112 protein-coding genes (1 of these 112 only partly in view) are annotated in these 109,584 nt (G+C 67.7%); 59 read left to right on the top strand and 53 right to left on the bottom strand.

Going from position 1 to position 109,584, the window contains the following annotated elements; translation table 11 throughout:
* A protein-coding gene (locus ACFFU4_RS09120) for a GFA family protein (protein WP_377069295.1) crosses the window boundary here: on the top strand, positions 1-341 show its 3' portion. The gene continues 88 nt to the left of window position 1, outside the view; only the last 341 of its 429 coding nucleotides appear in the window; its start codon lies beyond the left edge, outside the window; it ends in the stop codon at positions 339-341.
* A gap of 46 nt (positions 342-387) precedes the next feature.
* Positions 388-1,323 (top strand): carbon-nitrogen hydrolase family protein, encoded by a 936-nt coding sequence (locus tag ACFFU4_RS09115; RefSeq protein ID WP_377069293.1) that lies wholly within the window; start codon positions 388-390, stop codon positions 1,321-1,323.
* A gap of 120 nt (positions 1,324-1,443) precedes the next feature.
* On the opposite strand, the gene ACFFU4_RS09110 is transcribed toward ACFFU4_RS09115, so the two are convergent.
* The 3 genes from ACFFU4_RS09110 to ACFFU4_RS09100 form a co-directional block, all read right to left on the bottom strand.
* Complete coding sequence (locus tag ACFFU4_RS09110; protein ID WP_377069291.1) at positions 1,444-2,088, bottom strand: 5-formyltetrahydrofolate cyclo-ligase; 645 nt, start codon at positions 2,086-2,088, stop codon at positions 1,444-1,446.
* A 10-nt stretch (positions 2,089-2,098) separates the two neighbouring features.
* A complete protein-coding gene (locus ACFFU4_RS09105; RefSeq protein ID WP_377069289.1) occupies positions 2,099-2,998 on the bottom strand; it encodes a DMT family transporter in 900 nt (299 codons plus the stop codon).
* A gap of 187 nt (positions 2,999-3,185) precedes the next feature.
* Entirely contained in the window at positions 3,186-3,797 is a 612-nt protein-coding gene (locus ACFFU4_RS09100) for an HdeD family acid-resistance protein (protein WP_377069287.1), read from the bottom strand.
* Positions 3,798-3,911: 114 nt separating this feature from the next.
* On the opposite strand from ACFFU4_RS09100, the gene ACFFU4_RS09095 reads away from it, so the two are divergent.
* From ACFFU4_RS09095 to ACFFU4_RS09065, 7 genes are all read left to right on the top strand, one after another.
* A complete protein-coding gene (locus tag ACFFU4_RS09095) occupies positions 3,912-4,682 on the top strand; it encodes an HpcH/HpaI aldolase family protein (RefSeq protein WP_377069285.1) in 771 nt (256 codons plus the stop codon).
* A gap of 347 nt (positions 4,683-5,029) precedes the next feature.
* On the top strand, positions 5,030-5,569 hold the full coding sequence (locus tag ACFFU4_RS09090) for a DUF2478 domain-containing protein (protein WP_377069283.1): 540 nt from the start codon (positions 5,030-5,032) through the stop codon (positions 5,567-5,569).
* A 72-nt stretch (positions 5,570-5,641) separates the two neighbouring features.
* Positions 5,642-6,172 (top strand): ubiquinone anaerobic biosynthesis accessory factor UbiT, encoded by a 531-nt coding sequence (gene ubiT / locus ACFFU4_RS09085; RefSeq protein ID WP_377069281.1) that lies wholly within the window; start codon positions 5,642-5,644, stop codon positions 6,170-6,172.
* A complete protein-coding gene (gene ubiU, locus ACFFU4_RS09080; RefSeq protein ID WP_377069279.1) occupies positions 6,169-7,167 on the top strand; it encodes a ubiquinone anaerobic biosynthesis protein UbiU in 999 nt (332 codons plus the stop codon). The genes ubiT and ubiU overlap by 4 nt, the downstream gene beginning before the upstream one ends.
* A 5-nt stretch (positions 7,168-7,172) precedes the next feature.
* Complete coding sequence (gene ubiV / locus ACFFU4_RS09075) at positions 7,173-8,084, top strand: ubiquinone anaerobic biosynthesis protein UbiV (protein WP_377069277.1); 912 nt, start codon at positions 7,173-7,175, stop codon at positions 8,082-8,084.
* A gap of 21 nt (positions 8,085-8,105) precedes the next feature.
* Entirely contained in the window at positions 8,106-9,314 is a 1,209-nt protein-coding gene (locus ACFFU4_RS09070) for an NnrS family protein (RefSeq protein ID WP_377069275.1), read from the top strand.
* An 11-nt stretch (positions 9,315-9,325) separates the two neighbouring features.
* On the top strand, positions 9,326-9,988 hold the full coding sequence (locus ACFFU4_RS09065; protein WP_377069273.1) for an NnrU family protein: 663 nt from the start codon (positions 9,326-9,328) through the stop codon (positions 9,986-9,988).
* 222 nt (positions 9,989-10,210) lie between these two features.
* Here the strand turns inward: ACFFU4_RS09065 and katG are convergent, their stop codons facing one another.
* From katG to rpe, 4 genes are all read right to left on the bottom strand, one after another.
* Positions 10,211-12,376 carry a catalase/peroxidase HPI gene (gene katG / locus ACFFU4_RS09060; protein ID WP_377069271.1) on the bottom strand — a complete coding sequence of 722 codons (2,166 nt, stop codon included), beginning with the start codon at positions 12,374-12,376 and terminating at the stop codon, positions 10,211-10,213.
* Positions 12,377-12,486: 110 nt separating this feature from the next.
* Positions 12,487-13,461, bottom strand: coding sequence for an NAD(P)H-dependent flavin oxidoreductase (locus tag ACFFU4_RS09055; RefSeq protein ID WP_377069269.1), 975 nt, complete (start codon positions 13,459-13,461; stop codon positions 12,487-12,489).
* The gene (gph, locus tag ACFFU4_RS09050) at positions 13,458-14,114 is read right to left on the bottom strand and encodes a phosphoglycolate phosphatase (protein ID WP_377069267.1); all 657 of its coding nucleotides are present in this window, start codon (positions 14,112-14,114) and stop codon (positions 13,458-13,460) included. Before gph ends, ACFFU4_RS09055 begins: the two co-directional genes overlap by 4 nt.
* A gap of 8 nt (positions 14,115-14,122) precedes the next feature.
* The gene (rpe, locus tag ACFFU4_RS09045; protein WP_377069265.1) at positions 14,123-14,824 is read right to left on the bottom strand and encodes a ribulose-phosphate 3-epimerase; all 702 of its coding nucleotides are present in this window, start codon (positions 14,822-14,824) and stop codon (positions 14,123-14,125) included.
* Between the two features lie 228 nt (positions 14,825-15,052).
* On the opposite strand from rpe, the gene ACFFU4_RS09040 reads away from it, so the two are divergent.
* The 5 genes from ACFFU4_RS09040 to ACFFU4_RS09020 all read left to right on the top strand — a co-directional run bounded on the left by ACFFU4_RS09040 (position 15,053) and on the right by ACFFU4_RS09020 (position 19,576).
* Positions 15,053-16,696 (top strand): long-chain fatty acid--CoA ligase, encoded by a 1,644-nt coding sequence (locus ACFFU4_RS09040; protein ID WP_377069263.1) that lies wholly within the window; start codon positions 15,053-15,055, stop codon positions 16,694-16,696.
* The gene (locus tag ACFFU4_RS09035; RefSeq protein WP_377069261.1) at positions 16,693-17,715 is read left to right on the top strand and encodes a phosphotransferase family protein; all 1,023 of its coding nucleotides are present in this window, start codon (positions 16,693-16,695) and stop codon (positions 17,713-17,715) included. Before ACFFU4_RS09040 ends, ACFFU4_RS09035 begins: the two co-directional genes overlap by 4 nt.
* Complete coding sequence (locus ACFFU4_RS09030) at positions 17,712-18,110, top strand: PaaI family thioesterase (RefSeq protein ID WP_377069259.1); 399 nt, start codon at positions 17,712-17,714, stop codon at positions 18,108-18,110. The genes ACFFU4_RS09035 and ACFFU4_RS09030 overlap by 4 nt, the downstream gene beginning before the upstream one ends.
* Positions 18,111-18,194: 84 nt before the next feature.
* Entirely contained in the window at positions 18,195-18,977 is a 783-nt protein-coding gene (locus tag ACFFU4_RS09025) for an FkbM family methyltransferase (RefSeq protein ID WP_377069257.1), read from the top strand.
* A 2-nt stretch (positions 18,978-18,979) separates the two neighbouring features.
* Complete coding sequence (locus ACFFU4_RS09020; RefSeq protein ID WP_377069255.1) at positions 18,980-19,576, top strand: hypothetical protein; 597 nt, start codon at positions 18,980-18,982, stop codon at positions 19,574-19,576.
* Between the two features lie 3 nt (positions 19,577-19,579).
* On the opposite strand, the gene ACFFU4_RS09015 is transcribed toward ACFFU4_RS09020, so the two are convergent.
* Genes ACFFU4_RS09015 through ACFFU4_RS08995 form a run of 5 tightly spaced genes read right to left on the bottom strand, consistent with a single transcriptional unit; the run spans position 19,580 to position 25,036 of the window.
* Complete coding sequence (locus ACFFU4_RS09015; protein ID WP_377069253.1) at positions 19,580-20,548, bottom strand: glycosyltransferase family 2 protein; 969 nt, start codon at positions 20,546-20,548, stop codon at positions 19,580-19,582.
* 20 nt (positions 20,549-20,568) lie between these two features.
* Positions 20,569-21,372 carry a hypothetical protein gene (locus ACFFU4_RS09010; protein ID WP_377069251.1) on the bottom strand — a complete coding sequence of 268 codons (804 nt, stop codon included), beginning with the start codon at positions 21,370-21,372 and terminating at the stop codon, positions 20,569-20,571.
* Between the two features lie 24 nt (positions 21,373-21,396).
* Positions 21,397-22,110, bottom strand: a complete 714-nt coding sequence (locus ACFFU4_RS09005) for a class I SAM-dependent methyltransferase (protein ID WP_377069249.1) — start codon at positions 22,108-22,110, stop codon at positions 21,397-21,399.
* Positions 22,111-22,142: 32 nt separating this feature from the next.
* Positions 22,143-23,189: a glycosyltransferase family 2 protein gene (locus tag ACFFU4_RS09000; RefSeq protein ID WP_377069247.1), complete on the bottom strand. Its 1,047-nt coding sequence runs from the start codon at positions 23,187-23,189 to the stop codon at positions 22,143-22,145.
* The gene (locus ACFFU4_RS08995) at positions 23,186-25,036 is read right to left on the bottom strand and encodes a hypothetical protein (RefSeq protein WP_377069245.1); all 1,851 of its coding nucleotides are present in this window, start codon (positions 25,034-25,036) and stop codon (positions 23,186-23,188) included. Before ACFFU4_RS08995 ends, ACFFU4_RS09000 begins: the two co-directional genes overlap by 4 nt.
* Before the next feature lie 97 nt (positions 25,037-25,133).
* On the opposite strand from ACFFU4_RS08995, the gene ACFFU4_RS08990 reads away from it, so the two are divergent.
* From ACFFU4_RS08990 to ACFFU4_RS08980, 3 genes are all read left to right on the top strand, one after another.
* Positions 25,134-27,152 carry a hypothetical protein gene (locus ACFFU4_RS08990; protein WP_377069243.1) on the top strand — a complete coding sequence of 673 codons (2,019 nt, stop codon included), beginning with the start codon at positions 25,134-25,136 and terminating at the stop codon, positions 27,150-27,152.
* Between the two features lie 196 nt (positions 27,153-27,348).
* Positions 27,349-28,134, top strand: a complete 786-nt coding sequence (locus ACFFU4_RS08985; RefSeq protein ID WP_377069241.1) for a class I SAM-dependent methyltransferase — start codon at positions 27,349-27,351, stop codon at positions 28,132-28,134.
* 195 nt (positions 28,135-28,329) lie between these two features.
* Entirely contained in the window at positions 28,330-29,139 is an 810-nt protein-coding gene (locus ACFFU4_RS08980; RefSeq protein ID WP_377069239.1) for a hypothetical protein, read from the top strand.
* A gap of 182 nt (positions 29,140-29,321) precedes the next feature.
* Here the strand turns inward: ACFFU4_RS08980 and ACFFU4_RS08975 are convergent, their stop codons facing one another.
* The 5 genes from ACFFU4_RS08975 to hutI form a co-directional block, all read right to left on the bottom strand.
* The gene (locus ACFFU4_RS08975; protein WP_377069237.1) at positions 29,322-30,959 is read right to left on the bottom strand and encodes a Na/Pi cotransporter family protein; all 1,638 of its coding nucleotides are present in this window, start codon (positions 30,957-30,959) and stop codon (positions 29,322-29,324) included.
* A gap of 135 nt (positions 30,960-31,094) precedes the next feature.
* Positions 31,095-32,777, bottom strand: a complete 1,683-nt coding sequence (gene hutU, locus ACFFU4_RS08970; RefSeq protein WP_377069235.1) for a urocanate hydratase — start codon at positions 32,775-32,777, stop codon at positions 31,095-31,097.
* Entirely contained in the window at positions 32,777-33,556 is a 780-nt protein-coding gene (gene hutG / locus ACFFU4_RS08965) for an N-formylglutamate deformylase (RefSeq protein WP_377069233.1), read from the bottom strand. The genes hutU and hutG overlap by 1 nt, the downstream gene beginning before the upstream one ends.
* A complete protein-coding gene (hutH, locus tag ACFFU4_RS08960; protein ID WP_377069231.1) occupies positions 33,553-35,079 on the bottom strand; it encodes a histidine ammonia-lyase in 1,527 nt (508 codons plus the stop codon). Before hutH ends, hutG begins: the two co-directional genes overlap by 4 nt.
* The gene (gene hutI, locus ACFFU4_RS08955; protein ID WP_377069229.1) at positions 35,076-36,278 is read right to left on the bottom strand and encodes an imidazolonepropionase; all 1,203 of its coding nucleotides are present in this window, start codon (positions 36,276-36,278) and stop codon (positions 35,076-35,078) included. Before hutI ends, hutH begins: the two co-directional genes overlap by 4 nt.
* Positions 36,279-36,350: 72 nt before the next feature.
* Here hutI and ACFFU4_RS08950 point away from each other — a divergent pair, with 72 nt between their 5' ends.
* From ACFFU4_RS08950 to ACFFU4_RS08860, 19 genes are all read left to right on the top strand, one after another.
* Positions 36,351-37,721, top strand: a complete 1,371-nt coding sequence (locus ACFFU4_RS08950; RefSeq protein WP_377069227.1) for a formimidoylglutamate deiminase — start codon at positions 36,351-36,353, stop codon at positions 37,719-37,721.
* Positions 37,718-38,419, top strand: a complete 702-nt coding sequence (hutC, locus tag ACFFU4_RS08945) for a histidine utilization transcriptional repressor HutC (protein ID WP_377069225.1) — start codon at positions 37,718-37,720, stop codon at positions 38,417-38,419. Before ACFFU4_RS08950 ends, hutC begins: the two co-directional genes overlap by 4 nt.
* Positions 38,420-38,622: 203 nt before the next feature.
* On the top strand, positions 38,623-39,534 hold the full coding sequence (locus tag ACFFU4_RS08940) for a LysR family transcriptional regulator (protein WP_377069223.1): 912 nt from the start codon (positions 38,623-38,625) through the stop codon (positions 39,532-39,534).
* Positions 39,535-39,739: 205 nt separating this feature from the next.
* Entirely contained in the window at positions 39,740-40,561 is an 822-nt protein-coding gene (locus ACFFU4_RS08935) for a putative hydro-lyase (RefSeq protein WP_377069221.1), read from the top strand.
* Positions 40,562-40,623: 62 nt separating this feature from the next.
* Complete coding sequence (locus ACFFU4_RS08930) at positions 40,624-41,664, top strand: TRAP transporter substrate-binding protein (RefSeq protein ID WP_377069219.1); 1,041 nt, start codon at positions 40,624-40,626, stop codon at positions 41,662-41,664.
* A 2-nt stretch (positions 41,665-41,666) separates the two neighbouring features.
* Positions 41,667-42,233, top strand: a complete 567-nt coding sequence (locus tag ACFFU4_RS08925) for a TRAP transporter small permease subunit (protein ID WP_377069217.1) — start codon at positions 41,667-41,669, stop codon at positions 42,231-42,233.
* Complete coding sequence (locus ACFFU4_RS08920) at positions 42,230-43,513, top strand: TRAP transporter large permease (protein WP_377069215.1); 1,284 nt, start codon at positions 42,230-42,232, stop codon at positions 43,511-43,513. The genes ACFFU4_RS08925 and ACFFU4_RS08920 overlap by 4 nt, the downstream gene beginning before the upstream one ends.
* A gap of 136 nt (positions 43,514-43,649) precedes the next feature.
* Positions 43,650-44,408: a 5-oxoprolinase subunit B family protein gene (locus ACFFU4_RS08915; RefSeq protein ID WP_377069213.1), complete on the top strand. Its 759-nt coding sequence runs from the start codon at positions 43,650-43,652 to the stop codon at positions 44,406-44,408.
* Positions 44,405-45,418 carry a 5-oxoprolinase subunit C family protein gene (locus ACFFU4_RS08910; protein WP_377069211.1) on the top strand — a complete coding sequence of 338 codons (1,014 nt, stop codon included), beginning with the start codon at positions 44,405-44,407 and terminating at the stop codon, positions 45,416-45,418. Before ACFFU4_RS08915 ends, ACFFU4_RS08910 begins: the two co-directional genes overlap by 4 nt.
* Positions 45,419-45,421: 3 nt before the next feature.
* Positions 45,422-46,195: a LamB/YcsF family protein gene (locus ACFFU4_RS08905; RefSeq protein ID WP_377069209.1), complete on the top strand. Its 774-nt coding sequence runs from the start codon at positions 45,422-45,424 to the stop codon at positions 46,193-46,195.
* Between the two features lie 432 nt (positions 46,196-46,627).
* Positions 46,628-47,095 (top strand): MarR family EPS-associated transcriptional regulator, encoded by a 468-nt coding sequence (locus tag ACFFU4_RS08900; RefSeq protein WP_377069207.1) that lies wholly within the window; start codon positions 46,628-46,630, stop codon positions 47,093-47,095.
* Positions 47,096-47,151: 56 nt separating this feature from the next.
* Positions 47,152-47,376 (top strand): hypothetical protein, encoded by a 225-nt coding sequence (locus ACFFU4_RS08895; protein ID WP_377069205.1) that lies wholly within the window; start codon positions 47,152-47,154, stop codon positions 47,374-47,376.
* Entirely contained in the window at positions 47,354-48,691 is a 1,338-nt protein-coding gene (locus tag ACFFU4_RS08890; protein WP_377069203.1) for a nucleotide sugar dehydrogenase, read from the top strand. The genes ACFFU4_RS08895 and ACFFU4_RS08890 overlap by 23 nt, the downstream gene beginning before the upstream one ends.
* A 3-nt stretch (positions 48,692-48,694) precedes the next feature.
* Positions 48,695-49,639 (top strand): Gfo/Idh/MocA family protein, encoded by a 945-nt coding sequence (locus ACFFU4_RS08885; protein ID WP_377069201.1) that lies wholly within the window; start codon positions 48,695-48,697, stop codon positions 49,637-49,639.
* Positions 49,636-50,757 carry an ankyrin repeat domain-containing protein gene (locus ACFFU4_RS08880; protein ID WP_377069199.1) on the top strand — a complete coding sequence of 374 codons (1,122 nt, stop codon included), beginning with the start codon at positions 49,636-49,638 and terminating at the stop codon, positions 50,755-50,757. The genes ACFFU4_RS08885 and ACFFU4_RS08880 overlap by 4 nt, the downstream gene beginning before the upstream one ends.
* Positions 50,754-51,845, top strand: coding sequence for a DegT/DnrJ/EryC1/StrS family aminotransferase (locus ACFFU4_RS08875; RefSeq protein WP_377069197.1), 1,092 nt, complete (start codon positions 50,754-50,756; stop codon positions 51,843-51,845). Before ACFFU4_RS08880 ends, ACFFU4_RS08875 begins: the two co-directional genes overlap by 4 nt.
* On the top strand, positions 51,842-53,104 hold the full coding sequence (locus ACFFU4_RS08870; protein ID WP_377069195.1) for a lipopolysaccharide biosynthesis protein: 1,263 nt from the start codon (positions 51,842-51,844) through the stop codon (positions 53,102-53,104). The genes ACFFU4_RS08875 and ACFFU4_RS08870 overlap by 4 nt, the downstream gene beginning before the upstream one ends.
* Before the next feature lie 1,327 nt (positions 53,105-54,431).
* A complete protein-coding gene (locus ACFFU4_RS08865) occupies positions 54,432-55,571 on the top strand; it encodes a glycosyltransferase family 4 protein (RefSeq protein WP_377069193.1) in 1,140 nt (379 codons plus the stop codon).
* A 10-nt stretch (positions 55,572-55,581) separates the two neighbouring features.
* Positions 55,582-56,799 (top strand): glycosyltransferase family 4 protein, encoded by a 1,218-nt coding sequence (locus tag ACFFU4_RS08860; RefSeq protein ID WP_377069191.1) that lies wholly within the window; start codon positions 55,582-55,584, stop codon positions 56,797-56,799.
* A 6-nt stretch (positions 56,800-56,805) separates the two neighbouring features.
* Here ACFFU4_RS08860 and ACFFU4_RS08855 read toward each other — a convergent pair whose 3' ends face one another.
* Together ACFFU4_RS08855 and ACFFU4_RS08850 are read right to left on the bottom strand one after the other, a co-directional pair.
* Positions 56,806-57,630, bottom strand: a complete 825-nt coding sequence (locus ACFFU4_RS08855) for a hypothetical protein (protein ID WP_377069189.1) — start codon at positions 57,628-57,630, stop codon at positions 56,806-56,808.
* Positions 57,627-57,890 (bottom strand): spike base protein, RCAP_Rcc01079 family, encoded by a 264-nt coding sequence (locus ACFFU4_RS08850; RefSeq protein ID WP_377069187.1) that lies wholly within the window; start codon positions 57,888-57,890, stop codon positions 57,627-57,629. Before ACFFU4_RS08850 ends, ACFFU4_RS08855 begins: the two co-directional genes overlap by 4 nt.
* 350 nt (positions 57,891-58,240) lie before the next feature.
* On the opposite strand from ACFFU4_RS08850, the gene ACFFU4_RS08845 reads away from it, so the two are divergent.
* The gene (locus tag ACFFU4_RS08845) at positions 58,241-59,113 is read left to right on the top strand and encodes a DMT family transporter (RefSeq protein WP_377069185.1); all 873 of its coding nucleotides are present in this window, start codon (positions 58,241-58,243) and stop codon (positions 59,111-59,113) included.
* Between the two features lie 87 nt (positions 59,114-59,200).
* Here the strand turns inward: ACFFU4_RS08845 and ACFFU4_RS08840 are convergent, their stop codons facing one another.
* On the bottom strand, positions 59,201-59,581 hold the full coding sequence (locus ACFFU4_RS08840) for a hypothetical protein (RefSeq protein WP_377069183.1): 381 nt from the start codon (positions 59,579-59,581) through the stop codon (positions 59,201-59,203).
* A 131-nt stretch (positions 59,582-59,712) separates the two neighbouring features.
* Positions 59,713-60,837, bottom strand: coding sequence for a chorismate synthase (gene aroC, locus ACFFU4_RS08835; RefSeq protein WP_377069181.1), 1,125 nt, complete (start codon positions 60,835-60,837; stop codon positions 59,713-59,715).
* A gap of 264 nt (positions 60,838-61,101) precedes the next feature.
* Between aroC and ACFFU4_RS08830 the strand changes: the two genes are divergently transcribed.
* The gene (locus ACFFU4_RS08830) at positions 61,102-62,745 is read left to right on the top strand and encodes an ABC transporter substrate-binding protein (protein WP_377069179.1); all 1,644 of its coding nucleotides are present in this window, start codon (positions 61,102-61,104) and stop codon (positions 62,743-62,745) included.
* Positions 62,746-62,845: 100 nt separating this feature from the next.
* On the opposite strand, the gene ACFFU4_RS08825 is transcribed toward ACFFU4_RS08830, so the two are convergent.
* The 15 genes from ACFFU4_RS08825 to ACFFU4_RS08755 all read right to left on the bottom strand — a co-directional run bounded on the left by ACFFU4_RS08825 (position 62,846) and on the right by ACFFU4_RS08755 (position 76,123).
* Complete coding sequence (locus ACFFU4_RS08825) at positions 62,846-63,385, bottom strand: NADPH-dependent FMN reductase (RefSeq protein WP_377069177.1); 540 nt, start codon at positions 63,383-63,385, stop codon at positions 62,846-62,848.
* Positions 63,386-63,487: 102 nt separating this feature from the next.
* Positions 63,488-65,173 carry a thiamine pyrophosphate-binding protein gene (locus ACFFU4_RS08820; protein WP_377069175.1) on the bottom strand — a complete coding sequence of 562 codons (1,686 nt, stop codon included), beginning with the start codon at positions 65,171-65,173 and terminating at the stop codon, positions 63,488-63,490.
* 69 nt (positions 65,174-65,242) lie between these two features.
* Entirely contained in the window at positions 65,243-65,683 is a 441-nt protein-coding gene (locus ACFFU4_RS08815) for a molybdenum cofactor biosynthesis protein MoaE (RefSeq protein WP_377069173.1), read from the bottom strand.
* Positions 65,684-65,687: 4 nt separating this feature from the next.
* Positions 65,688-65,933 (bottom strand): molybdopterin converting factor subunit 1, encoded by a 246-nt coding sequence (gene moaD, locus ACFFU4_RS08810; RefSeq protein ID WP_377069171.1) that lies wholly within the window; start codon positions 65,931-65,933, stop codon positions 65,688-65,690.
* A complete protein-coding gene (gene pgsA, locus ACFFU4_RS08805) occupies positions 65,933-66,598 on the bottom strand; it encodes a CDP-diacylglycerol--glycerol-3-phosphate 3-phosphatidyltransferase (RefSeq protein WP_377069169.1) in 666 nt (221 codons plus the stop codon). The genes moaD and pgsA overlap by 1 nt, the downstream gene beginning before the upstream one ends.
* 48 nt (positions 66,599-66,646) lie before the next feature.
* The gene (locus tag ACFFU4_RS08800; RefSeq protein WP_377069167.1) at positions 66,647-67,408 is read right to left on the bottom strand and encodes an enoyl-CoA hydratase/isomerase family protein; all 762 of its coding nucleotides are present in this window, start codon (positions 67,406-67,408) and stop codon (positions 66,647-66,649) included.
* The gene (locus ACFFU4_RS08795) at positions 67,405-68,709 is read right to left on the bottom strand and encodes a phenylacetate--CoA ligase family protein (protein ID WP_377069165.1); all 1,305 of its coding nucleotides are present in this window, start codon (positions 68,707-68,709) and stop codon (positions 67,405-67,407) included. Before ACFFU4_RS08795 ends, ACFFU4_RS08800 begins: the two co-directional genes overlap by 4 nt.
* Positions 68,706-69,383, bottom strand: a complete 678-nt coding sequence (locus tag ACFFU4_RS08790; protein ID WP_377069163.1) for a TetR/AcrR family transcriptional regulator — start codon at positions 69,381-69,383, stop codon at positions 68,706-68,708. Before ACFFU4_RS08790 ends, ACFFU4_RS08795 begins: the two co-directional genes overlap by 4 nt.
* Before the next feature lie 79 nt (positions 69,384-69,462).
* Entirely contained in the window at positions 69,463-71,328 is a 1,866-nt protein-coding gene (gene uvrC, locus ACFFU4_RS08785) for an excinuclease ABC subunit UvrC (protein ID WP_377069161.1), read from the bottom strand.
* Positions 71,329-71,623: 295 nt separating this feature from the next.
* Positions 71,624-72,403, bottom strand: a complete 780-nt coding sequence (locus ACFFU4_RS08780) for an SDR family oxidoreductase (protein ID WP_377069159.1) — start codon at positions 72,401-72,403, stop codon at positions 71,624-71,626.
* 13 nt (positions 72,404-72,416) lie between these two features.
* Complete coding sequence (locus tag ACFFU4_RS08775) at positions 72,417-73,382, bottom strand: calcium/sodium antiporter (protein ID WP_377069157.1); 966 nt, start codon at positions 73,380-73,382, stop codon at positions 72,417-72,419.
* A complete protein-coding gene (locus ACFFU4_RS08770; protein WP_377069155.1) occupies positions 73,379-73,549 on the bottom strand; it encodes a hypothetical protein in 171 nt (56 codons plus the stop codon). The genes ACFFU4_RS08775 and ACFFU4_RS08770 overlap by 4 nt, the downstream gene beginning before the upstream one ends.
* Position 73,550: 1 nt before the next feature.
* Positions 73,551-74,348 (bottom strand): S49 family peptidase, encoded by a 798-nt coding sequence (locus tag ACFFU4_RS08765; protein ID WP_377069153.1) that lies wholly within the window; start codon positions 74,346-74,348, stop codon positions 73,551-73,553.
* Between the two features lie 87 nt (positions 74,349-74,435).
* Complete coding sequence (locus ACFFU4_RS08760; RefSeq protein ID WP_377069151.1) at positions 74,436-75,197, bottom strand: ABC transporter permease; 762 nt, start codon at positions 75,195-75,197, stop codon at positions 74,436-74,438.
* A complete protein-coding gene (locus ACFFU4_RS08755; RefSeq protein WP_377069149.1) occupies positions 75,194-76,123 on the bottom strand; it encodes an ABC transporter ATP-binding protein in 930 nt (309 codons plus the stop codon). Before ACFFU4_RS08755 ends, ACFFU4_RS08760 begins: the two co-directional genes overlap by 4 nt.
* 306 nt (positions 76,124-76,429) lie before the next feature.
* On the opposite strand from ACFFU4_RS08755, the gene ACFFU4_RS08750 reads away from it, so the two are divergent.
* Entirely contained in the window at positions 76,430-77,059 is a 630-nt protein-coding gene (locus ACFFU4_RS08750) for an SGNH/GDSL hydrolase family protein (RefSeq protein ID WP_377069147.1), read from the top strand.
* Between the two features lie 10 nt (positions 77,060-77,069).
* Here the strand turns inward: ACFFU4_RS08750 and ACFFU4_RS08745 are convergent, their stop codons facing one another.
* A complete protein-coding gene (locus ACFFU4_RS08745) occupies positions 77,070-77,594 on the bottom strand; it encodes an SRPBCC family protein (protein ID WP_377069145.1) in 525 nt (174 codons plus the stop codon).
* Between the two features lie 96 nt (positions 77,595-77,690).
* On the opposite strand from ACFFU4_RS08745, the gene ACFFU4_RS08740 reads away from it, so the two are divergent.
* Positions 77,691-78,770 (top strand): CaiB/BaiF CoA transferase family protein, encoded by a 1,080-nt coding sequence (locus ACFFU4_RS08740; protein WP_377069143.1) that lies wholly within the window; start codon positions 77,691-77,693, stop codon positions 78,768-78,770.
* Between the two features lie 428 nt (positions 78,771-79,198).
* On the opposite strand, the gene ACFFU4_RS08735 is transcribed toward ACFFU4_RS08740, so the two are convergent.
* Positions 79,199-79,915: an NYN domain-containing protein gene (locus ACFFU4_RS08735; RefSeq protein WP_377069141.1), complete on the bottom strand. Its 717-nt coding sequence runs from the start codon at positions 79,913-79,915 to the stop codon at positions 79,199-79,201.
* Positions 79,916-79,968: 53 nt separating this feature from the next.
* Entirely contained in the window at positions 79,969-80,838 is an 870-nt protein-coding gene (gene yghU, locus ACFFU4_RS08730; protein ID WP_377069139.1) for a glutathione-dependent disulfide-bond oxidoreductase, read from the bottom strand.
* Between the two features lie 156 nt (positions 80,839-80,994).
* Between yghU and ACFFU4_RS08725 the strand changes: the two genes are divergently transcribed.
* The 4 genes from ACFFU4_RS08725 to ACFFU4_RS08710 all read left to right on the top strand — a co-directional run bounded on the left by ACFFU4_RS08725 (position 80,995) and on the right by ACFFU4_RS08710 (position 84,226).
* A complete protein-coding gene (locus ACFFU4_RS08725; protein WP_377069136.1) occupies positions 80,995-82,611 on the top strand; it encodes a Y-family DNA polymerase in 1,617 nt (538 codons plus the stop codon).
* A 78-nt stretch (positions 82,612-82,689) separates the two neighbouring features.
* Complete coding sequence (locus tag ACFFU4_RS08720; protein ID WP_377069134.1) at positions 82,690-83,376, top strand: ArsR/SmtB family transcription factor; 687 nt, start codon at positions 82,690-82,692, stop codon at positions 83,374-83,376.
* Entirely contained in the window at positions 83,369-83,806 is a 438-nt protein-coding gene (locus ACFFU4_RS08715; RefSeq protein WP_377069132.1) for a YqfO family protein, read from the top strand. Before ACFFU4_RS08720 ends, ACFFU4_RS08715 begins: the two co-directional genes overlap by 8 nt.
* A gap of 72 nt (positions 83,807-83,878) precedes the next feature.
* Complete coding sequence (locus tag ACFFU4_RS08710) at positions 83,879-84,226, top strand: DUF2794 domain-containing protein (RefSeq protein ID WP_377069130.1); 348 nt, start codon at positions 83,879-83,881, stop codon at positions 84,224-84,226.
* A 305-nt stretch (positions 84,227-84,531) separates the two neighbouring features.
* Here the strand turns inward: ACFFU4_RS08710 and ACFFU4_RS08705 are convergent, their stop codons facing one another.
* Positions 84,532-85,590, bottom strand: a complete 1,059-nt coding sequence (locus ACFFU4_RS08705; RefSeq protein ID WP_377069128.1) for a quinone-dependent dihydroorotate dehydrogenase — start codon at positions 85,588-85,590, stop codon at positions 84,532-84,534.
* Positions 85,587-85,925 (bottom strand): DUF952 domain-containing protein, encoded by a 339-nt coding sequence (locus tag ACFFU4_RS08700; RefSeq protein ID WP_377069126.1) that lies wholly within the window; start codon positions 85,923-85,925, stop codon positions 85,587-85,589. Before ACFFU4_RS08700 ends, ACFFU4_RS08705 begins: the two co-directional genes overlap by 4 nt.
* Before the next feature lie 96 nt (positions 85,926-86,021).
* Between ACFFU4_RS08700 and cmk the strand changes: the two genes are divergently transcribed.
* A complete protein-coding gene (gene cmk, locus ACFFU4_RS08695) occupies positions 86,022-86,630 on the top strand; it encodes a (d)CMP kinase (protein WP_377069124.1) in 609 nt (202 codons plus the stop codon).
* A gap of 19 nt (positions 86,631-86,649) precedes the next feature.
* Here cmk and ACFFU4_RS08690 read toward each other — a convergent pair whose 3' ends face one another.
* From ACFFU4_RS08690 to ACFFU4_RS08670, 5 genes are all read right to left on the bottom strand, one after another.
* Complete coding sequence (locus tag ACFFU4_RS08690; protein ID WP_377069122.1) at positions 86,650-87,474, bottom strand: ABC transporter substrate-binding protein; 825 nt, start codon at positions 87,472-87,474, stop codon at positions 86,650-86,652.
* Positions 87,475-87,498: 24 nt separating this feature from the next.
* Entirely contained in the window at positions 87,499-88,254 is a 756-nt protein-coding gene (locus tag ACFFU4_RS08685; protein ID WP_377069120.1) for an ATP-binding cassette domain-containing protein, read from the bottom strand.
* Positions 88,255-88,261: 7 nt separating this feature from the next.
* A complete protein-coding gene (locus tag ACFFU4_RS08680) occupies positions 88,262-88,969 on the bottom strand; it encodes an ABC transporter permease (protein WP_377069118.1) in 708 nt (235 codons plus the stop codon).
* Positions 88,970-89,042: 73 nt separating this feature from the next.
* Complete coding sequence (locus ACFFU4_RS08675; RefSeq protein WP_377069116.1) at positions 89,043-89,714, bottom strand: class I SAM-dependent methyltransferase; 672 nt, start codon at positions 89,712-89,714, stop codon at positions 89,043-89,045.
* A 4-nt stretch (positions 89,715-89,718) separates the two neighbouring features.
* Positions 89,719-90,846 carry a CaiB/BaiF CoA transferase family protein gene (locus ACFFU4_RS08670; protein WP_377069114.1) on the bottom strand — a complete coding sequence of 376 codons (1,128 nt, stop codon included), beginning with the start codon at positions 90,844-90,846 and terminating at the stop codon, positions 89,719-89,721.
* A 138-nt stretch (positions 90,847-90,984) separates the two neighbouring features.
* Between ACFFU4_RS08670 and ACFFU4_RS08665 the strand changes: the two genes are divergently transcribed.
* The 12 genes from ACFFU4_RS08665 to ACFFU4_RS08610 all read left to right on the top strand — a co-directional run bounded on the left by ACFFU4_RS08665 (position 90,985) and on the right by ACFFU4_RS08610 (position 102,946).
* On the top strand, positions 90,985-92,169 hold the full coding sequence (locus ACFFU4_RS08665; RefSeq protein ID WP_377069112.1) for an acyl-CoA dehydrogenase family protein: 1,185 nt from the start codon (positions 90,985-90,987) through the stop codon (positions 92,167-92,169).
* Positions 92,170-92,179: 10 nt separating this feature from the next.
* Complete coding sequence (locus tag ACFFU4_RS08660; RefSeq protein WP_377069110.1) at positions 92,180-93,007, top strand: HTD2 family dehydratase; 828 nt, start codon at positions 92,180-92,182, stop codon at positions 93,005-93,007.
* Positions 93,008-93,037: 30 nt separating this feature from the next.
* The gene (locus tag ACFFU4_RS08655; RefSeq protein ID WP_377069108.1) at positions 93,038-93,355 is read left to right on the top strand and encodes an ArsR/SmtB family transcription factor; all 318 of its coding nucleotides are present in this window, start codon (positions 93,038-93,040) and stop codon (positions 93,353-93,355) included.
* A gap of 43 nt (positions 93,356-93,398) precedes the next feature.
* Positions 93,399-94,451 (top strand): permease, encoded by a 1,053-nt coding sequence (locus ACFFU4_RS08650; protein WP_377069106.1) that lies wholly within the window; start codon positions 93,399-93,401, stop codon positions 94,449-94,451.
* Between the two features lie 317 nt (positions 94,452-94,768).
* Complete coding sequence (locus ACFFU4_RS08645; protein ID WP_377069104.1) at positions 94,769-95,749, top strand: TRAP transporter substrate-binding protein; 981 nt, start codon at positions 94,769-94,771, stop codon at positions 95,747-95,749.
* Between the two features lie 66 nt (positions 95,750-95,815).
* Positions 95,816-96,379, top strand: a complete 564-nt coding sequence (locus ACFFU4_RS08640; RefSeq protein ID WP_377069102.1) for a TRAP transporter small permease — start codon at positions 95,816-95,818, stop codon at positions 96,377-96,379.
* A complete protein-coding gene (locus tag ACFFU4_RS08635; RefSeq protein WP_377069100.1) occupies positions 96,369-97,673 on the top strand; it encodes a TRAP transporter large permease in 1,305 nt (434 codons plus the stop codon). Before ACFFU4_RS08640 ends, ACFFU4_RS08635 begins: the two co-directional genes overlap by 11 nt.
* A gap of 44 nt (positions 97,674-97,717) precedes the next feature.
* A complete protein-coding gene (locus ACFFU4_RS08630; RefSeq protein ID WP_377069098.1) occupies positions 97,718-98,176 on the top strand; it encodes a winged helix DNA-binding protein in 459 nt (152 codons plus the stop codon).
* Positions 98,137-99,102 carry a hypothetical protein gene (locus ACFFU4_RS08625; protein ID WP_377069096.1) on the top strand — a complete coding sequence of 322 codons (966 nt, stop codon included), beginning with the start codon at positions 98,137-98,139 and terminating at the stop codon, positions 99,100-99,102. The genes ACFFU4_RS08630 and ACFFU4_RS08625 overlap by 40 nt, the downstream gene beginning before the upstream one ends.
* Before the next feature lie 75 nt (positions 99,103-99,177).
* Positions 99,178-100,413, top strand: coding sequence for an MFS transporter (locus ACFFU4_RS08620; RefSeq protein ID WP_377069094.1), 1,236 nt, complete (start codon positions 99,178-99,180; stop codon positions 100,411-100,413).
* Between the two features lie 41 nt (positions 100,414-100,454).
* Positions 100,455-101,972, top strand: coding sequence for a malonate--CoA ligase (locus ACFFU4_RS08615; protein ID WP_377069092.1), 1,518 nt, complete (start codon positions 100,455-100,457; stop codon positions 101,970-101,972).
* Between the two features lie 134 nt (positions 101,973-102,106).
* Positions 102,107-102,946 (top strand): alpha/beta hydrolase family protein, encoded by an 840-nt coding sequence (locus tag ACFFU4_RS08610; RefSeq protein ID WP_377069090.1) that lies wholly within the window; start codon positions 102,107-102,109, stop codon positions 102,944-102,946.
* A gap of 10 nt (positions 102,947-102,956) precedes the next feature.
* Here the strand turns inward: ACFFU4_RS08610 and ACFFU4_RS08605 are convergent, their stop codons facing one another.
* The 6 genes from ACFFU4_RS08605 to ACFFU4_RS08580 all read right to left on the bottom strand — a co-directional run bounded on the left by ACFFU4_RS08605 (position 102,957) and on the right by ACFFU4_RS08580 (position 107,024).
* Positions 102,957-103,520: a DUF1643 domain-containing protein gene (locus tag ACFFU4_RS08605; protein WP_377069088.1), complete on the bottom strand. Its 564-nt coding sequence runs from the start codon at positions 103,518-103,520 to the stop codon at positions 102,957-102,959.
* The gene (gene truB / locus ACFFU4_RS08600) at positions 103,517-104,422 is read right to left on the bottom strand and encodes a tRNA pseudouridine(55) synthase TruB (RefSeq protein WP_377069086.1); all 906 of its coding nucleotides are present in this window, start codon (positions 104,420-104,422) and stop codon (positions 103,517-103,519) included. Before truB ends, ACFFU4_RS08605 begins: the two co-directional genes overlap by 4 nt.
* Before the next feature lie 40 nt (positions 104,423-104,462).
* Positions 104,463-105,299, bottom strand: coding sequence for a phosphodiester glycosidase family protein (locus ACFFU4_RS08595; protein WP_377069084.1), 837 nt, complete (start codon positions 105,297-105,299; stop codon positions 104,463-104,465).
* Complete coding sequence (rbfA, locus tag ACFFU4_RS08590) at positions 105,286-105,681, bottom strand: 30S ribosome-binding factor RbfA (RefSeq protein ID WP_377069082.1); 396 nt, start codon at positions 105,679-105,681, stop codon at positions 105,286-105,288. Before rbfA ends, ACFFU4_RS08595 begins: the two co-directional genes overlap by 14 nt.
* 46 nt (positions 105,682-105,727) lie before the next feature.
* Complete coding sequence (gene rpiA / locus ACFFU4_RS08585; RefSeq protein WP_377069080.1) at positions 105,728-106,516, bottom strand: ribose-5-phosphate isomerase RpiA; 789 nt, start codon at positions 106,514-106,516, stop codon at positions 105,728-105,730.
* 82 nt (positions 106,517-106,598) lie between these two features.
* On the bottom strand, positions 106,599-107,024 hold the full coding sequence (locus ACFFU4_RS08580; RefSeq protein WP_377069078.1) for a tellurite resistance TerB family protein: 426 nt from the start codon (positions 107,022-107,024) through the stop codon (positions 106,599-106,601).
* A gap of 116 nt (positions 107,025-107,140) precedes the next feature.
* Between ACFFU4_RS08580 and ACFFU4_RS08575 the strand changes: the two genes are divergently transcribed.
* Positions 107,141-108,715 (top strand): lysine--tRNA ligase, encoded by a 1,575-nt coding sequence (locus ACFFU4_RS08575; protein WP_377069076.1) that lies wholly within the window; start codon positions 107,141-107,143, stop codon positions 108,713-108,715.
* A gap of 65 nt (positions 108,716-108,780) precedes the next feature.
* Positions 108,781-109,185 carry a c-type cytochrome gene (locus tag ACFFU4_RS08570; RefSeq protein WP_377069074.1) on the top strand — a complete coding sequence of 135 codons (405 nt, stop codon included), beginning with the start codon at positions 108,781-108,783 and terminating at the stop codon, positions 109,183-109,185.
* A gap of 29 nt (positions 109,186-109,214) precedes the next feature.
* Here the strand turns inward: ACFFU4_RS08570 and ACFFU4_RS08565 are convergent, their stop codons facing one another.
* Positions 109,215-109,514: a DUF6429 family protein gene (locus ACFFU4_RS08565; protein ID WP_377069072.1), complete on the bottom strand. Its 300-nt coding sequence runs from the start codon at positions 109,512-109,514 to the stop codon at positions 109,215-109,217.
* Positions 109,515-109,584 lie beyond the last annotated feature (70 nt).

The raw sequence follows: 109,584 nt of genomic DNA, 5'->3' as shown, positions 1-109,584 counted from the left end.
GCGCGTCGTGCCGTGCCTGGTCGGCGGGGCCTGTGAACGCGTTCACGCTTTGGCAACCCGGCGATGTGCGGGTGACCAAGGGGGCGGGCGTCCTTGATAGATTTGCCAAGACGCCGAATTCCGAGCGGCAGTTCTGCACGAAATGCGGCGGACATGTCATGATCACTCATCCCGGACTGGGTCTGACCGACGTTCCCGCGGCTGTGGTTCCCAGCCTCGCTTTTGAGCCGGGTGTGCATGTCAACTACGCCGAGACCGTGCTGCCGATGCGGGACGGCCTGCCGAAATTCCGGGACTTTCCGGCCGAAATCGGCGGGTCGGGCGAGCATATGCCGGAGTAGCGGCCGCCCATACAGACGCCCTCAAGCTTCAAGAAAGGAAAAACCAATGACCAGGATCGCAGTCGTGCAGGAACCGCCGGTCTACCTCAACCTTGCCGCCAGCATGGAGCGTGCCGTCGAACTGGTTGCGCAGGCTGCCGGCGAAGGCGCCCGGCTGCTGGTTTTCCCCGAAGCCTGGTTTCCCGGCTACCCGACCTTTTGCTGGCGCCTGTCGCCGGGGGCCGACATGGGCAAGACGGACGCGCTGTTCGCCCTGTTGCAGGCCAATTCGGTCGATCTCAGCCGGGCTGGCATGGCCCCCTTGCAGGAGGCGGCGGCCGAGCACGACATGGTGATCGTGGCCGGGTATCAGGAGCTTGACGGCGCGGTGTCGGGCTCGACCCTCTATAATGCCTGCGTCATCATCGACGCCGACGGCACCATCGCCAACAACCACCGCAAGCTGATGCCGACCAACCCGGAACGCATGATCTGGGGCTTCGGCGACGGGTCGGGCCTCAACGTGGTCGACACGGCGGTGGGGCGGATCGGGGCGCTCTTGTGCTGGGAAAACTACATGCCAATGGCGCGCGCCGCGCTCTATGCCCAGAACATCGATATCCATGTCGCGCCGACCTGGGACAGCGGCGACACCTGGCTGGCCACGATGCAGCATATCGCCCGGGAAGGCGGCTGTTGGGTGATCGGATGCGCCACCGCATTGGAGGCGTCGGACATCCCCACGGACATCCCGCACTATGACATCCTGTTTCCCAACAAGGATGAATGGGTGAACCCGGGCGACGCCGTGGTCTACAAGCCCTTCGGCGGGGTCGCCGCCGGGCCGATGCACCGCGAAAAGGGCTTGCTCATGGCCGAGATCGACGTCGCCGATGCCCGCGCCTCGCGCCGGAAATTCGACGCCAGCGGTCACTATTCCCGGCCCGACGTGTTTTCGCTGGCCGTCGACAGAAACCCCAAAACTCCGGTTTCCTTCGTCTGAGCGGCGGCGGATGTCGGCGCCGTCCGGCGTTGCGCTCGCCCGCAATCCGCTGACTGTCCTGCCCTGACCGGCCTCACCCTGCGCGACCTCGACAAGGCGCTGAACCTGCCGGGGGGACGGTCAGGTTCTGAGGCCGGTGCCCAGAATGACGCGGTCCATCGGGATGTCCCAGGGCTGCGGGTAGATCGTGTCGATGCCGCAAAAGTCGTGACCCACGCCGATGGTGCGCGGGCGTGGCGCGAGCGTGGCGAGCGTCATGTCGTAATATCCCCCGCCATTGCCGAGCCGGTAGCCCGCCGCATCGACCCCCAGAAGCGGCACGATCACCAGATCGGGGTGTACGGGAGCGGGGCGCGCCGGCACCGGGATATTCCATATCCCCCGCGTCATGGCGCAGCCCGGCTGCCAGCGGTGGAACGCGACCGGCGCGCCCTTTTCGATGACGACGGGCAGGGCGATCACCGCGCCGCGCGCCGCCCAATCGGCAAGGCGCGGGCGCAGGTCCGGCTCTCCCCTGATCGGCCAATAGCCCGCGATGACGCGCCCGTCGGGATTGCCGATCTCATCGTCGAGCGCGGCCGCGACGCGATCGGATTGCGCGCGCAGTTGCTCCGGGGACAGGGCGCGCCTTGCCGCGTAGAGGCGCGCACGCTCTGCCTTGCGAAAGCGGTTGACGTCGCGCCATGTGGCGGCATCGACGACATGGCCGCCGACAAGGTGATGGGCGAAACAGGGGGCGTCGCCGGGGGGGTCGTCATCGGTCATGGTGGCCCCTTCAGAGTAGCGGTCCGGTGCGCGGCTGCGGGCGGATGCGCATCCGGCGGCTCATCCGCAGCGCCCAGATATTCGACACCGCCAGCACCGAGATCACCACCGCCCCGCCGATGAGCGCCCAGCGCCCCGGATCCTCGCCGATCACCGCCCAGGCGAGCAGCGGCGCCAGCACCGATTCCAGCAGGATCAGCAGCGCCACCTCGGCGGCGGTGATATAGCGCGGCCCCAGCGTCATCAGCGAGGTCGCGACGCTGATGAACGCGCCGTGCGCCAAAAGGAGCGGCCAGCTTGCCTGCCACGTCTCAAGCGGTGCGGCCAGCGGCCAGACCAGCAGCGACGCGCCGATCATCGCCACCGGCACCGTCGGCACCAGCGACACCTCGCGCAGCCGCCGCGCCGTGGTCATTGCCGCCGCGTAGGTCGCCGAAACGCCCAGCGCCACCAGGTCGCCGCTCCAGTGCGCGCCCGCCGTCTCGTGCGAGCCGCGCAGGATGAGCGTCAGCCCGGCGAACACCCCTATCATCGTCAGCACCATGCGCAGGCTGATCGCCTCGCCCAGGAACACGCGGCTGAAGATCGCGGCAAACACCGGCATCGAGGCGAGGATGAGCACCACGTTGGCGACACTCGTCCAGCTCACCGCCAGCACGAAGCCCGACAGGGATATGCCCAGCAGCACCGTGTAGAGCGCGCCGCGCGGCCCCGTCGCCGCCACCTCGCGAAAACCGCTCGGGCCGCGGGTCAGCAGCACGCCGATCAGGATCACGCTGCCCGCCGTGATCCCGCGCCAGAAGGTGATCGACGCGGCATCCCCGTCGATCAGCCGCACGAAGAGCGAATCCGGCACGATGAACAGCACGCCGGTGGCGGTGATGAGAAGGCCCTTGAGATGGTCGGTCACGGTGCACGCCCCGCCGTCGGGGGCAAGATCGCCAACCCCGCATGCGCCGGGCGCGCGGCCCGGGCGGCGGGGCCGACAAGGTGCAGCGTGAGCGTCATGGCCGGTCTCTCCCTGATGCGGACGGGACCGGTGCGGCCCCGCCGCCTGTCAGATCACAGCCGGGCCGCACTGTCCATCCGGGGCGGGGTCAGCCCTGCGACTTGCGGTGCCAGGCGAGGCCCAGCGTCACCGCACCGCCCACGGTGAGGTCTATGCCCAGGAACAGGCCGAGCAGGCCCAGCGCGCCGCCCGGCAGGCTGAGAACGATCAGCGCCGCGAGCACGAGCGACATCGCGCCGCCCGCCATCAGCCAGCCCCAGCCCCGCGCGGGCCGCATGTGCCACGCCAATGCGACGCGCAGCGCGCCCATCACGGTAAAGAACAGCGCCACCAGCGCGGTCAGCGTGACCAGCCCCGCCAGCGGGCTGAGCACCAGCGACACCGCGAACAGGATCAGCACGGTGCCGAGCGCGCCCGACAGCCAGCGGTCGCCGCGTGTCCCGGTGCCGTCCCGGACCGCGAAACCCAGTTGCATCGCGCCCGCGATCAGGAACGCCGCGCCGGCCACCGCCTCGGCGGCGAGCGACGCGGCGAACGGGTTGAGGAAGGCCAGCAAGCCGCCGGTCAGCATCACGACGCCGAGCAGGGCGAGCCCCTTCCAGCCCATGTCGGGCATCTGTCTGTCAAGTTGGTCGGTCATCCCGGTATCATGGGTCGAGGTCATGCCGTCCTCCTTTCCAATCAGCAGGTTGCGCAGCATTCCTGCGCCTCTCACCGTCGATCTGCGCATCGTTCCGGCGGCTTTCAACACCCCTCGCCAGCGACCGCCGCTCCGGTCTATGCTGGCCCCGGACACGGAACACAGGAGCCCGCCATGCCCGCCCCCGAAAACCGCCTGAAATCCGCGCTCGCGCGCGGCGAGACGCTCATCGGCTGCTGGGCGGGCTTCGCCGCGCCCTATCCCACCGAGGTGCTGGCCGAAGCCGGGTTCGACTGGCTGGTGATCGACGCCGAACACGCGCCCAACGATCTCGGGACCATCTCGGTGCAGTTGGGTGTGCTGCGCGGCGCGGCGACGCAGGCGGTGGTGCGCCTGCCGATGGGCGAGACATGGGCGATCAAGCAGGTGCTGGACGCGGGCGCGCAGACGCTCCTGATCCCGATGGTCGAGAGCGCGGCGCAGGCCGCGGACCTGGTGCGCGCCATGCGCTACCCGCCCGAGGGGGTGCGCGGCTCGGGCGCGGCGCTGGCGCGGGCCTCGCGCTTTTCCGGCATCCCGGACTACATCGTCACGGCCAACGCGCAGACCTGCCTGATGGTGCAGGTCGAGACGCGCGCGGGGCTCGACGCGCTCGACGACATTCTCGGCGTCGACGGGGTGGACGTGGTGTTCATCGGCCCCTCGGACCTTGCCGCCGACATGGGTCATCTGGGCGACGCCACCGTGCCCGAGGTGCAGGAGTCGATCCGCGATGCGCTGGGCCGCATCGCGGCGGCGGGGCGCGCGCCCGGCATCCTCGCGCTCGACCATGACACGGCAGCGCGCTACCGCGACTGGGGCGCGCGCGTCCTCGCCGTGGGGATCGACGTGGTCCTGCTGGCCGAGGCGGCGCGGGCGCTGGCCGCGCGCTGGCGCGAAGGCTGAGCGGAGCGGGCATGAGAGGGGGTGCGGTCGCGGGGACCATGGGCGGTCAAACAGGTCTGATCCATGCGCCGCTGCGGCGGTGGGGCTGCCGGCACGCTGGACCAGGATTTGAATTGCCGATTTGACAACGGTCAAGGACCGGCGCGTTCCCGGCGCGTTTACTGAGTGTCGTCGCCCCCCCCCCGGGGGACGCGACAGGGCCGGTGAGGGTGTCGCGCATCGCGTCTGCCTGACCGGCGCGCCGAATGCCAACTCGTGCAGGATGGAGGGCCCGATGATGATCGCAGCCGTGACCGGCGGGACCGGGGCGCCGTGCCCGCGTCCCGCGCCGCACTGAGGCGCGGGCAATGCGACTGGCGCGCGTGAGTGCAGCGGGGCGCGGGGCCACGGATCGCCTGCTGGCGGCGGTCGTGGCGCGGTTGGGCCGTGAAGGCGTTCAGCTTGCCGGTGCGCTGCGCGCCGTCGGGTCCGAGGCCGGTGCGACCCGTTGCAACAGCGCGTTGCGGCTGTTGCCGGATGGTCCCGTCATCGACATCACGCAGAATCTGGGCGCCGGATCGACGGCCTGCCGGATGGATGCCGGTGCGCTGGAGACGGCGGTGGCAGGCGCCACCGAGCGGCTGGCGATGCCGGGGGCCGACCTCGTGGTGCTCAACAAATTCGGGGTCAGCGAGGCCGAGGGGCGCGGGTTTCGGACGCTGGTCGCCGAGGCGCTCGGGCGCGGCCTGCCGGTTCTGATCGGCGTGCCCGATGTGCACCGGGCGGCCTTTGACCGCTTTGCGGGCGGCATGGCCGTTGCGCTGCCCGCGGACGAGGACGCCGTTTTCGCGTGGTGCCGGGAGGCGATGAGGCAGGCGGGCGGGACGGGCGACCTGTCAGGATGCTGACCCCCGTGCCTGCCGCGAAAGGGAGACTACGATGATCAAGGTGACGGTGTTGACAGGAAGGACGGCCACGCCATGACCGACAGCAGTCACACCGTGTATCCGGCGCGGTTCCCCGGCAGCGGCGTGGTCGCGCGCCTCGCCTGTGGCGTGGTGCAGCCGCTGCTGTCGCGAGCCGTGCGGCGCATCGCGGCGCGGCACCCGTCGCTGTTCGCACGGCTCGGGCCCCATCAGGGCACCGATTTCCTGATCGATCCGACAGACATGCCCTTTGCCCTGCATCTGCGGCCCGACCCGCAGGCACTCGTTTTCCGGGCGGTGCCGCGCGATGCGGCGCCGCAGGCGGGGGCGGTTATCCGGGGGCGGTTCCTGCTGCTGCTCGAACTGATGGATTCCGAAGAGGATGGCGACGCCGCCTTCTTCTCGCGCGATCTGGAGGTCACGGGCGATACCGAGGCGGTGGTGCGGCTGCGCAATGCGCTCGACGACGTGGACGGCTCCATCGCCGCGGAGACGGCGGCGATGTTCGGCCCGCCCGGTCGCGCCATCCTCGCGCGGTTGCGGCGGGCCTATTCCAACGATACCAACGCACAGGAGGGCGCATGAGCCTTGCCGAACTGATCTGCCCCGCGGGCACCCCCGCCGCCCTGCGCACCGCCGTGGATGCGGGCGCCGACGCGGTCTATTGCGGCTTTCAGGACGCGACCAACGCGCGCAATTTTCCGGGGCTGAACTTTACCCCCGACGAATTGGCCGGGGCGGTGGTCCATGCCCATGCGCGCGGCACCAAGTTGCTCTTGGCGCTCAACACCTATCCGCCGGCCGGCAAGGTCGATCTCTGGCGGCAGGCGGCGGATCTGGGCGCGCGGCTGGGGGTGGATGCCTTCATCGTCGCCGATATGGGCGTGGCCGACTACATCGCGCGCACGCATCCCGGTATCCGGCTGCACCTGTCGGTGCAGGCCGCGGCCTCCTCGCCCGAGGCGATCCGCTATTACTGCGATCATTTCGGCGTGCGGCGCGTGGTGCTGCCACGCATCCTGACCATCCCGGAGATCAGGCAGATCAAGCGCGAGATCCCCTGCGAGATCGAGACCTTCATCTTCGGCAATCATGGCCTGATGGTCGAGGGGCGGTGCAGCCTCACGAATTACCTCACCGGGCAGTCCACCAATATGGACGGCGTCTGCTCGCCCGCTGGGGATGTTGAGTATGCCCGGCACGCGGACGGCTCGATGTCGTCGCAGCTTGCGGGCTTTACCATCGACCGGTTCGGGCCGCAGGAAAAGGCGGGCTATCCCACCATCTGCAAGGGCCGCTACACCGCGCCGCACCGGCCCGAGGGCTATTATGCCTTCGAGGAGCCGGTGAGCCTCAACCTCTCGCGGCTCTTGCCGGACCTGATCGAGGCGGGCGTCCATGCCTTCAAGATCGAGGGGCGGCAGCGGTCGAAATCTTACGTGCGCGGCGTCGTGCGCGCCTTCCGCGCGGCGGTGGACGATATCCGGGCGGGGCGGCAGGCGAACATGGCCGACCTTGTTGCGCTGACCGAGGGGCAGAAACAGACGCAGGGCGCGTTCGAGACCAAGAAATGGCGGTGACAGAGATGACGAAACTGACCCTTGGCCCCATCGCCTATCACTGGTCCGCCGAGACGCGGCGCGACTTCTATGCGCGCATCGCCGACGAGGCCCCGGTGGATGAGGTCTGTCTCGGCGAGGTGATCTGTTCCAAGCGCGCGCCATTCCACGAGGGCGACCTGCCCGGGACCATCGACCGGCTGGAGCGCGCGGGCAAGCGTGTGATCGTCTCGACCCTGGCCGAGGTCATGCTGAAACGCGAGCGCAAGGCGACCGCCGATCTGGCCGCCATGGACGCCCCCGAGATCGAGGTGAATAACGCCGCCGGCCTCTATGAAAGGGGCGCGCGCCCGCACCGCATCGGCCCGTTCATGAACGCCTATAACGAGGCCACGATCGCGTGGATGGCCGGACAGGGGGCGACCCATGTCTGCCTGCCCGCCGAACTGCCCGGCCCGGCCATCGCCGTGGCGGCACAGGCCGCCCGCGATCTCGGGATGGGGGTCGAGGTGCAGGTGTTCGGCCGCGCCTCGCTCGCCGTCTCGGCGCGCTGCTACCATGCCCGCGCGCATGGCCGGACCAAGGACAATTGTCAGTTTGTCTGCGAGCAGGATGCCGATGGCATGCCGCTGCGCACCCGCGATGACGCGCCGATCCTGCGGGTGAACGGCATCCAGACCCAATCGGAGAGCTATCTCAGCCTGCTGCCCGAGACCCCCCGCCTCGTCGCCGATGGCGTCACGCATCTGCGGCTGATGCCGCAGGCAGTGGATATGGTGGCGGTGGCGGGCGTATTCCGCGACATGCTCGACGGTGGCCTGCCGGTCGGGGAGGCGGATCATCGCCTCGAAAAACTGTGCGGGGATGTCACTTTGAGCAACGGGTTCTTTCACGGCGCGGCGGGGTATCGGCGGATCGCCATGGCGGCGCAGACATGACGGCGCAAGGGAGACGATCAAATGGCGGCAACGACGGCTGAACGGATGCGCGCCTGGACGGGCCCCGCGATCCTGGCCTACGGCTTTCGCCCGTTCTTCTTCGGGGCAGCGGTTTGGGCGGCGCTGGCCATGGCGCTCTGGGTGCCGATGCTGACCGGACAACTCAGCCTGCCTTCGGCCTTTGATCCGGTGAGCTGGCACGCGCACGAGTTTCTCTATGGCTATCTGGGCGCGGTGGTCGCGGGGTTCCTGCTGACCGCGGTGCCGAACTGGACGGGGCGGCTGCCCATTGTCGGCTGGCCGCTGGGCGCGCTGGCGGTGCTGTGGCTGGCCGGGCGTGTCGCGGTGGCGGTCTCGGGCGGGCTGTCGCCGCTGGTCGTCGCCGTCATTGATCTGGCCTTTCCGGTCGTGTTCGCGCTGATCCTGCTGCGCGAGATCGTGGCGGGCCGGAACTGGCGCAACCTGATCGTGCTGGGATTGCTCGCGGTTTTCGCGCTCTCGAACGTGCTGTTTCACTGGGAGGCGGCGCAGGGGGGCTATGCCGCGCAAGGCCATGGCCTGCGGTTGGGCCTCGGTGCGGGCGTCATGATGATCGCGGTGGTCGGCGGGCGCGTCGTGCCCTCTTTCACGCGCAACTGGCTGGTCAGGCGCGGGCCGGGCCGCCTGCCGGTGCCGCCGATGCAGAGGTTCGACAAGCTGGCGCTGCTGGCGCTGCTGGCGGCATTGCTGGCCTGGGTGGCGGACCCGGTCCATGCCGCGACCGGCGGCATGCTATTGCTCGCGGGGGGGATGCACGTCGGGCGCCTCGCCCGCTGGAGCGGAGAGCGCACCCTCGCCGAGCCGCTGGTGACGGTGTTGCACGTCGCCTATGCCTTTCTGCCCCTCGGCGCGCTGGCGCTCGGTGCCGAAATCCTCATGCCCGGCGGTCTCGGCATGGCGGGGGCGCAGCATCTGTGGATGGCCGGTGCGATCGGGCTGATGACATTGGCGGTGATGACGCGGGCGACGCTGGGGCATACGGGCCGCGCGCTGAGCGCGGGCGGCGGCACGGTGGCGATCTATGGCGCGATCATGCTCGCCGCGCTGTCCCGCGTGGCCGCCGGGGTCTGGCCCGAACATGCGGCATGGCTGCATGGCCTGTCGGGCCTGGCCTGGATCGCGGCGTTCGGTGGCTTTGCGGTGGTCTACGGGCGGCTCTTGCTGCGGCTGCCCGCCGCGAAACGGGTCTGAGGAGGCCACGCATGGCATGGGGCGAATTCGCTTTGGCGTTTCTGGCATTCTTTCTCACCCATTCGGTGCCGATCCGCCCGCCGGTGCGGCCCTGGCTGGTGACGCGGCTCGGTCACGCGGGGTTCGGTCTTGCCTATTCGGCGCTGTCGCTCGGTGTGCTGGCGTGGCTGATCGGGGCGGCGGGGCGCGCGCCCTACCTGCCGCTCTGGCCCTGGGCACCGTGGCAGACCCACCTGGTTCTGACCGTGATGGGCCCGGTCTGCCTGATCCTGGCGTTCGCAATCGCGCGTCCCAACCCGTTTTCCTTCGGGGGGGCGGGCAATGCCCGGTTCGACCCCGCTCGGCCCGGTCTGGTGCGGCTGACGCGCCATCCCCTGCTTGCCGCGCTCGCGCTCTGGGCAGGGGCGCATCTGCTGGTCAATGGCGACCTTGCGCATGCGATGCTCTTCGGCACCTTTGCCGGGTTTGCCCTGCTCGGCATGCGCCTCATCGACCGGCGCCGGCAGCGCGAGATGGGCGCGGCCTGGAGCCGGCTCGACGCCGCGCGGCGCAGCAGCCTGCCGCGCCCGATGTCGTGGCCGGGCGTGGGGCTTCGGCTCTTGCTCGGTGTGGGGCTCTATGCCGGGCTGCTCTGGCTGCACCCGTGGCTGATCGGGGTGAACCCGCTATTGTGACCGATCGGCATCTCCATGCGGTATGCCCCCTGCGGCGGCCTCCGCGCCGCGTTTCATCCCCGCCACTGTCGGGGTCCTGAAGACCTCTGCCCGACGCGCGCCATCGCGGAGACCTGCTGCCCCCCGCGTCCCGGTCCGGCGGGGGCCATGCAAACACCCCTGCAAGGAAAAGGCGGCGCCGGATCGCCCCGGCGCCGCCCCTCTCATCCGCTCGACGCGGGGTCAGCCCAGATCGTAACGATCGGCTTCCATCACCTTGGTCCACGCGTTCACGAAGTCATAGACGAAGCGCTCGGCCGCATCGTCCTGCGCGTAGACCTCCGAATAGGCGCGCAGGATCGAGTTCGAGCCGAACACCAGATCGACGCGCGTCGCGGTGTGCCGGGTCTCGCCGGTCCGGCGGTCCACGATGTTGTAGAGGCCGCCGCCCGCGGGCTCCCACTTATTGCCCATGTCGGTGAGCGTGGTGAAGAAATCGGTCGTCAGCGCACCGGGGCGGTCGGTAAAGACGCCATGCGCCGTGCCGCCGTGGTTGGTGCCCATCGCGCGCATGCCGCCGATGAGGCAGGTCATCTCGGGTCCGGTGAGACCCATGAGCTGCGCCCGGTCGAGGAGCATTTCCTCGGAGGTGACGATGTAATCCTTCTTCATCCAGTTGCGGAACCCGTCGGCGAGCGGTTCGAGCACCGAAAACGAGTCCGCGTCGGTCATCTCGTCGGTGGCATCGCCGCGACCGGGCGCGAACGGCACCTCGATCCCGACCCCGGCGGCGCTGGCGGCCTGCTCGACCCCCACATTGCCCGCCAGCACGATGATATCGGCCACGCTCGCGTCAACCTCGGCGGCAATCGGCTCCAGCACGCCCAGCACGCGGGCCAGGCGCTCGGGTTCGTTGCCCTCCCAGTCCTTTTGCGGGGCAAGGCGGATGCGCGCGCCATTGGCGCCGCCGCGATAGTCAGAGCCCCGGAAGGTGCGCGCCGAATCCCACGCGGTCGCCACCATGTCCGACACCGACAGCCCGCTTTCCGCGATCAGGCGCCTGGCCTTGCCGATATCGAAATCGGCATTGCCCGCCGGAACCGGATCCTGCCAGATCAGCGTCTCAGCGGGCACGTCGGGGCCGATATAGCGCTCCTGCGGGCCCATGTCGCGGTGGGTCAGCTTGAACCACGCCCGCGCGAAGGTATCCGAGAAATACGCCTCGTCGGCCATGAACTTCTCGCAGATGGCGCGATAGTCGGGGTCCATCTTCATCGCCATGTCGGCATCTGTCATGACCGGCATGGCGCGCTTCGACGGATCGGTGGGATCGACCGGCATATCCTCTTCGGCGATGTCCACCGGCATCCACTGGTTGGCACCGGCGGGGGATTTCTTCACCTCCCACTCATGGCCGAACAGCAGCTTGAAATAGCCCATGTCCCACTGCGTCGGGTTGGTCGTCCACGCGCCCTCGATCCCCGAGGTGATCGCGTTGGTGGCCGCGCCCTTGAGGTTCGGGTTGATCCAGCCGAGGCCCTGCGTCTCGACATCCGCACCCTCGGGCTCGGCCCCGAGCGCGCTCGCGTCGCCATTGCCGTGGCACTTGCCGACGGTGTGCCCGCCGCAGGTCAGCGCCACGGTCTCCTCGTCGTTCATCGCCATGCGGGCAAAGGTCTCGCGCACCTGGCCCGCCGTCTTGAGCGGGTCGGGCTGGCCGTTGACGCCCTCGGGGTTGACGTAGATGAGGCCCATCTGCACGGCGGCCAACGGGTTTTCCATCGTGTCGGGCTTGGTCACGTCGTCATAGCGCGTGTCCGACGGGGCCAGCCATTCGCGCTCGGCACCCCAGTAGGTGTCCTTCTCGGGGTGCCAGATATCCGCGCGGCCAAAGGAAAAGCCGAACGTCTTCAGCCCCATCGACTCGTAGGCCATGTTGCCCGCGAGGATGATGAGATCGGCCCAGCTCAGCCTGTTGCCGTATTTCTTCTTGATCGGCCACAGGATGCGGCGCGCCTTGTCGAGGTTGCCGTTGTCGGGCCAGGAATTGAGCGGGGCAAAGCGGATGTTGCCGGTGCCCGCGCCGCCGCGCCCGTCCTGCAGGCGGTAGGTGCCCGCCGCGTGCCACGCGAGACGGATCATCAGCCCGCCGTAATGGCCCCAGTCGGCGGGCCACCACTCCTGGCTGTCGGTCATCAGCGCCTTGAGGTCATCCTTGACCGCCTCGACATCGAGACCGCGCACCGCGTCGCGATAATCGAACTCCTCGCCCAGCGGATCGACCTTGGTGTCATGCTGGTGCAGGATGTCGAGGTTGAGCATTTTCGGCCACCAGTCGGTGACGCTCTTGCCGCTCTCGGTCTGCCCGCCATGCATGACGGGGCATTTGGCCATATCGTTGCCGTCCATCTTGTCCTCCGGTTCGGTTGGCATCTTTCGCCTGACGCGCACTGCGCGACGCGAATCTGGAATTATTCTAACAAATCTGACAAATTAGGTAAAATTCTCTTTTCGGATCATTACGATAAGCTTTGATTATATGAGTTGCCCCGCTTCAGCAGTATTTCCGCCTCTGCCGTGATGCGGGATATGATCCCGGCCGCTGGCGGCCGGTCATGGATCAGGCCCGCCGCCTCGCCGACGAAGGTGCTGGCGCGTTCCGGGTCGCCCGCCTGCCAGCCCGCCGCCCAATCCGCCCGCGCCTCAGGGTCGGCGCGCAGCCCCTCGGGATCGTCGTGCCAGCGGTCGGTCACCTTGTTGCGCAGCACTCGCGCGGTATAGCGCGCCGGCCAGCGCAGGCCGCGCGCGGCGTCCATCACGGTCGAGCGGATGGTCGCGTCGCCGGTGGCGGCGATGGCGGCCCCGGTCATCGCCTCGCTCACCGCCGCCTCGCGCGACGCCCAGAGCCGCGAGCCGATCAGCACGCCATCCGCCCCCAGCATCAGCGCCGCCGCCAGCCCCCTGCCGTCGGCAATGCCGCCCGCCGCCAAGAGCAGCGTGTCGGGGCTGTGCGCGGCCAGCCAGTCGGCCACCTCGGGCACCAGCGTGATCGTGCCGCGCCGTTCGCCATGGCCGCCCGCCTCCGATCCCTGCGCCACGATCACCCGCGCGCCCACCTCCGCCGCCCGCTGCGCGTCGCGCAGGGTCTGCACCTGGGCCATCAGCGGCACGCCCGCCTCGGCAATGCGCCGCGCAAACGGGGCCGGATCGCCGAACGACAGGCACAGCGCCGCCGGATCGCGCGCCAGCACCCGGTCGAGCACGGCGGGGTTATCCGCCAGCTTCCAGGTGATGAAGCCGCAGCCGACCGCCGCGTTCCCCGCCTCGGCAAACGCCCCCTCGATCCAGTCCGCATCGCCATAGCCGCCACCGATCAGGCCCAGCCCCCCGGCATGGCTCACCGCCGCCGCCAGCCTGCCGCCCGCCGCCATCGCCATCGGGGCGGACACGATGGGATGGGTCAGGCCGAACGCCTCTGTGAGCCGCGTTTTCATGCCAGCACCGTGGCCACGATCCCCGGCAGGTCGGCGAAATCGGCGAATGCGCGGGCATGGGGCATGTCCGCCACCGGCCCCTTGCGATACCCTTGCGTGTAGAGCGCAAAGGGCAGGCCCGCCCGCGCCGCTGTCTCGGCATCCACCTCGCTGTCGCCGACATAGACCACGTCGCGCGCGCCCAGGCCCGCCACCGCCGCCTGCAATGGCGCCGGGTCGGGCTTGCGCACGGTCAGGCTGTCGCCGCCGATCACCACCGGGAAATGCCCGTCGAGACCGAGATGCGCCAGCACGGAACGGGCAGGTGTGACGGGCTTGTTGGTGCACAGGCCAAGCGCGAAGCCCGCGTTTTCGAGCGCGTGCAGCGCCTCTGCCGCGCCGGGATAAACCCGTGTCAGCGTCACCGCCGTCTCGTAGAGGTCGATGAATTCCGCGATCAGTTGCGCGCGCAGCGCGGCATCGCCCGGACGCCCGCGCGCCCGCAGGCAGCAGGAAATGAAATGCGGCACGCCGCTGCCGATGAAGCTGCGGGTGTCCTCTGGCGTGAAGGGGGCGAACCCGTGCCGCGCCATCAGGGTGTTGGCGGCGGCGTGGATGTCGGGGGCGCTGTCGATCAGCGTGCCGTCGAGGTCGAAAACGACCGCGCGGGTCATGCCCCCGTTCATGCCATCGCGCCGGTGGCCGCCTCTGCGGCGGCGCGGATGCTGCGGATGTTCTCACCGTAAACGCCGGGATTGTCGACGCTGCCGCCCTTGAACACTGCCGAGCCTGCGACCAGCACATCGGCCCCGGCAGCGGCCATCAGCGGCGCGGTTTCGGGCGTGATGCCGCCGTCGATCTCGATATGGATGGGCCGGTCGCCGATCATGCTGCGCAGGCGTTTCACCTTGTCGATCTGGCTGTGGATGAATTTCTGCCCGCCAAAGCCGGGATTGACCGTCATCACGCAGACAAGGTCGATCATGTCGAGCAGGGTCTCCACCCCGTCGAGCCCGGTGCCGGGGTTGAGCGCGAGCCCCGCCTTGCAGCCCGCGCCGCGAATGGCCTGCAGGGTGCGGTGGGTATGCGGCCCGGCCTCGAGATGCGCGGTCAGCACATCGGCCCCCGCCTGCGCGAAGGCGTCGATATACGGGTCCACCGGCGCGATCATCAGGTGCACGTCCATCACCGTGCGGATATGCGGGCGGATGGCGGCGCAGAGCGGCGGGCCAAAGGTGAGGTTCGGCACGAAATGCCCGTCCATCACATCGACATGCACCCAGTCGCAACCCTGATTCTCGATCGCCCGGATCTCGGCTCCGAAATTGGCGAAATCGGCCGAGAGGATCGACGGTGCGATCTTGATGGAACGGTCACGGGGCATGGCGGCTCTCCTGCGGTGGGGACGATTGGGAAATGCGCGCTCGGACGTGGAAGGTCAAGAGCGGCCCGGTTGCCGCGTAGATTTCACCGTCACCCTCCGGCTTGACCGGAGGGTCCCCGGCCCCTCCGCAGATCCCCGGGTCAGGCCCGGGGATGACGGCGCACGCGATTGATCCCTCTCGCCTTTCGTGCAACCGTCCCCGAAAACGAGAACAGGGAGGAGACCGCCATGCAGGGCATGATGATGCACCGCGACCTGCGGATCATCGACATCCTGCGCCACGCGGCGGAGGTACATGCCGATCAGGGGATCGTGTCCGCGCGGGTGGAGGGCGACCTGCACCGTCAGAGCTATCCGCAGACGCTGGCGCGCTGCGCGCGGCTTGCCCACGCGCTCAAGGGACTCGGGGTGGAGCCCGGCGACCGGGTGGCGACGCTGGCGTGGAACGGGCACCGCCATTTTGAGCTCTACTACGCCGTGGCCGGAATCGGCGCGGTCTGTCACACGATCAACCCGCGGCTGGCGCGCGAGCAACTGCTCTACATCATCGACCATGCCGGCGATCGGCTGATCTTTCTCGACCTCACCTTCGTGTCGCTGGTCGAGGACCTGTTGCCCGATCTGCCCGCGGACCTGCGCCTAGTGATCCTCAGCGATCGCGCCCACATGCCCGAGACCGCCCTCGATGCGCTGTGCTACGAGGATTTGCTCGCCGGTCAGCCCACCGAATACGACTGGCCCGACCTGCCCGAGGACACGGCCTGCGGCCTGTGCTACACCTCGGGCACCACCGGCCACCCCAAGGGCGCGCTCTATTCGCACCGCTCCACGGTGCTGCACGCGCTTCAGGTGCCGGTCTGTCAGACCAGCAGTTTCCGCGCCGGGCGGCGCATCCTGCCGGTGGTGCCGATGTTCCACGTCAACGCCTGGGGCCTGCCCTATACCGCGCCGCTCACCGGTACGACGCTGGTCATGCCGGGTCCCGCCCTCGACGGCCCAAGCCTGTTTCGTCTGATGGAGGGCGAGGGGGTCTTTTCCGCCTGGGGCGTGCCCACGGTCTGGGCCGGGCTGCTGGAGGAGATCGGGGCGCAGGGGCGCGTGCCGGACGGCTTCGGCGATCTGGTGGTCGGCGGCTCTGCGGCGCCGCGCGTGATGATCGAGGCTTACGAGGCGCGCGGCGTCAACGTGGCACAGGCCTGGGGCATGACCGAGATGAGCCCGATCGGCACCCACGGCGTGCTGCCGCCGCGCTTTGACGATGCCCCGGCGGAGGAGCGCATCGCCGCCAAGTGCTGTGCCGGGCGGCGCATTTTCGGAGTCGAGTTCAGGATCGTCGACGATGACGGCACCCCGCAGCCCCATGATGGCACGGCGGTGGGCGAGCTCTATGTGCGCGGAAACACGGTCATTTCCGGCTATTTCCGCAATGACGACGCGACCCGCGCCGCCATCGACGCCGAGGGCTGGTTCGGCACCGGCGACGTGGCCTCGGTCGATGCCGAGGGCCGACTGGTGATCCGCGACCGGGCCAAGGATCTCGTGAAATCGGGGGGCGAGTGGATCAGTTCGATTGATCTGGAGAACGCCGCGCTCTCGCATCCCGCCATCGCCGCCTGCGCCGTGGTGGCGATGCCGCACCCGAAATGGGACGAGCGCCCGGTGCTTGTGGCGGTGCCCTCGGGCGAGGCGCGCCCCGCGCTGGAGGAGGTGCACGACCACATGGCCCCGCATTTTGCACACTGGCAATTGCCCGACGATCTCGTCTGGGTGGAGGACTTGCCGCTCACCGCCACGGGCAAGATATCCAAGCTCACCCTGCGGCAGCGTATGGACGACTACGTCCTGCCCGACCTGCGCGGAGGCGCGGCATGAGCGGACTGGACCTGCCGGCGCTCACCGCGTGGCTGGAAGATCACATGCCGGGCGTCACCGGCCCGGTCGAGGCCGTGAAATTCAGCGGCGGGCAGTCCAACCCGACCTACAGGTTGAGCACGCCAACCGGGAGGTTCGTTCTGCGCCGCAAGCCGCCCGGCGTGCTGCTGAAATCCGCCCACGCCGTCGAGCGCGAATACCGCGTGCAGCGCGCGCTGGCGGGAACCGATGTGCCGGTGGCGCGGATGCACGCGCTGTGCGAGGACGAGACCGTGATCGGCACCCCGTTCTACATCATGGAGGAGGTCACGGGCCGCATTTTCGACGCGCCCGCGATGCCGGGGCTGGAGCCGTCCGGGCGGGGGGCCATCATCGACGAAATGAACCGCGTGCTGGCGGCGATCCACGATGTCGATCTCGCGGCCGCCGGGCTCGACGATTACGGCCCCGGCGGCAATTACTACGCCCGCCAATGCGCCCGCTGGACCAAGCAGTACCGCGCCACCGCCACCGATGATGTGCCCGGGATGGAGCGGCTCATCGACTGGCTGGCCGCCAACCTTCCCGACGATGACGGGCAGCGCTGCCTCGTGCATGGCGACTACCGGCTCGACAACCTGATCTTCGCCCCCGACGCCCCCGGGATCCGCGCCGTGATCGACTGGGAGCTTTCGACCACCGGTCACCCCTATGCCGATCTCGCCGCCGTGCTGATGCAATGGGCCATGCCCGCCACCGCCGAGGGGCGCGGGCTGGCGGGGCTGGACCGTGCGGCGCTGGGGCTGTGGTCCGACGACGCGTTCGTCGCGCGCTATTGCGAGCGACGCGGCATAGCGCCGATCGCCGATTTCGGCTTTTACCTCGCCTTCGCCCATTTCCGCATGGCGGCAATCCTGCAAGGGGTGAAAAAGCGCGCGCTGGACGGCAACGCCGCCGATCCCGAGCGGGGCAGGCGGCTGGGGGCCTATGTGCCCGAATTCGCGCGCGCCGGGCTGGCGGCGGCGGAGGGGCGCGGATGACCGACCGCCACGAACCACCCTCGGGGCTTCAGACCCACCTGGGCTATGACCTGACCGCATGGGAGCATGATTTCGCGCGGGTCGAATTGCCCCTCGGCCCCCACCTGATGAACCGGCAGGGCCTGCCGCATGGCGGTCTCCACGCCACGCTCCTAGATACGGCGATGGGGTTCGCCGGATGTTACACCGGCGATCCCGACCGGCGGCAGATGGCGCTGACGCTGTCGCTCACGGTGAATTTCCTCGGGCAGGCGCAGGGCGGGCGGCTGATCGCCGAGGCGCGGCGCACCGGTGGCGGCAAGAGTACATACTTTGCCGAAGGCACGGTGCGCGACGAGACCGGCGCGACCATCGCCACCGGCACGGGGGTGTTTCGCTATCGCCGGGGCGGCTGAGGGCGAAAAATCCTGCCCATCCGCCGTGGCCTGTGCTAGCCATCGGGAAACCGGATCAACCGCGCCCGAGGCAAGAGCCGTACCATGCCCGCCAACGCGACAGCCCCCCGCACCGTGGCCGACAGCAAGGCGGCGGCAACGATCGACGCCGTCCTGACCCCGCAAGACACCGACACCCCGCTCATCCGGCTGGGCGATTTCGGCGATGGCGGCTATCTGGTGCCGGACGACCTGCGCGGGATCGCCGCCTGCTATTCGCCCGGTGTCTCGGAACAGGCGAGCTTCGAGATGGACATGGCCAAGCGCGGCATCCCCTCGTTCATGGCCGATGCCTCGGTCGCGCATCCGCCGCTCGACGTGCCGGGCGCGCGGTTCGTGGCGAAATTCCTTGGCGACAGGGACGAGGGGGACGTCATGACGCTTGCCTCGTGGGTGGCCGCGACCGATCCCGATCCGGGGGCCGACCTGCTGTTGCAGATGGATATCGAGGGGGCGGAATACGCCACGCTCGCCGCCGCCCCGCGCGACCTTCTGCGCCGGTTCCGTATGATCGTGATCGAGTGGCACCACCTGCCCTCGGTCCTGACCAAGCCGCGTTTCATGCGCCCCGCGCTGGCCGCCATGGAGACGCTGCGGAAGGATTTCGTGACCGTCCACCTGCATCCCAACAACGTGTCGGGCGGCGTCGAGATCGACGGCGAGACGATCCCCCGCGTGGTCGAGGCGACGCTCCTGCGCCGCGACCGGGCCACGGGGCTGCGCCCCGCCACCGCGCTGCCGCACCCGCTGGACCGGCGGCACAATCCGGGCAAGCCCGCGCTGGCGCTGCCACGGCGGTGGCGCGGCGGCACCGAAGGGAAGGCATGACAATGGATCGGGCGTCCATCAGGAAACCGGAGCTCACGTTCTCGCCCGAGGTGGCGGACCTCGTGCGCGAGACCTACGCCGCGGCCCGCGTCATCCTCGAATACGGCAGCGGCGGCTCGACGGTGCTGGCCTCGGAAATGCCGGGCAAGACGGTGTTTTCGGTGGAGAGCGACAGGCAGTGGACGCGCGACCTGCAGGCGTATCTCGATCAGGCGGGCACCGCCTCGCCGGTGCATCTGCACCACACATCCATCGGCAAGACCGGCAAATGGGGCCGCCCGGTGGATCATTCGGGCTATCGGCGCTACCACCGTTACCCGCTCGAGATCTGGGACCGGCCCGATTTCATCGCCCCCGACACCGTGCTGATCGATGGCCGCTTTCGCGAGGCGTGTTTCTACGCGGTGATGCTGCGCTCTACCCGCAAGACCGTGGTGCTGTTCGACGATTACGGCGACAGGCCGCGCTATCACGCGGTGGAACGCTTTGCCGAGCCGGTCGGGATGCGCGGGCGCATGGCGAAATTCGTGCTGGGCAAGCGCGCCCTGCCGCGCGAGGCGCTGACGCAGATCGTCGGTGCCTTTACCAACGCGTTCTGAGGCTCAGACGGCGGCGGGCAGGAGGGCCTGCATCAGGGCATCGAAATCGGGGCGGGCGCGCAGGCCGGCGATCATCTCGCGGTGGCGGGCACAGCACGCCGCGTGCAGGCGGCGCAACTCGGGGTCCGACAGCAGTTCGTCGTGGATCGCCGCCTTGGCCGGGCGGATGGCGTCGATGCTGCGGTCCTCGATGCGGGTCTGGTTCATCTTCTGCCAGTACTCCAGCCCCAGCGCCTCGCCGCCGTGATGCGCGCGGCCGCGCGCCTTCTTGACCAGGTAGGATTCGCAGGACTTGAGCGCGTAGTGATTGAGCTGCACCAGCTCATAGCCCACCGAATCCGGCCCCGAACGCCAGCTTCCTTCCATGTAGCGCCCGGGCATGGGCCGGCCCGAGCCGTTGACCCAGTGCAACGCCTCGAAGCTCTCGACCGTAGGCCGCTTGGGCCGGTGCACGCCGATATGCCCCCAGAGCCCCCGGTGGAACATGGTCTTGAGCCCCCAGGCCTGCGGCGGACGGCGGGTCATGTCGGCGGCGGCACGGGTGAACTGATCGGTGAGGAACCCGTCCTCGTAGGTCACCACCCCGGCATTGCCGAAGAGCCGCCACGTCATCGACAGGGTCCGCGCCTCGGGCACGGCCCCGGTGAGCGCGCGCAGGCTGTGATCGCCGGTGTGCACGTTGATGAACTCGTCCGCGTCGACCGGGATGACCCAGTCGTCGTGCCCGGCGAGATCCATTGCCAGGAACCGGCGGTAGGCGCGGCGCTGCGGGGCAGGGCGGGGCGAGGAGTTGTCGAAATGGCGGACCTTGCCCATCGCGTCCAGCCGGTCGAGAAGCGCGTCCGAACCGTCGGTGCAATCGTTGGAGAAGACCGCGATCACGTCCGCCCCGATGGCGAGGTTGTGCGCCACCCATTCGAGGATGAACGGCCCCTCGTTCTTCATCGGCGTGACAATGACGAACCGGCTCATGCGCCTCTCCCCTGCCGTTCTCAGGCCGTCACGCCGTGGCGCTCGGCCAGCTCTGCGAGGATCGAGCCCGGCGGCGGCACGCCGTCATGGCGCAACTCCAGCCGCCGCCGGCAACGCCGCCCGTAGAAATGGATCGACACCGTATCCTCGCGCACGCATCGCCACGTCTTCGCCGCATCGCGGAAATAGATCTGCCGGTCGCCGAATGACACCGGGTAGAGCACATGCGGCGGCAGGGCATGGCGGAACTCGTCGTGTTGTTGCAGGAAGTGCGACAGCGCCCGCGGCCCCCAAACCCCCCAGGGCATTTCCGATACGTGCATCGGATCGCCGGCGGCGGCGCGGCGCTCGATCCCGGCAAGATGCCGCTTTCCCATCCAGACGGGAACGGCGTATTCGTCGTTGCAAAAGTCAATGAGGGATTTCAGCGTCGGCGAGGACGCGGGCATCGCCAGCACCCCGTTGGCGACCACGTCGTCGCTCTCACGACCGAAGAAATAGCCGTCCTTCGGCTCGAACGGGCGCAGGCAATACGCATCCGTGTCCGACCAGATGATGCCGTCATGCCGCGTCAGCAGGTGGTAGCGGAACTTGTCGCTGTAGGGCGCGGGGCTGCCGGTGCGCTGATGCCGGATCATGGTGTCGGGGTGGGGCAGGATATCGGAGGCGGGGGCCGTCTCGACACCGGCGGGCAGCCCCTCGACCGGCCGGTAGGAGAACATCACGACCGGGTGGCCCGCATCGACGAAGGATTGCACGCACAGCCGCTCGATAAAGCCGGGCGGCGGGCCATCCCAGAACATGGCGATGGTGGCAAGTGTCATGTCAAAGCCCTCTTTCGCCGCTGCCTAGACCAGCCGCCGCACCGTGTGCCAGCGATTTTCGATCAGCCCGGCCTCGTCAAGGTCGAACGCCTCGGTGATCCTGATCCGGCGCAACTGCCGCTCCGAGCGCCTGACGGGGCGCGCGTTGGAATCGTCGTGCACGACGAACGCCCCGGGCCGCATCGCGTCGCGCAGGGCCAGCACCTCGCGCAGGTGCGTGTCCTTGGCCCCGTCGAGATGCAGGAAATCGATCCCGGCATCGGGATGGTCGAGCGCGTATTGCGGGGCGATGACCAGCGAGTTGCCGGTGATCGTCTCGACCCGCCCCGGAAAATTGGCCCCGAGCCATGCGAACGCGGCGGGCACGTAGATATCGACGCGCGCCCAGCTCGGGTCGAGCTGCGCGCAGACATCGACACCGACGCAGCGCAGGTCGGGATTGGCCATCAGCGCCAGAAGCATGCTGTGGCCGCCGTTGACCCCGATCTCGAACAGCTTCGTCGAGCGGCGCGCCAGCGTCACGAAATTGCGGCGCTTGGGCTCGAAATCCGGCACGAACGGGTGCGTGAAGAAATCCACCTGCTTGTGGCGATAGAACAGGTTGCCGTTCATCCTGACCGGCTCGTCCTGCCGCCGGAGGCTGTCGGCGATGGTCTCGTTGAGGTCGGCCAGCTTGTCGCGCCACGCCTGCGAGTGGATCAGGTCGTCGTAGGTGTCGTCTTTCAGGCTGTTGTCCATGGTCTGCTCTTGTCCTTTGCGCCTGCCTGCCGTCAGTAATCGCGCTGCGTGATCTCGCCGCGTGTCTCTATGCTGTTGCGCCGCAGCCAGTCGCGGAACTCGTCCCAGCCGGGGCGGGCGCGCAACTCGGCGATCTTCGCGCGGTGCCAGTCGCAGGCCTCGGCGTGCAGCACGCCCAGCACCGGATCGGCGCGCAGCGCGTCGAGGATCGGGCGCATCCGCGCGGCATGGGGCGCGATGCTGCGATCTTCGGCGCGGTTGACGTTCATGTCGGACCAGTAATGCTCGGTCTGCTCGCGGGCGATGTGGTTGGTGCGCCCGCGGTCGCGCTTGACCAGGAAACTGTCGATGGAGCGCACCGAGTAATGGTGCAGCCGCGCATAGCGGTGGCTGAAGCCGGGCCAGGCGCGCCAGCCCACCTGATCCATCGGGCGCAGGTTGCCACCGCAATCTGACCAGCGCACATCCGCCTCGCGCCCCTCGGGCACGCCCTTGGGGCGGTGGGGGTTGTACTTGCGAAACAGGCCGTTGTTGCGGAACAGGGTCTTGAAGCCGGTGGCGCGGCCGTTGGCGGGATCGTCCTCGATATCGGCGAGGGTGAACTGCCCGGTCACCGGGCGATCCTCGTAGCCCTCCACCCCGCCACAGCCGAACAGCTTCCACGCGAACGACACCGCGTCGCAATCGCCCATCGCGGCGATCATATCCGGCACGGTCGTGAGCCCGCCGCGCAGGTTGATGAACTCGTCCACGTCGAGGCACATCAGCCACTCCGCCCCGCGCACCCACGGATGCGCGGTGGCGCGGCGCAGCGCCTTGTGCTGCGGCGGCGAGCCGTCCGAGACATCGTTGGGCCGGTGGCTGGCATAGCCCAGCTCGGTCAGCCGGTCGGCGATGAGGTCGGTGCCGTCCTCGCAATCGTTGGTGAAGATGACGAAGCCGGTAAAGCCGATGGCGAGGTTATAGGCCACCCATTCGAGGATGAACGGCCCCTCGTTCTTCATCGTGGTCATGATGACGTGGCTGCCGCCCGGCGCGGGCGCGGGCAGGGCGGCGGCGAAGTCCTGCGCTGCGGTCATTCGGCGGCCTCGCGTCTGAGCTTTTGGAAGGCGGGGCTGACGATCCGCGCGAGCCGCTCGTGCCCGCGCTCCTGAAGGTTGGCCTGCAACGCCTTGCGATACCACGGCAGCAGGCGGCGGTCGCGGTAGAGCCGGTAGAACACCGCCGGCGTCAGCGTGCCGTCGAGCGCGTGCTGCATCACCGGCTTGAGCAGGTTCGCCCGTCGCAGGAACACCGGCGAGAAATGCCCCGAGCACCATGTCTTGAGCGGCGTGACGTTGTCGCCCTCCAGCCGTTCGACATGGCGGCGGTCGGGGGCGAAGAACGGGTCGTAAAGCACGAATGCCCGCGCCACCTCGTCGATCTCGAAGGCGGCATCGGAATAGGGCAGCGACCAGTCGCGCGCCCGCCCCATGCCAAAGCGTTCCTCCCACGGCACCAGCGTCTCGTCGAGCGTGGTCTGCGGGTTGAAGGCGATGACCGTGGCACCGGGGGCGAGCGAGGCAAAGGCCAGCGCCGCAAAGCCGCCCATCGACGTGCCGGTGAGCCAGATCTGCCCGAATTCCGCGAAGAGGCCGTCCCCGCTCAGCTTTTCCAGATACGCGATGAGCTGCGGGCAGCGGTACCAGTCCTTGCGCCGCGCCATCACAGACAGGTGCGATGCGCCGTTCTCGCGCACGAAGCGATAGGCCCAGGGCTCGCGCCCCGGGGACAGGTCATTGACGTTCGACAGGTTGTCGAAGGTCACGACAAGCCGCGCGGGATCGCGGCGGATGCACATCACGGCATGATGCTCCAGCCGCGTGTAAAAGCCCTGCCGGTCGCCGCCGGTATGGATTTCGGCGAACCATTCGGGCAGCGCCGGATCGGGCGCGGGCGCGTCCTCGTCCGTGGCCCCGGCTTCGCGGGCGGGGGCCTCCGCCGCGGGTAGAATGGCGGGCTCCGCAGCGGGTAGAATCTGCTTGAGCGTCTCGCGCTCCCCGGCCTCGATTGCGGCCTGCGCCTCGGCCACGCCGGGCAGGGCCATCAGTTCGGCGATCTGCGCGCCGAGCGCGGCGGCGCGCGCGCCCAGTGCGTGCTCCGGCCCCTCGATCGCCGCCAGATCGGCAAGACGGGCCAGCAGCGCCTCGGAGCCGGGCCGTTGCTTGGGCGGCAGGTGCTGCGCCCGCAGCAGCAGCGTTTCCGAAGCCGGTGCGGCGATGCGCAGGACCGAGGCGCGCGCCATGCCGGGGGCGTGGCCCGCCCGTGCCCAGGCCACCCGGCTCTGCGGCGCGGGCAGGGGCGTGCCGCTGCCATCGGTCCACCTGACCGGTGCGTCCCCCGCCACCGGCCCCACCGGCACCTCGGGGGTGCGCGACGAAAAGAGGCCCAACCGCACCACGCTGCGCAGCGCAGCGCCCGCCCCCGGCACCGCCACCGGCCGCGTCATGTGCAGCACGGGCCCCGGCGCGTGGTGCTCGTGCCCGCCGGTCCCGCCCTCGCAGACCGGCACCGACATCACGTCCGCGCCCCCGGCGCCGCGCATCAGCGAGGCGATGGTCCGGGCCGTGCTGTGGATGCGGAAATACTCGTCCGGTCCGAGGAAAAGACCATGGCCGCCGCTCTCCTCACCCTCTATCGCGCCGGCGCGCAGGGCGGAATTGTGCGGCTCTTCCTTCATGTCGGGATCGACGCCCACCGGCACGATCCGCACCAGCCCCGCCGTCTCCAGCGCGCTCAGCAGCGGGTGGGCGGCGGCCTGCCTGCGGTCGATCAGCACGTTGACGAGATGCGCGCCCATCATCCGGTGCCAGGCCAGCCATTCGACGAAGGCGGAGGTGGGGCGCACCAGAGAGGTGCTCAGCAATAGGCCGGACCCTGCTGGCATGAACCGTTTACTCCTTCGCCACTGCCCGGCAGCGGGAGCGCTTGCGACTGTTTCCATTGAGTGTATAGACTTTTCCACAACGGGAAAAGGTTGTTTTATGTCGAATGCTCCCGACAATGCTGCCGATCCGGGCCGCGGCCTGTTCATCGGTTTGCGCAAGGATCAGCTTGGCGCGCGCCTGCTGATGATGCTCAACAGCATCCGCCTGGCCGAGGATTACGCCACCGATTTCCGCATCAACTGGTTCCCGCGCGGGGCGATGGCGCCCAAGCTCGACACGCCCGGTGATCTCTTCGCACCCGATTTCATCGCCCGGCATTTTATCGACAACGCCGATTTCGAGGCGCTCGACGCGCAGACCAAGCCGCTGCGGTCCTTCCTCAGGGACAGCAGCCCGGATCGCCTCACCACGCATCTGGCGGGTGGCGGGCACGTCCTGCTCGACGAAGGCTTCGAGATCGTGGAATTCCCGTGGGAAGACGGCACCGACCTGCGCAGCCGGTTTCGCGGCTTCATCTCGCGCATCGGCTTCAACCCGGTGGTGGCGCGGCAGATGGCGGCGGTCGAGGCGGCGATGGCGGGGCAGGGCGGGCGCACCATCGCCTATCACATCCGCCGCGGCGATATCCTCAACGAAGAGCCGTGGAAGCACAAGGAATGGCCCGCCAAGATCGAGCCGGACGAGCTTTATTCCGCCTATCTGGAGAAGAACGCGGATGCCGGCGCGCTGGTGTTTTCCGATCAGCCCGAGAGCATCGCCCGCTTCACCGCCGCGCACCCCAAGGTCGCGCGCATCGACGACCTCGTGGACCTCTCCGTCTGCAAGCCGGTGCAGCGCGATTTCCTCGAACTTTACGCCATGTCCCGCGCCTCCGAGATCGTCGCCCCGCCGATCAGCGCCTTCAGCCGCGCCGCTGCACGCCTGAGCGGGCAAGAGCGCAAATGCTTTCACGAGGTGATGAGCGTGCCCGAGCGCGAGGCCGCCTACGAGCGCCTGCTGGAACGGTTTCAAACCGGCATCGACGCCTTCATCACCCCGAGCGAGGCGGCGCATGTCTATGTCAAGCTGGCCCGCCGGTTGCAGGAGTCGGGCCGCGACGAGGCCGCGTGGGAGATCGGCGAGGCGATCCTTGCCGCCGGGGCCGACAACGCGTTCCTGCCGCTGATGCAGGCGATCGGCGGCATCTACCTGAGCCGCTGGGAGGAGGCCCGCGCCCACGTCCGCACCGCCCTCGCCCATCCCAACCAATGGCAGGAAAATACCGTCACCGCGCTCGCCGTCGAGGCGCATATCCTCGGCGCGCTCGGGCGGCGGCACGGGGCGCGGCGCTCCTTCCTGCGGGCGTTCTGGCAAAAACCGATGCTGCCCGATGTCACCGTGATCGGCACCTTCATGATCAAGCGGCGTCGGCTGCGCCCCGGCGCGGTGCTGCCGTTCGACCGTGACACGCTCCTGATGCTGCCGATCCGCTACCAACAGACCAACATCCTCGTACAGCAGGCGCGCATCCTGCGCAGGCGGGCGGCGGACCTCTCGACCATCGCCATCGAATGGCCGGATTTCGCCATCGACGGCAAGGTGGCGCGGCTCCTGAACAGCCCCCGAGACCTGCGCGCCCTGCGCGACCGGATCGAGACCGACCCGCGCTTTGCCCCCGGCACGCTGCCGGACAGTTTCTGCGCCCTGCTCGATGCCCGGATGGGGCGGATCGAGGCGGCCCTCGCGCGCAATTCCGAGGCGCGGGAGGCCAGCCCCGACGCCCCGCTCATCGCCAAGCGGCAGGCGGAAATCCTGTCGCTTGGCGGAGATCACGCGGGCGCGCTGCGAGAGATGGACGCCTGCCGCGCGCTGGCCCCCGACCACGCCTTCTGGCATTATCTGACGGGACGGATTCACCTGGATGCGGGCGATGCGGAGGCCGCGCGCGCCGCGATGCAGCGCGCGAGCGCGATGGACGACAGCACCGCCGAATTGCACAGCCGCCTCGCCGACCTGTGCCGCGATGCGGGCGACGAGGCGGCGGCGGTGGCCGCCTTCGACCGCGCCGCCGACATCGCCCCCAACCAGCAACGCTATGGCAACCGCCGCGCGCGGCTGCTGCAAAAATCCGCATGAGCCGGGAATGTCAGGGACCGGCGGCAAACGGACCGGGGTGGCGCGTGGTCATGCCCCGGCCGGGCGCGGTCCCGTCGCCGGGCCGGCCAGGACTGATGCCCGGGGGCCGAAAAACGCTTGAACGGATCAAGGGATCGGGTGACCCTGCCGCCGGGCGAGCCGCCATTCGGGGAATGTGGGCTGCGGAGTATGAGGTGTGAAAGCGATTTCCCTTGCAAGGAATTACATCAGGCTCGAAACCAGCCTGTATCGCGAGGCTGCGGAAAAGTCGCCACGCGTGGCAAAACGGAGATTTCCGACCGGACGGCAACGCATCTGGTTGCGCCGGACGGCCCGTTTGTCGAAATGGCTCGACGAGAGCGGGGTCGAGGTTCCGGCAAAAATCATGTCTCCCTATGCGCTGGGCGTTCTGGATCGGTGTCGGGCGCGTATTCCGCTGAAATATCAATACAGAGCCCTGAACGGTTTGCGCGAGCTGGCGCGAACGCATGTGCTGTTTCCCGAATTGCTTTCCGATGGCGAGCCTGTGGAGATCATTGATCTGTCAGCCGGCGGTTGCGGTACCGCGGATGTTTTGGGCCAATATGGCCACAAGGTCGAGATTTGTGATTATTTCGACGCGAACAAGATCAATCCGATGGGCCATTCTTACGCGGAACTTCACAAGTTTCTGGGGTTGAATTGCCGGTTCTTCGATGGCCGCAGCCTGCCTTATGAATTCGCGGACGAAAGCCGTGACATCGTTCTGGTCTATCAGGCGATCGACGCCTATGGCCCGGTGGCCATGTGGTACGATATCGTCGATGAATTGCTGCGTATCGCGCGCCGGTCGGTCGGTCTGGTGCTGAATCCCGCTATCCCGAAAACGCCGGAGAACGAGGCTCAGGTGGTTGCCTTCATCGGGGACATGAAGCGGGATTATGGTGCAACCGTTTCCACCTGCCCCGAAACGTCCTTGCCCGCCTTGCGCATTGACAAGTAGCGGCGGTCCCGGATGACGGCGGATATCGGGACAGCGCGCGGGGTTTCCAAACGGGGGGCACGCCCGCGTTCGGGATCATTGTGCTGGTGGATCGGGTTTCGAATCCGCCGCCGGGATCAGACGGGGCAGTGCGATGAAAGATGACACTATCCGGGACGGGACGGGATTCTAACGCAGGGCGCAGGGAGATTCGGAATGACGCCGCACCATATCAGCGATTCAGCAGGCTCCGGCACTCCGCGGATCATTTGGCATTGCGGATTTTTCAAAACCGCGACGACCTTTGCCCAATTGCTCATGCGCCGCAACATGACGATCCTCGGGGAGCATGTTTCGCTTTTCCCGAAGCATGTGCACACATTGGAATTGCGCCGTGCGTCGCAGGCGTATCTGCGCGCGCGAAACGAAGCCAGCCGTGCGGTCTTTGATGCGAAGGTGAAGGATATCGTGAACCGGACCGTGACCGATGGAAAAGGCACGGCGATCGTATCGGATGAAACGCTGTGCGTTTTCGATCACGCGGCCGGTTTTATCGACAATCTGGAGCATCTGCTCGATGCCATCGAAACGGCGGCGCACCCGGCGCGATCCGAGTTCGTCTTTTACACGAGGGATATGGAAAAATGGCTGCAAAGCTGGCATAATCAGAGCGTGAAATCGGGGCAATGCGCGCAGGAATTCGGCCCCTGGGAAGAGGCGATAACCTTTGACAAGGATTGGGATGCGATCCATGCGCGTTTGTCCGCGGCAAGCCGGGCACCCGTGACATTCATTTCCCTTGAGGACGAAATGAAAGGCGGTGCAGCGCCGGGCATGGAATTGCTCAGGTTTGCGAATGTACCGGAGGACAGTATCGCGAAACTGGTGATCCCGCCGCGGCGAAATGAAAGCCTGTCGCCCGGTGCCCTGAAATTCATGATTTCGCTTAACAGGTCGGATTTGCGGGAGCCCGCCAAGCGGCAGGTCCGGCGTCTCGTGATGGCGACGCCGGACGCCTTTTCCTGACCGGGGCGCTTGTTTCCGCGCGTCCCCGGCAACGCCGGCCGCGCATAGTCCGTGCATCGCGGTCCTGCCACGCTTGTGGGAACCGGCCATGGCGCGCGGCGTGGCCTCTCTGTCCCGGGGCCTCTCCCGCCCTCCGCCGTCTCTCCTGTCCCACGCCCAGCGTGGGGCTGACACAATTGCGCTCAGGCGCGGCTCGACATGCGGCTCGACAACAGGTCGCCCGTCTCGGTCAGGATCGGATACGCCACCATGGTAAACGCGGTGTTGACCTGCTTGAGCGCGCGCAGCGTCTCCTGGTGGATGTTGCTGGTCTCGATGCTTTCGGTCAGCCCCTCGCGAAGCCGCCCCAGATGGGCGCGTTGCAGGCGCGCCTCGATATCGCGGATCGTGTCCTTCTCGGCCACCAGGTCGCGCGCGTCGTCGGGATGCTGCGACATCATCAGCGCCAGCGCCTGCTGCGCGTTGGCCAGCACCCTGTCGTGGAAATCGCATATCTCTTCCCATCCGGGCCGCGAGAAATGCACGCCCTCGTGTTGCAGCCGCCGCGCCAGCCCCAGCATCGAGGTGGCGATGGTGTCGCTCGCGGCCTCGAAATGTGCGGCGATGCCCGACAGGTCCATCGCGCGCTGGCTCCGCTCGGCATCAAGACCCGCGCGGTTGAGCTGCGCGAGATAGAGCTTGGTGTCGAGATGGCGCTTGCGCACGCTCTCGGCGCTGTCGCTCACCGCCTGCGCCCCGGCCTCGTCCCACTGCTCAAAGAGCTTCGGCACCGGGCGCAGCATCGCCTCCACGGTTTCGCCGATGCGGATCACCTCGCGCGTGGCGCACGAGAGCGCCCGGTCCGGCGCATCGAGCGCGGCGGGATCCAGCGCTGTCATGTGCACCAGCCCCGACGGCGCACCCTGCGGGACGAGGTGCCGCGCCAGCCGGTCGGCCAGCGTCACCAGCGGCAGGCAGACCAGCATGAGCCCGAGATTGAACGCGATATGCAGGTTGATCGCCTGCGCGACCGGTGCCGCGCCCAGCCAGTCGAGGGGCGGCTGCGTCGCCGTCAGTACCGCCAGCACCAGCGCCGCCGCCCCGCCCCGCAGCACCAGGTTGGCCATGGCCACGTGCCGCGCCTCGGGCTGTGCCGCCAGCGTCAGCACCACCGCGATCGCCGCCCCGCCCATATTGGCCCCCAGGATGAGCGCCAGCGCCGCCGCGAGCGGCATCAGCCCCTGCGCCACCAGCGTCGTGAAGAGCAGCACGGCGGCCACCGAGGAGTGCACCAGCCAGGCGAAAATTGCCCCGATCACGAAAGCGGTGAGCGTGTCGCGCGCCAGATACTGCATCGCCGCGCCCGCCGCCGCGCTGTCGAGCAGCGGCTCGGTCGCCATCCGCAGCATGTCGAGCGAGACGAAGATCAGCCCCAGCCCGACCAGGATGCGCCCGCTCTGGCGCACCCGCTTCTGCCGCCCGCGCAGGAACAGCACCACGCCTGCGAGCAACAGCACCGGCACCAGCCACGATACCCGCACCATCAGCAGCTTGGCCACCAGCGCCGAGCCAAGATCGGCACCGAGCACCATCGCCAGCCCCGCCGCCGCCGGCACCGCCCCCGCCGCGACGAAATTGGCCACGAGGATGGCCACGGCGGTCGAGCTTTGCAGCGCCATCGCGCAACCGCCCCCCGTCATGGCCGCGAGCAGACGGCTCTGCCCCGACCGGCGCAGCCAGAGGCGCAACCGCGCCGCAAAGGCGCGCTCGACCCCGGTGCGCACCAGACGCACCGACCAGATCAGCAGCGCTGCCGCCCCTGCAATCTGAAGAAAGAACATGGTGAGGCTGGGGCTGTCCAAAGCGATCTTCCATGTCGCGTTGATTTGCGCGGAGGCATAACCTGCTCCCTGCCGCCGCCGGATGCAATCGGCATTGCACGCACATCAGGGTAATGTAACGGCGATGTGACAGATTTATGACAAACCTTGCCCGAGGATACGCGGCAGGCGCAGCCCGTGGTCGCGCGCGCAATCGAGCGCCTCGTCATAGCCCGCGTCCGCGTGCCGCCAGACACCGCTCGCCGGGTCGTTCCACAGCACCCGCTCCAGCCGTTTGGCGGCCTCGGGCGTGCCATCGGCGCAGATCACCACGCCCGCGTGCTGCGAAAATCCCATGCCAACGCCGCCGCCGTGATGCAGGCTGACCCATGTCGCGCCCGAGGCGGTGTTGACCAGCGCATTCAGCAACGGCCAGTCGCTCACCGCGTCGCTGCCATCCTTCATCGCCTCGGTCTCGCGGTTGGGGCTCGCGACCGAGCCGCTGTCCAGATGATCGCGCCCGATCACCACCGGCGCCGTCAACTCGCCCTTTGCCACCATCTCGTTGAACGCCAGCCCGGCGCGATGCCGGTCGCCCAGCCCGATCCAGCAGATCCGCGCGGGCAGCCCTTGAAAACTGATCCGTTCGCGCGCCATGTCGAGCCAGTTGTGCAGCTTGGTGTTGTCGGGGAACAGCTCTTTCATCTTGGCGTCGGTGCGGTAGATATCCTCCGGGTCGCCCGACAGCGCGCACCACCGGAATGGACCGATCCCCCGGCAGAACAGCGGCCGGATATAGGCGGGCACGAAGCCGGGAAAGGCAAAGGCGTTCTCCAGCCCCTCATCCAGCGCCACCTGCCGGATGTTGTTACCGTAATCGAGCGTCGGCACGCCCGCATTCCAGAAATCCACCATCGCCGCGACATGGGTTTTCATGCTCGCCCGCGCCGCGCGTTCCACCGCCTTGGGGTCGTTCTCGCGCTTCTCGCGCCACTCCGCCATGCTCCAGCCCTGCGGCAGGTAGCCGTTGACGGGATCATGCGCGCTGGTCTGGTCGGTGACGATATCGGGCCGGATGCCGCGCCGGTAAATCTCGGGAAAGATATCGGCGGCATTGCCCAGAAGCCCCACCGATTTCGCCTCACCCGCCTTGGTCCAGCGCTCGATCATGGCGAGCGCCTCGTCGAGGCTGTCGGTCCGCTCGTCCACATATCGCGTGCGCAGGCGGAAATCTATGCTGTCGGGGTTGCACTCCACCGCCAGACAGCACGCCCCGGCCATCACGGCGGCCAGCGGCTGCGCACCGCCCATACCGCCAAGCCCCCCGGTCAGGATCCACTTGCCCGTCAGGTCGCCGTCGTAATGCTGCCGCCCGGCCTCGGCAAAGGTCTCGTAGGTGCCCTGCACGATCCCCTGTGAGCCGATATAGATCCATGATCCGGCGGTCATCTGGCCGTACATCATCAGCCCCTTGCGGTCCAGTTCGCTGAAATGGTCCCAGGTGGCCCAATGCGGCACGAGGTTGGAATTGGCGATCAGCACGCGGGGCGCGTCCGTATGCGTCTTGACGATGGCAATCGGCTTGCCCGACTGCACCACCAGCGTTTCGTCCGCCTCCAGATCCTTGAGGCTCTCGACGATCCAATCGAAATCCGCCCAGGTCCGCGCCGCCCGCCCGATGCCGCCATAGACCACCAGCTCGTGCGGGTTCTCGGCCACGTCGGGATGCAGGTTGTTCATCAGCATCCGTAGCGGTGCCTCGGTCTGCCAGCTCTTGGCGTTCAGCTCCGGGCCGGTGGGGGGATAGATATCGCGGGTGTTCTTGCGGGGATCGGTCATCACGGTCTCCAGTCCGACAGGGTATCAAGGATGGCGCGCAGCGTGGCGCGCAGGCGCGTCGCGCGCGCGTCGTCATAGGTCCAGGGCGGCACCTCGGCGGCGAGATAGGTGGATTGCGCCAATTCCATCTGTATCGCGTGCAGCCCTTCATCGGGCCGCCCGTAATGGCGCGTCGTCCAGCCGCCCTTGAAGCGGCCATTGGTGACGGTGGTGTATCCGCTCGCCGCGCAGGCATCCTGCACCGACGTCTCGATCCCCGGCGCGCAGGTCGCACCGCCATTGGTGCCGATGTTCAGATCGGGCAGAACGCCATCAAACAGGTAAGGGATACGCGAGCGTATGGAATGGCAATCGTAGAGTACGGCAAACCCGTGCCGCGCCCGCACGCGTTCCATCTCCGTAGTCAGCGCGGCATGATAGGGTGCGTGATACGCCACACGCCGCGCCTCCACCTCCGCCGCGTCGGGCGTTTCCTTCTCATGCCAGATCGGATCACCATCGAAATTCGTCAACGGAATCAAACCGGTGGTGTTCTGCCCGGGATAGAGGCTTTCGCCGTCGGGCGCGCGGTTCACGTCGATCACGTAGCGATGCACCGGCGTGCGCACCGTCGTCACGTCCCCGACCAGCCCGTCATACAGCCGCTCGACATGCCAATCGGTATCGGCCAGCGTGCGGCCCGTCGCATTCAGCCGCGCTGCGATCTCTGGCGGAACATACGTGCCCGTATGCGGAAAGCCCAGCACCAGCGGCCCATTCCCCTGCACCACCTCGATCATAGCGCCAGCTCCAGCCCTGCCGCCCGCACCAGCGTGCCCCCGCGCAGGAGGGCGGCGGCCGCCTCCAGATCGGGGGCCATGTAACGATCTGTCCCGAGGCTCGGCACCACCCCCCGCAGCCGCGCCACCGCATCCCGCAACGGCCCAGAGGTCTCCAGCGGCGCACGCGCCTCGATGCCCTGCGCCGCGCAGATCGCCTCGACGCCGAGGATCACCGACAGGTTTCGCGTCATCCGCCGCAGGCGATAGGCGGCGTGCGCCGCCATGCTCACATGATCCTCCTGATTGGCCGAGGTGGGCGTGCTGTCGATGGTGCAGGGATGCGCCAGGTGCTTGTTTTCGCTCATCAACGCCGCCGTCGTCACCTCGGCGATCATCAGCCCCGAGTTCCGCCCCGGATCGGGCGTGAGGAACGGCGGCAGATCGAACGACAGCGTCGGATCGACCATCAGCGCCACCCGCCGCTGCGCGATGGCCCCCACCTCGGAAATCGCCATCGCCAGCGTATCGGCGGCAAACCCCACCGGTTCGGCATGGAAATTTCCGCCCGACAGGATCGCGCCATCCTCGACCAGCACCAGCGGATTGTCGGTCACGGCATTCGCCTCGACCTCCAGCGTGCGCGCGGCCCAGCGGATGAGGTCGAGCGCAGCACCCGTCACCTGCGGCTGACAACGGATGCAATAGGGGTCCTGCACGCGGGTGTCGCCCTCGCGGTGGCTCTCGCGGATGACGCTGCCCGCCATCAGCGCGGCCATCGCGGCGGCCACGTCGATCTGCCCCTGATGTCCGCGCAGGTCGTGGATCATCGGGTGCAGCGGCGCGGTGGAGCCCATGATCGCGTCGGTCGAGAGCGCCGAGGTCACCACCGCCCCGCGCAAGAGGGTTATGGTCTCGAAGAGGCCACCCAATGCGCAGGCGGTGGAAAACTGCGTGCCGTTGATCAGCGCCAGCCCCTCCTTGGGGCCGAGCACGACGGGCGACAGCCCCGCGCGCGCCAGCGCCTCGCCGCCCGGCAGCGTCTCGCTCTCGAATACCGCCTCGCCCTCGCCGATCATCACAGCGGCCATATGCGCCAGCGGGGCCAGATCGCCCGACGCGCCCACCGACCCCTGCGCCGGAATGACCGGTACGACATCGGCGGCCAGCATGTCCTCGATCAGCGCGCAGATCTCCCACCGCACGCCCGAGGCGCCGCGCCCCAATGACAAAAGCTTCAGCGCCATCATCAGCCGCGTGGTGGCCGCGTCCAGCGCCTCGCCCACGCCGCAGCAATGGGACAGGATCAGGTTGCGCTGCAATTGCGCGGTGTCCTTGGCCTCGATCTTGACCGAGGCGAGCTTGCCAAAGCCGGTATTGACGCCGTAAACCGCCGCGTCGCCATCCGCCGCCCGTTCGACCAGCGCCGCCGCGCGGTCGATCCCGCCCTGGGCCGAGGGGTCGAGCCGCGCCGCGCGCCCCTCGCGCCACAGCGTTTCCAGTTGTGCCAGCGGGGTGGCTCCGGGGATGAGCGTCTCGGTCACGATTGTCCTCCGACGATGCGGGTGTGCAGGGGGTTGGTGCCGATCCGGTATGAGAGTTCCGCAGGCGTCTCCACGTTCCACACCGCCAGATCGGCGCGCAGCCCGGCGCGGATCTCGCCCCGGTCGCGCAGGCCCAAGGCCCGCGCGGCGTGGCGCGTGACGCCGGCGAGCGCCTCTTCCGGGGTCAGGCGAAAGAGGGTGCAGGCCATGTTCATCGCCAGCAGAAGCGAGCCGAGCGGCGACGATCCGGGGTTGAGATCGGTGGCCACCGCCATAGGCACGCCCGCCTCGCGGAACGCCTGAACGGGGGGCGCTTGCGTCTCGCGCAGGGTATAGAACGCGCCGGGCAAGAGCACGGCGACCGACCCGGCATCGGCGAGCGCACGGGCATCCGCCGCGCTCGCATATTCCACATGATCAACTGAGCGCGCACCGTAGCGCGCGGCGAGCGCGGTGCCGCCCATATGGCTGAGTTGTTCGGCATGGAGCTTGACCGGAAGACCAAGCGCCGCCGCGCGATCGAACACCCGCGCGATCTGCGCTGTATCAAAGGCGATCCCCTCGCAGAACCCGTCCACCGCATCCACCAGCCCCTCGGCATGCGCCGCCTCCAGCGCGGGCAGGCAAACCTCGTCGATATAGCGGTCGGCATCCTCTCCGGCGGGCACCGCATGCGCCCCCAGAAAGCTTGTAACCACGGTCACGGGCCGTACCTCCCCGATCCGCCGCGCCACGCGCAGCATCCGCAATTCCGTTTCAAGATCAAGCCCATAGCCCGACTTGATCTCGATGCAGCCCACCCCTTCGGCAATGAGCGCATCGACCCGGGACAGCGCATCCTTGAGCAACGTCGCCTCATCCGCCGCGCGCGTGGCGCTCACCGTCGAGACGATGCCGCCCCCGGCGCGCGCGATCTCTTCATAGCTCGCGCCCTCCAGCCGCATCTCGAATTCGCGGGCGCGGTCGCCGCCATGCACGATATGGGTGTGACAGTCGATCAGCGCGGGCGTCACCAGCCGCCCGCCAAGGCCCCGGCGGGGCCAGTCGGCCAGATCGCCGGGCACATCGCGCGCCGCCCCCACCCAGCGGATCGCGCCGTCCTCGATGGCGATGGCGGCGTCCCCGATCACGCCATAGGCCGCCCCGCCGGGCAGCATCGTGGCGGCGCGCAGATCGGTGAGCAGCAGCGGTTCGGGCATGACACCTGTCCTTGATTATCAATGCGTTTAACAGTAATATGTATGCACTTAATTTGTCAACGGAGTCGCGCCATGCAAATTATCACGGCAGATCAGGTTCTTATGCCGGGGGGCTGGCAGGCCGACATGGACATCCGCATCGGCGAGGACGGGCGAATCGTGTCCGTGGCCCCAATGACCGCCCGCGCCGCCACCCATGCCGACCTGCTCCTGCCCGCGCCGCTCAACCTGCACAGCCACGCCTTTCAACGCGCGATCGCCGGGCTGACCGAGGCGCGCGGCCCCGACCCGGCGGATACGTTCTGGACCTGGCGGCGGCAGATGTACCATTTCCTCGACCGGCTCGATCCCGACCGGGTGGAGGCGATCGCGGCGATGGTATTCATGGAGATGCTCGAAGCGGGCTATGGCGCGGTGGCCGAGTTTCACTACCTCCACCATACCGCCACGGGGCAGCCCCACGCCGACCCGGCCGAGATGTCGGCGCGGATCGTCGCGGCGGCGCAAGAGGCGGGGATCGGCCTCACGCTGCTGCCGGTGCTCTACCAATGGGGCGGCTGCGACGCGCGGCCCCTCGGCGACGGGCAGCGCCGCTTCGGCAACACGCCCGATGCCTTCGCCCGGCTCCACGCGGGGGCGGCGCGGCACCTCGCCCGGCACGGCCACGCCGATGACCGTATCGGCGTGGCCCCCCATTCCCTTCGCGCGGTGGACGGGGCGGGCATGGCCGCCGCGCTGGCGCTCGCCGGAGGTGGCCCGGTTCACATGCACCTGGCCGAGCAGGTGGCCGAGGTCGAAGAGGTCGAGGCCCATAGCGGCGCGCGCCCCGTCACCTGGCTGCTCGACCATCACGACGTGGACGCGCGCTGGTGCCTCATCCACTGCACGCAGATGACGGCGCAGGAGACCACCCGCCTCGCCGCCACCGGCGCGGTCGCCGGGCTCTGCCCGATCACCGAATCGAACCTCGGCGACGGCATCTTCGACGGGGTGCGCCACCTGCACGCCGGGGGACGCGCCGGTATCGGCTCGGATTCGAACGTCCACATCGCCCTCTTCGAGGAGTTGCGCACGCTGGAATACTCGCAACGCCTGCGCGACCGCAGCCGCGCCGCGCTTGCCACCCAAGGCACCTCCACCGGGCGCAGGCTATTCGACATGGCGCTCGCGGGCGGCGCGCAGGCGGGCGGGCGCGATGCCGGGCGGATCGCGCCGGGTGCCCGGGCCGACATGCTGGCGCTCGACACGGACAACGAATGGCTCTGCAACCGGCGCGGCGACACCGCGCTCGACACGGCGATCTTCGGCGGCCACGGCGCTGCCTGCGTCACCGATGTCTGGAGCGGCGGTCGCCACGTCGTGCAGCAGGGCCGCCACGTCCGGCGCGACGCGATTTGCACCCGCTTCCGCGCCGCCATGACCGCGCTGGAGGCCGGGGCATGAGCGCCCCGCAGATCACCGGCTGGCGCGCGCTGCGCGAGGTCATCCACGGGCGCATCCTCAGCGGCACCTACCCGCCCGGCGCGCGCCTGCCGCGCGACGCCGACCTGGCAGGCGAGCTGGGCTGTGCGCGCACCACCGTGCAGCGCGCCATGCGCGCGCTGGCCGACGAGGGGCTGGTCGAGCGCAAGCGCAAGGGCGGCACGCGGGTGCTGGCGCGCCCCGTCACCCGCGCCACCTTCGACATCCCCGTCGCGCGCGAGGAGGTCGAGGCCACGGGCCGTGCCTATGGCTACCAGCTTGTTGCGCGCGAGATCGCGGAGACCCCCCATTCGGTCGCCGCCGCGATGGGCCTGCCCGCGCCTCAGCGGATGCTGCGCGCGCAGGCGCTGCACCTCGCCGACCGGCGGCCGTTCATGTACGAGGACCGCTGGATCAACCTCGTCACCGTGCCCGAGATCGCGCATGTCGATCTGACCGCCGAGAGCGCCAATGAATGGCTCCTCGCGCACCGCCCCTACAGCCGCTATACGCTGCGCTTCTCCGCTGCCAACGCCACCCCCGAACAGGCCGGTCTGCTGGGCACGCAGGACGGCGCCGCGCTCTTCGTGATCGAGCGTTGCACCTTTCTGGGACTCGCCCCCATCACCTGTGTCACCGCGCTGGCCCCGCCGGGCTACGCACTGACGACCGGCACCTGAAGAGTGAGGAGTGAATGTATGCGGGCCGGTCGTGGCCTGTTGCTGACTTTCGACAATCGCGCGGCGGCGCGCAAGCGCGCCTTGTTCCGCGCGGGATGGGTGGCGACCGTCCGCCCCGGATCATGATCGCCCCACGCTTCCTCCGAGAATCGGATACGCTGTGCCGGATACCGAACACCAGGATTGCCCCCACAGGATCACGCATGCCGCCGCTCAACCTCGCTCATTTGCACACCTTCCTCGCCGTGGTGCGTACCGGTGGCGTGCGCCGCGCCGCCGTCAGCCTCAACCTCACGCAGCCCGCCGTCACCGCCCGCATCCGCAACCTTGAGGACAGTCTTCACGGCACCCTCTTCGAGCGCGCGGCGGGCGGCATGAACCTCACCCGGCTGGGCGAGCGGCTGCTGGTCTATGCTGAAAAGTTCGAGCGATTGCAGGAGATGATCGAGAAGGACGTGATCGACCCCGAGGCGCTGGAGCGGCATCTGCGGATCGGCGTGTCAGAGACCATCGCGCAATGCTGGCTGCCCGATCTCATCGCCCGCCTGCACCGCCGGTTTCCCCGGCTGGAGATCGAGTTCAACGTGGATATCTCGCTCGACCTGCGCGAGCGCCTGCTGGGCCGCGAGATCGACCTCGCGATCCTGCTCGGCCCGATTTCCGAATACACGGTCGAGAATATCGAACTGCCGGGCTTCGACCTCGCCTGGTATGCCGCCGCCTCCGCCCCCGATCGGCCCGATCCGGCGGCGTATCTCGCGCGCCCGGTGCTGACCTATGCGCGCAACACCCGGCCCTATCGGGAACTGCGCGAACTGCTCTACGAGCATGTCGGGCCCGACGTTTCGATCTTTCCCTCCTCGTCGCTGTCGGCCTGTTTCCGGCTGGTCGAGGCCGATCTCGGCATCGCCGCCCTGCCGCGCGCGCTGGGGGCGGAATACGTGGCGGCGGGGCGCATCCGCGAGTTCGACCCCGGCTGGGTGCCGCCGCCGCTGCGCTTCACCGCCTCATGGCTCGCCGAGCCGCGCAGCCACATCATCGAGTTCGCCGCAAACGCGGCGCGCGAGGTGGCGCAGGCGTATCGGGACAACGAGGGGGGCGGCACCCCGGGGTGATGCGCGCCCGTTCCGGTATGTCCCGCCCGGCGGCACCGCCTGCCTGCGCCTGCCTGCGCCCCGGCAGGCGCTGCCCTCTTTCCTGTTCTGGGCGATGCAAGACGGCATGATGATAATGAAATTATATCAGTACTGACAAATTTTATCGATTTGATTTTATACACAAGCCCGGTCACCGTGGACACCACACAGCTGAGGACCGCCCGTGACCGCCGATTTCGACCGACTGAGACAAGCCGACCTGCCAGAGGTCCGCGCCGCGATCCGCGCCGGGCGCTATACCGGGCACACGGCGGGGCTGGGGCGCGGCTATCTGCAGGCCAATCTGGTGATCCTGCCCGAGGCGCAGGCGCTCGATTTCATGCGCTTCTGCCAGCGCAACCCCAAGCCGTGCCCGCTGGTGGGCGTGTCGGACACCGGCGATCCGATGATGCACACCCTTGGCCGCGATCTCGACATCCGCAGCGACGTGCCCGCCTACAACATCTATCGCCACGGGCGGCTCGACGGCACGACGACCGATATCGCGGACCTCTGGACCGACGACATGGTCGCCTTCGCGCTGGGCTGTTCGTTTACCTTCGAGCACGCGCTGATGCAGGCGGGTATCCCGCTTTGGCATGTCGGGAACGACACCACCGTTCCGATGTTCCGCACATCCATCCCCTGCGTCCCCGCCGGTCCGTTCGCCGCGCATATGGTCGTCAGCATGCGCGCCCTGCCCGAGGGCCGCGTGGACGAGGCCGTGGCGCTCTCGCGCCGCTACCCGCTGGCGCATGGCGCGCCCGTGCATGCGGGCGACCCGGCGGCGATCGGCATCGCCGATATCGCCCGCCCCGACTGGGGCGATCCCGCGCCGCTGCCGGGCGGTCATGTGCCGGTGTTCTGGGCCTGCGGGGTGACGCCGCAAGTGGCGATCGAGGCCGCCGCGCCGCCGCTCTGCATCACCCACCGTCCCGGCCACATGCTGATCGCCGACATCCCCGAAGCGGCCGAAGTGCCGGTGCTGGCACCGCAGGCCGCATGACCCGAAAGACCCGACGGAATACCGACGCAATACCGACACCAAACCGACAAGGAGAAAGACCCATGAAATTCACCGCAATTCTCGCCGCCACCACCACGATTCTCGCCACGCCGCTCGCGGCGCAGGAGCTGTCCGTGGTCGGAAGCTGGTCGAGCCTGCCCCTGCACAAGCAATACGAGGCCCCGTTCTGGACCGGGACGCTGCCCGAAGCATCGGATGGCGAAATCAGCGTGTCGCTGACCACCCACAACCAGATGAATCTCGGCGTCGGCGACGTGTTCCGCCTGCTGGGGCAGGGCGTCTATGACGTGGGCATGACCGTGGCCGATTACGCCGTGGCCGACGCGCCAGAGCTTGAAGGGCTCGACGTGCCGCTCGTGGCGCTGACGGCGGATGAGGCCCGCGCGATGGTCGATGCCGCCCGCCCGATGGTGCAGGACATCTTCCACGACCGCTTCAATTCCCACGTCCTCGCCATCGCGCCCTACCCGCCGCAGGTGGTGTTCTGCAACGCGCCCGTGACGCAACTGTCTGATCTTGAAGGGCTAAAGGTCCGCGCCTCGGGCCGCATGACCGCGCAATTCCTCGAAGCACTGGGCGCCGAGGGCATCAACGTGAGCTTTGGCGAGGTGCCCGGCGCGCTGCAAAACGGCGTGGTGGATTGCGCCGTCACTGGCGCGGGCTCGGGCTATTCCGCGGGCTGGTGGGAGGTCTCCACCCACCTGCTGCCCATTCCGCTCGGTGGCTGGGACAGCGTGGTGACGGCGATGAACCTCGACCGGTGGAACAGTCTCGATGCCGAGACGCAATCGCTGATCGAGACGCAGATCGAGGCAAATTTCGAAGACCCCGCCTGGGCCACCGCGCAGGACGCGCTCGTGAACGATATCGCCTGCCTTACCGGCAACGGCGACTGCCCCTCGGGCGAGGCCCGCGACATGACCCTGGTCGAGGTCTCCGACGCCGATTTCGCCCGCGCCCGCGAGGTGCTGGTCAATACCGTGCTGCCCGACTGGGCCGAGCGCGCCGGTGACGACTGGGCGCGGCGCTGGAACGCGAGCGTCGGCGAAACCGTCGGCGTCACCATCCCCGGGGTGAACTGAGTATGACCGGCGCAGCGGACCGGGCGGAGGCCCTTCTCGGCGCGCTGCGCGCGCTCAACCGCACGGTCGCGGTGCTGGTGGGCGCGGGCCTGCTGGCCTGCGCCGCGCTGGTGCTGTCGGATATCGCGCTGCGCCGGGTCCACGCCTCCTTCGGCGGCACCGACGAGATCAGCGGTTATGTCATGGCGATCGCAACCGCCTGGGGCATGGGCTACGCGCTGACGGAACTGGGCCATGTCCGCATAGACATCCTGCGCACGCGCGGCGGCGCGGGGCTGCGCGCGGCGTTCGACCTTTTCGCGGCGCTGGTGCTGGCGGGCACGGTGAGCCTGGTGGCGATCCGCGCCTGGCCCGTGGTCGAGCGCTCGCTCGCCAATGCTTCGCGCGCCAACACGCCGCTCGAGACGCCGCTCGCGCTGGTGCAGATGCCGTGGTTTGCGGGCTGGGTCTGGTTCGCGCTGATGGCCTGGCTCACCTTCCTCGCCGCGCTCGTGCTGGTGGTGCAGGGCCGCTTCGACACCGCCGACCGCGCCATCGGCGTGGTCGGCGAAGGGGAGAGCCCGCAATGATCGCCTACGCGACCTTTGGCCTTCTGGGCCTGCTGAGCCTGTCGATTCCCGTCGGCATCGTGCTCTTTTTGCTGGGCTTCGGGCTCGACATCTTCTTTACCCCGTTCCCGCTGATGCGCGGCCTCGGCAACCTCGTGTGGTCCACCTCCAACAACCCCACCCTAATCGCCATCCCGTTCTTCGTCCTGCTGGGCGAAATCCTCGTGCGCTCCGGCATCGCCACGCGCACCTACGCGGCGCTCGACCGCTGGGTAAGCTGGCTGCCCGGCGGCCTCGTCCACGCCAACGTGGCCACGGCGACGATGTTCTCGGCGACCTCCGGCAGTTCCGTCGCCACAGCCGCGACCGTCGCCACCGTCGCCATGCCGCAGGCGGAAAAGCTGGGCTACGACCCGCGCCTCTTTTCCGGCGCGATCGCGGCGGGCGGCACGCTGGGCATCATGATCCCGCCCTCGATCAACCTCATCGTCTACGGCTTCCTCACCCAAAGCTCGATCCCCAAGCTGTTCCTCGCGGGGCTTGTCCCCGGCGTCGGCCTCGCGCTCGCCTTCATGGCGGTGACGGTGATCCTGTGCCTGCTGCGCCCGTCGCTGGGCGGCACGCGGCGCGTCTTTCCGCTGGCGCAGATGCTGCGCGCGCTGGTGCAGCTCATCCCGATCATCCTGCTCTTCGCCGCGATCATCGGCTCGATCTACAAGGGCTGGGCGACGCCGACCGAGGCGGCTTCGGTCGGCGTCGCCGGTGCGCTGCTCATTGCCGCGCTCTTCGGCACCCTCAACCGCGACGTGCTGGGCCAAAGCCTCCTCGGCACCGTCAAGATCACCGCGATGATCATGCTGGTGGTGATCGGCGCATCTTTCCTGAACTTCACCCTCGCCGCCGCCGGTCTGGGCAATGAATTGCAGACGATGCTCGGCAATCTCGGCCTCTCGCCGATGGGCACGATCTTCGTCATCGTCGGCATCTATATCGTGCTCGGCTTCTTCATCGAGACCTTGTCGCTCATGGTGGTCACCATCCCCATCGTCGTGCCGCTCGTCGTCGCGCAGGGGTTCGACCCGATCTGGTTCGGCATCCTGATGATCGTGCTGATAGAGATGGCGCTCATCACGCCCCCGGTGGGCCTCAACCTCTACGTGGTGCAGGGCGCGCGGCAGGGCGGGCGCATGTCCGAGGTAATGGTGGGCGCGGCGCCCTATGCGCTCACCATGCTGGCGATGGCGGGGCTGCTCATCGCCTTTCCGCAGATCGCCCTGTTTTTGCCGAACGCGGTGCAGTAGACCACTGGCGCATGTTGCTCAAAAGTGGGAACCGGTTTTGAGCTTCTCGAACATGCGCTATCAAACAGGAGAGCAAATCGCGTGAATGCGAATGAACGCGATCTGCTCTAAGCGGCAAGGCAAGGACAGGACTGACGTGACCGACACGGACCGCTCCAACGGTAACGCGAGATTCCCGCGCATCGGCCGCGTGGGGCTCGACGGGCTGCTCGTCTCCTTCGGCGACCGGCTTTCCGAGGCGGGCAACCGCGCGGCGCTCGCCTTTCGCGCGGCGGTCGAGCGCGCCACGCCCGAGGGCGTGGAGGAAACCTCCACCTCGCTCGTCTCCACTTTCCTGCGCATCGACGCGCTCCACACCGACCCGGCGGCGGTGGCGCGCGAGATGCAGGCGCTCCTCGATAGCCGCGACTGGTACGGTGCCGACCTGCCGCAGGGCCGCCGCCTGTGGCGCATCCCCACCATCTACGGCACCGATCTCGCCCCGCAACTCGAAGAGGCCGCAGCCGAGGCGGGTCTCTCGCCCGAGGCCGCGAGCGCCGAGATCGCGCAAACCCGTGTGCGCGTGCAGACCATCGGCTTCGCCCCCGGTCAGCCCTACCTGGGCGCATTGCCCGATCACTGGAACATCCCCCGCCAGCAGGCGCTGACCGACCGCGTGCCGGTGGGCGCGCTGGTGCTGGCGATCCGGCAGCTTGTGCTGTTTTCGGTCTCGACGCCGACTGGCTGGCGGCATGTCGGGCAGACCGCATTCCGCCTGTTCCGCCCCGAGGCAGAAGAGCCCTTTGTGCTGCGCCCCGGCGACGAGGTGATCTTCGACGCCGTCGACCGCGACGCCTATGACCGTCTGCGCGACGCGGGCCCCGATGGCGGTGCCACGTCCGAGGCGATCCGATGAGCCGCGCCCTTATCGTGCATCAGGCCGGGCCGGGCGTCACCGTGCAGGACCTCGGGCGGCCGGGATACCTGGCCTATGGCCTCTCGCGCGGCGGTGCGGCGGACCGGCTGGCGCTGCACGAGGGGGCGGCGCTTCTGGGGCAGGGGGCGGACATGGCTGCGCTGGAAATGGCCGGGATGGGCGGCACGTTCGAGGCCAACGAGGACATGCGCATCGCCCTCACCGGCGCGCCGATGCGCGCGAGCATCGACGGCGCGGCGCTGGCATGGAACGCCTCGCACCCGCTGCCCGCCGGCGCACGGCTCACCATCGGCCCGGCCACCGCCGGGGTTTACGGCTACCTGCACCTGGGCGGCGGCCTCGCCACGCCGGAGGTTCTCGGCGCGCGCTCCGCCCATCTCGCCGCCGGGATAGGCGCGGCACTCGCGGCGGGCGACACCCTGCCCGTCGGTCCGGACCGGGGCCGCGAGACGGGTCGCCTCCTTGACGCCGGGGATCGTTTCTCGGGCGGCGAGGTCCGCGTGGTGGCGGGCTACCAGACACCGATGTTCCCCGACGAGGAAATCGCCCGCTTCGAGCGGACCCGCTTTACCCGCGACGCGCGCGGCAACCGCATGGGCGTGCGCCTCGACCCCGACGGCGACGGCTTTGCCGCCCGCGCGGGCCTCACCGTGCTCTCCGAGGCGATCGTGCCCGGCGATATCCAGGTCACCGGCGACGGCGCGCCCTTTGTCCTGATGGCCGAATGCCAGACCACGGGCGGCTACCCCCGCATCGGCGCGGTGCTCCCCTGCGATCTGCCGCGCGTGGCGCAGACAGCCCCCGGCACGCACCTGCGCCTGCGCTTCGTGCCGCCCGGCGAGGCGCTCGCCGCCGAACGCCGCGCGGCGGAGGCCCGCGAGGGCCTGCGCCGCCGCCTTACCCACCTGACGCGTGACCCCCACGACATCCGCGATCTTCTGTCCTATCAACTCATCAGCGGCGCCATCGCCGGGAACGAGAAGGAATGAGCCATGCAAGATACCGTTGATCTGAATGCCGACATGGGCGAGAGCTTTGGCCCTTGGAAAATGGGCGACGATGCGGCCCTGCTGGACGTGATCAGTTCCGCCAACATCGCCTGCGGCTTTCACGCGGGCGACGCCGACGTGATGTCCACGACCATGGCGCGCGCGGTGGCCAATGAGGTGGGCATCGGCGCACATCCCGGCTTCCGCGACCTTCAGGGCTTTGGCCGCCGCCGCATGGACGTGCCCCACGCCACGCTTGCCAACCAGGTCCGCTACCAGGTCGGCGCGGCACAGGGGATGGCGCGAGCGGTGGGCGGCGCGGTGCGGCATCTCAAGCTGCACGGCGCGCTGGCCAACATGGCGTCGGAGGACGAGACCCTCGCCCGCGCCTGCTACGAGGCGGCGTTGTCGGTCGACCCTGAAATCATCGTCATGGTGCTCGCCGGCACCGCGCAGGAGGCGGCGGCGCGGTCACTCGGCGCACGCATGGCCTGCGAGATCTTTGCCGACCGCGCCTACAACGCCGATTGCACGCTGGTGGACCGGCGACAGCCGGGCGCGGTGATCCACGACCCCGATCATGCCGCCGCGCGCATCCTCGACATGCTGCGCGCGGGCGCGATCCTTGCCGAGGACGGCACCCGCATTCCCACCCGCATCGACACGATCTGCCTGCACGGAGACACGCCCGAGGCGGTGGGCATCGCCAGGTCCTTGCGCGCCGGGCTCGAAGCCGCAGGGGTGCGAATCGCCCGGTTCGAGGGCGCGCGCGGCTAGAGTATCCGTCTCGATCCGGCAATTTGCGGGCCTGTCGTCCGGCGCGGTCCGGTGGCCGGGCCCGAACTGACGCCGCATCTCTGCCGGAATGACAGGTTCCGGCGTGGCCAAGGTACGTTTTGCGCAGGGAACGCAGGCCGGAGGTGCGATACTGTACCCGGTGCCATTGCTGTCGTCTGGTTCTCCCTGCGCCAACGCGGCCATTGGTGCATTTGGCAGATCGGGTGAACTGCCCGCAGGGGTGCGCATTCCATTCACTTGTGGCGCTTTCTGACGATTCGGTGCCGCTCACCGGTTTCATCCTTGACGGCGCCTGCCAGTATGCAATCTTGGGTTGTGGGTGTATCCAATGTTCGGGAGATCAAATCTCGACATTTCCTGTTGCCTAAATTTCCTGTTGCCCATGTGCACAAGGGCGTATATTGCTCAAAATTGAGCGATCATGGTGATTTTGCTTCACACTGCCAAACCTGCAAGCGCGAGGGGGCCCGAAGGCAGTCCTTGTGCGGCAGCCTGCGCGAAGACCTGTGGGGCATGACGACCCGGCGCGATCAGCTCCGCGAGGATGCGCAGTTCCGCATAATGCGCCTTCTTCATGACAACCCGGAAATGTCGCAACGCGAGTTGGCAAGGGCGGTCGGGGTCAGTACCGGCGGCATTCACTACGTGCTGAGCGCTTTGCTGGATAAAGGGCTGATCAAGCTTGGCAACTTCGCCGCGTCCGATGACAGGCGACGCTATGCCTATGTGTTGACCCGCAAGGGTGTCACGGAAAAGGCAGCGCTGACGAAGCGGTTTCTGGCGCGGAAGATGGCGGAATACGAGGCACTGCGCGCGGAGATCGAGGCCGTGCGCGCCGAGGTCGACGCCGGCGGGGCGCTTGGAGATAAAGCGGGATAGCCGCGATGCCGCCGCGTAGCGGGGTGCGGGTCCGCGGGCCTGGGCACGACACTCTGATGGCCTGCCTGCCTCTGGCCGAGGGGCGCCGGATGGCGGGCCATGGCCGGATGACGGAGTACCACGATGTCCGCCTGAAGCGACGTCGCCACGCGACGCCGCGGCAGACCCGCACCGGCGACCGCCCCGAGATCCCGGTCCGCGAGGGTAAGCGGCATTTCGTGGACTGGTACCGCGACTATCACGACATTGGAGATGATGATGGACGATTTTGCGTTGGGTGACGATTTGCGACTCCGAGAGCTCATTGAGCGGCTCGAGGCGCGCAGTGCGACGATCGGGATCGTCGGCATGGGCTATGTCGGACAACCGCTGGCATTGCGCTATGCGGAAACCGGATTCAGGGTGATTGGGTTCGACATCGACAACGACAAGGCGGCCGAACTCAATGCCGGGCATTCTTCGATCGAGCATATCGACGACTCCGCTGTCGCCCGCGCGGTGGCCAATGGTCGCTTCGAGGCGACGGCAGACATTGCCCGGGCGGCTGAGGCGGACGCGTTGATCATCTGCGTGCCGACGCCACTCAACAAGTATCGCGAACCCGACCTCGGCTTCGTTGTCAGGACCCTCGAAAGCCTGGTGCCCAATCTCCGGGCGGGACAGGTGATCTCTCTTGAAAGCACCACCTATCCCGGCACCACCGAGGAAGAGATTGTCGCCCGCGTCGAAAAGGGCGGATTCCCGGTGGGCAAGGATGTGTTCGTCGTCTATTCGCCCGAGCGCGAGGATCCGGGCAATGCGCATTTCACAACGCACACCATTCCCAAGGTCGTGGGGGGCCACACGCCCGCCTGTCTGGAGGCGGGCAAGGCGCTCTATGCCGGTGTGATCGACCGGGTGGTGCCGATGACTTCGACGCGCGCCGCCGAGATGACCAAGCTGCTGGAAAACATCCATCGCGCCGTCAATATCGGCCTGGTCAACGAGATGAAGATCGTGGCCGACCGGATGGGCATCGACCTGTTCGAGGTGATCGACGCCGCGGCGACCAAGCCCTTCGGTTTCACCCCGTATTACCCCGGTCCCGGCCTTGGCGGGCACTGCATCCCGGTCGACCCGTTCTACCTGACGTGGAAGGCGCGGGAATACGGCCTGCACACGCGCTTTATCGAGCTGTCGGGCGAGGTCAACCGCGCGATGCCGGAATACGTCGTGGGCAAACTGATCAAGGCATTGAATGACAAGAAGAAAGCGCTCAACGGCTGCCGGGTCCTGGTGCTGGGTGTCGCGTACAAGAAGAACGTCGACGACATGCGCGAGAGCCCCTCGGTGGAGGTGATGGAGCTGTTGCGCGCAAGCGGGGCCGAGATCGCCTATTCCGACCCTCACGTTCCGGTCTTTCCGCCGATGCGCGCGCATGCGTTCGACCTTGAAAGCGTGCCGCTGGACGCCGGGACGCTGGCCGGGTTCGACGCCGTCGTGCTGGCCACCGATCACGCCCGCTTCGATTATGAGATGATCCGCGAGCATGCCGCGCTGATCGTCGACAGCCGCGGGGTCTGGCGGGACGCGGCACCGAACATCGTGAGGGCCTGACACATGAACCGTTTCGCTCTTGTCGGAGCCGCAGGCTATATCGCGCCGCGCCACATGAAGGCCATCAGGGACACCGGCAACGACCTCGTCGCGGCGATGGACGTGAATGACTCCGTCGGCATCCTCGACAGTCATTTCCCGGAGGCGCAGTTCTTTACCGAATTCGAACAGTTCGACGCCTTCGTGGAAACCGAACGGCGCGCCGGGCGCGGGCTCGATTACGTCTCGATCGCGTCGCCCAACTACCTGCACGACGCGCATATGCGCTTTGCCCTGCGCTGCGGGGCCGATGCGATCTGCGAAAAGCCGCTGGTGCTCGATCCCGGCGACATCGACGGGTTGCAGGAGGTCGAGCGCGCCACCGGGAAGCGCATCCACACCATCCTGCAATTGCGGCTTCACCCCGCGATCCGCGACCTGCGCGACCGCGTCGCGGCGATGCCGGCGGGCCGCAAGACCGAGGTGGACCTGACCTACATCACCTCGCGCGGAAACTGGTATCTCAAGAGCTGGAAGGGCGTGACCGGCAAATCCGGCGGCATCGCGACCAATATCGGCGTGCATTTCTACGACATGCTGCACTTCGTCTACGGGGCCCTGCAGGAGAATATCGTCCACCTCAACACCCCGACGAAGGCGGCGGGGTACCTGGAGTATGAGCGCGCCCGCGTGCGGTGGTTCCTCTCGCTCGACGTGAACGATGTCCCCGCGGAGGAGCGCGCCGCGGGCAGGCGCACGTTCCGCGCGGTGACGGCGGATGGCGAGAATGTCGAGTTTTCCGAGGGGTTCACGGAACTGCACACCCGCATCTATGAAGAGGTGCTCGCGGGGCGTGGCTTCGGCGTCGAGGAGAACCGGGTTGCCATCGAGACGGTGGCGCATATCCGTGACGCCCCGATTGCCCGCCATGGCGATCTCGTGCATCCGTTTGTGAGGGAGAAGGCATGACCAATAACGAGCCGATCGCCGTTTTCGCCTATGCTTTCGCGCACAGGAAGACCCAAGATTTTCTCTTGGAGTTGGCAGCGTCCGGTTTTCGGGACGTGACGGTGATCGGGGCACCGTGGAAAGCACTGCCACATGCCGATTCGAACCAATACTTCCCGTCGATGCTGCGCTTGGCTTCCGCGCGTAATACGCCAGACGTCTGCCGCGCGCTGGGCTTTGCGTTCCATGAATGCGAACACGACGATGTCGATGCCATTGCGGCACTGCGCGACAAGGCGGGGTACAGCTTGGGAATAATTGCTGGCGCGCGTATCATAAAGCGCGCGGTAATAGAATTGTTCGATGAGGGTATCCTGAACATCCATCCGGGCAAACTGCCGGAAACCGCAGGGCTCGACCTTTTCTTCTACACTATCATGAAGAACGTCCCGATGGGCGTTACGGCTCATTACATCGACTCGCGTGTCGACGCGGGCGACGAGTTGTTCTTCGAGGATACACCTCTTGGGCCTGATGACACCATAGAGGTGGTGCAGTTTAACAATTACCAGTCGCAGATCCGCGCTTTGAGACTTTTTATCAAGCGGCGTGACGCAGGCACCTTGACGCGCCGGCCGGTTGAACGGCCGCGGAAGAATGAGCCGATGACGCCTCAACAAAAACGCGCCGCAGTTGAGGCGTTCCCGAATTGGCGCGTGTCCCAGTATCGTGCCCAGAGAGGTCGTGCGCTGCTGGCGGCCTGCCGCGACGGCGATGCCGACAAAGCCGAAAAGCTGCTGGCGGCGATCCCTGATCTGATCGAATTCCGCAGCGCAGAAGGCTGGACGCCTCTCATCATCGCGGCTCACGGCCAGCATCGCGGCGTCGTCAACGCGCTGCTGGCACGTGGGGCGGACGCCAATGCCAGTGGCAGGAATGGCACCACGGTTTTGATGTATGCCAAGTCCGCGCTGATGGGGCAGGACACACCTGATTTCACCATTCTTGAGGCCCTGATCGAAGCGGGCGCCGATCCCATGCGACACGATGCGCTGGGCAAGGATGTTTTTCATTACCTGTGGGCCAATGGTGATACCGCGGTCACCGCGTGGCTTGCCAGCAAGCAGGCCGCGACATGATCCCCTTCGTCGATCTTGCCGCCCAGCAGGACCGCCTGCGCTCCGAGATCGAGGCCGGGATCGCCCGCGTCCTAGCGCATGGCAAATACATCCTTGGGCCGGAGGTGGCCGAGCTCGAAGACCGGCTTGCCGATTACAGCGGTGCCGCGCATTGCATCACCTGCGCCAACGGCACCGACGCGTTGCAGATCGCGCTCATGGCGCTTGGGGTCGGGCCCGGCGACGAGGTGATCTGCCCCGGCTTCTCCTATATCGCGACGGCCGAGACAGCGGCGGTTCTCGGCGCGCGCCCGGTCTATGTCGATATCGACCCCGCGACCTGCAACATGGACCCCGGTGCCGTGGAAGCGGCGATCACCCCCCGCACCCGCGCGATCATCCCCGTCTCGCTCTATGGCCAGCCCGCCGATTTCGACCGGATCAACGCCATCGCCGCGCGGCACGGCATCGCGGTGGTCGAGGACGGGGCGCAGAGCTTCGGGGCCAGCGACAGGGAGCGCAGGTCCTGCAACCTCTCGACCATCGGCTGCACCAGCTTTTTTCCGTCCAAGCCGCTTGGCTGCTATGGCGATGGCGGGGCGATCTTCACCTCGGACCCCGACCTCGCGACCGCCATGCGCCAGATCGCCCGGCACGGGCAGGATCGGCGCTATCATCACCTGCGCGTGGGCGTGAATTCGCGGCTCGACACGATCCAGGCGGCGATCCTGCTGCCCAAGCTTGCCATCCTCGACGATGAGATTGCCGCGCGGCAGCGGCTGGCCGACGCCTACGATTCCGCCCTCGCGCCGCTGGGTCTGCCGACGCCCCATGTGAGGCCCGGCTGCCAGAGCGCCTGGGCGCAATATAGCATCCGGGTGCAGGGGCGCGACGCGGTGCAGGCGGCGCTCAGGGGGGCGGGCATCCCGACGGCGGTGCATTATCCCCTGCCGCTCAACCGCCAGCCGGCGGTGGCGGACGCGGGTGCGCACCTGCCCGAGGGCGACCGCGCGGCGGGGGAGGTGCTGAGCCTGCCGATGCACCCGTATATGGAGGCGACCACGATCAGGCGGATCACGGATGCCGTGGCAGGCGCGGTGGCGGGGTGATACGCGCGGCGCTGGCGCGATGGCTGCCCGCCGGGTCGTTCGCGCGCAATGTCGGGGTGCTGACCGGCGGCACGGCCTTTGCCCAGGGGCTGGCGGTGCTGGCGCTGCCGCTGCTGACGCGGCTCTACTCACCGGAGGATTTCGCGCTGCTCGCCGTCTATGTGGCGATCATCGGTATCGCGACGGTCGTGTCCTGCCTGCGCTACAACATCGCCATCCCGCTGCCCGAGGACGACGCCGACGGCATGGCGCTGCTGGCGGTGGCGCTGATCGCGGCGACTGTGATCTCGGGGCTTCTGGCGGTGCCGGTGCTGCTGGCGCCGGCGCGGACGGCGGCGCTTCTGGGGCAGCCGGGGCTGGCCCCCTACCTGTGGATGGTGCCCCTCGGGGTGTTCCTCGCCTCGGCCTATAACGCCTTGCAATACTGGGCGTCGCGCAACAAGCGGTTCGGACTTGTCACGCGCACGCGGATGACCCGCGCGGTCGGCGGGATCGGCACGCAGGCGGCAATAGGGGCCGCCGCGCCCTCGCCCCTGGGCCTGCTCTTCGGACACATGCTCTATGGCGGTCTCGGGGTGATCGGGCTGGCGCGCGACCTGTGGCGGCGGGACCGGCCGATTCTGCGCCGGACGGACGGTGCGCGCATTGTCGGTATCGCGTCGGTATTCCGTCGGTTTCCGATGTGGTCGGTGCCCGAGGCGCTGTTCAACACCGCGGGCGTGCAGGTGCCGGTGATCCTGATCGCGGCGGCGGCAGCGGGGCCCGAGGCCGGGTTCCTGATGCTGGCGATGCGGGTGATGGGGCTGCCGATGGGGCTGGTGGGGTCGTCGGTGTCGCAGGTGTTTCTGGCCGAGGCCCCGGCGCGGCTGCGCGACGGCACGCTGGCCGCGTTCACCCGGTCCACGATGTGGACGCTGTTCCGTACCGGAGCGCCGCCGCTGGTGGCCGTGGGCGCGCTGTCGCCGCTGCTGTTCCCGTTGGTCTTCGGCGCGGAATGGGCGCGGGCGGGATGGCTGGTGGCGTGGATGACGCCCTGGTTCGTGCTGCAATTCGTGGCGTCGCCGGTGTCGATGGTGCTGCATGTGACCGGGCGGGTCGCGTTGGCGATGGGATTGCAGGCGCTGGGGCTGCTGCTGCGGGTGGGGCCGGTGCTGGCGGTGGCCACAGTAGCCCCCGACCGGCTGTCGGAGGTCTATGCGCTGACGGGGGCGGTGTTTTATGGGGGGTATCTCTGGGCTGTCGGCGTGACTGCGAAATGAGTGATATTCGTACAAATCGCGCATGGTTCATCAGCCGTCTGCCAAAGGCGAGATCATCTTATTATTTGAATGAGAAACTCATAATATTAGTTGCTGCAATCGTTTTTTTTGCCTCCCTATCGTTATCTTATGCTCTCGATATATCCAGAAACTGGAGCTACATGGGCTTTGCGTATGAGCCTGACCTGATGCGATCTTCGGCGGCTCTTCTGATTCTGTCGCTACTGTCGATATTTTTGCGGGTTCGGGAGGATACAGTTTCATTCATTCATCTCTTCGTGCATCTCTCTTACATCTGCCCGTCCCTTGTATATTTTTCACTTGGTGCCGCTTCTTCATCATTTCTAGTTTTCCTAAGTTTTGGATTTTTGATAATTATTTTATTGGGAAATGTGAGGTTGCGGCGTCCGAAATTCGCCTCTATTTCAGAAAGGGGCTTTTTGAATATTATGCTCGGGGTGAGTGCATTTGCGGTTCTCGCGATCATAGCTTTTGGTGGGTTTCGGTATTTCAATCTCGATCCTTTGCGAGTGTATGAATTCAGACGCGATGCCGCGTCTTCTGTGCCCACAATTTTCGGTTACATAATCTCCCCCGTTTCAAAAGTCGTTCTTCCTGTCGGGATACTACTTGGGCTCCTCTATCGGAGTAAGCCAGCAGTGTTTTCTTTCATATTTCTGACTATAATGATGTTTGGACTGACCAATCACAAAAGCGTCTTGGCCGCGCCCTTCGTCGTGCTTATCGTTTATTGGTGCCTCACTCGGTTTGGTATAACGAGGAGTCTTAGTTTTTTGTTTGTTTTGCTGTCGACGATAATCGTGTTCGAACTCGCGTATTTCGAGTTATTCGGCGGCACTGGTACGAGATGGTTTTCAACCTTCATTGTTCGACGTGTATTTTTTGTGCCGCCTCTTCTGGATAATTATTACATTGAATTTTTCTCGGCGCGTCCATTCATGTATTGGAGTACATCGAAAATTACATTTGGTTTGGTTGAAGTTGACTATTCGACCTCTGCTCCATTTTTAATTGGCGAATTCTTTTTTGAGAATTCAGAAACATCTGCTAACACGGGGTTTATCGGCAGCGGTTTCTCTAATGCAGGAGGAATTGGAGTTACCATTTACGCCATTCTCATTGGATCAGTTTTGTCGGTTCTCAATGCGCATGGACGGCATGTAGGTCATCCTACGGTGATATGTGCAAGTTTGATTGTTGTGATCAGCGCAATCACGAGTTCAGATTTTATGACGGTTTTGCTCACTCATGGGTTGCTGTTTTTGTTAATCTGCCTCGCCTTCATGCCGCGGGAAAGAAAAGGCTGATGAAGCTTCCAGTGATCATCCACTTCACCACCGTCCACCCCCGCACCGACACCCGGATCCGGGTCAAGGAGGCGGCGACGCTGGCGCGGGTCTGGCCGGGCGAGGTGGCGCTTTATGTGCAGGACGGCAAGGGCGACGACACCGGTGCAAGCGACGGCGTGGACGTCCGCGACACCGGCGCGCCCGAGCGCGGGCGCCTGCGGCGCATGACGCTGGGCGCGTTCCGCATGTATCGCGCCGTCCGCCGCGCCCGCCCCCGCATCGCCCATTTCCACGACCCCGAGCTTTTGCCCTGGGCGATGCTGCTGCGGTTGCAGGGGATCAGGGTGATCTATGACGTGCACGAGGACCTGCCGCGGCAGTTGAGTCACAAGACGTATCTTTCGGCCCCTGTCGCGCGCCTTCTTGGCTGGATCGCCGAACATCTGGAGAAGGTGGCGGCGCGGGTTCTCGATCGGCTGATCGTCGTCGTCCCCGCCATGCAGGCGCGGTTTCGGCGGGGTGATACGATCCTGCTCGCCAACTTTCCCTCGCTTACCGAGTTTTCAGCGATCCCCGAGGCATCCCGCGAGCGCGTGCCGGGCCGCTTCGTTTATGTCGGGGGGATCGTCGGTGTCCGGGGGATCAACGAGATGGTGGAGGCCGTCGGGCTGGTCGGGGATGACTGCGCGCGCCTGCATCTGCTCGGTGCCTTCAATGATGATCGGCTGGAGGCGCGGATGCGCGCGAAGGGCGGCTGGCAACGTGTGCGCTTCCTGGGGTGGAGCAGCCGGGAGACGGTGGTCGAAGAGCTGTCGCAGGCGTCCGCCGGGCTGGTGCTGCTGCACCCGACGCCGCAATATGTCATCTCTTACCCGGTCAAGATGTTCGAATACATGGCCGCAGGTCTGCCGGTGATCGCCTCGGATTTCCCGCTCTGGCGCGAGATCGTCGAGGGGGCGGGCTGTGGCCTGCTGGTCGACCCGCAGGATCCGCAGGCCATCGCCGGGGCGATGCAATGGATTCTCGACAACCCCATTGAGGCCGCCGCCATGGGCCGGCGCGGCCGCGCCGCCGTGGAAGCGCGCTACAACTGGGAGGCCGAGAGCGAGACGCTGATCGCCCTCTACCGCCGCCTCATGGCTGATGAACGATTGTGAAGGTCCTGCCATGAGCCGCATCTGCATCATCTATCCCGAAAGCTCGACGCCGCAGACCGGGATGGGCGGGCGGCATCATTACCTTGCCCGGGAACTCGTCAGGCTGGGCCATGACGTCACCGTTGTCGCGGCGCGGTGGCATCATCTGCTGCGCGACGGGGTCGATACCGATGCGCTGCCCGCCGAAGAGGTCGTGGAGGGCTATCGCTTCGTCCGTATCGATGTGCCGAAATACGCCCATGCGCATGACAGGCGCCGGGTTCTGGCGTGGCTGGTCTTTGCCGCAAAGCTGCCCGCCCTGCGTCGGCGGCTGGCGGCGGCACCGGACGTGGTGCTCTATTCCTCGCCGCATCCCGTGGGCTATCCCGGGGCCGAGCGTCTGGCGCGGGCCTGCGGGGCGCGGCTGGTTTTCGAGGTACGCGATATCTGGCCGCTGACGCTGATCGAGATCGGCGGCTACAGCCCGCGGCATCCGTTCATCCGCTTTCTGCAATGGATCGAGGATCGCGCCTATGCCCGCGCCGACCGGGTGGTGTCGAATCTTGAGGGCGCGGTGGAGCATATGGTCGCGCGCGGCATGGATCGTGACAAGTTCACCTGGGTGTCGAGCGGGATCGCGCTCGACGAGGTCGCGGCCCCTGCGCCGCTGTCCCCGGAGGTGGCCGCGCAGATACCCGCCGATGGGCTGCGCATCGTCTATACCGGCACGCTGGGGACGGCGAACGCCCTCGACACGCTGATCGAGGCGGCGGCGCTGCTGCGCGATCTGCCGGACGTGCACATCCTGCTGGTCGGGCAGGGACGCGCCCGCGCCGATCTGGAGGCGCGGCGCGACGCGCTCGGGCTGACGAATGTGCGGTTCATCGGGCCCGTCCCCAAGCCGCAGGTGCAATCGGTGCTGGCGGCGTGTGATGTCTGCTATATCGGGTGGCTGAAGTCCCCGCTGTATCGTTGGGGGATCGCGGCAAACAAGGTTCCCGATTATCTGTTCTCGGGCAGGCCAATCATACACGGGTTCAGCGGCGGCAACGATCCGGTTGGAAAATTTGACGCCGGTCTCACCGTCCCCGCCGAAGACCCCGAAGCTCTTGCCAATGCCATCCGCCGCATCCACGCCATGCCCGAGACGGAGCGCCGCCGCATGGGCGAGAACGGCCGCCGGGCGGCGCTGGCGCATTACGACTATGCCCAACTGGCCCGGCGGCTCGAAGAGGTCCTGACCGGCTGAGCCGGTTCAGTCCGCCGCTCCCGCCCGCGCCGCCAGCCAACGGCGCAGCCGCGTCTCCTCGGCCGCGTCAAGCGCGCCGTCGACGGCCACGGCGGCAAAGATGCGCCCCTGCAGCCGGTTGCTGCCCGCCCCGCCCAGGAAAAGCGTCAGCGACGGCTCCCCGGCCGATGTCGGCAGGTTCATCCAGCTTGACTGCACCATGAAGCCGCGCCCGGTCAGCCGCACGCCGGATGCCTGGGTCACATAGGTCCAGACCTTCACCGGATCGGTCCCTGAATGCACGCTGTGGAAGGCCGCGACAGAGCCGCCGACACCGCGTGCGATCATGACGCGCGCGTTGTTTCCGATCCCGAGCGCCCCGGTATTCTCGCCCAGCAAGGAAACGCCGGTATTCGCGGTGCTGGCCCCGCTCATCGTGCCCATCAGGAATTCGTTCCTGTCGGTCCGGTGCGAGATTTCCGCGGCAATGCCGAAGGTCACGCCCCCCCGCTGATGCGCCCAGTCCCACGCGGATGGCGGGCTCAACGCGTGCATCAGGTCATCGACCCCGTCAAATTCGAGCGCGTGGCCAGATGCGGTGGCGCGCAGGACGGGCCGCCCGCTGGCGTTTTCCTGGATCATGTGGTGCGCGTTGCCGCTCAGATCGTCGAGCCGCGCCACCGGCTGGCCGATCCCGGCGGGCAGGGACGCCGCCGTATCGCCCCACAGCGTTGCGGGTGCGGACGGATCGTACCAGCCCCCCCGCTCCCCGTTGCGAAACAGCCGGGCCGGGCTCCACCCGCGCCCATGTGCGGGGGCGGATGTCACGCTGACATCAACGAGCGGCTTCATGCCAGTACCAGCGCGTGAATGCCGGTGGCGGTGGTCCCGGTCGCGCGTACCCGACGCACGCCAACCGGAAGGATCGAGAAATCCGCGACCGAAACAGTGCGAACCTGCCCCGTCACGGTCACGAAGCCGAGCGTGCCGCCGGTCTCGACATAGAGGCCGACAGCCACATGCGGCAGATCGGTTCCGTCGTCGGGCACCACCGGAAGAGCATCGGTCGCAGGACCGGAGAGGGCGAGGCTGCGATTTTCAAAAGGGTTCATGTCTGCTCCTGTCTTTGCGATTTCCGCCTGGATCTGGCGGAGCACGCGCAGAGCATCGCCTCTCAAAGCTTGATGCGATCTGACCCGAGCGCGCGGTGCAAGACGGCGCGCCGCCTCGCCTCGCATGACGCGCGCGCACTGCGCGCCGCGAACCGGAGCGGGTCACGCCGAGTCCGCCGGCAGAGTCGAGGCGGAGAACGCATTCCGTGGCAGATCATCCCGGTGGTAATCCGCAGGCCGATGTGGGAAGGCTGGCCCGCCTCTGGGGGCACCGGGCACGGGCGCGAGTGACCGCATCTGCGCGAGGGTCAATGGCGTCCGGGCGGACTGAGCGGGAAGGGGACTGCCGGATGGAATTGCGCGCGCTCGGAATGGGGCTGGCCTTTGCGGTGATGTGGTCCTCGGCCTTCACCTCGGCGCGGATCATCGTCGCCTCGGCGCCGCCGCTGACGGCGCTCTGCCTGCGGTTCCTGATCTCGGGGCTACTGGGGGTTCTGATCGCCCGCATTCTGGGGCAAAGCTGGAAGCTGACGCGCGGGCAATGGCGGGCCACGGTGATTTTCGGGCTGTGCCAAAACACGCTCTATCTGGGGCTCAACTTCGTGGCGATGCAGACCATCGAGGCGGGGCTTGCGGCGATCATCGCGTCGACCATGCCGCTCTTGGTGGGGCTGGCGGGCTGGCTGATTTTCCGCGAGCGCATCGGCTGGATGGGGATGATGGGCCTTGTCGCCGGGGTCGTGGGTGTGGCGATCATCATGGGGGCACGGCTGAATGGGGGCGTCGATCTGTTCGGGCTCGGTCTGTGCGTCGCGGGTGTGATCGCGCTGACCTTTGCCACGCTGGCGGTGCGCGGGGCCACGTCGGGCGGCAATTTCCTGATGATCGTCGGCTTGCAGATGCTGGTGGGCAGCGTGGGGCTTGCCGTGGGTGCCGCGGCGATGGAGACCATCGAGGTCACATGGTCGTGGCAGTTGATCGCGGCCTTTGCCTATACCACGCTGGTGCCGGGGCTGGCGGCGACACTGGTCTGGTTCTGGCTGGTCAACCGGATCGGGGCGACCAAGGCCGCGACCTTCCACTTTCTCAACCCGTTCCTCGGGGTGGCCATCGCCGCGCTGATCCTGAGCGAGACCCTGAGCGCGCAGGACCTGATCGGGGTGGCGGTGATCATGGGCGGCATCCTGGCGGTGCAGTTGTCGCGGCAGAGGCGCGTGGTGTGAGCAGGGCATTCGGGGAATTGGGGGCCAGCCCCCAAACCCCCGGAGTATTCTGACCAAGAAGAAACAGGGCGGCCAGCCCGCCGATGGTCAGGGGAAGCTCTTGCCCGGAAAGGCCGGGTAGTTCGCGTCCGACCGGCTGTGGTGATAGAAATAGCGCCCGTCCTCGGTCCTGAAGAAGCGGTAGCGGGTGCTGCCGCCGTCGAGCGCCCCGTTGTCCAGCATGTCGTAGCGCCATGTGCCCCGCGGGGAATTCTTGCCGAATTCCCAGTAGCTGTAGGTGCCATCCTCGCGAAACTGAAATGCCCCGTGATCGCTGTGCCAGGGTGTCCCGATGAACGTCTCGCGCACCTCCTGCGGGCTCAGCCAATGGGCAGAGGCAGCGAGCGCGGCCTGCCCCCATGAGAATGCAAGCGCCGCTGCGAGGGTGCCTTGCAGCATGGTTTTTCTCGCCGTCGTCGATATGGTCATGGTCCCTCCTCCCTGGCGTGGCGTTGGACCAAACGGCTTGCCCGGTACTTGCCGGCCCCCCCCCCGCCGGTCTCCAGGGAACGTGCAACGGCGATGCCGTGCGGTGGAAGCCCAGGAATTTCACAAGATCGTTACCGGTCCATGCCGTCCCCCGGGCCGATCCGACCGCGCGGCCCCGCGCCCACCTGTCCGCGATGCAGCAGCAGGTGATCGAGCAGAACGCAGGCCATCATCGCCTCGCCTACCGGCACCGCGCGGATACCGACGCACGGATCGTGGCGGCCCCTGGTGACGACCTCGATGGGGTCGCCCTCAATGGTGATCGAGCGGCGCGGCGTCAGGATCGAGGAGGTGGGTTTCACCGCGAAGCGCACCACCACGTCCTGCCCGGTCGAGATGCCGCCCAGGATGCCGCCCGCGTGGTTCGAGGCGAATTCGGGGCCGTTTTCGCCCATGAATATCTCGTCGGCATTGGCGCTGCCGGTGAGGGTGGCAGCGGCCATGCCTTCGCCGATCTCGACTCCCTTGACCGCGTTGATCGACATCATCGCCGAGGCCAGATCCGTGTCGAGCTTGCCATAGACCGGCGCGCCAAGGCCGGCGGGCACGCCGCGCGCCACCACCTCGATCACCGCACCGACCGAATCGTGGTTCTTGCGCAGGGCTTGCAGGTAGGCCTCCCACTCGGGCGCGGCGCTGGCATCGGGCAGCCAGAAATCATTGCCGTCGATCGCGTCCCAATCGAAACGGGCGCGGTCGAGTGTCCTCTCGCCCATGGCGACCATGTAGCCCTTGACCTCGAGCCCCGGCACGAGGGCTGCAAGGGCCGCGCGCGCGACGCCGCCTGCCGCCACCCGCGCCGCCGTCTCGCGGGCAGAGCTTCGCCCGCCGCCGCGCGGATCGCGCAGGCCATACTTGAGGTGATAGGTGATATCGGCGTGGCCGGGGCGAAACGTGCGGGCGATGTCGCCGTAATCGCGCGAGCGCTGATCGGTGTTCTCGATCATCAACTGAATGGGGGTGCCGGTGGTCTGCCCCTCGTAGACGCCCGAGAGGATGCGCACCGCGTCCGCCTCCTGCCGCTGGGTGGTGTTCTTGTTCTGGCCGGGGCGGCGCTTGTCGAGCCAGCGTTGCAGCATCGCCTCGTCGAGCGCCACGCCCGGCGGGCAGCCATCCACCGTCGCGCCCAGGGCAGGCCCATGGCTCTCGCCCCATGTGGTGAAGCGAAAGAGATGACCGAAGGTGTTGAGGCTCATGCGTGTGGCTCCTTTGAAGACGATCTAGCCGCGCGTGGTATCCGCCTCAAGCCGATTTCGCAGGCTTTTGTCGCAAACAGGCGATCCGGGTCGGGAAATCGCGTTACCCTGCACGGCGGGACGGATGCGAAAAGGTCAGAAAACGACATCGCGCCGCGCCGAGAAAATCACTGGTGCAGGGGCCAAACCCTGTTAACACTATGACCGGACCCGTCAGAAAACGACACCGGCCGATCCGGTCAGAGGCCAACACGGAGGAATGACATGACCCACTTGAAACCACAGGAAAACGTGCGCACCGTCGTACGCAAGCTGGCCGAGGAAACTCGCGCCGGTCGCATGGCCCGCCGCGAGTTCATCGCGCTCGCCTCGACATTCGGGGCGTCCTCGGCGGCCGCCTACGGCCTTCTCGGGATGGCCGCGCCCACGCCGGCGCAGGCGCAGGAAGGCAAGAAGGGGGGCGTGCTGCGCGTGGCCTCCCGCGTGCTCGAGATCGCCGATCCGCGCAAGTTCGCCTGGACCGAGCCGGGCAATATCAGCCGCCAGTTCTGCGAGCCGATGGTGCGCTGGGCCCCCGATTACAGCTTTCAGCCGATGCTGCTGGAGGGCTGGGAGGTCAGCGACGACGCGCAGACCTACGTGCTCAACGTGCGGCGCAATGCCGTGTGGAACAACGGCGACCAGTTCAACGCCGATGACGTGATCCACAACCTCAATCGCTGGTGCGACAAGGGGGTCGAAGGCAACTCGATGGCCGCGCGGATGGCGACCCTGATCGACCCCGACACCGGCAAGGCGCTCGACGGTGCGATCGAGAAGGTGGACGACTTCACCGTTCAGCTCAACCTGCCGCGCCCCGACATCACGCTCATCGCAGGCATGTCCGACTATCCCGCGCTCTGCGTGCACCGCAGCCACGGCGACGACAGCGATCTGGCCAAGGCCCCCATCGGCACCGGCCCGTTCGAGCTTGTCTCGATCGAGATCGGCACCATGGCCGAGGTCAAGCGCCGCGAGGACGGCAAATGGTGGGGCGGCGAGCCCTATCTCGACGGCGTGCGCTTCATCGATTTCGGCACCGACAACGCCTCGATCGTGGCGGCCTTCGACGGTGGCGAGATCGACATCAACGACGAATCCACCGCCGACATGATCGAGTCCTACGATGCGCTGGGCCTCGTCAAGCAGTCCAAGCCCACCGCCAACACCATCGTCGCGCGGATGCGGATGGACACGCCGCCCTATGACAGCAAGGAGTTGCGCAACGCGATCCAGCTTGCCTGCGACAACGAGGTGCTGCTCGCCATCTCGATCAACAACGAGGGGATTCCGGCGGAGAACCACCACGTCGCTCCGTTCCACCCGGAATATGCCGAACTGCCCAAGATCGCACCCGATCCGGAAAAGGCCATCGAGATGGCCAAGGCCGCAGGCCATGCCGAGACCGAAATCGACATCATCTCGATCGACGGCGACTGGCGCACCACCACCACCGACGCCATCGGCGCGCAGCTTCGGCAGGCGGGTTTCAACGTCAAGCGCACGGTGATGCCGGGCAATACGTTCTGGAACGACTGGACGAAATACCCGTTCTCGACCACCAACTGGGGGCCGCGCCCGCTGGGTGTGCAGGTGCTGGCGCTGGCCTATCGCACCGGCGAGGCGTGGAACGAGAGCGGCCATTCCGACCCGGAATTCGACGCGACGCTGGAAGAGGCGCTGGGCGTGTTCGACGCCGACAAGCGGCGCGCCTATTCCGCCAAGCTTCAGACGATCCTCCAGGCGAACGGCGTGATCATCCAGCCGTTCTGGCGCAACCAGGCGCTGCACCACACCGACCGGGTCCAGAATGTGAACGCGCACCAGTTCCGCGAGATGCATTTCGAGCGGGTCTGGCTCGACGCATAAGCGTGCATGCGTGAGCATGCGTGAAAAGCAGTCGGGCCGCCCCATCCCGGGGCGGCCCGATCGCGTTCCGGCCTATAGGGCGGGTCGTCTGTGCCGGGTCTTATGCCACCTCGGCGCGCAGCTTCTCCATCCGCTGCACAAGCAGTTTCCGCGATGTCTCGTCCTTGAGTTGCCCATCCTCGTCGAAGGCGTTCATCGCCCCTGCGATCAGCACGGCGGTGCCGGGGATGAGCCGCGCCTGCATTTGCGTGAGGCATGACATCGTCATGAATTGCGACGTCTCGCCGCCCGTGCGCCCAGCCGAGGCCGAGATCACGACCGTCGGCTTGTCCTTGAATGCGCTGCCCGGGACGCGGCTCACCCAGTCGATCGCGTTCTTGAGCACACCAGTGATCCCCTTGTTGTATTCCGGCGCGCCAACCACGATGGCATCGGTGTCCTTGATCTGGGCGGCGAGCGTCTGCACCTTCTCCGGCACGCCCTCGGCCTCTTCGAGATCGCCATCATAGAGCGGCAGGTGAAGATCGCCGTCGGTCACCTCTGCAGGGCCGAACGCCTCGGCGGCCAGCGCCAGAAGCATCCGGTTATAGGACCCTTTGCGCAGCGATCCCGACAGGATCAACAGTTTCGGATCAGCCATGTCGCACCTTTTCTTTCTATCTCGGTTGCCCCGATATCTGGGGCACATCCGTCCGCTTGGCAACGCCCGCCCGCCGCACATCCCCTGTGCAGTGCCGAGGGATCATTTCCCTGCCTGCGCCTTGAACCCCGCCGCGCGCATCTGGCTCAGCGTCACGCGCGGCGTCAGTGCCTCGGGCGAAATGGCGAGCGCGAGCACCGCACCGGTGGGCGAGGCGCAGGCACGGGCGAAGGCGGGGGCGAAATCCCCGGTCGTCTCCACCCGTTCGCCGTGAAAGCCATAGGCGCGGGCGAGCGCCGCGAAATCGGGGTTGACCATGTCGGTGCCCGACACGCGGCCCGGGTAATTACGCTCCTGATGGGCGCGGATGGTGCCGTAGGTGCCATTGTCGAGCACGAGGATCACCGGCTGCGCGCCCGCCTGCGCGGCTGTGGCCAATTCCTGGCAGGTCATCTGGAAATCGCCGTCACCGGCGAAACAGACGACACGGCGGTCGGGATGCGCAACCCGCGCGGCGATAGCGGCGGGGATGCCGTATCCCATCGCCCCGGATTGCGGCCCCAGCAGGCGCATGTCGGCCCCGTATTTCAGGAATCGGCCTGACCAGATGGCGAAATTGCCCGCGCCGTTGGTGATGATCGCATCCTCGGGCAGCACCTCGCGCAGATGGGCGGTGACGCGGCCCATGTCTACCGGCGAGGGCAGGGCGGGCAGATCGAACGCCGCCTCCCACGCCGCGCGCGCCTGCGAGCGCCACTCGTTCCATGCGCCGCGCACCGGCCCTGCCTCGGCCAGCGCCGTGGCAAAGGCGTTGGGGCCTGCCTGGATGCCGAGGGCGGGTTGATAGACCTTGCCCAGTTCCAGGTCGGAGCCGTGCACATGGATCAGCCGCTGCACGGGCCGCGGCACGTCGAGCGCGGTGTAGCCGTCAGTCGAGTTCTCGCCAAAGCGGGCATTCACGGCAAGGATCACGTCCGCCCCGGTCAGCAGCGCGCGCACATGCGGCACCATGCCCACCCCGGCCTCGCCGCAGAACACCGGCGAATGGTTGTCGAACCGGTCCTGGTAGCGGAACACCGACACCACCGGGATATCCGAGCCCTCGGCAAACGATTGCAGCGCCGCGCGGCCATCATCTGTCCAGTTGCAGCCGCCATAGAGGATCACCGGGTGCCTGGCCCCGGCCAGCATCTCGCGCGCCTCTGCCACCGCCCCGGCGGGCGGGCAGGGCTCGGGGTAGTGGCCCGGCCCGCTGAGCGGCGCGGCGGCGGTGAGGCTGGTGAGCATATCCTCGGGCAGCGCCACCACCACCGGGCCGGGGCGGCCCACAAGGGCGGTCTTCCACGCCCGCGCCACGATCTCTGGGATGCGGTCGGCGTCGTCGATCTCGACCGCCCATTTCGCCATCGTGCCAAAGACGGCGCGGTAATCCAGTTCCTGGAACGCCTCGCGCCCCTTCATGCCGGTGCCCACCTGCCCGACAAAGAGGATCATCGGCACGCTGTCCTGCATCGCCGTGTGCACGCCGATCGAGGCATTCGTGGCCCCCGGCCCGCGGGTGACCCAGCAAATGCCAGGCGTGCCGGTGAGCTTGCCATAGGCTGCGGCCATGAAGGCCGCGCCCCCCTCCTGCCGGCAGAGGGTGAAATCGAGGCGGCCCACCGTATCATGCAGCGCGTCGAGCACCGCGAGATAGCTTTCGCCCGGCACGCCGAAACTGTGCCTTGCGCCAAGGGCCTCGAGGCAGTCCACCAGAAGCTGCCCGCCCGTGCGCCTGTTGTCGGTCATGCCGCTCTCCCTCTCCATCTTGCCGGAACGCGGGCGACACTGCCCGCGCGCCCGGGCATTGGCAAGGGGCTACCAGCGGGTGAGCGCGTCCTCGTCCTCGTCGCGGGCGGCGACCCAGCCTTCGCCCGCGTCCGTCACCTCCTTTTTCCAGAAAGGCGCACGGGACTTGAGGTAATCCATGAGGAATTCGGCGGCCTGAAAGGCATCGGCGCGGTGGCGCGACGCGGTGGCCACCATCATGATGAGGTCATCGGCGGTCAGCCGCCCGTAGCGGTGCAGGATCAGCACGTCGCCCACCTGCCAGCGGCGCATCGCCTCGTCGGCGATCCCCGCCAGTGCCTTTTCGGTCATTCCAGGGTAATGCTCGATCTCCATGGCGTCGAGCCCGCCGTCGAGATCACGCACGATGCCGGTAAAGGTGACGACCGCGCCCATCCCCGCCTGCCGCCCGGCAAAGGTGTTGGCCTCTGCGCCCAGATCGAACGGGGCCTCCTGCACGCGGATGTCCATCGGGTCAGCCCCCGGTCATCGGCGGAAAGAATGCCACCTCGCGCGCATCGCCGAGCGGCGCGTCGAAGTCGCTCAGCTCCTGATCCACCGCCACGCGCAGCGCCGACAGATTGGCGAAGGCGGCGGCATAGCGATCCTCGCGCGCGCGCAGTTCCTCGACGAGATCGCGCACCGTGGCGGCGCGCGTCTCGACGCGATCCTTGGGGTGGCCGATGCGTTCGCGCACCCATGCGAAATAGAGCACATCCATCAGCGATTATCCTTCAGATGCGGTACCGACTTGAGAAAGTAGTCCGCCCCGGTGATGAGGGTAAGCCCCGCGGCGAGCCACAGAAGCCACAGTCCCGCATGCCCGGACCAGACCATGCCGCGATATTTCCACCACAGCCCGTGCAGGTCCTCCGTCCGCCCGGCGAGGATGTCGCGCACGAGCGCGTCGTCCATGCCAAACACCGACATGCCGAAATAATGCTCGAACACGCCCTGCGCGAACAGCACCGCGATGGCGATCATCTGCGCCGTGGTCTTCCACTTGGCCAGTTCCGTGACCTTGAGCGTACCCGCCGTATCGCCGAGATATTCGCGCAGCCCCGAGACAAACACCTCGCGAAACAGGATCACCGTGGCGGGCAGCACCAGCCAGGGCGACATCGACGAATAGCCCACGATTACCATCAGCGCGATCACCACCATCGCCTTGTCGGCGATGGGATCGAGCATGGTGCCGATCTTGGTCACCTGCTTCCAGCTCCGCGCGAGATGACCGTCGATCCAGTCGGTGAGCGCCGCGCTGATGAACAGGAGCAGTGCGAACCAGTCGGCATAGGGGCGGTTGAAGTAGAGGAACATGACCGCGACGCCCGGCGCAGCGAGCAGCCGGAGCACGGTCAGGATATTGGGCACGTTCCATGACATGTCACCGTTCTAGCCTGACCGATTGGCAAGGGAAAGCGCAGTCGGACCCTAAAAGTCGCGCAGACGTCGGGTGGTCTCGGGGTCCATGAACCCCGCGATCGTGGCCTCGGTCTCGAGGTCCATGGCGCGGCGCAGGTCGGGGGTGGCGGTGGCGTTGAGCACGCGCTTCATCGCCCGCACCGAGAGCGGCGGCAGGTCGGCGAGGCGGCGGGCGGTGGCGTGGGCGGTGTTGAGCAGATCACCGTCGGGCGCGGTGCTCCACGCCAGCCCCATCTCGTGCAGCGTCGCGGCATCGTAACGGTCGCCGAAGAAGAGCATTTCGCGTGCCTTGACCAACCCGATAAGCGCGGGCAGCAGCGCCGTCACCCCGCCGGTTACGAACAGGTTGAGCGAGACTTCGGGGAAAAAGCCGCGCGCGCTCTTGGCCCAGATCGGGAAATCGCAGTTGATCGCCCATTCAAAGCCGCCGCCCACGGCCCAGCCGTTGATCGCGCCGACCACGGGTTTCGGCCCGAATGTGATCGCATGCGTCGCGCGCTGGATCGCCAGCACCAGATCGCGCGCCTCTTCTTCGGAAGCAGGGTGGACATGATCCTGCCGATCGTCGCCCGCGCAGAATGCCTTGCCCGCGCCGGTCAGCACGATGGCGCGGGTCTCCGGGTCGGCATTGGCGTCGTCAAAGGCGCGGGTCACATCGTCGATCAGCGTCCGGTTCATCGCGTTGAGCCGGTCGGGACGGTTGAGGGTAATGCGGCGCACGGCCCCCTCGTGCAATGCGCTGAGCACGGTTGCGTAGGTGAAATCGGTCATGAGTAAGTCCTTTGAACACGTCGGGTCTTGCCCTCGGTCAGGGGAAAGGTGCCATGCGGCACCAGTGTCACCCGGGCGGTCGCCCCGAGGTCGCGCTTGATCGCCTGTGCGATCTCCTCTGCCAGCCCCGGGGCGGCATCGCGCCCCTTGGCCAGCTCCGCCGTGACCGGCAGGTTGTCATAGGGAGGGGGCGTGTCGAGCGGAATGCGGTAATCGCCCGAGAGCGTTGGATACCGGTTGAGCACGGCGGCGACCATTGTGGGAAACAGGTTGAGTCCGCGCACAACGACCATGTCATCCGAGCGTCCCACCACGCGAAAGCGAAAGCCGGTGCGCCCGCAAGTGCAGGGCGCGGTTTCGTCCACGGTGATGATGTCGCCACTGCGAAAGCGCACCAGAGGCTGACAGTCGCGCACGAGGTGGGTAAGCACAAGTTCGCCGGTCTGGCCTGCGGCGAGGGACAGGGGGCTGCCCGTCTCGGGCTCGATCAGTTCGGGCCAGAGCACGTCGGCCCCCATGAAATGCAGCCGCGTGTCATGCTCGCATTGCGCCGCGAAGTTGCAGAACACGTCCGAGACGCCGTAATTGGCGTTGCGCGGCTCCATGCCCCAGACCTCTTGCAGGCGGGTGCGGAAGGCTGGATCGTCAAGCCCGGCCTCGCCGCCGAATAGCCCCAGTTTCAGGCCAAGGTCGCGAGGGGTCAGGTCGGGGAAACGGTCGGCGATGACGCGCTCCAGCACCGCCGGATAGGACGGTGTGCAGGAAATCGCGGTGATTCCCACTTCGCGGATGGTGCGCACCAGCAACTCGGTGGAGCCGACGCCGAAGGGCACCACCAGCGCGCCGGTGGCCTGAAGCGTCATGTGATCGGTCAGCCCGCCCATCCACATCTGGTAATTCAGGCAGTGGACGACCGTGTGATCGGGGGTCAGCCCTGCGGCGGACTGGCAGCGTCCGCCCACCGTCTCGGTCACCGCGCAGTCACGCGCCGAAAGCGCGAGGTTCATCGCCTGTCCGGTGGTGCCGGAGGTGCGGTGCAGTCGCACCGCGTCGCGTCGCTGGGCGGCCATGTAATGCCCGAAGGGCGGATGATCGGCCTGCGCCACGCGCAGTTGCGATTTGTCCGAGAGGGGCAGGGCGGGTAGATTCGCCAGATCGGCGGGCGGGACCGCGCCCTGCCACAGATCGCGGTAAAAGGCTGAGTGGCGTGCGACGTAATCGCCCTGTCTGGCCCAGGCAGCGGCCTGATGGGCGCGCAGGCGGTCGTGGCTGGCGAATTCGGCCTGATCGAGCAGCATCATGGTTGCAATCCCCGTTCCCAAAGGGTGGTGAGCGTTGCGATCACCGCCGCGCGGTCGGAAGAGACCGATACCAGCCCCGGCTCGCGCGAGAGGTGGAGGCTTGAGAGGTAGTGATCGGTCATTCCCCCGAGCGCATAGGCGCGGCGGGTAAGTTCGTCCTCGGGCAGCGTGTCACGCCCGTCGCGGGCGTGGCGGCGGCGGGTGGCCTCGACCACGGTGGCGATCCAGTCTCGGTTGAGCCGGTGAAAGGCCGCGCGCGCCGCCGGAAATGCGTCGAGATGGTGGACCAGGCATTTCATCAGCCCGCGATTGGCCTCGAAGAGGTGCACATAGGCTTCGGTCGCGGCGCGCATCGGGTGGTCGGGCTGGCTGTGGCCCGCCTGGATCATGCGGGTTTGCAGGAAGCTGGCGAAGCCCTGCAACAGGTCATCGAGAAGCTGCGCCTGATCGGGGAAGTAGAGGTAGAAAGTGCCGTTGGCCACGCCCGCGCGCCCACAGATGGCGGCGATGGTCAGATCCTGCGGCGCGCTCTGTTCCAGCAGGTGACAGGCGGCGATGCGAATCGCCTGCGCCGTGCGCTGACCCTTGGGCAGGCCCTCGGCCTCAGCGGTGAGAGCCTGCGGATAGCTGTGGGCATCGTGCGGTGCGGGGTGGGGCAATGTAGCAGGGGGCATCGGTGACTCAATATGAAACTGAATTCATATTCAGTAATTTTCTTCACCCTGTCAACCCGCCGGATCGCAGGGGAGGGCTTTAACCCCGATCGTGAAAGAAATCGTAGAGCTTCTGCGCCAGCCGGTCCGACACGCCCTCCACCGCCTTGAGATCGGCGAGGTTCGCGCGGCTCACAGCCTTGGCACTGCCGAAATGCGCGAGCAGCGCGCGCTTGCGGGCAGCACCGACGCCGGGCACCTCGTCGAGTGGGGTGGCGGAGATGGATTTGGCGCGTTTGGCGCGGTGCGTGCCAATCGCGAAGCGGTGCGCCTCGTCGCGCAGGCGCTGGATGAAATAGAGCACCGGATCACCCCGGCGCAGCGCCATGGGCCGCTTGCCCACGCGATGAAACTCTTCCTTGCCGTGGTCGCGGTCCACGCCCTTGGCGACGCCGACCATCGGGATATCCTCGACCCCCATCTCGCGCATGATCCCCGCCACCGCGCTCACCTGTCCCGTGCCGCCGTCGATCAGCAAAAGGTCGGGCCATTGGCCGTGGCTGCGGTCCGGGTCTTCTTTCAGAAGGCGTTTGAAGCGACGGGTCAGCACCTCTTTCATCATGCCGAAATCATCGCCGGGGGTCAGGTCATCGCCCTTGATGTTGAACTTGCGATAATGATTTTTCATCATCCCCTCGGGCCCCGCCACGATCATCGCGCCGACGGCGTTGGTGCCCTGGATGTGGCTGTTGTCATAGACCTCGATCCGCTGCGGTGGCTCGGGCAGATCGAATGCCTCGGCCAAGCCTTTGAGCAGTTTTCCTTGGGTCGCGCTCTCGGCCATCTTGCGGGCGAGGCTCTCGCGGGCGTTGCGCAGGGCGGCGTCTATCAGTTCCGCCTTTTCCCCGCGCAGGGGCACGGTGAGCGTGACCTTGCGGCCCAGCTTTTCCGACAGCGCCTGTTGCATCAGGTCAGCGCTCTCGATGTCATGCGACAGGATCAGCGCGCGGGGCGGCTCCTTGCCGTCGTAGAACTGCCCGACAAACGCCTCCAGCACCTCGGGCTCTTCCACATCCGCACCGACCCGCGGATAGAAATCGCGGTTGCCCCAGTTCTGCCCGGCGCGGATGAAGAACACCTGCACGCAGGCCTGACCCTTGTCGAGATGCAGCGCGATCACGTCGGCCTCTGTCACCGTGCGCGGGTTGATGCCCTGCGCGGTCTGTACCTGTGTCAGCGCCTTGATCCGGTCGCGCAAGGCGGCGGCGCGTTCGTATTCCATGGCCTCGGCGGCCTCTGACATCTCAGTAGCCAGCTTCTCCTGTATCTCGGTGGAGCGGCCCGAAAGGTAGCGTTCGGCGTCGCGCACCTGTGTGGCATACTCGGCCTTGGAGATCTTGCCGACGCAGGGCGCGGTGCAGCGCTTGATCTGGTATTGCAGGCAGGGGCGCGTGCGGCTTTCGAACATGGTGTCGTTGCAGTTGCGCAGTTGAAAGACACGCTGCAACTGCGCCAGCGTGCGGTTGACCGCGCCGGCGCTGGCGAAGGGGCCGTAATAGCTGCCCTTGTCGCGTTTGGCCCCGCGATGCTTCTTGATCATCGGATAGTCATGCGACGTCACGAGGATGTTGGGGAAGCTCTTGTCGTCGCGCAAGAGCACGTTGTAGCGCGGCTTTAACTGCTTGATCAGGTTCTGTTCGAGCAGCAGCGCCTCGGTCTCGGTCGCCGTGGTGAGGAACATCATCGACGCGGTTTCCGAGATCATCCGTGCGATCCGCGCGGTGTGCCCGGTGGGCCGCGCATAGCTCGATACCCGCGCCCGCAGATTGCGCGCCTTGCCCACGTACAGCACCCGCGCCTGCGCATCGAGCATGCGGTAGACGCCGGGCGAGGCGTCGAGCGTGCGCAGGTAGCCGCGAATCACGTCGGGGCCGGTGGCGGGTGGTGTTGGATCGGTGTCGGTCATCGTGGACAGGATATGATTCCCGCGGTTGCCTGCAATGTTCTCCGGCGCTGGGCAAGGGAGAAGCTGTCCACGATTCCTGTGGATAAGCCTGGAGACAAATTTTGGGCGGGGGGAAAAATCCTTTTGATCCGGCTGGCTTCACCGGAATGCCACTTTTTTAGGCAATTAGTCAACATGCTGATATCGCTTAGTAAATTTATAATCCCCGAGCAGATTATTGAAAACATTGGGCTTTCTGTAACGCCTACGTGAAGGAAGCATGACCAGTGCAAAACTCCAGTTCAGGCTCACGATTTCACTCGGGACCCAGCACATCCGGTGTCCGCCAGCCAAGATGCTGGCCGCCATCCACGCAGATGAGTTGCCCGGTCACGGACCGCGCGTGAAGCAGATAGGCCAGCGCGGCGGTGATGTCATCCGCGCCGGCCCCGCGGCTCAGCACCGTCGCCGCGCGCTGGCGGGCGAAATGATCCGCGCTCTGGCGATGACCCCGCAGTGTGGGGCCAGGGCCGATGGCGTTGACGCGGACGCAGGGCGCAAGCGCCTGCGCTGCGGTGCGCGTCAGCGCCCACAGCCCCATCTTGGCGATGGTGTAGGTCATGAAGTCGGGCGTGAGCTTGCGCACGCGCTGGTCGATCATGTTGACGACGAGACCGCGCGCGCGCGGCTCGCCTGCCGCATCCGTGTGCGGATCGGGGACACCCCGGGCCATCTCCTGCATCAGCACGAAGGGCGCACGCAGGTTGCTCTCCATGTGCCGGTCCCAGCTTTCGCGCGTGGCGGTGGCGAGGGTGTCATATTCGAAGATCGAGGCATTGTTGATCAATGTCAGGACCGGGCCGCCGAGCGCCTCTGCCGCGCGGTCCACCAGCGGCGTCACCTGGCGCTCGTCCAGCAGGTCGGCGCGCAGCGCCACCGCTTGCCGCCCCATGTCGCGTATCTCGGCAGCCACGGCCTCGGCCGCCTCGGCTGAGGTGGCGTAATGCACCGCCACGTCATGCCCCTGCCGCGCCAGTTCCAGCGCCATCGCCCGGCCAAGCCGCTTGCCCGCTCCCGTCACCAGCGCCCGTGTCATGCCCAGCCCCCGTTCAAACCAGTACGACAGTGACATAGCCCGCATAGGCGGCTGTCAACACGATCCCCCAGAGCCGGCTGATATCCCGGCACAGGATCACGAACGGGATGAGCAGCAGCGACGCGGCAAGCATCACCCACAGGTCGAACACGAGGAATTCGCGATTCACGGGCACCTCGCCCACCAGCGCGGTGATGCCGATTATGGCGAGCAGGTTGAACATGTTCGACCCGATCACGTTGCCGAGCGCCACGTCCGCCTGCCGCCGGATCGCGGCCATCACCGTGGTCGCCAGTTCCGGCAGCGAGGTGCCCAGCGCCACCAGCGTCAGCCCGATCGCCGCCTCGCTCACCCCGTAGCGGATGGCGAGGATCGATGCGTTGTCCACCAGGATGTCGGCCCCGAGCGGCAGCCCCACCAGGCCCAGCACGAGGAAGGAGATGATCTGCCACCACGGCATGTCAGGGTCCGCACCCTCGACCTCCTCCGCGTCATCCGTCAGCAGTGCAGCGGCGGCGGCGGCCTCGCGCCGGTGCGTGACGGCGTTGCGGAACGCGTCCGCCAGCATCAGCCCCAACGCCCCGAGCAGGATCAGCCCGGCGATCCAGTCGAACGCGCCGCGAAACGCCAGCGCGATGAACAGAACGCTCGCCGCCAGCATCTGGAAATAGGCGCGCTTGCAGTCGCAGGCGCTCGTGTGCATCACTGCGATGAGTGCCGGAATGCCGAGCACCAGAAGCACGTTAGCGGTATTCGAGCCCACCACGTTGCCAAGCGCCAGCCCCGGCTTGCCCGCCAGCACGGCGTTGACGGAAATCAGCAGTTCCGGCGCCGAGGTGCCGAAGGCGACCACCGTCAGGCTGACGATCAGGGCGGGTATGCCGACGCGCAGCGACAGGTTGACGGCACCCTTGACCAGCGCATCGCCCGCCAGCAGCAGGATGACGAGCCCGAGACCCACCATGATCCACGGCATCATTTGCGCGGGCCCTTTTCGCAGGCGCAGGGCCCCTTGCCGATCCGGAACCGCCCGCATTTGCGGCATTTCGCGGCCTCCAGCCGTTTCTGCCCGGGAAAGCGCAACCGCCCGAACATTGCCAGCACGGCAATCCCCACAAGAAACAGAAGGACGATCTTGACGATCATGTCAAAGCCCGAACCGGGCGTAATGCGCACGGTCCTCGAGCGCGGCCATCGCGTCGTCGGCGACATGCGCGCCAAAGCGCGACAGGAACCCCCGCCGGCGCCCGTAACGCACCAGCCTGACCTTGTCGCCATAGACCTCCTTCATGCGCGGCACCACATGGCCGAACCCGTCGGCGAGGCCGAGCTCGATCGCCTTGCCGCCCAGCCAGAACTCGCCCGAGAAAAGGTCCGGCGAGTCGGCGAGCCGGTCGCCGCGGCGGTCTTTCACATGGGTGATGAAGGCGGTGTGGATATCGTCGAGAACGGTCTTGAGCCGGGCCACGTCCTCTGGCTTTTCCGGCAGGAACGGGTCGAGCGTGCTCTTGGATTTGCCGGCGGTATACACCCGCCGCTCCAGCCCCTGCCGCTTGAGGAAAACGTCCGCCCCGAACCCCGCCGAGATCACCCCGATGGAGCCCAGGACCGAGGCGTGATCGACGCGGATATCGTCCGCCGCCGCTGCCAGCCAGTAGCCGCCCGAAGCCGCCACATCCTCGACAAAGGCATGGACGGGGATGTCCTTTTCCCCGGCCAGCCGCCGGATGCGCGCCGCGATCAGCGAGGACTGCACCGGCGAGCCGCCGGGCGAATTGATCTCCAGCGCGACCGCCGCAGGCTTGCCGCGGCGGAATGCCTTTTCGATGACGGGACCCAGCGCCTCGTCGCTCAGGGCCGCGCGCGGCCCCGATCCGATGACGCCCGCGAGGCGGATGACCGCCACCCGCGGCCGCTGCCTGAGAAAGGGGATGCGAATTCTCATGTCGCCCGATGTAGAGTGCACGGACAGGACAAACAAGGCGGCACGTGCCGCCGTGCCGTGATGGTGCGGTAAAGCATCACCCCGCGCTCAGGACTTGATGCGATAGCCGGTGCGGAAGATCGCCCAGACCGCCCCGAGGCACAGCGCGAAGAACACCACCACCGCCAGCAGGCTCAGCCCCGGGCTGACATCCGCCACCCCGAAGAACGACCAGCGAAACCCCGAGATCAGATAGACCACCGGGTTGAACAACGTCGCCACCTGCCACGCGGGCGGCAGCATCGAGACCGAGTAGAACGCCCCCCCAAGGAACACCAGCGGCGTGATGACCAGCAGCGGAATGAGCTGCAATTGCTGAAAATTTTCCGACCAGATGCCGATGATGAAGCCAAAAAGCGCAAAGCTGATACAGATCATCACGAGGAAGGCCAGCATCATGCCGGGGTGCTGAATGTCGATCTCCACGAACAGGCGTGCGGTCACAAGGATCACCGCCCCAATCAGCAGCGACTTGGTCGCCGCCGCGCCGACATAGCCGATCACGATTTCGAGAAAGTTCACCGGCGCCGACAGAAGCTCGTAGATCGTGCCGATGAATTTCGGGAAATAGATGCCGAATGAGGCGTTGGAAATGGCCTGCGTCATCACCGAGAGCATGATCAGCCCCGGCACGATGAACGCGCCATAGCTCACCCCCTCGACTTCTTCGATGCGGCCGCCGATCGCCGCGCCGAACACAACGAAATAGAGCGTGGTGGAGATCACCGGCGACAGTAGCGACTCGAAGATGGTGCGGAAGAACCGCTTCATCTCGTAGACATAGATGGCCCATATGGCGTGCAGGTTCATGCCGCGCCCTCCCGCACGAGATCCACGAAAATCTCTTCAAGGCTGCTCTGCCGCGTTTCGATATCGCGCAAGGACAGCCCCTCGCGCGCCAGCGCCTGCAAGAGCCGCGTGATGCCGGTACCGTCGCCGCGCGTGTCGTAATGATAGAGCAGCGCCGCGCCGTCCTCGATCCGTTCGAGATCGTAGCCCGCGAGTGCTTCGGGCACCTCCGTCACCGGACAGGCGAGGTCGATGCGCAAGGTCTTGCGCCCCATCCGCCGCATCAGCGCGGCCTTGTCCTCGACCAGCAGGATCTCGCCGCCGTTGATGACGGCGACGCGGTCGGCCATCGCCTCGGCCTCCTCGATGTAATGGGTGGTCAGGATGATGGTGACGCCGCTTTCCTTCAGCCCGCGCACCACCTCCCACATGTCGCGGCGCAGCTCGACATCGACCCCCGCCGTCGGCTCGTCGAGGAACAGCACTTGCGGCTCGTGGCAGAGCGCCTTGGCGATGAGCACCCGGCGCTTCATCCCGCCCGACAGCTCGCGCGTGCGTGCGTGCCGCTTGTCCCACAGCGAGAGCTGCCTCAGCACGCGCTCGACCAGCGCATCGTCGCGCCCCTTTCCGAACAGGCCACGCGAGAACCGGACCGTGTTGATGACCTTCTCGAACGGTTCGAGCGCCACCTCCTGCGGCACCAGACCCACGAGGTGGCGCGCCTTGCGCCAGTCGCGCGCGATGTCGTGCCCGCCGATGCGCGCCTGCCCGCCCGAGGGTGTGGTGATTCCGCACAGCGCCGAGATGAGGGTCGTCTTGCCCGCGCCGTTGGGGCCGAGCAGCGCGAGGATTTCGCCCCGCTCGATGGCGAGCGATACGCCTCCCAGCGCGGTGAAGCCGCCCTTGTAGGTCTTGGTGAGGTTCTCGACCTCGACGATAGCTGCCATTGCTGTCCCCTTCCGGCTTGCGAAGCAACCTAGACGGATGGTGCCCGGCTGCAAGCGGTGCAGGCGGCCTGTGTCCTGTGCGCTGATGCGCAGGCCGGATGCCGGAAACAGTCTGTGCAGCGGGAGGAGCGGCATTCTTGTGGTCACAGCCCCGTCGCGATCTGTTAATGTTCCTTCGGGTCGGGGTGTAACGCCATTCAGAGGGGTGTGATGTTCACACGTGTCCTGACCGTTCTTTTCATACTTGCTGCCCTGCCGATGATGCCCGCCCGGGCCGTTGGGCAAGACGGACCGCGAATCCTCATGATGGGTGATTCGCTCTTCGCCATGCACAAGCTGGCGGGCGGCTCTGTCGGCACGCGGCTTCGCGCCGCGCTCGACGCATACCTCGTGGACAATTCCACGGGCGGTGCGCGCTACTTCTACCGGCTGCCGATTTCCGGCGCGCTGGGGCTGAACATCACCAGGCAGTACCGCCGCGGCGACTGGGACTGGGTGGTGATGGGCGGCGGCGGCAACGACCTGTGGTTCGGTTGCGGCTGCAACCGCTGCGAGCGCAGGATGGACCGGATGATCTCCGGGGACGGGCGCCGCGGCGTGATCCCCGGCCTCGCCTCGCGGGCGCGGCAGGACGGTGCGCAGGTGCTGCTCGTGGGCTATATGCGCACGCCCGGCAACGGCTCGCCGATCGAGCATTGCGCCGACGAGGGCGACACGCTCGACGCGCGGCTTGCGCGGTTGGCGGGGCTGGACGCGGGGGTGCATTTCCTGCCGCTGGCCGACATGGTCCCGCATGGCGATCTCAGCTATCACGCGGTGGACCGCATCCATCCTTCGTTCAGGGGCAGCCGCGCCATCGCCCGCCGCATCGCGCGCGTGATCGCCGCCGAATCGGGCGCGTCGCTGGTATCGCGCAACGCCGGTGCCGCAAACTGAGGCCGCTGCCTCAGCCCATCATGCGGCGGAACCAGCCTTTTTTCGGGGTCTCGCCATCCGCCGCGTCGGTTTCCGCCTCCGGGGTGTCCTCCTCGGGGGGGACAACCGCCGCTTCGAGCCGGGCAAAGAACTGGTCGGCCATCCTCTTGGCAAAGCCGTCGACGATGCGACTGCCAAGCTGCGCGAGCTTGCCGCCGACGCTGGCCTCGACATCGTAATGCAGCCGCGTGCCGCCTTCGATCTCCTCGAGCCGCACCGCCGCGCTGCCCTTGGCATGGCCGGCCGTGCCGCCCTTGCCGGCACCGCTCAGCGTCAGGCTCTCGGGCTCGACCATGTCGGTGAGCGTCACCGAACCCTTGAAGGTGGCCTTCACCGGGCCGACCTTCTGCACGACCACGGCCTCAAACCCGTCCTCGGGCGTGCCGGTCACCTCCTGCGCGCCGGGCACACATTCCTTCAGCGCCTCGGGGCTGAGCAGGGCCGCCCACACCGTCGCGCGGTCGGCGGCGATATCGCGGCTGTTGGACATCTTCATGCTGGTCCCTCCTCCGTTTGCTCGGGGTAGCGTAACCCGGTGGCGCACCGGGGCAAAGACGTCTTAGGATCGCAAAGGCGAGATGGAGGGACGGCGATGCTGACGGGGCTGCGCGTGGTCGAATTCGAGGGGCTGGGGCCCGCGCCTTTTGCCGCGATGATGCTCGCGGAGATGGGGGCCGAGGTGGTGGTGATCCACCGCCCCGGGGCGGGCAGCCCGGTCACGGGGGGGCGCAATCTGCTCGACCGGGGCAAGCGGTCTATCGTGCTCGACCTCAAGGACGCGGGCGACATCGCCGTGGCGCGCGCGCTGGTGGCCCGGTCCGATGCGCTGATCGAGGGTTATCGCCCCGGCGTGATGGAGCGGATGGGGCTGGGGCCCGACGAGATGCGCGCCGCCAACCCGCGCCTTGTCTACGGTCGGATGACCGGCTGGGGGCAGGACGGGCCGCGCAAGCATCAGGCCGGGCATGACCTCAACTACCTCGCAACCTCCGGCGCGCTGTGGTACGCGGGCGCCCCCGGTACGCCGCCGGTGACGCCGCCGACGATGCTGGGCGATGTGGGCGGCGGCGCGCTCTACCTCGTGGCGGGGCTGCTCGCGGGGCTGGTGCAGGCCGTGCGCACCGGGCAGGGCACCGTGGTGGATGCCGCCATCGTCGACGGCTCGGCGCACATGATGGCGCTGCTGATGTCGATGATGCCCTCGGGCAACCTGTCGATGGAGCGTGGGGGCAGCCTGCTGGATGGCCCGCACTGGAGCCGCGTCTATGCCTGCGCCTGCGGCGGCTGGCTCTCGGTGCAGTGCCTCGAGCCGCAATTTTACGCCGCGTTCCTCGACCGGCTGGGGCTGGCCGACGATCCTCGCTTTGCCGACCAGAACGACCCCGCGCAATGGCCTGCGCAGGCCGAGGTGCTGGCCGGAATTTTCGCCGCAGAGCCGCGTGAGCACTGGGCGCGGCTCTTTGCCGGCTCCGATGCCTGCGTTGCTCCGGTGCTGCGCCCCGACGAGGCGACAAGCGATCCGCACATGGCGGCGCGCGGGGTCTGGCAGGGCGAGGAAGACAGCCTTGCTCCCACGCCTGCCCCCCGTTTTGACGGGGGCGCGTCACGGATCATGGACCCGCCCGTGCGCGGTGCGGACAGCGCGGCGATCAGGGCTGAACTGGGGATGTGAGGCAGGGTGTGGCCTGGAGGAGACGTTGTGGTCTCCGGGCGATGAGCCGCGCGGGCGCCAGCCCACGGGTTGGCGATCCGGCGATTGGTCTGCCGCGCTTTATCTCGCAAATTCCGAGAGAAATGAGAGCTTTGCGCCAGCGTCACCCAATCGCCAGCCCGAGGGGTGGGCTGGCGATCGCGCGGCGGCGTGCAAGCACGCCTTGTCCCGCGCGGGGCGTGACCCTGAAAGTCCCCTTCAGGCCGATTCTGTTGAAAAACTCCACAACGGAAAAATTGCCGCCAAATCTCGGAACTTTGTTCCCGAAATGCCGCGATCTGAATGCACTACTTATGAAAGACCCGGTTTGAAGTAAGGTGTTCTGCGCGTGCGCCTGCCTTCGGCGAGACGCCGACTTTTTCAGCACAATCAGCCTTTAGCCGCGCGTCTCAATCCACCCGCCGCACCAATAGCTGGTTGCCCGAGCCGGGTTTGGTCTCGAACACCTTGAGCTCCTTGATGAGGTCGCTCAGCTTCTTCTTGCCATAGGTGCGGGTGTCGAAATCGGGCTTGTCGGCCTGGATTTGCTGGCCGATCCGGCCCAGCGGATACCACTCGTCGTCGCTGTCGATCTTTTCCATCGCGTCGAAGATCAGCCGCCGCGCATCGGCGATGTGACGGCTGTCGAGCTTGGCCTTGGGGGCGCTGCGCGGCGTGTCGCTCTCCTCGTAGATGTTCTCGATCGCGACGAACCGGTTGCACGCGTTCTTGAGCGCGTCGGGCGCCTTGGCCTCGCCGATGCCGATCACCGTCAGCCCCTGCTCGCGGATGCGGCTGGCCAGCCGGGTGAAATCGCTATCGGACGAGACCAGCACGAAGCCGTCGAAATGGCCCGCGTGCAGGATGTCCATGGCGTCGATCACCAGCCCGATATCGCTGGCGTTCTTGCCCTTGGTGTTGGCGGTCTGCTGGTGCTGGACGAGGCCGAGATCCTGTGCCGTCCTGGTCCAGCCCGAAAGCTGCTGACTCGACCAGTCGCCATAGACACGGCGCAGCCCCGGCTCGCCATAGCTCGTGACCTCGCGCAGGATGGCATCGGCATATTTGGCGGGAACGTTGTCGGCGTCGATCAGAACGGCGAGGAGTTTGGTGTCGCGGTTGGGCATGAAGCGGCTCCTTTTGCCCCTTCATGCCCGATCCTGCGCGGCGGCGAAAGCGCTCAGGCGTCCTCGCCGATCTTGTCCTGCGTTTGCGTCTCGAAATCCTCGGCCGAATGCCGCTCGTGCAGTTGCATATGCGGCTCGCCGAAGCTGCGGTTGACCTTGCGGCCGCGCTGCACGGCAGGGCGGGCGTCGATCTTTTCGGCCCAGGCCATCACGTTCCTGTAGCTGGCAACGTCGAGGAAGGTGCCCGCGCCATAGAGCCGGTCGAGACACAATTGTCCGTACCACGGCCAGATCGCCATGTCGGCGATGGTGAACTCGTCGCCGGCGATGAAGGGCTTGTCCGCAAGCTCGCGGTTGAGCACGTCAAGCTGGCGCTTGGCCTCCATCGCGAAGCGGTCGATGGGGTATTGCATCTTCTCGGGCGCGTAGGCGTAGAAATGGCCGAACCCGCCGCCAAGATAGGGCGCGCTGCCCATCTGCCACATCAGCCAGTTGATCACCTCGGTGCGCGCCGGGCCGTGCCCGGGCAGGAACGCGCCGAACTTTTCCGCCAGGTGCATCAGGATCGCGCCGCTCTCGAACACCCGCAGCGGCGCGTCACCGGTGCGGTCCACCAGCGCCGGGATCTTGGAGTTGGGGTTGATCGCCACGAAACCGCTGCCGAACTGCTCGCCCTCGCCGATGTCGATCTTCCACGCGTCGTATTCCGCGTCGTGCCCGGCGGCGAGCAACTCCTCGAACATCACCGTCACCTTGACGCCGTTGGGCGTGGCCAGCGAATAGAGCTGAAAGGGATGTTCTCCGACCGGCAAGTCCTTGTCATGGGTCGCCCCGGCAATGGGCCGGTTGATCGAGGCGAACTGTCCGCCGGAGGCGCTCTCCCATGTCCAGACTTCGGGCGGGGTATAGGTGTCGTCGGTCATCGCCGTCTCCTTCGCTTGGTTGCCCACGAACCTAGGCACGCTGTGCGTCCCTGCAATCGAAAACGCCGCACAGGGGGCTGTGCGCCTGCGCGGGGCGGGCTCGACTCTGCGGGCGGCGAGACCTAGAATGGAACATAACAGGAACAAGCTGCTGCCATGCCCGCCCGCCGCATCCTCTCCGTCTGGTTCCCCCGGCTGGGGGCCGAGCGCCTGACGCGCCGCGCGGGCGCGGCGGGGCCGTTTGCCGTGGTGGCCGAGGACGGGCCGCGGCAGGTGCTGTCGGCGCTCTCCGCCGCGGCCGAGGCGGCGGGGCTGGTGCCCGGTCAGCCGCTGCGCGAGGCGCAGGCGATGTGCCCCGACCTGCGCAGCGCCGCGCAGGAACCCGCCGCCGAGGCGGCGTTTCTGCGGGCGCTGGCGCGTTGGGCGGACCGGTTCTCGCCGCTGGTGGCCTGTGACGGGGCGGCGGGGCTGATGCTCGACATCACCGGCTGCGCGCATCTTTTCGGCGGCGAGGCGGCTCTGGGCGCGGCGGTGGTGGACGAGGCCGCGGGCCTCGGCCTCTCGGCGCGCTGCGCCATCGCCGACACGCCCGGCGCGGCCTGGGCGCTGGCACGGTTCGCGGGCCATGGCGCGGCACCGGGGCGCTCGGGCGACGCCATCGAACAGGAGGCCCGCGCCACCCGCGCCCGCGCCGCCCGGCGCGGGCCGGGGCAGGGCAGGGCGGCGCCGGGCGCGCGCGCGCCGCTGACCATCGCACCGCCGGGGCATGTGCACACCGTGCTCGGCCCCCTGCCGGTGGCGGCGCTGCGCCTGCCCGAGGGGCTGGCCGACGACCTCGGGCGGCTGGGGCTGCGGCGGATCGGCGATCTGGCGGGGCAGCCGCGCGCGGCGCTGGGGCGGCGCTTCGGACCGGTGCTGATGCGGCGGCTCGACCAGGCGTTGGGTGCTGTGCCCGAGCCGCTCTCGGCCAGCGCGCCACCGCAGCCGCTGGCGGCACGACTGAGCCTGCCCGAGCCGATCGGCCTGATGGATGACCTGCGCGAGGGGGCCGCGCGGCTGCTGGCGCGGCTCTGCGCGCGGCTCTCCGAGCGCGGCGAGGGCGCGCGCGCCCTGCGATTCGAGGCGCGCGGCACCGATGGCGGGATGCAGGCGGTGGATCTGCGGCTGGCGCGGCCCATGCGCGATGCGGACGCGATGCTGGCGTTGCTGGCGACCCGGCTGGAGCGGATCGACGCGGGCTTCGGCATCGACATGCTGCGCCTCAATGCGCTGCAGACCGAGCGTATCGTCGCCGAGCAGATGCGCGGGGCGGGGCAGGCGACGGCGCGCGGCGACGCGCTGGCCGATCTGCTCACCCGTCTTGGGGCGCGCGTCGGGCTCGATGCGATCACCCGCCGCCACCCCGCCGAGAGCCGCATTCCGGGCAAGACCGCGCTCATCCTCGCCGCCGCCTGGTCCGGGCCCGCCGCCGCGCCCTGGCCGCGACCGGACCATCCCCGCCCCCTCATGCTCTGGCGGCCAGAGCCGGTCACGCCGCAGGCGGGGGGGCGGCCCTGCGCGGCGTTTCGCTGGCGCGGGCGGCGGCACGAGACGGCCCATGCCATCGGCCCCGAGCGGATCGCCCCGGAATGGTGGCTCGACGATCCCGAATGGCGCACGGGCCTGCGCGATTACTGGCAGGTGCTGACCACGCGCGGCGAGCGGCTGTGGCTCTTTCAGGCGCATGGCGCGGCGCTCTCGGGGGGATGGTTCTGCCATGGGCGGTTTGCCTGAGACGTCCCGCCAACACTCAGGCAACGCGCGAAGCGTTGGTGCTGGACGCGGGCCGCGCTCCGGCGCAGGCTGCACGGCATGACAACACCGAGACTGGATATCACGGGCCATGCCCTGGCCAATGCGAGCCGCGCGCGGATGCTCTGCGCGATGATGGACGGGCGTGCCTGGACCAACAAGGAACTGGCCGCCGATGCGGGTGTCACGCCGCAAACTGCCAGTGTCCACCTGCATCATCTGGCCGGGGCGGGGCTGATCGCGCAACGGCGCAGCGGGCGCTGTCTCTACCACCGGATCGCGGGGCCGGAGGTGGCCGCGATGCTGGAGCATGTTGCCGGGCTGACGCCGTTCGATCACCTCGCGCGCAGTCAGCGGGCCAAGGCAGCGGCCCTGGCCTCGCTACGCTGCTGTTACAACCATCTTGCCGGGACCATCGCCGTGGCGCTCTGCGATGCGCTGATCGCCCGGGGGGCGCTCCGGTGCGCGGGCGAGGGGATGGTGGCGATGCCTTCGCTGCTCTGGCGCGGGCTTGGCGTGGACCTGCCGGACAAGGCGGGGCGTGTCGTGGTGCGATCCTGCCTCGACTGGTCCGAGCGCCGCGATCATATCGGCGGCACGCTTGGCCGGGCCATTCTCGATCACGCGCTCGCCGAGGACTGGATGCGGCCCGCCGGGCCACGGCGTGGGCTGCATCTGACGGCGCACGGGCGTGTCGCGCTGGCTGCTGTCATCGGTTGCGATCCGCGAGGGCTGGACCATGCGTGACAGAGGGTTCGGGCGCTATCGGGTCGAGACCGGGCTGCGCATTCTCGTGCAACTGCCGGTCGAGGCCTTGCCCCGGGTCGAGGCGGCGGTGCTGGGGGCAGACCCTCTGGCACACGGGGATTATGACCGCGTGTCGTTTCACAGCGCAGCGGGCGTGCAGCGATTCCGCTCCTGCGGGGGCGGCAGAAACCGGGCCACCGAAGACACCGTCGAGGTGGATTGCATCGAGTGGCAAGTCTTTACCACCGCCCGGGGTGCAGCGCTCGATGCGCTTATCCGCGCCATCTATGCCACCCATCCCTATGAGGAACCGGTGATCCATCTCGTGCCCGCGCAGCGTTGCCGTCACCGGCGCGGTATGGACGAGGACAATCCCAACCGTTTCTGGAACCGCGATACCGCCGACTGGGTGCCGCCCGCGCATCGATGAGCTGCGGCTACCGGGGCGCGGGCGTACCTGAAATTCCTTGATTCGCGTCGCGATTGGCGCAACTCTGGGGTCATGAACATGCCAGGCCCCGGCCCGCTCGCGGGCGCGAAACCGACCGAGCCGCAGGTGGCGTTCCGACGCGACGAACTGGGCGTGATCCTGTCGCTCTACGGGCGCATGGTGGCGGCGGGTGAGTGGCGCGATTACGGCATCTCCTGCCTGCGCGACGTGGCCGTGTTCTCGGTCTTTCGCCGCACCGCCGAGCATCCGCTCTATCGCATCGAGAAACGCCCCCGCCTGCGCGACCGGCAGGGGCAGTATGCGGTGATCGGCATGGACGGGCGGATACTCAAGCGCGGCCACGACCTGCGTACCGTGCTGCGGGTGCTGGAGCGCAAGCTCATCCGCGCGGTGGAGTAGCGGGCAAAGGGTGGTCGGGGGCGATTGGCCTGTTCCCGCCATTCGCCTGCCTTCCCCCGCGCGGAATCAAGGCGTGCTTGCACGCCGCCGCGCGAGCGGTCATGCCAGAGGCATGCCTCCGGCATGACCCGCCCGACAGGGCTGGCGATTGGGTGCCGCTGGCGCAAGGCTTTGATATTACTCGGGAACCCCGACATAAAGCGCAATAGACCAGCCCTTGCATCGCCATCCCGCGGGCTGGCGCTCGCGCGGCTCATCACCGGATGGGTCAACGTCCGCAACAGGCCGACCCCCTCACCTGCCGTTCACAGCCACGCATCACGCCCGGACCCCACCGCCTCGGCCACCGACGCGAACCCGTCGCGTGCCAGCAGCGCGTCGAGCCCCCGCGCGATCTCCGACACCAGCGACAGCCCCTCGTAAACCAGCGCCGAGTAAAGCTGCACCGCCGTGGCCCCGGCGCGGATCTTGGCATAGGCGTCCTCGGCCGAGCCGATCCCGCCGACGCCGATCAGCGGCATGTCTCCGCCGGTTAGCTGCGACAGCCGCGCCAGCACCCGCGTGGAGCGCTCGAACAGCGGCGCGCCCGACAGGCCCCCCGCCTCGCCGCGCGCGGCCCCGCGCAATCCCTCGCGCGACAGCGTGGTGTTGGTGGCGATTATCCCGGCGATGCCCGCGCCCCGCGCCACCTCGGCGATCTCGCCCAGTTCCGCGTCGCCAAGGTCCGGCGCGATCTTGAGGAACACAGGGATGCGCCGGGGCAGCCCGTCGCGCGCCGCCATCACCCCCGAGAGCAACGCCGCCAGCGCTTCGGCCCCCTGCAACTCGCGCAGCCGCTCGGTATTGGGGCTGCTGACATTGACGGTGGCGAAATCGAGATGCGCGCCGCAATGGCGCAGCACCGTGGCGAAATCGGCGGCGCGGTCGGCGCTGTCCTTGTTGGCCCCGAGGTTGAGGCCGATCACCGCGCCCTGCGGACGCCGGGCCAGCCGCGCGGCGGCGGCCTCCATGCCGCCATTGTTGAAGCCGAAGCGATTGATGACGCCGCGATCCTCCGCCAGCCGAAAGAGACGCGGGCGCGGGTTGCCCGGCTGCGCGCGCGGCGTGACGGCCCCCACCTCGATAAAGCCGAACCCGGCGCGGCTGAGCGGCCCCAGCGCCTCGGCGTTCTTGTCGAACCCGGCGGCAAGGCCCACCGGGTTCGGCAGCATTATCCCCGACAGATCGGTCCGAAGCCGCGGCGACGTGACGGGACCGGGCGCGGGGGCAAGCCCCATCCGCAGCGCCCGCAGCGCAAGGCCGTGCGCCGTCTCGGGATCGAGCCGGTGCATCAGGCCGAGCCCGAGGCGTTCCAACCCCGTCATTCGAGGCCCTTGGGAAAGCGGTGCGCGCCCGCCACCAGCGGCAAGGGCCTTGCCCAGGCCACATCCTCCAGCCGCAGCGCGCGGTAGAGATGCGGGAACAGTGCCCCGCCGCGCGACGGTTCCCATTTCAGGGCGTCACCGAGGCGATCCGCCTCGACCGCCAGCAGCATCAGCCCGTCCTCGCCCGCGAAATGTTTTGCCGCCGTCTCGGCCGCCTGTTCGGCGGTCGAGAAGTGCACGTAGTCGTCGGCCAGATCGACCGGTGCGCCGCGCGTCTCGCCCGCCTTTTGCAGGGCCGCCCATTCGGGGGCGCGGAAAATCTTGTAGATCAGCATGCAAGCGGGAATGCCGCGCCGGTGGCCCGCCGTCAAGCGATGCTTGAGGCAGGGGGCGCGATCGGCTAGCAAGATGGTCCACTACGGGAGGCGGGCATGGCATTCACCATCGCGATCGACGGGCCAGCGGCGGCGGGCAAGGGGACCATAGGGCGCGCCCTCGCCGCGCATTTCGGCTTTGCCCATCTCGATACCGGTTTGCTCTATCGCGCCACGGGTCGGCGTACGCTCGACGGGATCGACCCGGTGGAGGCGGCGCGGACGCTGCGCGCCGACGATCTCGACGCCGATGACCTGCGCACCCCCGAGGTGAGCCAGGCGGCAAGCCGCGTGGCCGCCATTCCCGAGGTGCGCCAGGCGCTTCTGGATTTCCAGCGCGCATTTGCCCGGCGGGCAGGAGGCGCGGTGCTCGATGGCCGCGACATCGGCACGGTGATCTGCCCCGAGGCCGAGGTGAAGCTCTTCGTCACCGCCTGCGATGCCGAGCGGGCCCGCCGCCGTCACAAGGAAATGCGCGGAGGCGGGCACGATGTGACGCTTGAGGAGGTCGAGGAGGATCTGCGCCAGCGCGACGCCCGCGACAGTGCCCGCGCCGAGGCCCCGCTCAAACCCGCCGACGACGCGCTGCGGCTCGACACCTCAGAGATGTCGATCGACGAGGCGGTGGCGGCGGCTGTGGCTGCGGTGGAGCGGGCGCGCGGCTGAGCCTGCGCGCGCCTGCGGATCATTCGCCCGCGTTGGGGAAGAAGAGCTGCTGACCGTCCACCTCGTAGTCCGCGATGGCGGCCTGCCCCGCGTCCGACAGCACCCAGTCGATGAACGTCTGCCCGGCCTCGGCCTTGACGTTGGCGTGCTTCTCGGGGTTCACGAGGATGATGCCATACTGGTTGAACATCTTCGGGTCGCCCTCGACCGCGATCTCGTAGTCGCCCTTGTTGCCGAAGGCGATCCAGGTGGCGCGGTCGGTCATGATATAGGCGCCCATGGCCGTGCCGGTGTTGAGCGTCGCGCCCATGCCCGAGCCGGTTTCGCGATACCACTCGCCCGAGGATGATTGCGCGTCGATCCCGGCCTCATTCCACAGCCGCAACTCGGCCTTGTTGGTGCCGCTGTCATCGCCGCGCGAGGCAAAGGCCGCCTCGGCCTCGGCGATCTTGGTCAGGGCCGCGACCACGTCGCTCGAGCCTGCCACGCCCGCAGGGTCTGAGGGCGGGCCGACGATGACGAAATCGTTGTACATCACGTCGAACCGTTCCACGCCATGCCCCTCGGCCACGAACTTTTCTTCAGCGGGTTTGGCGTGGACGAACAGCACGTCGCCATCGCCGTTGGCGGCATTCTTGATCGCCTGCCCGGTGCCCACGGCCACGACCCGGACTTCGATGCCGATCTCCTCCTCGAACATCGGCAGGATATGGTCGAACAGGCCCGAATTCTGGGTCGATGTGGTCGATTGCACCACGATGAACTCGTCCTGCGCCTGCACCGCAGTGGCCCCGAGGGCCAGTGTCGCGCCGAGGGCAAGCGAAAGAAGGTGACGTCTGAACATTGCACGCTCCGTGTTGGTTTGGGGTTAGTGGTCGGTTGCGGTATAGAGCCGCCCCTGCGTCCAGGCGCGGGCGGCCTCCGAGCGCGGCGCGCCCAGAACCTGATCGAGCGGGCCGCGCTCCGCGACGCGCCCGGCATGGAGAAAGATCATCTCGTCACCCATGCGCCTTGCCTGCCCCATGTCATGGGTGACCATCACGATGGTGACGCCGCGCGCATGGGCGTCATTGACCAGATCCTCGATCATCTGCGTGGACGCCGGATCGAGGCTGCTTGTGGGTTCGTCGAGAAACAGCAATTCCGGCTCGCACACCAGCGCGCGCGCCACCGCGAGGCGCTGTTGCTCGCCGCCCGACAGGACGCGCGCGGGGTGGCCTGCGAGGTCGGTAAGCCGCGCCATCTCCAGCGCCTCCTGCGCGCGGTCGGCGCGCGCCCGCCCCGCGAGGCCGTGGACCTTCAGCGCGAAATTCAGGTTGGCCAGCACCGAGCGGCGCAGCATCACCGGGCGCTGAAACACCATCGCCTGCGCCCGCCGCGCCGCGCGGTCGGGGGCATGGCCGCGCCACAGAACCTCTCCCGAGGACGGCGTGAGCAACCCGTGCAGTAGCCGCAACAGCAGGCTCTTGCCGCTGCCGTTGGCGCCCATCACGAGGGTGCGCTTGCCTGGCTCTACCGCCACGTCAATGCCGTGAATCAGGGTCTGCCCGCCCGCCGCAAAGCGCAAGGACCGCGCCTCCAGCAGCGGTTTCGCCTCTACGGGACGTTCTGCGAGGATATCCATCACCGTGTCACGCATAGGCCGCCCGCACCGCCGAGGCGCGCAGCGCCATCACCCCGGCATTCACGATCACCGCAAGCCCCAGCAGCAGCACGCCAAGCGCCAGCGCCAGTTCCAGATTGCCCTTGGAGGTCTCGAGCGCGATGGTCGTGGTCATCACCCGCGTCACATGGTTGATATTGCCGCCGACGATCAGCACCGCGCCCACCTCGGCCACCGCACGACCGAAACCGGCGAGCGCCACGGTCAGCAGGCTGTAGCGCGCATCCCACAGAAGGGCCGCGACCCGCTCGCGCGCCGAAAGACCGAAAGAGGCGAATTGCTCAGCATATTCGCCGTGCAGATCCTCGACCACCTGTTTCGTCAGCGCCGCCACGATGGGCGTGACGAGGATGGTTTGCGCAATGATCATGGCAGAGGGCGTGTAGAGCAGGCCCAGAATGCCCAGCGGTCCCGCATTGGACAGCATCAGGTAGACGAACAGCCCCACCACCACCGGCGGCAGGCCCATCAGCGCGTTGAGCAGCACCGTCACCGCGCCCCGCCCGCGAAAGCGGAACGCGCCCACGATTGCGCCCAGAGGCAGGCCGATCAGGCAGGCAAGCGCCACCGCCGTCAGCGTCACGCGCAGCGACAGCGCGACGATCTCGCTCAGGTCCCGATCCCATGTAAGGATCAGGCCGAGCGCCTCTGCCATGATGTCGCCAAAGCTGAACAAATGCGATTTCTCCCTCTGCTGGGAAAAAAAGCACAAAAACACATATCAATCCAGAGCCGATTTATCCGGCTGCTCAGATGGGCCGCAATCGCCACAGGCGCAGAGGCTGGTGCAGTTCGCGGCCACCCGGCCCCTCGGTCGCGTGGCGGGCAAAGAGCCGGGCGATGCTCTCGCGCTGCGCCTCGGCCACCGCGCGGCGGGCGGGGTCGACGCGGGCGAGGCTGTCGATGAACGCCTCGGTGTCGGCCACCGGCGTGGGCCGCGACCATGTTTCCGGGGCCGGTCCGGTCGCCATGCCCGAGGCGCAGAGCGCGTCGATCGCGGCCATGGCGGCGCGGCGGATCTCGGTTTCATCCTCGACCGGGCGCATCACCTCGAAGAACGGCCCCTTGGCCAGTGGCTCCACCACGATCACCTCACCGCCGGGGCGCAAGACCCGCAGCGCCTCGTGCAGCGCACGTTTCATCAGCGGCACCGGCACGTGATGCAGGGAGTTGAGAAACACGCAGGCATCGAACCGGCCCGGACCAAACGGCAACGCCTCGGCCCCCGATGCTTGAAACTGCGCCTCCGGCACCTTGTCCCGTGCCGCGGCGATGGCTCCGGGGTCCGGGTCGATGCCGATGACGCTGTGACCCTCCCTGACCAGCAGCCGGGCCAGTCCGCCGTGGCCGCATCCGATATCGAGCACATCGCGCGCGCCCCTGTCCTTCAGGATCGCGACGATCCGTTCGCCCGTGTCCATCGCCTCAGCCCTTTCCGAATTCGCTGCGCAAAGCGTCGGTATGCGCCCCCAGACCGGGCACCGGGCCGGGCGTGGCCGGCGTGTTGTCAATCAGCGCGCCGGGGGCCAGCATCCGCACCGGGCCGCTTGGCGTCTCGACGGTGACATAGCGGTTCTGCGGGTGCCGTGCGACGTCCTCCATCTCGCTCACGCGCCCATAGGCGATGCGCGCGGCGCGCAGCCGCTCGGCCATCTCGTCGCGGGTCACACCGGCAAAGACCGGGCGCAGCACCGCATCGAGGGCGTCCCGATTGGCGACCCGTTTCGAATTGCTGTCAAAGCGTGGATCGCGGGCGAGTGCGGCCTCCCCGAGGATCGTCTCGCAAAACGCGCCCCATTCCCGCTCGTTCTGGATCGAGATCAGAAAGGATTTGCCATCGCTGCCCTCATAGGCACCGTAGGGCGCGATGGTGGGATGGTTCAGCCCCGCACGCGGCGGCACCTTGCCGCCATAGGCGTATTGCAGATAGGGCACGTTCATCCAGTCGCTGAGGGCGTGAAAGAGCGATACCGCGATATGCCGCCCCGCGCCGGTGGTGGCGCGCCCGATCAATGCCTCCAGGATGGATTGATAGGCGGTCATGCCCGCCGCGATATCGCAGACCGACACGCCGGTGCGCGCCGGGCCCGCCGCGTTGCCGGTGATCGACGACAGGCCGGTTTCGGCCTGCACCAGCAGGTCATAGGCCTTGAGATCGGCCAGCGGCCCCTCTTCGCCATAGCCCGAGATCGACACGGTAATGAGGCGCGGATAGTCGGCGCGCAGCCGGTCGGGGGCGAATCCCAGCCGGTCTATGGCCCCCGGCGCGAGGTTTTGGATGAAGATATCCGCACGGGCCAGCATCCGCTCCATCAGGGCACGATCAGCTTCGTCACGCAGGTCGAGACAGACCGATTCCTTGCCCCGGTTGAGCCAGACGAAATAGGCGCTCTCGCCCTGCACGAGACTGTCATAGCCGCGCGCGAAATCGCCCTCGGGGCGTTCCACCTTGATCACCCGCGCACCCGCGTCGGCGAGACGGGAGGAGGCATAGGGCGCGGCGACCGCCTGTTCGAGCGAGACGACGACAAGACCGGAGAGATCGGCGGACATGGGCAGGCTCCTTGGTTGCGCGCCCGACAATGCCGGGTCACGACGACGGGGGAAAGCCCGGTTTCCCGCCGGGCGGATATTCCCCTCCGGGGCGAAACCTGCGAAATATCTGCCCGCAAGAGACGGGAACAAGACACCATGACCACATTCGATCCCACCGCCGAGCATGCCGATATCCGCGCGGGTGTGGCGCGGGTCTGCGCGGGGTTTCCCGGCAGCTACTGGCGCGATCTCGACGCGCGGCGGGCCTATCCCAGGGAGTTCGTCGATGCGCTTATCCGCGAGGGGTATCTGGCGGCGATGATCCCCGAGGAGTACGGCGGATCGGGGCTGAACCTGACAGCCGCGTCCGTGATCCTGGAGGAAATCCACCGCTCTGGCTGCAACGCCGCCGCCTGTCACGCGCAGATGTACACGATGGGCACGCTGCTGCGGCATGGGGCCGACGCGCAAAAGGCGGCGTATCTGCCGGGCATCGCCGATGGCACGCTGCGCCTGCAAGCGTTTGGCGTGACGGAACCCACAAGCGGCACCGATACGCTGGCGCTCAAGACCACGGCGCGGCGCGAGGGCGACGAATATGTGATCAACGGCCAGAAGATCTGGACCTCGCGGGTGGAGCATTCCGACCTGATGATCCTGCTGGCGCGCACCACGCCGCGCGCCGAGGTCAGGTCGAAAACCGACGGGTTGTCGGTGTTCCTCGTTGATCTGCGGGAGAAAATTGGCAACGGGGTCGAGATCCGCCCGATCCGCACGATGATCAATCACGCCACCACCGAGGTGTTCTTCGACAACCTGCGCATCCCCGCCGACAGCCTGATCGGTGAGGAGGGCAAGGGCTTTCGCTACATCCTGTCTGGCATGAATTCCGAGCGTATCCTCATTGCCGCCGAATGCATCGGGGACGCCAAGTGGTTCCTGAAAACCGGGTCGGATTACGCACGCGAACGGGTGGTGTTCGGCGAGGCCATTGGTGCCAATCAGGGCGTGCAATTCCCGCTGGCACGGGCGCAGGCGCATCTGATGGCGGCGGAGGCGATCGTCTACCGCGCGGCGGCGATGTATGACGCGGGGCAAAACCCCGGCGTCGAGGCCAACACCGCCAAGCTGCTCGCGTCCGAGGCAAGCTGGGAGGCGGCAGAGGCCTGCATGCAGACGCATGGCGGCTTTGCCTTTGCCGAGGAGTACGATGTCGAGCGCAAGTGGCGCGAGGCGCGGCTCTACCAGATCGCGCCGATCTCGACCAACCTGATTCTGTGCTATATCGCCGAACAGGTGCTGGGCCTGCCCAAATCCTACGGGTCGGGGAGCGGGGCGTAAGGATCTGTAAATGAATGACTTTTCCGACTGGATCGGGTGGGGGTACACGCGCAGCGAGCCGGTCTCGGAGCGGCTGATCGCGCAGTTCCGCGCCACGCTGGCCGGATATCTGGCTGAGGCGGAGGTGCCGGTGGGGCTGCATTGGTGCCTCGTGCCGGATGTGGTGGAGCCCGCGCATCTGGGCCGGGACTGTCACCCGAAGCCGGGCATCTTCCTGCCCGCCCTGCCGCTGCCGCGCCGCATGTGGGCAGGGGGAGAACTGGAATTTCACGAGCCTTTTCAGGTGGATGACGTGGTGGAGCGCGAAACGGTCATCGAAGGCGTGACCTTCAAGCAGGGGCGCAGCGGACGGCTGGGCTTTGTCTCGCAACGCCACGTTTACAAGGCCGGGGGCGCGCCGCGCCTGACCGAGCGGCAGGACATCGTCTATCGCGAGGATCCGACGCCGGGGCAGGCGCGCCCGCCCGCGCCTGCGGAAGAGTGGCCGGGGGCCGAGGCGTGGCACCTCACGCCCGATCCGACGCTGCTCTTTCGCTTCTCGGCGCTGACCTTCAACGGCCACCGCATCCATTACGATCACCCCTACGCGACGCAGGTCGAGGGCTACGAGGGCCTCGTCGTGCACGGGCCGATGCAGGCGGTGTGGATGATGAACCTCGCGGTTCAGGCCGCGAACCGCACGGTTCGCCGCTTTTCGTATCGCGGGCGCACGCCGCTCATCTGCAGCGCGGAGGTGGCCATTGAATCCCGCGCACGCGACGGCGGGATGGACCTGCGGGTGCGGCATGTGGCGGACGGGGTCGTGACGATGGAGGGGCGGGCGGCTCTGGAAGATTGACATAACTAGTTTTATAGGTATATTGACCGCATGACACAGACTGCCTCGACCTCCCGCGCGCTTGCCGCTCTCGGCCACGACACCCGCCTGTCGATCTTTCGCCTGCTGGTGCGGGCGGGCGACGAGGGGTTGAGCGTGGGCGAGATCGGGCAGCATCTGGGGCAGGCGCCCTCGACGCTGGCGCACCATCTCTCGACGCTGGTCGATGCCGGGCTGGTGGTGCAGGAACGGCAGGGGCGCAGCATCCTCAACCGCGTGGATTTTGCCGCGATGCGGTCCATGCTCGATTTTCTCACCGCAGAATGCTGCACCGGCGTGCGGCTGGAGCAGACCGACAGCGCGGCGTGAATTTTTTTACGCCAAACACAACGACAAACCCAGGGATATAAAAATGAGTGACACCACCCTCACCCCGCCGCGCGCTGCCGCCTTGGCCTTGCGCGCGCTCTGGCGCAAGTACGGCGTCTGGCTCATCACCGCGCTGATCCTCGTGCTGCTCGCCGTATTCGACCGCGCGCAGGCGGGGGCGTCGGTCGCCTTCACCCTTGACGCGCTGGCGGGCACCGCGCCGTTTCTCGTGCTGTCCATCGCCGTCGCGGCCTGGGCCACCGCCACCGGGGCGGACAACCTGATCGCCCGCGCCTTTACCGGCGCGCCGGTGGTGATGATCGGGCTGGCGGCGCTGGCCGGGGCGCTGTCGCCGTTCTGCTCCTGCGGGGTGATCCCGCTCATCGCGGCGCTGCTGGCGATGGGGGTGCCGCTGGCGGCGGTGATGGCGTTCTGGCTCGCCTCGCCGGTCATGGACCCGTCGATGTTCGTGCTGACCACGGGGGTTCTGGGCCTCGAGTTCGCCATCGCCAAGACGCTGGCGGCCATCGGGCTGGGCCTGATGGGTGGCTGGGTGGTGCACCTCGCGGGCCGTGCCGGGGGCTTGAGCGATCCGCTGCGCGACGGCATCGGCAACGGCGGTTGCGGCGGGTCCAAGCTGCGCGATCCCAAGCCGGTGGTCTGGCGCTTCTGGGCCGAGCCGGAGCGGCGCGCGAAATTCGGGCGCGAGGCGATGAATGTGACGCTGTTCCTGCTGAAATGGCTGACGCTGGCCTTTGTCCTCGAAAGCCTGATGCTGGCCTTTGTCCCTGCCGAGACGATCACCGGCGTGCTGGGCGGCACCGGCCTGATGCCCATCGCGCTGGGCACCCTCGTCGGGGTGCCCGCCTATCTCAACGGCTATGCCGCGCTGCCGCTGGTGGGCGGGCTGGTCGAACAGGGGATGGCGCCCGGCGCGGGGCTGGCCTTTCTCGTTGCGGGCGGCGTCACCTCGCTGCCCGCCGCCATCGCGGTCTGGGCGCTGGTCAAGCCGCGCGTCTTCGCGCTCTACATTGCGCTGTCGCTGACGGGGGCGTTTGCCGCCGGGCTGCTGTTTCAGATGTGGCAATTCGCATGAGGCAGTGCGCGGCGGGGGGGCGTGCATGGCCTTGAACCGCCGTAGGCCATTAGTGTCGGGCTGAACCGTCACGGCAAGGTAAGATCAAGAAAGTTTTAAACTTTCTTGTACGGAATCTTTTCAAGATTCCGTTCGTCAACGACCGCTACAGGTCACTCATGACCCCTCGATGAGGCACAACCAAGGGGCGGGGCGTATCCCGCCACACGTCTCATCAATATTTTGTTGACAAATTATAAGTGACACCGCAGGCTCCTGCACAACCGGTGCCGCCTCCGGTCGGCTCCGGCATCATTTGATACATCAGGGAGCACATCATGAAACACTTTTTGAGCGTGGCGCTGTCGGGGGCCCTTGCCCTCGGGCTCGGCGCGGGCGCGGGCCATGCGCAGACCACCTGGGACATGCCAACGCCCTATGGCGATTCCGTCTTTCATACCCAGAACATCATGCAGTTCGCCGAGGACGTGGCCGAGGCCACCGACGGCGGGCTCAGCATCACCGTGCACTCGGCGGGTTCGCTCTACGCGCACCCGGAAATCCGCGATTCGGTGCGCCGGGGCCTTGCGCCCATCGGCGAGATCCTGATGTCGCAGCTTGCCAACGAGGACGCGGTGTTCGGCGTCGATTCGGTGCCGTTCCTCGCGGCGAGCTACGAGGATGCCGCGCGGCTGTGGCAGGCCTCGCGCAACCAGATCGCGGCCAAGCTGGCCGATCAGGGGCTGACGCTGCTTTATGCCGTGCCGTGGCCTGGCCAGAGCCTCTATGTCACCGAGGAGGTGACCTCGACCAAGCAGCTTCAGGGCGTCAATTTCCGCGCCTACAACACCGCCACCGAGCGGCTGGCGCAGCTCATGGGGGCGGTGCCCACCACGGTCGAGGCGGGTGACATCCCCACGGCCTTTTCCACCTCGCGGATCGAGGCGATGATCACCTCGCCCTCGACCGGCGTGTCGTCGCAGGCGTGGGATTTCGTCGGTCATTACATCGACACGCAGGCGTGGCTCCCCAAGAACATGGTGTTCGTCAACACCCGCGCCTTTGACGCGCTGCCCGCGGATCAGCAGGAGGCGCTGATCGAGGCGGCGGCGGAGGCCGAACTGCGCGGCTGGGAAATGTCGGTGGCCGAGACCGAGGACAAGATCGCCACGCTGGAGGAGAACGGCATGCAGGTCCATCAGCCCTCCGGTCAGCTTGCCAGCGAGCTGCGCGAGATCGGCGAGACCATGACCGCGGAATGGCAGAAGGCCGCCGGTCCCGAGGGTGAACTGATCCTCGACAATTACGCCCGCAACTGAGCGGGCGCGCGGGCGGGGCGATCCCGCCCGCGACGTTTCCCTTCGCGGACAGACAGGAGCCTTGCCATGCTGCGCAGGACGCTCGACCGTCTTTACGATGCGGGATTCGTCCTGGCCGCGCTGGCGCTGGTGGCGATCGCCGTGCTGGTGCTGGTGCAGGTGGCGGGCCGCGTGATCGACCGTAGCCTGATCGCCCTTGGCCGCGAGCCGGTGGGCATCGCCATCACCTCGCTGTCGGAGATGGGTGGTTTCCTGTTTGTCGGTGCGGCGTTTCTGGCGCTGGCGGGGACGCTGCGCGCGGGCGGGCATGTGCGCGTGACCATGCTGACCGACAGCCTGCCCGTGCCGCTGGCGCGGGCCAATTCGGTGCCGGTGCTGCTGGGGGCGCTGGGGCTGTGCGGCTTTGCGCTCTACAGCGCATTCGTGCAGGCGCGTGACAGCTACACTTTCGAGGCTGTGAGCTTTGGCATGGCGAAGTTTCCGCTGTGGGTGCCGCAGGCGGTGATGGTGGCGGGGCTGGCGTTGCTGGCGGTGGCGCTGATCGACGGGCTTGTGGCGCTGTTGCGCGGGCAGACCCCCGCCTGGCGCGCTGCCGAAGCGGCGAAGAAAGGAGGCACCGATGGGCATTGAGACGCTCGCGCTGGTCCTCGTCGCGATCCTCTTCGGGTGCCTCGCGCTGGGCCTGTGGGTGGGCTTCGCGCTCATCGCCGTGGGGCTGGCGGCGATGCTGATGGCGTCCACGGCACCGGTGGAGCTGGTCTTTGCCACCAAGGTGTGGGGGGCGCTCAACATCTGGGATCTGACCGCGCTGCCGATGTTCATCTGGATGGGCGAGATCCTGTTCCGCTCGCGGCTGTCGTCGGACATGTTCTCGGGGCTGGCCCCGCTGACCGGACGGCTGCCGGGGCGGCTCTTGCATGCCAATATCTTTGGCTGCGCGCTCTTCGCCGCCGTCTCGGGCTCGTCCGCCGCCACCACGGCCACGGTGGGGCGCATGTCGGTGCCCGAACTGACGCGGCGCGGCTATGACGACCGCATGATCATCGGCACGCTGGCCGGTTCCGGTACGTTCGGGTTTCTGATCCCGCCCTCGATCATCCTGATCGTTTACGGGGCTGCGACCGAGCAGAGCATCGCGCGGCTGTTCCTCGCCGGGATCGGTCCGGGGCTGATGCTGGCGGCGCTTTTCTCGGGCTACACGATGCTCTGGGCGCTGTTGCATCGCGACCGGATGCCCGCCCCCGAACCGGCCACGTCGCTGGCGGACAAGCTGCGCGCGGTGGTCCTCCTGGGGCCGACGATCCTGCTGATCGTCGCCGTCATCGGCTCGATCTATGCCGGCCTCGCCTCGCCCACGGAGGCGGCAGTCGTCGGCGTGCTGGGTGCCTTGATCCTGTCGGGTCTGGGTGGTTCGCTCGACTGGGAGAGCACATGGGGTGCGCTGCGCGGGGCCACGATCACCACCTGCATGATCTCCTTTATCCTCGCCGGGGCGGCGTTCCTCACGGTCGCCATGGGCTATACCGGCATCCCGCGCGCGCTGGCGGCATGGATCGGCGAGCAGGGCTATTCGGCCAACATGCTGCTGGCGGCGCTGGTGGTGTTCTTCATCCTGCTGGGCATGTTTCTCGACGGCATTTCCATTGTCGTGCTGACCACCTCGGTGATCCTGCCGATGGTGCTGGCCGCCGGGATCGACCCGATATGGTTCGGCATCTTTCTCGTGCTGGTGGTGGAGATGAGCCAGATCACGCCGCCGGTGGGGTTCAACCTCTTCGTGCTGCAATCCATCACCGGGCGCGGCATATTCCAGATCGCGCGCCACGCCTTCCCGTTCTTTCTGCTCTTGGTGGCGGCCACCGCCATCCTGACCCTGTTCCCGGAGATCGCCCTATGGATCCCGCAGACGATGCTCGCCCGCTGAGGCCGGGGCCGGTCGTGTCCTCGGCCCATCTTGCCAGCTCCGGCATGCCGGAGCTGTCGGAGATGGAGTTTGCCCTCACCATGGCCAATCACGCGTTCCAGCGCTGGATGTCGCGCTGCATGACCGCAGCCGGGATGCCGGGCCTCGCCCCGCTGGAGGTGCTGGTGGTGCACCTCGTGCATCATCGCGACCGGCCCAAGAGCCTCGCCGATATCTGCCTCGTGCTGAATGTCGAGGATACCCACCTCGTCAGCTATGCGGTCAAGAAGCTGGAGCGTCACGGCCTTGTCGAGACCGGGCGCAAGGGCAAGGAAAAGACCGTGACCATCACGTCGGCGGGGGCCGGGTATTGCACCCGCTATGGCCATGTGCGCGAGGAGTTGCTGGTGCGCTCGGTGGAACAACTGGGAATTGACCGGGAAGAGATGTCGCGGCTGGCGGCGCTGCTGCGGGCGCTTTCGGGGTGTTACGATCAGGCGGCGCGCGGCGCGGCGGCGGTGTGAGCGGCGCGCTCGCGGCACTGGCGCGGCACGGGCGGCTGGTGCTGGTGGCGGGCCTCGTGGTGGGGGCGCTGGCACCGGGGCTGGCGCGGGCGATGGCGCCGCTCATCTTTCCGATGATCGCGTTTCTGCTGTTTCTGGCGACGCTGCGGGTGGAGATGCGGGCGGCGTTTCCGGGGCGTCGGACCTTGCCGCGTTATCTTGGTGTGACGCTGGCGATGCAGGTGGCGTTGCCGGTGGCGGCCATCGCCGGGCTGTGGGCGCTGGGGGCACAGGCGAGCATCCTCGGCATCGGCGTGGTGCTGGTGCTGGCCGCGCCGCCGATGACCGGCAGCCCCGGCCTTACCATCCTCGCGGGGGGCGATCCCGCCCCGGCGCTGCGGCAACTGGTGCTGGGCACGGCGCTGTTGCCGCTGACGGTGCTGCCGGTGTTCTGGCTGTTGCCGGTGTTCGGCGCGCCGCTGGTGGTGGTGGAGGCGGCGCTGCGCCTGCTGGCGGTGATCGCGCTGGCGGGGGGTGCGGGGATTTGCCTGCGCGCGCGGGTGGCGTGGCTGCGCGGCCCGGCGGGGCAGGGCGCGGTGGACGGGCTCATCACGCTGGCGATGGCGGTGGTGGTGGTCGGCCTGATGTCCGCCGTGGGGCCCGCGCTGATGGCCCCCACCCCCGCCTTGTGGGCCACGCTCGCCGCCGTTTTCGCGCTCGGCTTCGGGGCGCAGGTGGTTACGCTGCTGGTGGCGCGCCGCCGCGCGCCGGGCAGCGCCCCGGCGCTGGCCGTCATCGCGGGCAACCGCAACCTGGCGCTGTTCCTCGGTGCGCTGCCGGCCGAGACGGCGGCGGCACTGTTGCTGTTCGTGGGGCTGTATCAACTGCCGATGTATCTCACCCCGCTGGTGATGGCACCGCTGATCCGACGGCTTGCGCCTGCGTGATGGACGCCACCACAAAGCCTGAATTGACGCCGCCGCGCGGTGGCGTAATCTGCGCCCGATACGCGTGAGGTCCAGATGCAGAAATCCGCCCCCCTGATAACGCCCGTCCTGATCGCGGGCTGCACCATCCTGATGATCTCCTTCGCGATTCGCGCGTCATTCGGCGTGTTCCAGATCCCGATTGCCGAGGAGTTCAACTGGCCGCGCGCCGAGTTCTCGCTGGCGATCGCGATCCAGAACCTTGCCTGGGGGATCGGTCAGCCGCTCTTTGGCGCGCTGGCCGAGAAGATGGGCGACCGCCGGGCCATCGTCATCGGCGCGCTGGTTTATGCCGCCGGGCTGGTGCTGTCGTCGTTCGCCGTCTCGCCGGAGGCGCACCATGTCTACGAGGTGCTGGTGGGGTTCGGTATCGCCGGCACCGGCTTTGGCGTGATCCTCGCCGTGGTCGGGCGGGCAAGCTCGGACGAGAACCGCTCGATGAGCCTGGCCATTGCCACCGCCGCGGGATCGGCGGGGCAGGTATTCGGCGCGCCGGTGGCGGAATGGATGCTGGGATTCCTTAGTTGGCAGGGCGTGTTCGTGGTCTTTGCCGCGACGATCCTGGGGGTGCTGGTGATGCTGCCGCTGATGCGCGCGGCACCCGCGCCCGCGGGCCGCGCCGTGCTGGAGCAGTCGCTGGGCGCGGCGCTTCGGCAGGCGGCGCGCGATCCGTCCTACACGCTCATCTTCGTCGGGTTTTTCAGTTGCGGCTATCAGCTTGGCTTTATCACCGCGCATTTCCCGGCGCTGGTGACAGAGATGTGCGGCCCGATCCTGCCCGGCGGGGCGCTGCACAATATCGGCATCACCACCACCTCGGCGCTGGGCGCGGTGGCGATCTCGCTCATTGGCCTTGCCAATATCGGCGGCACGCTGATGGCGGGCTGGCTCGGCAATCGCCATTCGCGCAAGCACCTGCTGGCGGGGATCTATGCCGCGCGCACATTGGTGGCGGCGGCGTTCATGCTGACGCCGATCACGCCGGGGACGGTGCTGCTGTTTTCGGTGGCGATGGGGTCGCTGTGGCTGGCCACGGTGCCGCTCACCTCCGGGCTGATCGCGCATATCTACGGCCTGCGCTACATGGGCACGCTCTACGGGATCGTGTTCTTCTCGCATCAGCTTGGCAGCTTTCTGGGCGTCTGGCTGGGCGGGCGGCTCTATGATCTGCACGGCGATTATTCGCTGGTGTGGTGGATCGGTGTCGGCGTGGGGGCGTTCTCGGCGCTGGTGCATCTGCCGGTTCGCGAGCGCCCGCTCGCCGCCGCCTGACGCCACGGGGGGCAAGGGGACACGGGGACACGGGGATTTTCATGGCCAACCCTCTTTACGACACGCTGTTTGCCCGCCATGCGGGGCGCGACGCGGCGTTTCTGCACCTCGTCGATGGCCGCACGCTGAGCCATGACGCCTTTCTGCGCATGGCCGCGCGGCTGGCCCATGCGCTGCGTGGCGCGGGGCTTGGCCCCGGCGACCGGCTGGCCGCGCAGGTGCCGAAATCGGCCGAGGCGCTTGTCGTCTATGCCGCCTGCGTGCAGGCGGGGATCGTGTTCCTGCCGCTCAACACCGCCTACACGCCCGACGAGGTGTCCTATTTCGTGACCGACAGCGGCGCGGGGCTGTTGCTCTGCGATCCGGCGCAGGCCGACAGTCTGCGCCCGGTGGCCAAGGCGGCGGGGGCGGTGTTGATGACGCTCGATGCGGAGGGTGGCGGCAGCCTGCCCGATGCCGCGCGCGGCCTGCCCGAGAGCTTTGAGACCACGCCGCGCGGGGGCGACGATCTCGCCGCGCTGCTCTATACCTCGGGCACGACCGGGCGCTCCAAGGGGGCGATGCTGACGCAGGAGAACCTCTTGTCGAACGCGCGGGTGCTGGCGGAGTACTGGCGCTTTACCGCGCGCGACGTGCTGCTGCACGCGCTGCCGATCTTTCACACCCACGGTCTCTTTGTGGCGACCAACACGGTGCTGATGGCGGGCGGGGCGATGATCCTTCAGCCGCGTTTCGACATCGACGCGGTGATCGCGGCGCTGCCGCGTGCCACCGCGATGATGGGCGTGCCGACCTTCTACACGCGGCTGCTGGACGATCCGCGCCTCACCCGCGATCTGGTGGCGCATATGCGGCTTTTCACCTCCGGCTCCGCGCCGCTGCTGGCCGAGACGCACGCCGCGTTCGAGGCGCGCACCGGGCACCGCATCCTGGAGCGTTACGGCATGACCGAGACCAACATGACCACCTCCAACCCCTACGAGGGCGCGCGGCGCGCGGGTACCGTGGGGTTCCCGCTGCCGGGGGTGGAATTGCGTATCACCGATCCCGAGAGCGGCGCGGAGGTGGCGCAGGGTGCGGTCGGTATGCTGGAGGTGCGCGGCCCCAACGTGTTCCGCGGCTACTGGAACATGCCGGAAAAGACGGCGGAGGAGATGCGCGGCGACGGATTCTTCATCACCGGCGATCTGGGGCGGGTGGACGCGCGCGGCTATGTCACCATCGTCGGGCGGATCAAGGATGTGGTGATCTCGGGCGGCTACAACATCTATCCCAGGGAGGTGGAGATGGTTCTCGACGATCAGCCCGGCGTGCTGGAAAGCGCGGTGGTGGGCGTGCCGCATCCCGACATGGGCGAGGTGCCGGTGGCGATCCTCGTGCCCGAGGCGGGGGCCACGCCCGACACGCAGGCGATCGCCACGGCGACGGAGCGCGCGCTGGCGCGATTCAAGCGGCCGCGCAGGATCATCCTGGTGGACGCGCTGCCGCGCAACACCATGGGCAAGGTGCAGAAAAACGCGCTCCGGGCGGAGTATGCGGGGATTTTCACGGCGGAGTGAGGGGGACCGTCGCGCTTTTCCCGGATCGGCGTGAGACCGGCGCGGCGGCTCGCCTATGACGATTGCGCTTCGGGCTTTACGCAACCCTGAGCTTTCGCTAAGCGGAGGCCGGGTAACGGGTGCCGGGGTGAGACATGAGGCTGTCGCGGATCGTTTTGGGCGGGCTGTTCGGCTGCGGGCTTGCCCTCGTGGCGGTGGCGGTGGTGCTGTTTCCCGACAGGCGGCAGGCGGCCCCGTCCGGCCCGCGCACTGCCATCGCGGCACAGGTGGTCCCCGGCCCGCTCACCGAGCGCAGGCGCGGGCTGCTGACCCCGGCCATCCCGGCGCGTTATGAGTACGCCCCCTCCGCCGAAATCATCCGGGCGAGCGCGCGGCACCGGACGGCGGGCCTGGCATGGCGGAGCCTGCTGCCGCCCGGAGAGGCCCCCGCGCCGGTGGTGGTGCTGTTGCACGGGGCGGGGCGCGACGGGCTGTCGATGCTGGAGATGTGGCAGCGGGTGGGGCGCACGCGGTCGGTCGTGCTGATCGCGCCCGAGGCGGCGGGGCAGACATGGTCCGCGGGCGATCTCGACGCGGGACGGATCGCGGCGATGCTCGACGATGTGGCCGGGAGGCGCGCCATCGACCGGGGGCGCGTCTATCTTTTCGGCCATTCCGACGGGGCGCGGCTGGCCGCGCTGCTGCTCAATCGCGGGATCGGTCCGTGGCGGGCGGCGGCGCTGCATGCCGGGTATGGCCCCGCCGGGCACTATCTGCCCAACCCGGAGGCGGCACCGCTGCGGCTCTATCTTGGCGCGCGCGATCACATCTTTTCGGTCGCGGGGGCGCGGGCGAGCGCCGCCGCCCTCGCCGCTGCGGGGCACGAGACCGAATTGCACCTCATCCCCGGCCATACCCACTGGTTCTACGAGATCGGCCCCGCCCTCGCCGCCGATGCGTGGCGGTGGTTCGAGGGGGTGGAGGATCCGTCCTGAGCCCGCGCCGTCAAACGGGCAGCGGGAAATCCGCGAGCGGGGTGTCGCGGCGCAGGTAGAGCGGGTGTTTGGCCGAGCCGTCCTTGTTGAGGCCAAAGCACCTGAGCGGGCGGCCGGTGGCGGCCAGCGCCGTCACGGCGGCGCGGACGGTTTCGGCGTAGCGCGCGTGCAGTTTGCCATAGGCCATGACCACGAGCGCCGCCTCTTCGGCCATCGCCACCAGCGCCGGGATGTTGGCCGGGCTGCACGCAAGGCCCGGGTCGTGCGGCAGGTCGCGCGGGGAGGTGGCGCGCCAGTCGAGTACGTTGCCCTTGAGGTAGCGGGTATAGCCCCAGTCGCGGGCGAAGGTCAGCTCGCGGTGGCAGGTGGGGTCGGAGGCGGCGGCATCGGCGACCGACGGGTTCATGCCGACGAAGAGCACCGTGCGGGGCACGTCTCCGGGCGCGGTCCAGTCGCGGGTGAGGGCCTGCCGGTAGCGGCCGCACTCGGAGAATGTGGCCCCGCCCTGCACGCCCTCGGGCAGGCGCAGGCGGACGCGGCCGCCGGGGTCGTGCCGGTCCTCGGGTGCGGTCATCGGTTGAACACGCGGGAGGGGTGCAATTCGCCCGCCCGGAAGCGGCCCACGGCGATGGCCTGGCCGTCATGTGCGGCCCAGCATTCCTCGCCATAGTCCACACCGCTGGCGATCACCATGCCGGGATTGCCGTTGCGCAGCCGCGCCGCGCCCTCGGGCGTGGCGGTGACCATGGGCAGGTCGGCGAGCCCGTCCTCGACCGGGCGCAGATGCGCGTCGAGACCGGGGGTGCGGGCGAGCGCCTCGATCGTCTCCATGCCGATCCCGTCCCCGGCGTCGAACGGCCCGGACCATGTGCGGCGCAGCGTCACGACGTGGCCGAAGCAGCCAAGCGCGCGGCCCAGATCGCGGGCGACGGCGCGCACGTAGCCGCCCTTGCCGCAGGTCATCTCGATCACCGCCGTATCCCGGTCGGGGCGGTCGGCGAGCACGATCTCCTCGACCCAGAGGGGGCGGGCCGCGACCTCGAAATCCTCGCCGTCGCGGGCGCGCTTGTAGGCGCGCTCGCCGTCGATCTTGACCGCCGAGAAGCGCGGCGGCACCTGCATGATCTCTCCGAGGAAGGCGCCGAGCGTGTCCTTGATCTGTGCGTCGGTGGGGCGCGCGTCGCTGGTGTCGGTCACTTCGCCCTCGGCGTCGTCGGTGTTGGTGGCCTGCCCGAACCGCACGGTAAAGCGGTAAGCCTTGAGCGCGTCGGTGATGTAGGGGACGGTCTTGGTGGCCTCGCCCAGCGCGATGGCGAGCACGCCTGTCGCCTCGGGGTCGAGCGTGCCGGCATGGCCCGCCTTCTTCGCCTCCAGCGCCCATTTCACCTTGTTGACGACGGCGGTGGAGGTGAGCCCCGCGGGCTTGTCCACCACCAGCCAGCCGGAAATGTCGCGGCCCTTGGGCTTGCGTGCCATGCGTCGGTCCTGTTGCTGTCCCCGGATCAGGCGCAAGGGCCTAGTCGAGCGGCGCACCCGCGTCAACCACGACGCCGAGGATGGGGCCGAGCGGCAGGAAGCCCTGATCCGAGCGGCCCAGCGCCGGAGCGTGGAGGCGCGACACCTTGCCATCGAGATAGAGCGCGTTCGCCGCGCCGGTATGGTCACGGAAGACGCGCGCGAAGCGGTGGAAATTCACCGGCGCCTCGGAGATGAGGAACCACGCGCGCCGCCCGTCCGCCGAGGTGCCGACGCCATTGCGGACAAAGCGGCTGTCGCTGTCCGCGATGAAGCGGGGGTGCAGCGCGCCGTCGATCACCAGCATCGGGCCGGATTGGGTGGCGTGGCGGCAGGCGGGGGCATTGCGGGCGAACTGGCGCGATTCGATCACGCGGGCGCGGGTATCGGTGACGCAGAGTACGCCGTTGGGCAGCATCCCGAAATTGCCGGGGCCGGCGCGTGTGACAAGCGGGGCCAGTTCGCGCCCCGCCTCGACATGGAGGCCGACGGGGCGGCGGTCCGGGTGATACATGCCGCCATTCATGGCGAAGGCGAGGCGCTTGCCCTCGGCTTCGAGCAGCCTTTCGACATTGGCGAAGCTGCCCAGCGGTGTGCCGGTGTCGGGGTCGTTCAGGAACAGGCGGATATTGTCGCGGGCGGCGTCGGCCTCGCACAGGGTGTAATCCGCGCCCTCGACGGTGAGGGCACGGCAGGAGGCGGCGGAGGCGGGGGCAGCAAGGAGGAGGAGGGCGAGGGGTGGAAGAAGGACGGCGGCGCGCAAGCGCGCCTCGATTCCGCGCAAGAAGACGCGCAGAACCCGACACAGGCCCCATGGTGCGACCCTACCCCTCGACATCCCGGCGCACCTTTTCATCCTCGAAGAGCCTTCGCGTCTCGTCGATCTGGTCGAAGGTCTCGTCAAGGCGGAAGCGCAGGTCGGGGGTGAACTTGAGCCCGGCCTTGCGACCGATGAGGCGGCGCAGCTCGGGCTTGTTGCGCGCCAGATATTCGATCGCCTCGCCCTGCGCCTCGCCGCCCAGCGGCATGACGAAGGCGGTTGCGATCTTGAGATCGGGCGAGAGCCGCACCTCGCCCACCGTGACCGACAGGCGGTTGAGGTCGGGATCGTGGATGTCGCCGCGCATCAGCACCTCGGAGAGCGTGCGGCGGATCAGCTCGCCGACGCGGAGTTGCCGTTGCGAGGGGCCGGGGCCGTCATGTGTACGGTTCTTTGCCATTGCGCCGATGTAATCCTTTGGTCGGGGCGTGCCAAGCGGCGGGGGCTCAATCGTCGAGATCGGCGAACAGGTTCTCGCTCTCGACGAAGTCGATCCGGTCCTTGGCGACGGTGCCGTCGTTGATATCGCGGGTTTCGACCCGGCCATCGCCGAAGCCGAGGATCACCACGTCGCAGATGTCGAGAAAGAGGCCGTTCTCGACCACCCCCGGCATCTGGTTGAGCGCCATCGACAGCCGGTGCGGGTGGCCGATGCGCGACAGGTGCAGGTCGATGATGTAATTGCCCTCGTCGGTGACGAAGGGCCGGTCGCCGTTGGTCCGCAGGGTGGCGTCGCGGCCCAGAACGTCCATGTTGATGAGCAGTTCCTCGATCAGCGACTTGGTGGACTGCCAGCCGAACGGGATCACCTCGACCGGCAGGGGGAAGGCGCCGAGATGCTCGACCTCCTTGCCGATATCGGCGATCACGATCATCTGGTCGCTGGCGGTGGCGACGATCTTTTCCTGCAACAGCGCGCCGCCGCCGCCCTTGATCAGGTTGAGGTTGGCGTCGAACTCATCCGCGCCGTCGATGGTCAGGTCGAGCCATTTCGCCTCGTCGAGGCTGATCACCTCGATGCCCACCTCGCGGGCAAGCTCGGCGGTGCGGGTGGAGGTGGGCACGCCCTTGATCCGGAGCCCGTCCTCGCGCACCATCTCTCCGAGGCAGCGCACCATCCACGCCGCGGTGGAGCCGGTGCCGAGCCCCACGCGCATCCCGTCCTCGATATAATCGACGGAGCGTTTGGCGGCGACGAACTTGGCCTTGTCTATGGGCGAAAGCTCTCCGGTCATGGCGGTATCCCCAGGGCTGTTGCGGCTGTCGTTATAGGCGCGTTGCGGCGGCGGCGCGAGGGGCAATCGCCGCGAGGCGCGCTCAGATCGTGAGGTGACGGGCGCGCGCGCCGCGCTCGATGGCGGCGGCATGGAGCCGGTCGATATCGAGCTCGTAGCGGATTTCCTCGAGCAGGCGCAACTCGCGGTCGTTGAGCGTGCCGTCGGCGGCGGCGACGTCGCAGGCGAGCGCGTAGGCCGTCTCGTTGAGCGTCTCGGGCAGGTTGTCACGGATCAGGCCGAACAGCGCGTCGAGCCCGTCCTCGACCGAGAACAGGTCGAACACCGTCTGCGACATGATGCGCAGCCGGTCGAGATCGTAGCTGGCGAAGATCGGCAGGTTGTTGATCGTGCTCTCGATCTTGACGAGTTCGGCGGTGCGCATGTTCTCGTCGGAGGCGGCGACCGCGATCATCAGGGCGACGAGGCAGTCCTGCGGGCTGAGCGGGTGGGGAATCTGGTCTGACATGGGGGGCCTTTCAGGGGGGCGTGTTGCGGTGCAGAATATTGACTGTGCCGCGCCCCGGCAATAGGTAGCCCGCACCCGCGCGCACCCCTGTGCGCGGCAAAACCGGAGTTTGAGCGATGTCCGACCTGCGAGACGCGGCGATGAATTCGAAGGCGTGGCCTTTTGAAGAGGCGCGGCGCGTGCTCAAACGGTATGAAAAGGCGCCGCCGGACAAGGGGCATGTGCTGTTCGAGACCGGCTATGGCCCGAGCGGATTGCCGCATATCGGCACCTTCGGCGAGGTGCTGCGCACCACGATGATCCGCCGCGCCTTCGAGACGATCAGCGACATCCCGACGCGGATGATCTGTTTCTCGGACGATCTCGACGGGATGCGCAAGGTGCCCGGCAATGTGCCCGACCGCGAAATGCTGGCCGGGCATTTGCAAAAGCCGCTGACATCCGTGCCCGACCCGTTCGGCACACACGAAAGCTTTGGCGCGCATAACAACGCCATGCTGCGGCGGTTTCTCGATACGTTCGGGTTCGAGTACGAGTTCATTTCGGCGACCGAATTCTATGCCTCGGGGCAGTTCGACGAGGTGCTGCTGCGCGCCGCCGCGCGCTATGACGACATCATGAAGATCATGCTGAAAAGCTTGCGCGAGGAGCGGCAGCAGACCTATTCCATCTTCCTGCCGATCCACCCCGAGACGGGGCGCGTGCTCTACGTGCCGATGAAGCATGTGGATGGCGCGAGGGGCGAGATCACCTTCGACGACGAGGACGGGCGGGAATGGACACTGCCGGTGACGGGCGGGCGCGTGAAGCTTCAGTGGAAGCCCGATTTCGGCGCCCGCTGGGCGGCGCTGGGCGTCGATTTCGAGATGTATGGCAAGGACCATTCCACCAACACGCCCATTTACGATGGTATCTGCCGGGCGCTGGGCGTGCGCCCGCCCGAGCATTTCACCTATGAACTGTTCCTCGACGAGACCGGGCAGAAGATCTCGAAATCGAGCGGCAACGGCATCAGCATCGATGAGTGGCTGCGCTATGCCGCGACCGAGTCCTTGAGCTATTTCATGTATCAAAAGCCCAAGACCGCCAAACGGCTGCATTTCGACGTGATCCCAAAGGCGGTGGACGAGTATCATCAGCAATTGCGCGCCTATGCCGGGCAGGACGCGGCGCAGCGGGCGGCCAACCCGGTGCATCACATCCACAACGGCGACGTGCCCGAGAGCCGCATGGTGGTGCCGTTCTCGATGCTGCTGAACCTCGCGTCGGTTTCCGCCGCCCATGACAAGGAGACGCTGTGGGGCTTTATCCGCCGCTATGCGCCGGAGGCGAGCGCCGAGACCCATCCCGACATGGATGCCGCCGCCGGTTACGCGGTGCGCTACTACGAGGATTTCGTCGCCCCCGCCAAGACCTATCGCGCGCCCACCGAGGCCGAGCGCGAGGCGCTGAGCGACCTGCGCGAAAGGCTGGCGGCCTATGACGGGCCGGTGGAGGACGAGGCGCTGCAATCCATCGTCTATGCCGTGGGGCGTGACCGGTTCGACCCGCTGCGCGACTGGTTCAAGGCACTCTACGAGGTGCTGCTGGGGGCAAGCCAGGGCCCGCGCTTCGGCGGGTTCATTGCGCTTTACGGGGTCGAGGAGACGGTGGCGCTGATCGACCGGGCGCTGGCGGGGGAGCTGGCTTGATCGAGAGCATTGCGCGGTGTGCCCGCCGCGGCTAGCCTCGGTTGCAAAAGCGAAAGAGGCCCCCGATGCAGACACGCCCCCTGATCCTCGTCGCCGTTCTCGGGCTTGCCGCCTGCGTGCAGGCCGTCTCCATGCCCGATGCCAGCGAAGGCGCGGCGATCTATGCCGGGAACTGCGCGCAATGCCACGGGCCTGCGGGCAAGGGCGACGGGCCGTGGGCCACCGGGATGGTGCCGCCGCCCGCCGACCTGACGCAACTTTCGGAGGATGGCGTGTTCCCGCGCCGGCGCGTGCTGTCGGTGATCGACGGCTATGACCGCACCGGGCTGCCGGGGCAGGAGATGCCCGAGTTCGGCCTGCTGCTGGAGGGCGAGACGGTGCCGGTGGACGTGGGCGACGGGGTGCTGACGCCCACGCCGCGCCCGCTCGCGGCGCTGATGGCCTACCTGGAGAGCATCCAGGACGGGTAGGGGCGCGGCGGATGCCCGTCGGAGGCCGTCTATGGGGCGTCCGCGGATCGCTCCGGCTGGCTGAAATCGCGCGCGAGGATTGCGCGGGCGCGCGCGATGCCGTCGCGGGTCAGGGCCAGCGATTTCGCCTTGCCCTTCGGGTCCGCGATCAGGCCCTTTTCGAACAGCCGGTTGGTGATGTCCCAGGCGATGGCTTTCCAGACCCGGTCGCCGTCATGCAGCGTGAGGCTGAGGATCGCCAGCGCCGCCTCGTCTATCCTGTCCGTGTCGAGTGTCCTGTCCTGTCCTGTCCTGTCCTTCCGTTCCGTCCTCTGCCAGACCGGAGACATCCCCGCCCGGCAAGGTTTTAGGCGTCGTCGACGACCGAGAAGAGGTTGGGGACGGCGGGGCATGGGGCGA

Source organism: Roseovarius ramblicola (assembly GCF_042430665.1).
GTDB classification, from domain to species: Bacteria; Pseudomonadota; Alphaproteobacteria; order Rhodobacterales; family Rhodobacteraceae; genus Roseovarius; species Roseovarius ramblicola.
This window is presented reverse-complemented; position numbering and strand designations above follow the sequence as displayed.

Bases quoted from the DNA above. Each gene is read 5' to 3' on its own strand.
- ACFFU4_RS08765 (WP_377069153.1), bottom strand. From the start codon at position 74,348: ATGAGAATTCGCATCCCCTTTCTCAGGCAGCGGCCGCGGGTGGCGGTC.
- ACFFU4_RS08895 (WP_377069205.1), top strand. From the start codon at position 47,152: ATGGCCTGCCTGCCTCTGGCCGAGGGGCGCCGGATGGCGGGCCATGGC.
- ACFFU4_RS09020 (WP_377069255.1), top strand. From the start codon at position 18,980: ATGGATCGGGCGTCCATCAGGAAACCGGAGCTCACGTTCTCGCCCGAG.
- ACFFU4_RS08845 (WP_377069185.1), top strand. From the start codon at position 58,241: ATGGAATTGCGCGCGCTCGGAATGGGGCTGGCCTTTGCGGTGATGTGG.
- ubiV (WP_377069277.1), top strand. From the start codon at position 7,173: ATGACGAAACTGACCCTTGGCCCCATCGCCTATCACTGGTCCGCCGAG.
- ACFFU4_RS08655 (WP_377069108.1), top strand. From the start codon at position 93,038: ATGACACAGACTGCCTCGACCTCCCGCGCGCTTGCCGCTCTCGGCCAC.
- ACFFU4_RS08595 (WP_377069084.1), bottom strand. From the start codon at position 105,299: ATGTCGAGGGGTAGGGTCGCACCATGGGGCCTGTGTCGGGTTCTGCGC.
- ACFFU4_RS09090 (WP_377069283.1), top strand. From the start codon at position 5,030: ATGCGACTGGCGCGCGTGAGTGCAGCGGGGCGCGGGGCCACGGATCGC.
- gph (WP_377069267.1), bottom strand. From the start codon at position 14,114: ATGACCCGCGCGGTCGTTTTCGACCTCGACGGCACGCTGATCGACAGC.
- ACFFU4_RS08990 (WP_377069243.1), top strand. From the start codon at position 25,134: ATGTCGAATGCTCCCGACAATGCTGCCGATCCGGGCCGCGGCCTGTTC.
- ACFFU4_RS08570 (WP_377069074.1), top strand. From the start codon at position 108,781: ATGCAGACACGCCCCCTGATCCTCGTCGCCGTTCTCGGGCTTGCCGCC.
- ACFFU4_RS08840 (WP_377069183.1), bottom strand. From the start codon at position 59,581: ATGACCATATCGACGACGGCGAGAAAAACCATGCTGCAAGGCACCCTC.
- ACFFU4_RS09110 (WP_377069291.1), bottom strand. From the start codon at position 2,088: ATGACCGATGACGACCCCCCCGGCGACGCCCCCTGTTTCGCCCATCAC.
- ACFFU4_RS08875 (WP_377069197.1), top strand. From the start codon at position 50,754: ATGATCCCCTTCGTCGATCTTGCCGCCCAGCAGGACCGCCTGCGCTCC.
- ACFFU4_RS08780 (WP_377069159.1), bottom strand. From the start codon at position 72,403: ATGACACGGGCGCTGGTGACGGGAGCGGGCAAGCGGCTTGGCCGGGCG.
- ACFFU4_RS08865 (WP_377069193.1), top strand. From the start codon at position 54,432: ATGAAGCTTCCAGTGATCATCCACTTCACCACCGTCCACCCCCGCACC.
- ACFFU4_RS08850 (WP_377069187.1), bottom strand. From the start codon at position 57,890: ATGAACCCTTTTGAAAATCGCAGCCTCGCCCTCTCCGGTCCTGCGACC.
- ACFFU4_RS08975 (WP_377069237.1), bottom strand. From the start codon at position 30,959: ATGTTCTTTCTTCAGATTGCAGGGGCGGCAGCGCTGCTGATCTGGTCG.
- ACFFU4_RS08575 (WP_377069076.1), top strand. From the start codon at position 107,141: ATGTCCGACCTGCGAGACGCGGCGATGAATTCGAAGGCGTGGCCTTTT.
- ACFFU4_RS08885 (WP_377069201.1), top strand. From the start codon at position 48,695: ATGAACCGTTTCGCTCTTGTCGGAGCCGCAGGCTATATCGCGCCGCGC.
- ACFFU4_RS08795 (WP_377069165.1), bottom strand. From the start codon at position 68,709: ATGATGCTGCTCGATCAGGCCGAATTCGCCAGCCACGACCGCCTGCGC.
- ACFFU4_RS08635 (WP_377069100.1), top strand. From the start codon at position 96,369: ATGGGCATTGAGACGCTCGCGCTGGTCCTCGTCGCGATCCTCTTCGGG.
- pgsA (WP_377069169.1), bottom strand. From the start codon at position 66,598: ATGTCATGGAACGTGCCCAATATCCTGACCGTGCTCCGGCTGCTCGCT.
- ACFFU4_RS08930 (WP_377069219.1), top strand. From the start codon at position 40,624: ATGAAATTCACCGCAATTCTCGCCGCCACCACCACGATTCTCGCCACG.
- ACFFU4_RS08710 (WP_377069130.1), top strand. From the start codon at position 83,879: ATGAACATGCCAGGCCCCGGCCCGCTCGCGGGCGCGAAACCGACCGAG.
- katG (WP_377069271.1), bottom strand. From the start codon at position 12,376: ATGGACGGCAACGATATGGCCAAATGCCCCGTCATGCATGGCGGGCAG.
- ACFFU4_RS08645 (WP_377069104.1), top strand. From the start codon at position 94,769: ATGAAACACTTTTTGAGCGTGGCGCTGTCGGGGGCCCTTGCCCTCGGG.
- ACFFU4_RS08775 (WP_377069157.1), bottom strand. From the start codon at position 73,382: ATGATGCCGTGGATCATGGTGGGTCTCGGGCTCGTCATCCTGCTGCTG.
- ACFFU4_RS08700 (WP_377069126.1), bottom strand. From the start codon at position 85,925: ATGCTGATCTACAAGATTTTCCGCGCCCCCGAATGGGCGGCCCTGCAA.
- ACFFU4_RS08760 (WP_377069151.1), bottom strand. From the start codon at position 75,197: ATGAACCTGCACGCCATATGGGCCATCTATGTCTACGAGATGAAGCGG.
- aroC (WP_377069181.1), bottom strand. From the start codon at position 60,837: ATGAGCCTCAACACCTTCGGTCATCTCTTTCGCTTCACCACATGGGGC.
- ACFFU4_RS08790 (WP_377069163.1), bottom strand. From the start codon at position 69,383: ATGCCCCCTGCTACATTGCCCCACCCCGCACCGCACGATGCCCACAGC.
- ACFFU4_RS09095 (WP_377069285.1), top strand. From the start codon at position 3,912: ATGCCCGCCCCCGAAAACCGCCTGAAATCCGCGCTCGCGCGCGGCGAG.
- ACFFU4_RS08690 (WP_377069122.1), bottom strand. From the start codon at position 87,474: ATGTTCAGACGTCACCTTCTTTCGCTTGCCCTCGGCGCGACACTGGCC.
- ACFFU4_RS08665 (WP_377069112.1), top strand. From the start codon at position 90,985: ATGACCACATTCGATCCCACCGCCGAGCATGCCGATATCCGCGCGGGT.
- ACFFU4_RS08940 (WP_377069223.1), top strand. From the start codon at position 38,623: ATGCCGCCGCTCAACCTCGCTCATTTGCACACCTTCCTCGCCGTGGTG.
- ACFFU4_RS08715 (WP_377069132.1), top strand. From the start codon at position 83,369: ATGCGTGACAGAGGGTTCGGGCGCTATCGGGTCGAGACCGGGCTGCGC.
- ACFFU4_RS08615 (WP_377069092.1), top strand. From the start codon at position 100,455: ATGGCCAACCCTCTTTACGACACGCTGTTTGCCCGCCATGCGGGGCGC.
- ACFFU4_RS08675 (WP_377069116.1), bottom strand. From the start codon at position 89,714: ATGGACACGGGCGAACGGATCGTCGCGATCCTGAAGGACAGGGGCGCG.
- ACFFU4_RS08890 (WP_377069203.1), top strand. From the start codon at position 47,354: ATGGACGATTTTGCGTTGGGTGACGATTTGCGACTCCGAGAGCTCATT.
- ACFFU4_RS08825 (WP_377069177.1), bottom strand. From the start codon at position 63,385: ATGGCTGATCCGAAACTGTTGATCCTGTCGGGATCGCTGCGCAAAGGG.
- ACFFU4_RS09015 (WP_377069253.1), bottom strand. From the start codon at position 20,548: ATGAGCCGGTTCGTCATTGTCACGCCGATGAAGAACGAGGGGCCGTTC.
- ACFFU4_RS08565 (WP_377069072.1), bottom strand. From the start codon at position 109,514: ATGTCTCCGGTCTGGCAGAGGACGGAACGGAAGGACAGGACAGGACAG.
- ACFFU4_RS08640 (WP_377069102.1), top strand. From the start codon at position 95,816: ATGCTGCGCAGGACGCTCGACCGTCTTTACGATGCGGGATTCGTCCTG.
- ubiU (WP_377069279.1), top strand. From the start codon at position 6,169: ATGAGCCTTGCCGAACTGATCTGCCCCGCGGGCACCCCCGCCGCCCTG.
- cmk (WP_377069124.1), top strand. From the start codon at position 86,022: ATGGCATTCACCATCGCGATCGACGGGCCAGCGGCGGCGGGCAAGGGG.
- ACFFU4_RS09070 (WP_377069275.1), top strand. From the start codon at position 8,106: ATGGCGGCAACGACGGCTGAACGGATGCGCGCCTGGACGGGCCCCGCG.
- ACFFU4_RS08770 (WP_377069155.1), bottom strand. From the start codon at position 73,549: ATGATCGTCAAGATCGTCCTTCTGTTTCTTGTGGGGATTGCCGTGCTG.
- ACFFU4_RS09100 (WP_377069287.1), bottom strand. From the start codon at position 3,797: ATGCTGCGCAACCTGCTGATTGGAAAGGAGGACGGCATGACCTCGACC.
- ACFFU4_RS08905 (WP_377069209.1), top strand. From the start codon at position 45,422: ATGCAAGATACCGTTGATCTGAATGCCGACATGGGCGAGAGCTTTGGC.
- moaD (WP_377069171.1), bottom strand. From the start codon at position 65,933: ATGGATGTGCTCTATTTCGCATGGGTGCGCGAACGCATCGGCCACCCC.
- ACFFU4_RS09005 (WP_377069249.1), bottom strand. From the start codon at position 22,110: ATGGACAACAGCCTGAAAGACGACACCTACGACGACCTGATCCACTCG.
- ACFFU4_RS09000 (WP_377069247.1), bottom strand. From the start codon at position 23,189: ATGACCGCAGCGCAGGACTTCGCCGCCGCCCTGCCCGCGCCCGCGCCG.
- ACFFU4_RS09040 (WP_377069263.1), top strand. From the start codon at position 15,053: ATGCAGGGCATGATGATGCACCGCGACCTGCGGATCATCGACATCCTG.
- ACFFU4_RS08750 (WP_377069147.1), top strand. From the start codon at position 76,430: ATGGGTGATTCGCTCTTCGCCATGCACAAGCTGGCGGGCGGCTCTGTC.
- ACFFU4_RS08740 (WP_377069143.1), top strand. From the start codon at position 77,691: ATGCTGACGGGGCTGCGCGTGGTCGAATTCGAGGGGCTGGGGCCCGCG.
- ACFFU4_RS09115 (WP_377069293.1), top strand. From the start codon at position 388: ATGACCAGGATCGCAGTCGTGCAGGAACCGCCGGTCTACCTCAACCTT.
- ACFFU4_RS08610 (WP_377069090.1), top strand. From the start codon at position 102,107: ATGAGGCTGTCGCGGATCGTTTTGGGCGGGCTGTTCGGCTGCGGGCTT.
- ACFFU4_RS09025 (WP_377069257.1), top strand. From the start codon at position 18,195: ATGCCCGCCAACGCGACAGCCCCCCGCACCGTGGCCGACAGCAAGGCG.
- ACFFU4_RS08925 (WP_377069217.1), top strand. From the start codon at position 41,667: ATGACCGGCGCAGCGGACCGGGCGGAGGCCCTTCTCGGCGCGCTGCGC.
- ACFFU4_RS08995 (WP_377069245.1), bottom strand. From the start codon at position 25,036: ATGCCAGCAGGGTCCGGCCTATTGCTGAGCACCTCTCTGGTGCGCCCC.
- rpe (WP_377069265.1), bottom strand. From the start codon at position 14,824: ATGCCCCGTGACCGTTCCATCAAGATCGCACCGTCGATCCTCTCGGCC.
- ACFFU4_RS08860 (WP_377069191.1), top strand. From the start codon at position 55,582: ATGAGCCGCATCTGCATCATCTATCCCGAAAGCTCGACGCCGCAGACC.
- ACFFU4_RS08630 (WP_377069098.1), top strand. From the start codon at position 97,718: ATGCCGGAGCTGTCGGAGATGGAGTTTGCCCTCACCATGGCCAATCAC.
- ACFFU4_RS08920 (WP_377069215.1), top strand. From the start codon at position 42,230: ATGATCGCCTACGCGACCTTTGGCCTTCTGGGCCTGCTGAGCCTGTCG.
- hutC (WP_377069225.1), top strand. From the start codon at position 37,718: ATGAGCGCCCCGCAGATCACCGGCTGGCGCGCGCTGCGCGAGGTCATC.
- ACFFU4_RS08880 (WP_377069199.1), top strand. From the start codon at position 49,636: ATGACCAATAACGAGCCGATCGCCGTTTTCGCCTATGCTTTCGCGCAC.
- ACFFU4_RS08745 (WP_377069145.1), bottom strand. From the start codon at position 77,594: ATGAAGATGTCCAACAGCCGCGATATCGCCGCCGACCGCGCGACGGTG.
- ACFFU4_RS08735 (WP_377069141.1), bottom strand. From the start codon at position 79,915: ATGCCCAACCGCGACACCAAACTCCTCGCCGTTCTGATCGACGCCGAC.
- ACFFU4_RS08830 (WP_377069179.1), top strand. From the start codon at position 61,102: ATGACCCACTTGAAACCACAGGAAAACGTGCGCACCGTCGTACGCAAG.
- ACFFU4_RS08620 (WP_377069094.1), top strand. From the start codon at position 99,178: ATGCAGAAATCCGCCCCCCTGATAACGCCCGTCCTGATCGCGGGCTGC.
- yghU (WP_377069139.1), bottom strand. From the start codon at position 80,838: ATGACCGACGACACCTATACCCCGCCCGAAGTCTGGACATGGGAGAGC.
- ACFFU4_RS08705 (WP_377069128.1), bottom strand. From the start codon at position 85,590: ATGACGGGGTTGGAACGCCTCGGGCTCGGCCTGATGCACCGGCTCGAT.
- truB (WP_377069086.1), bottom strand. From the start codon at position 104,422: ATGGCACGCAAGCCCAAGGGCCGCGACATTTCCGGCTGGCTGGTGGTG.
- ACFFU4_RS08980 (WP_377069239.1), top strand. From the start codon at position 28,330: ATGACGCCGCACCATATCAGCGATTCAGCAGGCTCCGGCACTCCGCGG.
- ACFFU4_RS08815 (WP_377069173.1), bottom strand. From the start codon at position 65,683: ATGGACATCCGCGTGCAGGAGGCCCCGTTCGATCTGGGCGCAGAGGCC.
- ACFFU4_RS08670 (WP_377069114.1), bottom strand. From the start codon at position 90,846: ATGTCCGCCGATCTCTCCGGTCTTGTCGTCGTCTCGCTCGAACAGGCG.
- uvrC (WP_377069161.1), bottom strand. From the start codon at position 71,328: ATGACCGACACCGATCCAACACCACCCGCCACCGGCCCCGACGTGATT.
- ACFFU4_RS08910 (WP_377069211.1), top strand. From the start codon at position 44,405: ATGAGCCGCGCCCTTATCGTGCATCAGGCCGGGCCGGGCGTCACCGTG.
- ACFFU4_RS09065 (WP_377069273.1), top strand. From the start codon at position 9,326: ATGGCATGGGGCGAATTCGCTTTGGCGTTTCTGGCATTCTTTCTCACC.
- ACFFU4_RS08800 (WP_377069167.1), bottom strand. From the start codon at position 67,408: ATGACCGATTTCACCTACGCAACCGTGCTCAGCGCATTGCACGAGGGG.
- ACFFU4_RS08755 (WP_377069149.1), bottom strand. From the start codon at position 76,123: ATGGCAGCTATCGTCGAGGTCGAGAACCTCACCAAGACCTACAAGGGC.
- ubiT (WP_377069281.1), top strand. From the start codon at position 5,642: ATGACCGACAGCAGTCACACCGTGTATCCGGCGCGGTTCCCCGGCAGC.
- hutU (WP_377069235.1), bottom strand. From the start codon at position 32,777: ATGACCGATCCCCGCAAGAACACCCGCGATATCTATCCCCCCACCGGC.
- ACFFU4_RS09010 (WP_377069251.1), bottom strand. From the start codon at position 21,372: ATGACACTTGCCACCATCGCCATGTTCTGGGATGGCCCGCCGCCCGGC.
- rbfA (WP_377069082.1), bottom strand. From the start codon at position 105,681: ATGGCAAAGAACCGTACACATGACGGCCCCGGCCCCTCGCAACGGCAA.
- ACFFU4_RS09030 (WP_377069259.1), top strand. From the start codon at position 17,712: ATGACCGACCGCCACGAACCACCCTCGGGGCTTCAGACCCACCTGGGC.
- ACFFU4_RS08855 (WP_377069189.1), bottom strand. From the start codon at position 57,630: ATGAAGCCGCTCGTTGATGTCAGCGTGACATCCGCCCCCGCACATGGG.
- ACFFU4_RS08650 (WP_377069106.1), top strand. From the start codon at position 93,399: ATGAGTGACACCACCCTCACCCCGCCGCGCGCTGCCGCCTTGGCCTTG.
- ACFFU4_RS08580 (WP_377069078.1), bottom strand. From the start codon at position 107,024: ATGTCAGACCAGATTCCCCACCCGCTCAGCCCGCAGGACTGCCTCGTC.
- ACFFU4_RS08950 (WP_377069227.1), top strand. From the start codon at position 36,351: ATGCAAATTATCACGGCAGATCAGGTTCTTATGCCGGGGGGCTGGCAG.
- ACFFU4_RS08660 (WP_377069110.1), top strand. From the start codon at position 92,180: ATGAATGACTTTTCCGACTGGATCGGGTGGGGGTACACGCGCAGCGAG.
- rpiA (WP_377069080.1), bottom strand. From the start codon at position 106,516: ATGACCGGAGAGCTTTCGCCCATAGACAAGGCCAAGTTCGTCGCCGCC.
- ACFFU4_RS08725 (WP_377069136.1), top strand. From the start codon at position 80,995: ATGCCCGCCCGCCGCATCCTCTCCGTCTGGTTCCCCCGGCTGGGGGCC.
- hutG (WP_377069233.1), bottom strand. From the start codon at position 33,556: ATGATCGAGGTGGTGCAGGGGAATGGGCCGCTGGTGCTGGGCTTTCCG.
- ACFFU4_RS08820 (WP_377069175.1), bottom strand. From the start codon at position 65,173: ATGACCGACAACAGGCGCACGGGCGGGCAGCTTCTGGTGGACTGCCTC.
- ACFFU4_RS08720 (WP_377069134.1), top strand. From the start codon at position 82,690: ATGACAACACCGAGACTGGATATCACGGGCCATGCCCTGGCCAATGCG.
- ACFFU4_RS09035 (WP_377069261.1), top strand. From the start codon at position 16,693: ATGAGCGGACTGGACCTGCCGGCGCTCACCGCGTGGCTGGAAGATCAC.
- hutI (WP_377069229.1), bottom strand. From the start codon at position 36,278: ATGCCCGAACCGCTGCTGCTCACCGATCTGCGCGCCGCCACGATGCTG.
- ACFFU4_RS08605 (WP_377069088.1), bottom strand. From the start codon at position 103,520: ATGACCGCACCCGAGGACCGGCACGACCCCGGCGGCCGCGTCCGCCTG.
- ACFFU4_RS08685 (WP_377069120.1), bottom strand. From the start codon at position 88,254: ATGGATATCCTCGCAGAACGTCCCGTAGAGGCGAAACCGCTGCTGGAG.
- ACFFU4_RS09055 (WP_377069269.1), bottom strand. From the start codon at position 13,461: ATGAAAACGCGGCTCACAGAGGCGTTCGGCCTGACCCATCCCATCGTG.